At 38.3% G+C, this 115,343-nt stretch carries 90 protein-coding genes and 1 other RNA gene (2 of these 91 cut by a window edge); 24 read left to right on the top strand and 67 right to left on the bottom strand.

What is annotated here, in order from left to right; genetic code table 11:
* From uppS to rpsB, 5 genes are all read right to left on the bottom strand, one after another.
* A protein-coding gene (gene uppS / locus H4J66_RS11530) for a polyprenyl diphosphate synthase (RefSeq protein ID WP_182174610.1) crosses the window boundary here: on the bottom strand, nucleotides 1-106 show its start. The gene continues 638 nt to the left of window position 1, outside the view; 106 of the gene's 744 nt are visible here — the first part of the coding sequence; its start codon is at nucleotides 104-106; its stop codon lies beyond the left edge, outside the window.
* Between the two features lie 99 nt (nucleotides 107-205).
* Entirely contained in the window at nucleotides 206-763 is a 558-nt protein-coding gene (gene frr / locus H4J66_RS11525) for a ribosome recycling factor (RefSeq protein WP_070374054.1), read from the bottom strand.
* Between the two features lie 24 nt (nucleotides 764-787).
* A complete protein-coding gene (gene pyrH / locus H4J66_RS11520) occupies nucleotides 788-1,528 on the bottom strand; it encodes a UMP kinase (protein ID WP_070374055.1) in 741 nt (246 codons plus the stop codon).
* 144 nt (nucleotides 1,529-1,672) lie between these two features.
* On the bottom strand, nucleotides 1,673-2,545 hold the full coding sequence (gene tsf, locus H4J66_RS11515) for a translation elongation factor Ts (protein ID WP_182174607.1): 873 nt from the start codon (nucleotides 2,543-2,545) through the stop codon (nucleotides 1,673-1,675).
* A 122-nt stretch (nucleotides 2,546-2,667) separates the two neighbouring features.
* Nucleotides 2,668-3,396: a 30S ribosomal protein S2 gene (gene rpsB / locus H4J66_RS11510; RefSeq protein ID WP_070374057.1), complete on the bottom strand. Its 729-nt coding sequence runs from the start codon at nucleotides 3,394-3,396 to the stop codon at nucleotides 2,668-2,670.
* 461 nt (nucleotides 3,397-3,857) lie between these two features.
* On the opposite strand from rpsB, the gene H4J66_RS11505 reads away from it, so the two are divergent.
* The 5 genes from H4J66_RS11505 (at nucleotide 3,858) to H4J66_RS11485 (ending at nucleotide 9,535) form a co-directional block, all read left to right on the top strand.
* Nucleotides 3,858-4,466, top strand: a complete 609-nt coding sequence (locus tag H4J66_RS11505) for a hypothetical protein (protein ID WP_182174604.1) — start codon at nucleotides 3,858-3,860, stop codon at nucleotides 4,464-4,466.
* A 76-nt stretch (nucleotides 4,467-4,542) separates the two neighbouring features.
* Nucleotides 4,543-5,331 carry a type I methionyl aminopeptidase gene (map, locus tag H4J66_RS11500; RefSeq protein WP_182174601.1) on the top strand — a complete coding sequence of 263 codons (789 nt, stop codon included), beginning with the start codon at nucleotides 4,543-4,545 and terminating at the stop codon, nucleotides 5,329-5,331.
* Between the two features lie 116 nt (nucleotides 5,332-5,447).
* On the top strand, nucleotides 5,448-8,069 hold the full coding sequence (glnD, locus tag H4J66_RS11495) for a [protein-PII] uridylyltransferase (RefSeq protein ID WP_182174599.1): 2,622 nt from the start codon (nucleotides 5,448-5,450) through the stop codon (nucleotides 8,067-8,069).
* Between the two features lie 37 nt (nucleotides 8,070-8,106).
* On the top strand, nucleotides 8,107-8,937 hold the full coding sequence (gene dapD / locus H4J66_RS11490; protein WP_070374060.1) for a 2,3,4,5-tetrahydropyridine-2,6-dicarboxylate N-succinyltransferase: 831 nt from the start codon (nucleotides 8,107-8,109) through the stop codon (nucleotides 8,935-8,937).
* A 268-nt stretch (nucleotides 8,938-9,205) separates the two neighbouring features.
* Nucleotides 9,206-9,535, top strand: a complete 330-nt coding sequence (locus tag H4J66_RS11485; RefSeq protein ID WP_182174597.1) for a hypothetical protein — start codon at nucleotides 9,206-9,208, stop codon at nucleotides 9,533-9,535.
* A 13-nt stretch (nucleotides 9,536-9,548) separates the two neighbouring features.
* On the opposite strand, the gene truC is transcribed toward H4J66_RS11485, so the two are convergent.
* Nucleotides 9,549-10,307 (bottom strand): tRNA pseudouridine(65) synthase TruC, encoded by a 759-nt coding sequence (gene truC, locus H4J66_RS11480; protein WP_220463284.1) that lies wholly within the window; start codon nucleotides 10,305-10,307, stop codon nucleotides 9,549-9,551.
* 110 nt (nucleotides 10,308-10,417) lie between these two features.
* Between truC and H4J66_RS11475 the strand changes: the two genes are divergently transcribed.
* The 3 genes from H4J66_RS11475 to H4J66_RS11465 all read left to right on the top strand — a co-directional run bounded on the left by H4J66_RS11475 (nucleotide 10,418) and on the right by H4J66_RS11465 (nucleotide 12,793).
* Entirely contained in the window at nucleotides 10,418-11,467 is a 1,050-nt protein-coding gene (locus H4J66_RS11475) for a DUF3549 family protein (protein ID WP_182174595.1), read from the top strand.
* 15 nt (nucleotides 11,468-11,482) lie between these two features.
* Entirely contained in the window at nucleotides 11,483-11,782 is a 300-nt protein-coding gene (locus H4J66_RS11470; protein WP_070374063.1) for a DUF3301 domain-containing protein, read from the top strand.
* A 495-nt stretch (nucleotides 11,783-12,277) separates the two neighbouring features.
* Nucleotides 12,278-12,793, top strand: coding sequence for a fused DSP-PTPase phosphatase/NAD kinase-like protein (locus H4J66_RS11465; RefSeq protein WP_182174593.1), 516 nt, complete (start codon nucleotides 12,278-12,280; stop codon nucleotides 12,791-12,793).
* Between the two features lie 171 nt (nucleotides 12,794-12,964).
* Here the strand turns inward: H4J66_RS11465 and H4J66_RS11460 are convergent, their stop codons facing one another.
* The 3 genes from H4J66_RS11460 to H4J66_RS11450 all read right to left on the bottom strand — a co-directional run bounded on the left by H4J66_RS11460 (nucleotide 12,965) and on the right by H4J66_RS11450 (nucleotide 15,139).
* Entirely contained in the window at nucleotides 12,965-13,948 is a 984-nt protein-coding gene (locus H4J66_RS11460) for an MDR family oxidoreductase (protein ID WP_182174591.1), read from the bottom strand.
* Nucleotides 13,949-13,993: 45 nt separating this feature from the next.
* Nucleotides 13,994-14,626, bottom strand: coding sequence for a TetR/AcrR family transcriptional regulator (locus H4J66_RS11455; protein ID WP_182174588.1), 633 nt, complete (start codon nucleotides 14,624-14,626; stop codon nucleotides 13,994-13,996).
* Nucleotides 14,627-14,698: 72 nt separating this feature from the next.
* Entirely contained in the window at nucleotides 14,699-15,139 is a 441-nt protein-coding gene (locus tag H4J66_RS11450; protein WP_182174585.1) for a MarR family winged helix-turn-helix transcriptional regulator, read from the bottom strand.
* Between the two features lie 110 nt (nucleotides 15,140-15,249).
* Here H4J66_RS11450 and H4J66_RS11445 point away from each other — a divergent pair, with 110 nt between their 5' ends.
* Nucleotides 15,250-15,678, top strand: a complete 429-nt coding sequence (locus H4J66_RS11445; RefSeq protein ID WP_182174582.1) for an organic hydroperoxide resistance protein — start codon at nucleotides 15,250-15,252, stop codon at nucleotides 15,676-15,678.
* A gap of 61 nt (nucleotides 15,679-15,739) precedes the next feature.
* Here the strand turns inward: H4J66_RS11445 and H4J66_RS11440 are convergent, their stop codons facing one another.
* From H4J66_RS11440 to H4J66_RS11430, 3 genes are all read right to left on the bottom strand, one after another.
* Nucleotides 15,740-16,762 carry a phospholipase A gene (locus H4J66_RS11440; RefSeq protein WP_259369110.1) on the bottom strand — a complete coding sequence of 341 codons (1,023 nt, stop codon included), beginning with the start codon at nucleotides 16,760-16,762 and terminating at the stop codon, nucleotides 15,740-15,742.
* 439 nt (nucleotides 16,763-17,201) lie between these two features.
* Nucleotides 17,202-17,987, bottom strand: coding sequence for a 2OG-Fe(II) oxygenase (locus H4J66_RS11435; protein WP_182174579.1), 786 nt, complete (start codon nucleotides 17,985-17,987; stop codon nucleotides 17,202-17,204).
* A gap of 79 nt (nucleotides 17,988-18,066) precedes the next feature.
* A complete protein-coding gene (locus H4J66_RS11430; RefSeq protein WP_182174575.1) occupies nucleotides 18,067-19,398 on the bottom strand; it encodes an aldehyde dehydrogenase in 1,332 nt (443 codons plus the stop codon).
* A 136-nt stretch (nucleotides 19,399-19,534) separates the two neighbouring features.
* On the opposite strand from H4J66_RS11430, the gene H4J66_RS11425 reads away from it, so the two are divergent.
* A complete protein-coding gene (locus tag H4J66_RS11425) occupies nucleotides 19,535-19,891 on the top strand; it encodes a helix-turn-helix domain-containing protein (RefSeq protein ID WP_182174922.1) in 357 nt (118 codons plus the stop codon).
* Between the two features lie 210 nt (nucleotides 19,892-20,101).
* Here the strand turns inward: H4J66_RS11425 and H4J66_RS11420 are convergent, their stop codons facing one another.
* The 14 genes from H4J66_RS11420 to H4J66_RS11355 all read right to left on the bottom strand — a co-directional run bounded on the left by H4J66_RS11420 (nucleotide 20,102) and on the right by H4J66_RS11355 (nucleotide 34,767).
* Nucleotides 20,102-20,431, bottom strand: a complete 330-nt coding sequence (locus H4J66_RS11420) for a YbaB/EbfC family nucleoid-associated protein (RefSeq protein ID WP_146798582.1) — start codon at nucleotides 20,429-20,431, stop codon at nucleotides 20,102-20,104.
* 63 nt (nucleotides 20,432-20,494) lie between these two features.
* Nucleotides 20,495-22,717: a DNA polymerase III subunit gamma/tau gene (gene dnaX / locus H4J66_RS11415; protein WP_182174573.1), complete on the bottom strand. Its 2,223-nt coding sequence runs from the start codon at nucleotides 22,715-22,717 to the stop codon at nucleotides 20,495-20,497.
* A gap of 8 nt (nucleotides 22,718-22,725) precedes the next feature.
* The gene (apt, locus tag H4J66_RS11410; protein ID WP_404842772.1) at nucleotides 22,726-23,280 is read right to left on the bottom strand and encodes an adenine phosphoribosyltransferase; all 555 of its coding nucleotides are present in this window, start codon (nucleotides 23,278-23,280) and stop codon (nucleotides 22,726-22,728) included.
* A 52-nt stretch (nucleotides 23,281-23,332) separates the two neighbouring features.
* Nucleotides 23,333-23,725 carry a response regulator gene (locus H4J66_RS11405; RefSeq protein WP_182174567.1) on the bottom strand — a complete coding sequence of 131 codons (393 nt, stop codon included), beginning with the start codon at nucleotides 23,723-23,725 and terminating at the stop codon, nucleotides 23,333-23,335.
* Between the two features lie 38 nt (nucleotides 23,726-23,763).
* Entirely contained in the window at nucleotides 23,764-23,937 is a 174-nt protein-coding gene (locus H4J66_RS11400) for a hypothetical protein (RefSeq protein ID WP_182174949.1), read from the bottom strand.
* Between the two features lie 734 nt (nucleotides 23,938-24,671).
* Nucleotides 24,672-24,878, bottom strand: a complete 207-nt coding sequence (locus H4J66_RS11395; protein ID WP_182174564.1) for a hypothetical protein — start codon at nucleotides 24,876-24,878, stop codon at nucleotides 24,672-24,674.
* Between the two features lie 156 nt (nucleotides 24,879-25,034).
* The gene (locus tag H4J66_RS11390; RefSeq protein ID WP_182174561.1) at nucleotides 25,035-26,240 is read right to left on the bottom strand and encodes a PepSY domain-containing protein; all 1,206 of its coding nucleotides are present in this window, start codon (nucleotides 26,238-26,240) and stop codon (nucleotides 25,035-25,037) included.
* Nucleotides 26,241-26,312: 72 nt separating this feature from the next.
* The gene (locus tag H4J66_RS11385; protein ID WP_310650653.1) at nucleotides 26,313-28,556 is read right to left on the bottom strand and encodes a TonB-dependent siderophore receptor; all 2,244 of its coding nucleotides are present in this window, start codon (nucleotides 28,554-28,556) and stop codon (nucleotides 26,313-26,315) included.
* Between the two features lie 1,252 nt (nucleotides 28,557-29,808).
* Nucleotides 29,809-31,080, bottom strand: coding sequence for a lipopolysaccharide assembly protein LapB (locus H4J66_RS11380; protein WP_182174558.1), 1,272 nt, complete (start codon nucleotides 31,078-31,080; stop codon nucleotides 29,809-29,811).
* A gap of 5 nt (nucleotides 31,081-31,085) precedes the next feature.
* Complete coding sequence (locus tag H4J66_RS11375; protein WP_182174555.1) at nucleotides 31,086-31,700, bottom strand: energy transducer TonB; 615 nt, start codon at nucleotides 31,698-31,700, stop codon at nucleotides 31,086-31,088.
* Between the two features lie 3 nt (nucleotides 31,701-31,703).
* Nucleotides 31,704-32,105, bottom strand: coding sequence for a biopolymer transporter ExbD (locus H4J66_RS11370; protein ID WP_070374082.1), 402 nt, complete (start codon nucleotides 32,103-32,105; stop codon nucleotides 31,704-31,706).
* Nucleotides 32,106-32,117: 12 nt separating this feature from the next.
* A complete protein-coding gene (locus H4J66_RS11365; RefSeq protein ID WP_070374083.1) occupies nucleotides 32,118-32,642 on the bottom strand; it encodes a MotA/TolQ/ExbB proton channel family protein in 525 nt (174 codons plus the stop codon).
* On the bottom strand, nucleotides 32,642-33,985 hold the full coding sequence (locus H4J66_RS11360; protein WP_182174552.1) for a MotA/TolQ/ExbB proton channel family protein: 1,344 nt from the start codon (nucleotides 33,983-33,985) through the stop codon (nucleotides 32,642-32,644). Before H4J66_RS11360 ends, H4J66_RS11365 begins: the two co-directional genes overlap by 1 nt.
* Nucleotides 33,985-34,767 carry a DUF3450 domain-containing protein gene (locus tag H4J66_RS11355; protein ID WP_182174549.1) on the bottom strand — a complete coding sequence of 261 codons (783 nt, stop codon included), beginning with the start codon at nucleotides 34,765-34,767 and terminating at the stop codon, nucleotides 33,985-33,987. Before H4J66_RS11355 ends, H4J66_RS11360 begins: the two co-directional genes overlap by 1 nt.
* 449 nt (nucleotides 34,768-35,216) lie before the next feature.
* Here H4J66_RS11355 and H4J66_RS11350 point away from each other — a divergent pair, with 449 nt between their 5' ends.
* The 3 genes from H4J66_RS11350 (at nucleotide 35,217) to H4J66_RS11340 (ending at nucleotide 36,993) form a co-directional block, all read left to right on the top strand.
* Entirely contained in the window at nucleotides 35,217-36,002 is a 786-nt protein-coding gene (locus H4J66_RS11350; RefSeq protein WP_182174546.1) for a TSUP family transporter, read from the top strand.
* Between the two features lie 22 nt (nucleotides 36,003-36,024).
* Nucleotides 36,025-36,630, top strand: a complete 606-nt coding sequence (gene priC, locus H4J66_RS11345) for a primosomal replication protein PriC (protein WP_182174544.1) — start codon at nucleotides 36,025-36,027, stop codon at nucleotides 36,628-36,630.
* Between the two features lie 99 nt (nucleotides 36,631-36,729).
* Nucleotides 36,730-36,993, top strand: coding sequence for a late competence development ComFB family protein (locus H4J66_RS11340; RefSeq protein ID WP_182174541.1), 264 nt, complete (start codon nucleotides 36,730-36,732; stop codon nucleotides 36,991-36,993).
* A 563-nt stretch (nucleotides 36,994-37,556) separates the two neighbouring features.
* Here H4J66_RS11340 and ffs read toward each other — a convergent pair.
* The 11 genes from ffs to pspA all read right to left on the bottom strand — a co-directional run bounded on the left by ffs (nucleotide 37,557) and on the right by pspA (nucleotide 46,614).
* An RNA gene (gene ffs, locus H4J66_RS11335) (signal recognition particle sRNA small type) lies at nucleotides 37,557-37,653 on the bottom strand.
* 170 nt (nucleotides 37,654-37,823) lie between these two features.
* Entirely contained in the window at nucleotides 37,824-38,681 is an 858-nt protein-coding gene (locus H4J66_RS11330; protein WP_182174538.1) for a DUF3014 domain-containing protein, read from the bottom strand.
* Nucleotides 38,682-38,827: 146 nt separating this feature from the next.
* Nucleotides 38,828-39,481 (bottom strand): maleylacetoacetate isomerase, encoded by a 654-nt coding sequence (gene maiA, locus H4J66_RS11325; RefSeq protein ID WP_182174535.1) that lies wholly within the window; start codon nucleotides 39,479-39,481, stop codon nucleotides 38,828-38,830.
* A gap of 33 nt (nucleotides 39,482-39,514) precedes the next feature.
* Nucleotides 39,515-41,065 (bottom strand): transcriptional regulator TyrR, encoded by a 1,551-nt coding sequence (gene tyrR, locus H4J66_RS11320; protein ID WP_182174532.1) that lies wholly within the window; start codon nucleotides 41,063-41,065, stop codon nucleotides 39,515-39,517.
* Nucleotides 41,066-41,175: 110 nt separating this feature from the next.
* Entirely contained in the window at nucleotides 41,176-41,514 is a 339-nt protein-coding gene (locus H4J66_RS11315) for a 4a-hydroxytetrahydrobiopterin dehydratase (RefSeq protein ID WP_070374100.1), read from the bottom strand.
* A 9-nt stretch (nucleotides 41,515-41,523) separates the two neighbouring features.
* Nucleotides 41,524-42,336 (bottom strand): phenylalanine 4-monooxygenase, encoded by an 813-nt coding sequence (phhA, locus tag H4J66_RS11310; RefSeq protein ID WP_070374101.1) that lies wholly within the window; start codon nucleotides 42,334-42,336, stop codon nucleotides 41,524-41,526.
* A gap of 230 nt (nucleotides 42,337-42,566) precedes the next feature.
* Entirely contained in the window at nucleotides 42,567-43,610 is a 1,044-nt protein-coding gene (locus tag H4J66_RS11305; RefSeq protein ID WP_182174529.1) for a YcjF family protein, read from the bottom strand.
* Between the two features lie 60 nt (nucleotides 43,611-43,670).
* Nucleotides 43,671-45,101 (bottom strand): YcjX family protein, encoded by a 1,431-nt coding sequence (locus tag H4J66_RS11300; RefSeq protein WP_220463282.1) that lies wholly within the window; start codon nucleotides 45,099-45,101, stop codon nucleotides 43,671-43,673.
* Between the two features lie 132 nt (nucleotides 45,102-45,233).
* Complete coding sequence (pspC, locus tag H4J66_RS11295) at nucleotides 45,234-45,680, bottom strand: envelope stress response membrane protein PspC (RefSeq protein WP_182174526.1); 447 nt, start codon at nucleotides 45,678-45,680, stop codon at nucleotides 45,234-45,236.
* The gene (gene pspB / locus H4J66_RS11290) at nucleotides 45,677-45,889 is read right to left on the bottom strand and encodes an envelope stress response membrane protein PspB (protein WP_070376993.1); all 213 of its coding nucleotides are present in this window, start codon (nucleotides 45,887-45,889) and stop codon (nucleotides 45,677-45,679) included. Before pspB ends, pspC begins: the two co-directional genes overlap by 4 nt.
* Nucleotides 45,890-45,945: 56 nt before the next feature.
* Nucleotides 45,946-46,614 carry a phage shock protein PspA gene (gene pspA, locus H4J66_RS11285; RefSeq protein WP_070374104.1) on the bottom strand — a complete coding sequence of 223 codons (669 nt, stop codon included), beginning with the start codon at nucleotides 46,612-46,614 and terminating at the stop codon, nucleotides 45,946-45,948.
* Between the two features lie 191 nt (nucleotides 46,615-46,805).
* Here pspA and pspF point away from each other — a divergent pair, with 191 nt between their 5' ends.
* The 6 genes from pspF to H4J66_RS11255 are packed head-to-tail and all read left to right on the top strand — an operon-like array spanning nucleotide 46,806 to nucleotide 53,218.
* The gene (gene pspF / locus H4J66_RS11280) at nucleotides 46,806-47,897 is read left to right on the top strand and encodes a phage shock protein operon transcriptional activator (RefSeq protein ID WP_182174523.1); all 1,092 of its coding nucleotides are present in this window, start codon (nucleotides 46,806-46,808) and stop codon (nucleotides 47,895-47,897) included.
* A gap of 9 nt (nucleotides 47,898-47,906) precedes the next feature.
* Complete coding sequence (locus tag H4J66_RS11275) at nucleotides 47,907-49,532, top strand: ABC transporter substrate-binding protein (RefSeq protein ID WP_259368471.1); 1,626 nt, start codon at nucleotides 47,907-47,909, stop codon at nucleotides 49,530-49,532.
* Between the two features lies 1 nt (nucleotide 49,533).
* Complete coding sequence (locus H4J66_RS11270) at nucleotides 49,534-50,562, top strand: ABC transporter permease (RefSeq protein ID WP_182174520.1); 1,029 nt, start codon at nucleotides 49,534-49,536, stop codon at nucleotides 50,560-50,562.
* On the top strand, nucleotides 50,552-51,445 hold the full coding sequence (locus H4J66_RS11265) for an ABC transporter permease subunit (protein ID WP_182174517.1): 894 nt from the start codon (nucleotides 50,552-50,554) through the stop codon (nucleotides 51,443-51,445). Before H4J66_RS11270 ends, H4J66_RS11265 begins: the two co-directional genes overlap by 11 nt.
* Nucleotides 51,445-52,434, top strand: a complete 990-nt coding sequence (locus tag H4J66_RS11260) for an oligopeptide/dipeptide ABC transporter ATP-binding protein (RefSeq protein ID WP_182174514.1) — start codon at nucleotides 51,445-51,447, stop codon at nucleotides 52,432-52,434. Before H4J66_RS11265 ends, H4J66_RS11260 begins: the two co-directional genes overlap by 1 nt.
* A gap of 1 nt (nucleotide 52,435) precedes the next feature.
* A complete protein-coding gene (locus H4J66_RS11255; RefSeq protein ID WP_070374110.1) occupies nucleotides 52,436-53,218 on the top strand; it encodes an ATP-binding cassette domain-containing protein in 783 nt (260 codons plus the stop codon).
* Between the two features lie 76 nt (nucleotides 53,219-53,294).
* On the opposite strand, the gene yeiP is transcribed toward H4J66_RS11255, so the two are convergent.
* The 9 genes from yeiP to H4J66_RS11210 form a co-directional block, all read right to left on the bottom strand.
* Nucleotides 53,295-53,867, bottom strand: a complete 573-nt coding sequence (yeiP, locus tag H4J66_RS11250) for an elongation factor P-like protein YeiP (protein WP_182174511.1) — start codon at nucleotides 53,865-53,867, stop codon at nucleotides 53,295-53,297.
* A 95-nt stretch (nucleotides 53,868-53,962) separates the two neighbouring features.
* Nucleotides 53,963-54,883 (bottom strand): M14 family metallocarboxypeptidase, encoded by a 921-nt coding sequence (locus H4J66_RS11245; RefSeq protein WP_182174508.1) that lies wholly within the window; start codon nucleotides 54,881-54,883, stop codon nucleotides 53,963-53,965.
* A 146-nt stretch (nucleotides 54,884-55,029) separates the two neighbouring features.
* Nucleotides 55,030-57,606: an exo 1,3/1,4-beta-D-glucan glucohydrolase gene (locus tag H4J66_RS11240; protein WP_182174505.1), complete on the bottom strand. Its 2,577-nt coding sequence runs from the start codon at nucleotides 57,604-57,606 to the stop codon at nucleotides 55,030-55,032.
* 14 nt (nucleotides 57,607-57,620) lie between these two features.
* Nucleotides 57,621-58,892 carry a sugar MFS transporter gene (locus tag H4J66_RS11235; RefSeq protein ID WP_182174502.1) on the bottom strand — a complete coding sequence of 424 codons (1,272 nt, stop codon included), beginning with the start codon at nucleotides 58,890-58,892 and terminating at the stop codon, nucleotides 57,621-57,623.
* Between the two features lie 393 nt (nucleotides 58,893-59,285).
* Nucleotides 59,286-59,798, bottom strand: a complete 513-nt coding sequence (locus H4J66_RS11230; RefSeq protein WP_182174499.1) for a tyrosine-protein phosphatase — start codon at nucleotides 59,796-59,798, stop codon at nucleotides 59,286-59,288.
* Between the two features lie 48 nt (nucleotides 59,799-59,846).
* A complete protein-coding gene (locus H4J66_RS11225; RefSeq protein ID WP_259368470.1) occupies nucleotides 59,847-61,469 on the bottom strand; it encodes a glycoside hydrolase family 30 beta sandwich domain-containing protein in 1,623 nt (540 codons plus the stop codon).
* A 156-nt stretch (nucleotides 61,470-61,625) separates the two neighbouring features.
* On the bottom strand, nucleotides 61,626-62,393 hold the full coding sequence (locus H4J66_RS11220) for a sugar-binding protein (RefSeq protein ID WP_182174493.1): 768 nt from the start codon (nucleotides 62,391-62,393) through the stop codon (nucleotides 61,626-61,628).
* Nucleotides 62,394-62,593: 200 nt separating this feature from the next.
* Nucleotides 62,594-63,415 (bottom strand): LytTR family DNA-binding domain-containing protein, encoded by an 822-nt coding sequence (locus H4J66_RS11215; protein WP_182174490.1) that lies wholly within the window; start codon nucleotides 63,413-63,415, stop codon nucleotides 62,594-62,596.
* 15 nt (nucleotides 63,416-63,430) lie between these two features.
* On the bottom strand, nucleotides 63,431-64,597 hold the full coding sequence (locus H4J66_RS11210) for a sensor histidine kinase (RefSeq protein WP_182174487.1): 1,167 nt from the start codon (nucleotides 64,595-64,597) through the stop codon (nucleotides 63,431-63,433).
* A 399-nt stretch (nucleotides 64,598-64,996) separates the two neighbouring features.
* Here H4J66_RS11210 and H4J66_RS11205 point away from each other — a divergent pair, with 399 nt between their 5' ends.
* A complete protein-coding gene (locus H4J66_RS11205; protein WP_182174484.1) occupies nucleotides 64,997-66,907 on the top strand; it encodes a methyl-accepting chemotaxis protein in 1,911 nt (636 codons plus the stop codon).
* Nucleotides 66,908-67,051: 144 nt separating this feature from the next.
* On the opposite strand, the gene H4J66_RS11200 is transcribed toward H4J66_RS11205, so the two are convergent.
* The 7 genes from H4J66_RS11200 to H4J66_RS11170 all read right to left on the bottom strand — a co-directional run bounded on the left by H4J66_RS11200 (nucleotide 67,052) and on the right by H4J66_RS11170 (nucleotide 81,314).
* Nucleotides 67,052-68,044 carry a glycosyl hydrolase family 17 protein gene (locus tag H4J66_RS11200; protein ID WP_220463281.1) on the bottom strand — a complete coding sequence of 331 codons (993 nt, stop codon included), beginning with the start codon at nucleotides 68,042-68,044 and terminating at the stop codon, nucleotides 67,052-67,054.
* On the bottom strand, nucleotides 68,037-68,924 hold the full coding sequence (locus H4J66_RS11195; protein ID WP_182174481.1) for a glycosyl hydrolase family 17 protein: 888 nt from the start codon (nucleotides 68,922-68,924) through the stop codon (nucleotides 68,037-68,039). Before H4J66_RS11195 ends, H4J66_RS11200 begins: the two co-directional genes overlap by 8 nt.
* Before the next feature lie 92 nt (nucleotides 68,925-69,016).
* The gene (locus tag H4J66_RS11190) at nucleotides 69,017-72,463 is read right to left on the bottom strand and encodes a hypothetical protein (protein WP_182174478.1); all 3,447 of its coding nucleotides are present in this window, start codon (nucleotides 72,461-72,463) and stop codon (nucleotides 69,017-69,019) included.
* A gap of 99 nt (nucleotides 72,464-72,562) precedes the next feature.
* Nucleotides 72,563-73,975 (bottom strand): family 16 glycosylhydrolase, encoded by a 1,413-nt coding sequence (locus H4J66_RS11185; RefSeq protein WP_182174475.1) that lies wholly within the window; start codon nucleotides 73,973-73,975, stop codon nucleotides 72,563-72,565.
* A gap of 155 nt (nucleotides 73,976-74,130) precedes the next feature.
* Entirely contained in the window at nucleotides 74,131-75,459 is a 1,329-nt protein-coding gene (locus H4J66_RS11180; RefSeq protein WP_182174472.1) for a glycoside-pentoside-hexuronide (GPH):cation symporter, read from the bottom strand.
* 124 nt (nucleotides 75,460-75,583) lie between these two features.
* Nucleotides 75,584-78,568: a TonB-dependent receptor gene (locus H4J66_RS11175; protein ID WP_182174470.1), complete on the bottom strand. Its 2,985-nt coding sequence runs from the start codon at nucleotides 78,566-78,568 to the stop codon at nucleotides 75,584-75,586.
* 76 nt (nucleotides 78,569-78,644) lie between these two features.
* Nucleotides 78,645-81,314, bottom strand: a complete 2,670-nt coding sequence (locus tag H4J66_RS11170; RefSeq protein WP_182174467.1) for a glycoside hydrolase family 16 protein — start codon at nucleotides 81,312-81,314, stop codon at nucleotides 78,645-78,647.
* A gap of 907 nt (nucleotides 81,315-82,221) precedes the next feature.
* Here H4J66_RS11170 and H4J66_RS11165 point away from each other — a divergent pair.
* Nucleotides 82,222-84,381 (top strand): putative Ig domain-containing protein, encoded by a 2,160-nt coding sequence (locus H4J66_RS11165; protein ID WP_182174464.1) that lies wholly within the window; start codon nucleotides 82,222-82,224, stop codon nucleotides 84,379-84,381.
* Between the two features lie 328 nt (nucleotides 84,382-84,709).
* On the opposite strand, the gene H4J66_RS11160 is transcribed toward H4J66_RS11165, so the two are convergent.
* From H4J66_RS11160 to katG, 3 genes are all read right to left on the bottom strand, one after another.
* Entirely contained in the window at nucleotides 84,710-85,471 is a 762-nt protein-coding gene (locus H4J66_RS11160; protein WP_070374125.1) for an ABC transporter permease, read from the bottom strand.
* Nucleotides 85,468-86,394, bottom strand: a complete 927-nt coding sequence (locus H4J66_RS11155) for an ABC transporter ATP-binding protein (protein ID WP_182174461.1) — start codon at nucleotides 86,392-86,394, stop codon at nucleotides 85,468-85,470. The genes H4J66_RS11160 and H4J66_RS11155 overlap by 4 nt, the downstream gene beginning before the upstream one ends.
* A gap of 1,298 nt (nucleotides 86,395-87,692) precedes the next feature.
* Nucleotides 87,693-89,915 carry a catalase/peroxidase HPI gene (gene katG / locus H4J66_RS11150; RefSeq protein ID WP_182174458.1) on the bottom strand — a complete coding sequence of 741 codons (2,223 nt, stop codon included), beginning with the start codon at nucleotides 89,913-89,915 and terminating at the stop codon, nucleotides 87,693-87,695.
* Between the two features lie 770 nt (nucleotides 89,916-90,685).
* On the opposite strand from katG, the gene H4J66_RS11145 reads away from it, so the two are divergent.
* Nucleotides 90,686-91,864 carry a multidrug effflux MFS transporter gene (locus tag H4J66_RS11145; RefSeq protein WP_182174455.1) on the top strand — a complete coding sequence of 393 codons (1,179 nt, stop codon included), beginning with the start codon at nucleotides 90,686-90,688 and terminating at the stop codon, nucleotides 91,862-91,864.
* Nucleotides 91,865-92,079: 215 nt separating this feature from the next.
* Here the strand turns inward: H4J66_RS11145 and H4J66_RS11140 are convergent, their stop codons facing one another.
* The 7 genes from H4J66_RS11140 to H4J66_RS11110 form a co-directional block, all read right to left on the bottom strand.
* Nucleotides 92,080-95,682 carry a response regulator gene (locus tag H4J66_RS11140; RefSeq protein ID WP_182174452.1) on the bottom strand — a complete coding sequence of 1,201 codons (3,603 nt, stop codon included), beginning with the start codon at nucleotides 95,680-95,682 and terminating at the stop codon, nucleotides 92,080-92,082.
* A 348-nt stretch (nucleotides 95,683-96,030) separates the two neighbouring features.
* On the bottom strand, nucleotides 96,031-96,609 hold the full coding sequence (locus H4J66_RS11135) for a DNA-J related domain-containing protein (protein ID WP_182174449.1): 579 nt from the start codon (nucleotides 96,607-96,609) through the stop codon (nucleotides 96,031-96,033).
* 417 nt (nucleotides 96,610-97,026) lie between these two features.
* Nucleotides 97,027-97,974: a class I SAM-dependent methyltransferase gene (locus H4J66_RS11130; protein WP_182174446.1), complete on the bottom strand. Its 948-nt coding sequence runs from the start codon at nucleotides 97,972-97,974 to the stop codon at nucleotides 97,027-97,029.
* A gap of 477 nt (nucleotides 97,975-98,451) precedes the next feature.
* Nucleotides 98,452-99,237, bottom strand: a complete 786-nt coding sequence (locus H4J66_RS11125; RefSeq protein ID WP_182174443.1) for an ABC transporter substrate-binding protein — start codon at nucleotides 99,235-99,237, stop codon at nucleotides 98,452-98,454.
* A gap of 859 nt (nucleotides 99,238-100,096) precedes the next feature.
* The gene (locus H4J66_RS11120) at nucleotides 100,097-101,530 is read right to left on the bottom strand and encodes a glycoside hydrolase family 16 protein (protein WP_259368469.1); all 1,434 of its coding nucleotides are present in this window, start codon (nucleotides 101,528-101,530) and stop codon (nucleotides 100,097-100,099) included.
* Between the two features lie 75 nt (nucleotides 101,531-101,605).
* Complete coding sequence (locus H4J66_RS20635; protein WP_182174440.1) at nucleotides 101,606-104,857, bottom strand: di-heme oxidoredictase family protein; 3,252 nt, start codon at nucleotides 104,855-104,857, stop codon at nucleotides 101,606-101,608.
* A gap of 465 nt (nucleotides 104,858-105,322) precedes the next feature.
* The gene (locus H4J66_RS11110; RefSeq protein ID WP_182174437.1) at nucleotides 105,323-106,831 is read right to left on the bottom strand and encodes an MFS transporter; all 1,509 of its coding nucleotides are present in this window, start codon (nucleotides 106,829-106,831) and stop codon (nucleotides 105,323-105,325) included.
* 537 nt (nucleotides 106,832-107,368) lie between these two features.
* Between H4J66_RS11110 and H4J66_RS11105 the strand changes: the two genes are divergently transcribed.
* Nucleotides 107,369-109,195 carry a glycoside hydrolase family 3 protein gene (locus tag H4J66_RS11105; RefSeq protein WP_182174434.1) on the top strand — a complete coding sequence of 609 codons (1,827 nt, stop codon included), beginning with the start codon at nucleotides 107,369-107,371 and terminating at the stop codon, nucleotides 109,193-109,195.
* Between the two features lie 67 nt (nucleotides 109,196-109,262).
* On the opposite strand, the gene H4J66_RS11100 is transcribed toward H4J66_RS11105, so the two are convergent.
* The 3 genes from H4J66_RS11100 to mgtE all read right to left on the bottom strand — a co-directional run bounded on the left by H4J66_RS11100 (nucleotide 109,263) and on the right by mgtE (nucleotide 113,772).
* A complete protein-coding gene (locus H4J66_RS11100) occupies nucleotides 109,263-111,155 on the bottom strand; it encodes a nitrilase-related carbon-nitrogen hydrolase (protein ID WP_259368468.1) in 1,893 nt (630 codons plus the stop codon).
* A gap of 24 nt (nucleotides 111,156-111,179) precedes the next feature.
* Nucleotides 111,180-112,097, bottom strand: coding sequence for a phospholipase A (locus H4J66_RS11095; protein ID WP_259369109.1), 918 nt, complete (start codon nucleotides 112,095-112,097; stop codon nucleotides 111,180-111,182).
* 319 nt (nucleotides 112,098-112,416) lie between these two features.
* A complete protein-coding gene (mgtE, locus tag H4J66_RS11090) occupies nucleotides 112,417-113,772 on the bottom strand; it encodes a magnesium transporter (protein ID WP_070374140.1) in 1,356 nt (451 codons plus the stop codon).
* A gap of 729 nt (nucleotides 113,773-114,501) precedes the next feature.
* On the opposite strand from mgtE, the gene H4J66_RS11085 reads away from it, so the two are divergent.
* Nucleotides 114,502-115,191, top strand: coding sequence for a hypothetical protein (locus H4J66_RS11085; RefSeq protein WP_182174431.1), 690 nt, complete (start codon nucleotides 114,502-114,504; stop codon nucleotides 115,189-115,191).
* A 25-nt stretch (nucleotides 115,192-115,216) separates the two neighbouring features.
* Here H4J66_RS11085 and H4J66_RS11080 read toward each other — a convergent pair whose 3' ends face one another.
* Nucleotides 115,217-115,343, bottom strand: partial view of an alpha/beta fold hydrolase gene (locus H4J66_RS11080; RefSeq protein WP_259368466.1) — the end only. Its footprint extends 830 nt past the window's final position; 127 of the gene's 957 nt are visible here — the last part of the coding sequence; its start codon lies beyond the right edge, outside the window; its stop codon occupies nucleotides 115,217-115,219.

Below are 115,343 nucleotides of genomic sequence, written 5' to 3'. Positions count from 1 at the left end.
CAACTCGTGTTTTTCCACGTTGTTGCGCCCAACGTCCATTACCATCCATTATAATGGCAACGTGTTGCGGTACTTTTATTAAAGTATCTGTTATTGCTTCAGTCATAATCGTTCCGTCATGCTAATCAAGCTAGATTCAAATTTTCTGTAAAAAAAACCGTAGTGATCATTTAATAACTACGGTTTATATTATCGGTTAAAGAAGTTATATTTCCATTAACTCTTTTTCTTTAATAGATAAGATATCATCAACCTGTTTTACATACGTATCGGTTAATTTTTGAATATCATCTTCAGACTGATGCATTTCATCATCATTGATTTCTTTTTCTTTATTTAATGATTTTACATCTGAATTAGCATCGCGGCGGATATTACGAATAGCTACCTTGCCATTTTCAGCTTCATTTTTAACCACTTTAACAAGATCTTTACGACGTTCTTCTGTTAAAGGTGGTAAAGGAATACGAATAAGTGTTCCTTGAGATGATGGGTTCAAGCCCAAATCAGATTTCAAAATTGCTTTTTCAACTGCACCGATCATGCCTTTATCAAAGACAGTAATCGCTAAAGTACGGGCATCAGGCGTAGCAATGTTGCCCACTTGACTTAATGGTGTTTCCATACCGTAATAATCAACAACAATATTATCAAGTAAAGAACGATGTGCTCGCCCCGTTCTTACTTTGTTTAAATTGCTTTTTAATGATTCGATACTTTTACTCATACGGTCTTGAGCATCTTGTTTTATTTCATTTATCACGTTGAATTTCCTTTAAATCAAAAATTAAACTAAATTTTCTGAATGGTCGATAGTTGTACCTTCATTACCGCCCATTACCACTGCTTTTAGTGCACCTGGCTTATTCATATTAAAAACACGAATAGTCATATTGTGATCACGCGCGAGCGTAAATGCGGCTAAATCCATTACTTTGAGTTCTTTTTCTAATACTTCGTTATAACTTAATTGGCTATATAAGGTAGCATCAGGGTTTTTAACAGGGTCATCTGAGTAGATGCCATCTACCTTAGTCGCTTTTAAAACCACATCAGCTTCAATCTCAATGCCGCGTAAACAGGCTGCTGAATCTGTGGTAAAGAAAGGATTACCGGTACCGGCACTGAAAATAACAACACGGCCAGATTTTAATAAACTGATGCCTTCAGCCCAGTTATAACGGTCACAAACACCTGCCAAGTCAATAGCAGACATTAATTTAGCATTAACAAAAGCACGATGTAAGGCATCACGCATCGCGAGGCCGTTCATTACGGTTGCTAACATACCCATTTGGTCACCAACAACGCGGTTCATTCCTGCTTCTGCAAGACCAGCGCCACGGAACAAATTACCGCCGCCAATAACTAACCCCACTTGAATGCCCATTTCAATCAGTTCTTTAATTTCTTGAGCCATACGATCCAAAACTTTAGGGTCGATACCGAAACCCTCTTCACCCATTAAGGCTTCACCACTAAGTTTTAATAAAATTCGACGATATATTGGTTTTGGACTGATGCTCATAAAAAACATTCCTGTATTTTGTCTATAAATAGGCGAAAAAAATAGCCGTGATCAATTTGACCGCGGCTATTTTAATACGTTTAGCTGACTATCGAAAGTCTAAACTGAAAAAAGAACTGTTTTACTGAATTAAATGCTTAAAAATTAAGCTTTTGATGCAGCAATTTGTGCTTCAACTTCAGCAGCAAAATCTTCTTCTTTCTTAGCAATGCCTTCACCAACTTCTAAACGAACAAAGTTAGAAACCGTAATGCCTTTCTCTTTAAGAACAACACCAACAGTTTTCTTAGGTTCCATGATGAATGCTTGACCTGTCAAAGAAATTTCACCGGTAAATTTCTTCATACGACCTATGATGATCTTTTCAAGTAATTCAACAGGTTTTTTCTTTTTATCATCAAGAGCATCGTTTTCAGCTTTTAAGATATCTAGTTGAATACGCTGTTCATTTTCTACAACACTATCAGCAACATCTTCAGGTGTTAAAAATTCAGGCTTACTTGCAGCAACGTGCATAGCAATGTGCTTTAATGATTCAGCATCGCCTTTACCAGCAACAACAACACCAATACTAGCGCCATGGCTGTATGAAGCTAATGCAGCACCTTCAACGTATGAAACGCGACGGATATTGATGTTTTCACCAATTTTAGTCACAAGCGTAATACGCTTTTCTTCAAATTGAGCTTGTAACTCTTCGATTGTCGCTTTTGATGCTAAAGCAGCGTCTGCAACTTCGTTAGCAAAACCTAAGAAGTTAGAATCTTTTGCAACAAAATCAGTCTGACAGTTAACTTCAAGAAGTGCAGCAACGCCATCAGCGCTTTTAATTAAAATAGCACCCTCAGCAGCGATGTTACCGGCTTTTTTAGCCGCTTTTGCTTGACCGTTCTTACGCATATTTTCAATCGCAAGTTCCATGTCGCCTTCAGCTTCTTGTAAAGCTTTTTTACAATCCATCATGCCCGCAGCTGTGCGTTCACGAAGTTCTTTTACCATTGCAGCAGTAATTACCATGAGAGAATTCCTCAAATTTTGTTATCCCCTAAACTATTTAAAGCCGGGCATAAATATTAATATGTTGCCACAAGCGCAAACACGCTTGTGGCAATAGCAAAAAAGATTATGAAAAACTGAAATTATTCAGCTTCTACAAAACCGTCTTTTTCAGCTTGAACAACAATGTTCTTTTCACGACCAGCTAAAACTGCGTTAGCAGCAGAATCAGTGTATAAAGTCACAGCGCGAATTGCATCGTCGTTACCCGGGATAATGAAATCAATGTTATCTGGGTTTGAGTTTGTATCAACTACAGATATTACTGGAATACCTAAGTTTTTAGCTTCTTTGATAGAAATGTGTTCGTGATCAGCATCAATGATGAATAAAACGTCAGGTAAACCACCCATGTTTTTGATTCCACCAAGACTTTTGTCAAGTTTTTCCATTTCACGTGTACGCATTAAAGCTTCTTTTTTAGTAAGAGCTTCAAAAGTACCGTCAGAGCTTTGTGCTTCAAGATCTTTTAAACGCTTAATTGATTGACGAACTGTTTTCCAGTTAGTCAACATACCACCTAACCAACGGTGATTAACGTAAAACTGATCACATTTAATAGCAGCATCTTTAATTGCATCGCTTGCAGCGCGCTTAGTACCAACAAATAAAACTTTACCTTTTTTCGCAGAAACACCTGATAAGAAAGCAAGGGCCTCATTGAACATAGGAACAGTTTGTTCAAGGTTGATGATATGAACTTTATCGCGTGAACCAAAAATGTAAGTTTTCATTTTTGGGTTCCAGTAACGGGTTTTGTGACCGAAATGAACACCTGCTTTAAGCATATCGCGCATAGAAACGTTTGGCATGATTTTTCCTTTATTTGGTTTAGGGGGTTAAGCGTTCATACATTCAAATATACCTGACTCTTTATTGTTCGATTATTTGCTTATAATTAAGACAAATTCAAACTGAGCACCCCGACATATTCTTAATAAATGTATGTGAATTTATAATAAGTATTATTATTTTTAATAATACAAGTTTAAAAGCTAAACACTATCGATAACAACAAGTTAGTAATCGGATAACCGAAAACACTGAGTAATACTTAGATAAAATCTAAATATCTATGCTATTAAATCGACAAATTTAACGGCGCACTTTATACCATATTAATTTACCAAAGGCTAGAAATTAACAATTAAAGGTCAATATTCCTTAATTAATATAGTAATAATATTACTGGGATAATTTTACTGTACGCGCTAAAATTAGTGGTTCTATATTTTTATTAAATTTTGACTTAACACTACGGCGATATATGACCATGTCTACTGAACTCTTTTTTATTTATGACACACACTGCCCTTGGAGCTTTGCAACAACTTCTTTAGTTAAAGAAATCGCTGATGCTTATCCAAATATCACTTTAAATTTATGGCACAGTGCTCACTATGAAGGAGATGAGAAAGTCAGCCGAAAAACTATTGATGCCGTTGAAGATGACGCTAACATTGAATTTAGTCACGAATATGTCAAAACTCTTAATGTAGAGAAAGACTCAACATTAAGTGCTAATTTAATTGGATGGGTTAGTCAAAAAGTGCCTCACTTAACCTTAGAGCTTATTGAAGCTATCCAAAAACAGCATTTTGTACAAGGTACAGCGTTTACGCACGAAAGTGATTTTCAGCCTATCATTGATGAACTTAAGCTATCACCGCCTGCAAAAGTATTTAAGGAAGGTAAAATAGCCAAGGAAGCCGAATTTGTTTTACAAGAAATTTATGATTTTCAAGAGTATATTGGTACAAAAGCGATCCCCGCCCTATTAATTGCTCATAATGAAAATCTAACCTTACTAAACCATAACTTATATTTGCAAAACCCGAGTGCAATAATAGAAGCTGTTGAGCTTGAACTTGCAAAAAACTAGACCGATAGACAATAACGACACTTTTAGGCAAAATAACAACCGTAGCCTTTACACTAAACAGACAATAGAGGAATAAATGGGTATTACAATTAAAACTCAGCAAGAAATAGAAAAAATGCGTATCGCAGGAAAACTTGCCGCCGACGTATTAGAGATGATCACACCTTATGTAAAAGCGGGTGTGACAACCAATGAGTTAAATACCCTATGCGCTGACTATACTGACAAAGTGCAAGATGCCATTTCAGCGCCATTAAATTATCATAGCTTTCCTAAATCAATTTGTACCTCAGTTAATCACGTGGTGTGTCATGGTATTCCTAACGATGTACCACTAGTTGATGGTGACATTGTTAATATGGACATTACTGTTATTAAAGATGGCTATCACGGTGATACCAGTAAAATGTTTCTTATTGGCGAAGTAAGTCTTGAAGACAATCGTTTATGTCGTATCACCAGAGAAGCTTTGTATGTGGGATTGAAAAAAGTAAAACCTGGCAACACCTTTGGTGAGATTGGCACTGCTATTCAAAAGTTTTTAAAAAAATCAGGTCGTTACTCTATTGTAAAAGAATATTGTGGCCATGGTATTGGCAGCGTTTTTCATGAAGAACCACAGATCGTTCATTATAAAAATACCGACAAAGAAAAAATGCTTGAAGGTATGTGTTTTACTATCGAACCTATGGTTAACCTTGGTCGTGCTAATACACTACTAGATAAAGAAGATAATTGGACCGTTTACACCTTAGACGGCAAAAAGTCGGCACAATGGGAACATACACTTGTTGTTACTCGCACAGGCTGTGAAATTTTAACATTGCATAGCGATGATACGATTCCAAGACATCTGCATAACTAGTTTTGTTACTGGTTTTGTTAACAAAGTATAAGTTAGCGATAGTCGTTATTTGCTTTTTAATGGCTAAATAAAGCATGATGTCTATCGCCTTAACTTATTGAGTAAAATATTCAGCTATGCAAACTCTTTTTCCGATAGAATATAGTACCCCATTAGCCGTTAGCTCCCCTTTTATTTCTACTCAAGATATTTGTCAACTTAGCCGTGATTTTCAGCAATGGCAAAAAGATAAATTTCCTTATGTAGAGGTATCCATATTAGTGTCAACGCGTTCAGAGTTTGTCGACAAAATTCTCCATAAACTTTGGTGCCAGCACAATTTAGATGAAGATCAAATTAGCTTACTTGCTGTTGGTGGTTATGGTCGAGGTGAATTACATCCTTATTCTGATGTCGATATATTATTACTGACTAAAGAAAAGATCAGTGATGCCTTATCCGAAAAAATATCCGCTTTTATTACGCAGCTATGGGATGTAAAGCTCGATATTGGTCACAGTGTCCGCAGTGTTAAAGAATGTGTAAAGCAAGCAAAAAGCGACGTTACCATAGCGACAAACCTGATGGAAATGCGCCAAATTTGTGGCAATGAAGCCCTCACACAAAATTTATATCCGTTATTGGCAAAAGATGGCTTTTGGACCTCAAAAAAATTCTTCTTGGCCAAACGCGAAGAACAATATGAACGCCACCAACAATACCATGGTGCATCTTATACGCTAGAGCCGAATTTAAAAGCTAATCCGGGTGGCCTGCGAGATATCCAAACCATCGCTTGGGTTGCCAAACGACATTTTGTTGCCGACTCACTGGAAGAACTTGTTGCTCATCATTATTTAACACAAAACGAATTTTTTGAATTATTAGAGTGTCAAGACTATCTATGGCGAATGCGTGCCGCTTTGCACATTATTGCGGGTCGCAATGAAAACCGTTTACTTTTTGACTACCAAGGCGAAGTTGCCAGTTTAATGGGCTTTGGTGATGAAGGTAAATTTGCTATTGAACGCATGATGAAGCGATTTTTTCGTATTATTGGCCGTGTTGCTGAACTTAATAAGATGCTGTTACAGCATTTTGAATATGCCATTATCAAAAAGAATCATCCAGTTGAAAAGATCCCCCTGACTAAAGATTTCATTATTATTGATGGCCAAATAAATGCAGTAAACGACAGAGTTTTTATGAGTTCAGTAAAAATTATGGAACTGTTTTTACTGGTTGCTCAAAATGAAAATATTACCGATTTACACCCTCAGACACTCAGATTATTAAGAAATGCCCGCAGACGTTTAATTTCAGGGTTAATGGATTACGCCGAATGTCGACGAATCTTCATCGAAATAATGAAGCATCCTAATGGCTTAGGCTTAACCTTTAGCTTAATGCATCGCCATTCAATTATTGCTGCTTATTTACCGCAATGGCGAAGTATTGTCGGACAGATGCAGTTTGATTTATTTCATGCATACTCTGTTGATGAACATAGCTACCGATTAATTAAAAATATTTATCGTTTTAGCCAACCTCAACACGACAATGATTATCCGCTTTGTAGCAAGATAATGCAGCGTATTCGTAAGCCAGAAGTCTTATATATTGCTGGCATTTTTCACGATATTGCGAAAGGTCGTGGTGGCGACCATGCAAAATTAGGTGCCGTTGATGCGTTAGAATTTAGCAAGGTTCACCCGATAAGTGATCACGATGGTCGCATGATTGCCTGGTTGGTCAAAAACCATTTAGTCATGTCGGTAACCGCACAACGTCGAGATATTGCTGATGAAGAAGTGATCAGAACTTTTGCTGCTATTGTCAGGGATGAAGCTCACTTAGATTATCTCTATTGTTTAACTGTTGCTGATATGCGCGCAACCAATGAAAGCTTATGGAATAGCTGGAAAGCAAATTTACTACAAGAGCTTTATTTTAATACCAAAAGAGCCTTTCGACGCGGACTCGAAAAACAAGTTGATTTACGTGCAAAAACACGAGAGAACCAAGAAAAAGCACTTGAACTGCTCAAAGATTACGAGTGCGATGCTAATCAAATTAGAACCTTTTGGAAAAAGCTTAAAGCCGAATACTTTTTACGTTATTCACCGGTACAAATTGCTTGGCATAGCCGTCATATAATAAAACATAGTATCGTAAAACCTTTAGTGTTGATCAGTCCTAAACCTTATCGAGGCGGTACTGAAATATTTATTTATACCAAAGCCTCTGCAAATATTTTCGCAAAAATGGTGACCTTACTCGACGCGCAGCGTTTATCGATTCATGATGCTAAAATTATTAGCAGTAAGAAAGGTTATACCTTAAATACCTTTGTGGTATTAGATCAAAAAAATAGAGCGATAACGGACAGCAGTCGGGCATTAGATATAGCCAACAAACTCACTAAATCATTAATGAAGCCACTGCCAAAAGTAAAAAACAAACCTGCTCCTACCTATATTGATAACTTTAAAGTTCCCACTAAAGTGAGCTTTATTGAAACAGCAACCGATAAAACTACGGTATTAGAAATAATTGCGCTTGATCAACCTGGCCTATTAGCTAAATTTGCGAAAATTTTTCAAGAAAACAAACTAAATATTCACTCAGCAAAAATTACGACTTTTGGTGAAAAGATAGATGATGTTTTTACAGTTTCAAACAGTGATAATTTAGCGTTAACACAAGAACAACAGCAACAACTTTCAGCGATGCTATGTGAAAAACAACATAGCATTTAACACTTTAGACCATAAATTTAAAAGAATAGGAATTACCATGTCAAACTTACAAAGCACCATAGAACAAGCTTTTGAAGATCGAATGAACATCACGCCAAAAACTGTTTCAATTGAAGTAAAGCAGGCGGTATTAAACGCATTAGCCGCCTTAAATGATGGTTCAGCACGTGTTGCAGAAAAAGTAGCTGGTGAATGGGTTGTTCATCAGTGGCTAAAAAAAGCAGTTTTACTCTCTTTTAGAATTTGGGACAACGCAGTCATCGACGGCGCCGAAAGTACCTTTTTTGATAAAGTTCCGATGAAATATACTGATTACACACAAGCAGACTTTGAGGCTGACGGTGTTCGTGTCGTTCCTGGCGCATCTGTGCGCACGGGTAGTTTCATTGGTAAGAATGTAGTGGTTATGCCAAGCTTTGTTAATATCGGCGCTTATGTTGATGAAGGCTGTATGGTTGATGCATGGGCAACTGTCGGTTCATGTGCTCAAATTGGTAAGAATGTACACTTATCTGGTGGTGTTGGTATCGGTGGCGTATTAGAGCCTTTACAAGCGGGACCAACTATTATTGAAGATAATTGCTTTATTGGTGCACGATCAGAAATTGTTGAAGGTGTGGTTGTTGAAGAAGGCGCTGTAATCTCTATGGGCGTTTACATTGGTCAAAGTACTCGCATTTTTGACCGTGAAACAGGTGAAATACATTACGGACGTGTGCCAGCGGGCTCGGTAGTCGTACCAGGCAACTTACCTTCTAAGTGTGGTACCTACAGTTTATACGCAGCGATAATTGTGAAAAAAGTGGATGCTAAAACACGCGCAAAAGTTGGTATTAATGCTTTACTTCGTTCGGTATCAGAAGAATAAAGCGATAAATTCTTTGTAAAAATAGCGGTGAATTTATCACCGCTATTTTTTTGACAGCTGAACAGTCTTTGCTATAGCTTGGCTGTCAAAGTTAATGATCTTTACAAAAACATCTGCTTTCATTAAATAAAAAAATTAAAAATTCTTTATAAATAACAGTTAATTAATTATCCTCACTTCATTTAGCTCAACTGATTTAACAATCAATAAAACACTTGGCATACCATTTGCCATCTAGAGGTATCACTTGTTTTATTATTGACTGATCATGAAAAATATTTTAACTTTGCTTGTTGTTCTTAGCACTTTATTACTGACGGCTTGTCGCTCGACCCCACAAGTAACAATAGAAAAAAAACCATTGCTCTCTGACCATCATTTGATGATGTCATTGCTTCATCGTCCAGTAACGGAAGATCAGCAAATGATGTTAGCATTTGCTCAGCAACGCGAACGTTATAGTAATGATATTTTTGTTAATACTGTCAATATTAAAGGGCCAAAAATTAGCGACGATAATAACCAACGAACCACACATGTTTATGCTGCTTTAATTGCTAGAGATATAAATTCTATTCGTATTATTACCGCTGAATAAGCTAATGTAATGATTACGTTAAGGTCTTTATTATTTTAGTCTCCCAAGATAGTTCATCAAAAACCTCTAGCCATTGCTGATCAAATTCAGCTTCAATTGTCAGCTGTACGTTGGTAATAGGGTGAATAAATGCCACTTTTTTAGCGATTAACATCAGCCGTTTAAAGCCAAAATGTTCAATAAAAAATGGATTTTGTTTATTATCCCCATAATTAATATCACCTAAAATAGGATGGCGTAAATGCGCTAAATGACGGCGAATTTGATGTCTTCTTCCCGTGGTAGGCAATAATTTAATTAATGAATAACGCACACTATCAAATTTACCGACCTTAATAGGTAAACTTGCAGTTAATAAAGACTCGTAGTGAGTAACAGCATCTTGCGGTGCTTTATCAAGGCTAACATTTTTATCACCTAATTTATCGAGCTTCTCTTTAAGGGGATAATCTATTTCCCCTGCCCCCAGTAAATGACCCCGCGTCAAAGCAAAGTATGTTTTTTGAATTTTTTTATCAATAAACACTTGCCCCATTAATCGTGCTACTTCTTCGTTTAAACCAAATAATAAAACACCTGATGTCGGGCGATCTAATCGGTGAAGGGGATAAACATATTTACCCACTTGGTCACGCACCAATTGTAAGGCAAAATATATTTCATCTTTATCCATATAACTTCTATGAACAAAAAGTCCTGCTGGTTTGTCAACAGCAACAATGTAATCATCTTGATATAATATCGTTAAGATGGGTTTTTCATCAAAAGGCATGATTATCTCTAGGTTTCTTATCTGCTATGCAAAAAGCAAATAGTATTGATCTATTATTATCTCTATAATGCCAACATTATTCGATTATTATTTTATTTATTATTTAAGCTATGAATACTATTTCTTCTATTTCTGAATTATTAAAGCTTTCTGGCTCTCAATATCGGGTATTTGATATTGGCCGAAAAATAGATAAATTATCAAAAGATAGTTTTACTAAAATTGAAGCAAACCAGATCCCTTATCCATTTCCTTCTCAAGGCCATGCCTTTATAGCGTTGGCTTTTTGGCAAAAGCAAAACACTTCGCCATATTTATGGTTTGTAAAGATACCTCTTGATGAGCGTGGTTTACTTAACTTAGCCGCAAGGGATCATTTTATTGCTATTATTATTGAAGCATTAGGCGCTGAACTTAGTACGGTGCCAAATGAGCAACAAGAAGCCTTACTTAAAAGTAATCCTTATCATTTTACTCCGCCACAATACAAACTAGCCTATATGAACAGTTTAATTTCGCTGGAAACAAAAAATAATAGTAGCCAGTATTTTTCTGGCGCATTAAGTTATTTATCGGGCGAAAAATCTTGGCAGGATTACCACAGCGTAGGCGTGCAAGGCTTAAATGATTTTGTCGTACGTTTATCTGCTAAAGAAATACAAAAAATAATAGTTAACGCTCTCACTGAATTACCTTCGCCGGTTCTTAAGCCATTATGTTCAGCATTAGAAAATGTTAAGTTATCAGTAGATATTATTGATAGACTCATTGCAGAATTTAAGCAGCGTGAGAGTGCAACAGATGAAGACAGTAGCGCTGAGCTGAGTTTTTTATTACGAAGTTTATCATCAAGTTGTGAACACCCTCATGTGGTAGTATTTATTAATACCCTAATTAAGCAAGCGTCGCCTGCACAAGGTATGTCTGAAGAAATAGCGATAGTGATTGCAGGGAGATGCTGGCAAGTTTTCACCAGTGAATCGCAAATCATGTCTTTTTTGGAGTTATTAGTTACTCAGCATGATATTGCCGTCTTCCAAGCTATTTTTAAAGATTTAGTGGCTATTCCTACTTTACGGCCATTAATATTTCAATGTATGAGAGCGCCAAACCGTAGCGATGAGTTAAGTAAAGCTATTGGTATGTTATTTCAACGCTAATGATAGAGAGCTAGAATGGAAAATATTTATTTATTACTGATTGTCTGTTTATTTTTGTGGTACTTCATTTACCTTAGAAAAGTTTCAGAATTCGCTTTACGCCACATAACAGCATATTGTGAAAAAGATGGTTTGCAGTTTATTTCGCTTTCGCGGCGGTCAAGTCGCTTAACCTTTAGTAAAGCTTTAGGACCCCATTGGATCAGTATTTTTGATTTTGAGTTCAGTGGTGACGGTGAGTCAAGTTATCAAGGTCAAGCAACATTAAAGGGTTACAAATTAGAAAACACCCATGTTCCCATGTACAAAATATAAGTATCTACCAACGAGTGACCTAGCGACTAAAAGCTAAATAAAAAATACAGACCGTTATTGGCCGCTCGGTAACTGCTCCTGCGTTACCCTGCATCCATTCATCTATGCAACCACGTAATAATGAACTCTTGACAAACTTGGTTAATTAAACTAAAGACTGCATCCAAAGCTTATTCAGATCTTCATGTGTGCGAGCACGACTATCGTTAGTAGACATATCTTCCGCTAACTGAGAATTATCATTTTCAGCTAATAATAATTTTTTTCTAGTGATTCAATACGATTTTTTAATGGGTTGTTCTCAATTTTCAAACGAAAGATTTCTTCTTTGTTTTTTGCACCAAAAATCATTTTAGTTTGCTACCTTTAATATCAAGTTTTATATAATTAATATATATTAAAAAACTGCCATGACTAGCGTTTTTAATATCTTTTCATAAAATATGTTCAAAACAAAAATCATATAAAGTTAGTTCACCCATTGGAAGTACACTAATGAATATACAAGCAAGCGTAGTTATTACCTTTTTAATTTTAATGTTCACTTTATCTGGTTTTAGCCAAGCTAATGACGTTAGTGATAAGCTCTCAGCCAAAAATGCTACACAATATAGCCAGCAATTTATTATTGGTGGGCAACCCAGCGAGAGTGACCTCATTATGCTGTCAAAAAGCGGTATTAAAACAGTAATAAATTTACGGGGTACTGGTGAATTTGACGATTTTGACGAACAAGCTAAAGTAGAAGCCTTAGGCATGAATTATATTGCCATACCTATTAGTGGTGCCAGTGATATCAATAAAGAAAATCTCACATTATTTACTGCTGCCATTACAAATAAAGAACAAGCTTTTGTTCATTGTGCCAGCGGTAACCGTGTTGGTGCTATGTTCGCATTAGATGCGCACTTCAATCACAATAAAAGTATTGATGAGGCGATTGTTACAGGAAAAAAAGCGGGGTTAACTAGTTTAGAAGCTACCGTTAAAAAAGTGCTAAAGACGCAATAATGTTAACAATCTAGCTGTCTTTATGTCGTAAAGGCTCAAGAAATACTGAGCCTCTACTCTTTGTCAGTTACAGCTAACTAAGATGTTCTATTATAAAAATTTTTAATAACTACCGGTAGTTATGAGTAGAAACTTACAAAATATCAATTTGTACTCATTTTACCTATAGCTTTACCCACTAATATTAACAACCACTCGACCACGCACTTTGCCTGCCATTAAATCACTGGCCACATCGACAGCTTCTACCAAGGTGATGTCGGTAGAAATATCTTCAAAAACATTAGGGTCTAAAATATCAGCAAGTCGTTGCCATGCTTCAATCCTGTCTGCGAGTGGGCGCATTACACTATCAATACCCGCTAAGGTTATGCCACGTAAGATAAAAGGAGCAACAGAGGCAGGAAAATCCATGCCTTGCGCTAAACCACAGGCTGCAACAGTGCCACCATATTTCATACTCGCACAAACATTCGCTAACGTATGACTACCTACAGAGTCAATTGCGCCGGCCCAACGTTCTTTGGTCATTGGGCGACCAGGTTGCGATAACGTTTCACGGTCGATAACGGCTGACGCGCCTAGTTTTTCTAGATATTTAACTTGATCAACGCGGCCTGTTGAAGCAACAACTGTATAGCCTAATTTCGCTAGGATTGCGATTGAAAAACTGCCAACGCCACCGTTTGCCCCGGTTACTAAAATTTCTCCTTTATCTGGAGTGACGCCATTTTTTTCAAGTGCTATTACACAAAGCATCGCGGTATAACCTGCCGTACCAATAGCCATGGCTTGGCGTGGTGAAAATGCTTTTGGCAATGGGATCAACCATTCACTTTTTAATCGCGCTTTTTCAGCTAAACCGCCACAGTGCACTTCACCGACACCAAAACCATTGAGCAGTACACTATCGCCAACCTCAAACTTATCACTCTCACTGTGTTCAACCGTTCCGACTAAATCGATACCGGGAACCATAGGGAATTGTCTAACGACCGGACCTTTACCCGTGATGGCCAAAGCATCTTTGTAATTAAGCGTGCTATGGGAAACTTTAACGGTAACATCACCTTCTGGCAGTAAGTTGTCGTCAATATCTTTAACTGCCGCGCGGTAACCTTGGTCGTCTTTTTCAATTAAAATGCCTTTAAACATCTGCTATTCCTTATTTAGACCGATCGTCTATAAATGATGAAAAAATTATCGGGGTAAACCGACTATGTAAAAATTCAGGTAATTATCTAAGGGTGAAGTATTTTGAACTAGCTTTGCTCTACTAACCGCGCCTTCCCAACCCATCCAAAAGTATTCAGCCAGTCGTTCGCAATCTGCGCTTGGTGAAATTTGACCTTGCTTTTGTGCTGCTCTGAGACATGTAGCTAAGCGATGCTGCCAACAAAGGAATATATCAATCAATTGCTGTCTAAAACTTTCAGGAAGTAAATCAATTTCTTGGCCTAGATTGCCGATTAAACAACCACGCTTAAATTGATAGCGGACCATGCCTACTTTGGCACTTTCAACGAAATGACTAATGCGTGTTAAAGGAGGAAAGGCTTCATCCAACAAACATGCATCTAACTTGTTAGCAAAATAATTGGCGTAGTTTTCAATGACCGCCTGGCCAAAAGCTTCTTTACTGGCAAAATAATGATAAAAAGATCCTTTAGGTACAGCCACTTTCTTTAAGATCTGATCAATTCCTGAGGAGGCAAAGCCATTTTTAGTGAGTTGTTCTAGACCACTGCGAATTAACTCCGCTTTGGTATCTTGATTTTCACGCGCTATTTTGGGCGGTCTACCGCGACGTGCTTGAATTGCTGGAATATTCATTTTTGTATAATAGACCGATCGTCTAGTTAATGCGAATATTATTATTATAACTGGTGTTTTATTTACATTTTGCTATGTTTCTATCGCTAAATCATTGACTACTAGGTCGAGTAATTCCATAAGTTGGCTGACTTGTGTGCTGTTAATATGGGTAAATTTACAGCTAATTGTATTAGGAATATTTGCAGCCTTTATTTTTAATTCTTGCCCTTGTTGTGTTAACTGCACTAGGCGCTTACGCTTGTCGTTGTCGTCTTTAATTATTTCTAGAAGGCACTTATCGACCATTTTCTTTAAAATTTGTGTCATCGCCCCACCATCAATCATGGTTTTTTCTAAAAGCGCGGCAATAGTTATTTTGTCATGCTCCCACAATGCCATCATGACCACATATTGTGGGTAAGTAATATTGAGTTCTCTCAGTGGTTCACGGTAAGCGCGAACAATACTGTTCGATGCCATATATAATCGATGGCAAAGCTGGTTTTTAAGTTTTAATTGATCAAATGACATAATGCTCTCCTGAATGTGACATTTTAATTTGCACACAAAGTATTTGCAATCAGTATTTGTTTGTTATATATTTTGCACACAAAGTAAATATTAATGACTTGGAGTTTATTATGAACGTATTAGAAAACATTGCTTACACAGCAAAAGCAACAGCAACGGGTGGCCGCGCAGGTACAGCAAAATCTGATGATGGTCGCTTAGACATTACCTTATCGACGCCGAAAGGTTTAGGTGGAGATGATGGACAAGGTACAAATCCTGAGCAATTATTCGCTGCTGGTTATGCGGCTTGTTTTATTGGTGCACTTAAATTTGTTGCTGGTGAAGAAAAAACCAGTTTACCGAGCGAAACTTTTATTAATTCAGAAGTCTCTATTGGTGCTATTGAAGGTGGTTTTGGTATAGCGGTTAAGTTAACGATATCATTAGGTGATATGGATAAAGCACAAGCGCAAACAATGGTAGATAAAGCGCATCTTGTGTGCCCTTACTCAAATGCGACACGCGGTAACATTGAAATCGAACTTTCAGTAATTTAATATCCAACATAGTTTGACAAAAAAGCACGCCTTTATAAAATAAAGCGCGTGCTTTTTTTTGCTATAAAATATCACTGAGTGAGATGCCAATACCAAACCTAGTTTGACTATAGTTATAATCGATAAGGCTTTCACCATAACCAGTAAACACCGTTGCGTAACCCCTTAGTTTACCCCACAGCGGAAAAGTAAAACCAAGCTCAGCAGCGCCGTAATGACTACTGAAATTTTGTCGACCTTTGAAATTAAATTCATAGTCACGCCATTTATAGGCCATGCTTAACTCAACGTTACCCATGTAATCTTCGATATCAGGGTTATCGTCTCCGTCGGGATCTAAAGCAAAAGTTTTTTCCTTTTCAGATGACCTTATCCAAGGTTTAATCGATAGCGCAAATTTTTCTTTCTCAAACAGAATATGTGTGTAAATACGATTCCAACTACGTGATAAGTCTTGTGCTCGCCCGTTAGACTCGTGCTCTACCCCGACAATAAAGCCGGTATTACCTCCAAACGGATGCCAATTAAGCGGTGCAAGATAGAATATTTCTGGCTGATAATTTGTTTCTCGAAAGGGTTTAGAGATGCCACTCGCATAAATTTGCCACCAGGCACTTAAGGTAAAAGCGGCGTAAAGCCCATCGCCTTCTATAAATATTTTGTCATAATTTAAGGGTACTTTAAGGCTTAGTTGAAATTTTGCTTCAACATTTTCTAAGTTGTCTTCATAGCCTTCAAAGGATCTATATGCTTGCTTGTTCACTTTATTTGTTGTCATTGCTGGCAATACAAAATTCATTTTATGGGGAGTAAGCACATAAGGTTCAAACTCAGTCAATTTCTCACGTTTTATTCTATCGGTAATACCGCCTGTTCTACTCTGTAATTCTGTTGGTTGGGTCTTTGTTTGTTGTCTAGTGATATCATTTTCTTGGCTAGCACAAACGGATCTAATTTCGCCCAGTGTCATCGATTCAGTACCAAGGGTAAACAACTTCATGACACATGACGCTTTATCTTGTTTAGCACTTGCGTATGTCGAAACAAAAATTAATATAAATGCCAATGGCAGCGGAATTTTCATTAGAGTATTCCTTTAAGTAGGCGAACAAAGCGAACATTTACAGGCATTTTAAAAGCTAACAAGTCGCTAACGCTGAGCTTTCTCGATGTATACAAAGTCAATGCGCTTTAAAAATTTAGGGCTATTCTGATGATAAAGGCATTGGTAATATCGACAAAAAATGCGCCGACCAAAGGTAATATAATGAAAGCCATTGGTGCAGCGCCATGCTCTTTAGTCAGAGGGAATATCCAATTATACTTTTCCTATCAATGGCAAAGCTAAAAATAAGCGTATCATTAGGGCTGATGCTCATTTGACAAAATATCTCAGCTATATTGACTGATATTCTTTACGTGTTCAATAAGCAGCCACCTTAAAAGTTATTAAATTTGCTCTACTAACTACAAAACACTTTTTACACTCGTAAATATAAAGCAACTAGGCCATTGAGAAACACTTATAATTCAAATAAAACATCACTACGAATGATATATTTAATCCCCTCAGTAATAGGCAGAGAGCTGTGAATACATTGTAAAGGATGCATACCATGAGGAAAGCATAATATACCGCCTACTGGGGTTCGAACATCGACATTTTTAACCTTATCATTTCTTGATGCTGGCTGATTGGGATCATCAGCATTCACTAAAAAACGTGTCTCTCCACCTTGAAAGTCTTCACTTAGTAAGATTAAAAAAGTCATTTCACTATATCGGTCAGAATAAGCATTAGAGACTAGCTCGTCACCAATAACGCGACTACCCGGCCAAGAGCCATCAGAATGAGGCTTAAAGTAGTCAGCAGGGTTATAACGATAGAATCTAAAGCGTGCATTGATCCCCAACGCTTTACGACCACCAAAAATAGCCTGTCGGTCATCCATTAGATGCGCAATACGTTGCCAAATAGTTCCATCAGTTTGTTCATCAACTATCCAGGTTAAACTGTCATTGTGTCGAACACTGCGCGGTAAAGAAACGGCAGCATCTGGCAAGAAACCTAATTGTTCACTAATATCGATAAGCTGCGCGCACTCATCTTTGCTTAAGACATTCAATAATTGAAATGCTCCAGGCACCTCTATCAATTCTCGACGTTCAATATGACTGATATCAAAATCTTTGCTCAAATTAGCAGGATTAACCTGACTGTTGCCCCATGCAGGTAAAGCCGGGTGCTCTGCGCCGGCTTCTAATGCGGCGACAAAAAAGTCAGTGTTTGTGTCTATTGTTTGTTTCATATTTTACTCTTTCAATAATGGGTGTGCTGGTCTTAACCCATTTGCTTAGTTAAAGGGTTGTGCTGACCATCGTGTATTGCTATTTGTTGATAATGCGTAATTGGCTAAACTGGCGATGACCAGCTGCCGTGCCATGAAAACCAAAACCACTTTGTTTCGCCCCAACCCAAGGTCCAAGGCCTCCGGCGCCTTGATTAATCGCGACCATTCCCGCTTCCATTTGCTCTGCAACCTTATTAGCACCATCATGACCAAAAACCACAGCACCTAAACCATACGAGCTGGCATTGGCTCGTTCAACTGCTTCAGACAACTCATTAAAGCGACTAATAGCAACCACAGGGCCAAAGGTTTCATCTTTCTCTAAAAGCATATTAGCGGTAATACAAGTGATAACAGTAGGCTGTATATAAGGCAACTCGTAGTGATGTGTCCCTAATAAAAATTTTGCACCTTTAGCGTGTGCATCTTTAAGTTGCGATAAAACATGAGCATGCTGCTTAGGATTAACAATCGGGCCAAAGTTGACATGTTTTTGATCCCAAGCGCCCACTTGATAACGATTAGCTAAAGCCGTAACTTTCTGCTCGAATTCATCAGCGATTTGCTCATCAACATAAATGCGTTCGGTAGACGTACACATTTGCCCAGCATTTTCAAAAGAACTTGCAACAGCAAATTGTACCGCTTTATTAATATCTGCGTTTGCCATCACAATAAGCGGATCGTTACCACCTAACTCCATAACCAAGCGTTTAAGCCCTGCTGCTGCACTTGCCATAATATGCTTACCAGCCGCGAGTGAACCGGTAAAAGCGACCATATTAATATCAGCTTCAACTAAAGCTTTGCCGGTTTCTGCATTACCGTGCACTATTTGTAATACATTTTCAGGTAATAATTTATTCAGTGTATTGACAAAAAGTTCAGCAACCAAAGGTGTTTCTTCTGATGGTTTTAACACCACACTATTACCTGCAATTAATGCAGGTAACAGCAAGTTATTCGCCATGGCCAGTGGATAATTCCAAGGCGATATAACAGCAACCACACCTAAGGGGCGATATTGCATTTGCGCATTGTTTCCTATCGCCTCACTTTTGAGCGCTTGCACTATTTCTTCAGTAAAATAAGAGGCGTTCTGAACGGTACCCGCCACTTCATAACTTGCTCTTCGGTGATCTTTGCCCATTTCTTGGCTAATTAATAAAGCCAGTTCGTCTTCAACCATAGCCAGCCCTTTATAGGCCTTGTCTACACTTTGTTGACGTTGTTCAAGAGACAGTGCCGACCAAGCTTTTTGCGCTTGTTGTGCACGTAACACAACCTCTGTCATTTGTGGGGCTTGAGTAACAGGGACTTCGCCTAAAGGCGCTCTATTAATGGGATCGTATGAGATAAGTGTTGGCATAAAATAGTTTCCTAAAACTGCATTAACAATAATGCATCGAGAGAGTAAATTGGCTATATAGCCACATTATGCTAGAGTGGTTAATTAAAGCAACCAGTATACTTTTAGTAACCACTAAGATAAAAATAGAATAATGATTACAAAAACAATAAAAACAACAAGTAACGCAGAAAAAATAAATTCACAAAGCTGTGAAGAACCCTGTCTAATTGAACGAGGTATGCGCGTTTTAGGGGGAAAGTGGAAAGCCTCTATCCTCTGGCATTTAAAAGATGGGCCCGTGCGCTTTAACGAATTATCTCGCATGTTAGGGGGCGCAAGTAAAAAGATGGTTGATCAACGCCTTAAAGAATTAGAAGTTCAAGGCTTAGTAACGCGTGAAGTTATTAGCGATCGTCCTATTGCCGTCGCGTATGAAATCACCGACTTTGGCCGAACCGCATTAGATATTTTAGAAAAGCTCAAAGATTGGACACAAGAAAACAATATTTAATTATAAAGCGGCGCAGTTGCCACGGCAATACAGTAAATTATAGCCCTTTATATAGAAAACTAGACGGCGCTATATTTTAACCTGGGCTTAGGCCTGGGACTAACAAACAGAATGATCCAAAACGCTAAAGAATCTATTTGAGTGTTATCTTAAATCGTAACTCAAACAAAATGGCACCTTAAAAGGTGCCATTTTTATTAAGAGTAAAGCTTAAAACGGCATTTTCATCCCAGGAGGTAATTGCATACCACCTGTTAGAGCGCCCATTTTTTCTTTATTTTGTGCTTCAACGCGACGAACGGCATCGTTAAACGCGGCTGAAACTAAATCTTCAAGCATATCTTTATCATCTGCCATTAAGCTGTCGTCAATTTCAACACGTCGAACACTGTGTCCGCCTGTCATAGTCACTTTAACCATGCCGGCACCTGACTCACCAATAACTTCCATTTTAGCTAATTCTTCTTGAGCTTTAGCCATTTTATCTTGCATTTGTTGGGCTTGTTTCATTAAGTTGCCCATGCCACCTTTCATCATAATTTTTTCTCCAAAGTTCTGTTGCCGCCAAAGATAGATCTTAACGCGACAAATATCAAGTAGCAGTTACAATGCTACAATCGAATTTTCATCTAATTGTGCTTGAAAATGAGTTTTCAAACCAATAATGATTTCATCATTTTGTAATAATTCTTTCGCATAGTTATAACGTTTATCATTAATATGTGATTGAATTTGATACGGATCATGAGAGGTCTCATCGACAATCGTCAATTCTACCGTAATTTTTCGCTGTAAAAAATCAGAGATGCATTGTTCTAACTTTTTATGAGCAACATCGCTGTTTAAATGTTTAGTCGCTTGATTTAAGTTAAGTAGTAATAAATCGTCGGTAGACCGTTCATCAACGGTTGCATGTATTGCCAGCTGACGCAGTCGCCCTGTTAACGACATGGCGTCAATCATATTTGCCCATTTGTCGACTTGATTAGCAGAGCGTATTTTTGCTGGGTCTATCGCACTAACATCAAAAGCCTGCTCAGAAATAGATGTTAATGCAGGAACATATGAACGAGGCTCTTCATGAGTTATTGCTTCAAGAACATCTGGAGTCTTTGTGTCTTGACGCCCTTTAGCGTCATTTGACTTTTTTGCGTTATTTTCCAACCCTTTTTTTCGACTACGTAACATGTTCCGGGTCGCTATAGCTTTTTCTATAGGCGATTGGAAACTAGGTGTATCGATATTTGGGGCTATTTCAGCTGCACCTATAGAGGGAGGTATCGCAGGATGCACTTGCTCTGAGGGCAAATCGGGTACAGCAAAGTACTCAGGCGCAGTAATAATAGATTGTTCTTCTAAAGGGCTTGCTGTTACTGGCGAAGCATTGCCCGTTATAAGGTTGGGTCTACTTTCTTCAGCTGAGTCTATAGAGGGAGGCATCGCACGATGCTCTTGCTCTGAGGACGCATCGGGTACAGCAAAGTACTCTGGCGGAGTAATAATAGATTGTTCTTCTAAAGGGCTTGCTGTTACTGGCGAAGCATTGCCCGTTATAAGGTTTGGTCTACTTTCAGCTAAATCGGCTACAGGCTGATCAACTAATGGTTGCTCGACTAGGGGCTGCTCAACTAAAGAAGACGCAACAAAATTATCAGGTTTATTAATATTGCCTTTAGCAAAGCTTACATCGTCAAAGTCGCTGGATTGACTAACCTGAGTATCGGGTAAACTTTCGCTATTTTTGATCGGTGTAAATGCTAATAATCTCAATAAAAGCATATCAAAAGCTGCTTGTTCATCAGACGCATAAGGTAAGTCTTTACGGCCATTGAGCACTATTTGATAATAAAGCTGAATATCTTCAGCACTCATTGCTTTACTGAACTTATCAACCAATTGGTTATGCTCAGGCGACAAATCAAAGTGTTGGCCAATAACTTGCGTCATAGCAACTTGATGAAGTAACTGAATAAGCTCTGCGGTTAAGCGGCTGTAATTAGGTGCATATGAGGCTATATCGAGTGAAAGCAGCATTAGCGCTTTAGGATCTTGCTTTAATAAGCTTATCAGTATTTTAAAAACCCAATTTTGATCGACACCGCCCAACATCTGTTGAACATTGGCGAGAGTAATACTTCCCTGCCCTTGCGCGATACTTTGGTCGGTTAAACTTAAACAATCACGCATACTGCCGCGAGCGGCTTTAGCTAATAAGGTTAAAGCACCGGGTTCAACTGAGACGTTTTCAGCGGTAAGAATTTGCTGAGTCTTTTGTTCAATTTGGCCGACGGTTAATGCTTTTAAGTGAAATTGCAAACAACGAGATAACACTGTTACCGGAAGCTTTTGAGGATCTGTGGTCGCTAAAATGAACTTCACATGTTCAGGTGGCTCTTCAAGCGTTTTTAATAACGCATTAAAGCTACTACGAGACAACATATGTACTTCATCAATTAAATAAACTTTATAACGGCCACGTGTCGGTGCATATTGAACGTTATCAAGTATTTCACGCGTATCATCAACCTTTGTTTTAGAAGCCGCATCAATTTCAAGTAAATCGATAAAACGGCCCTGGTCAATATCTTGGCATGTATCACAAACACCGCAAGGCGTTGAAGTTATCCCTTGTTCACAGTTCAAGCTTTTAGCAAAAATTCGAGCTATCGTTGTTTTACCCACCCCACGAGTACCAGTAAATAAATAGGCATGATGAAGACGTTGCTGCTCTAGTGCGTTAACTAGCACAGTGACAACATGCTCTTGGCCCACTAATTCTGTGAATTTTTTAGGGCGCCATTTACGTGCTAATACTTGATAGCTCATATGACTGCCTAATCGCCGTTATATTGCAGTAAAGAATAAATCGATAAGCCAAGATCTGTTAAACGTTTTTCACCGCCTAAATCAGGTAATGAAATAACAAATGCAGCATCGGTGACTTCTGCGCCAAGCTTTTTAGCAAGCGTTAATGTTGCTTCAATGGTTCCACCGGTGGCAAGTAGATCATCAACTATCAAAATTTTATCATCTGCGGTTAGTGCATCTTGATGAATTTCTAAAGTATCAGTTCCATATTCAAGTTGGTAACTTTGGCTAATTGTCGATCTTGGCAACTTACCTGGTTTGCGGACAGGAATAAAGCTAATACCAAGCGCTAATGCCAAAGGTGCACCAAAAAGAAAGCCACGAGCTTCAGTACCAATAATCTTAGTAAAGCCAGAATCTTTATATTTAGCAGCAAATAAATCTATAGTTAACTGGTAAGCAGCAGGGTCATCAAGCAAGCCTGTAATGTCACGAAATAAAATACCTGGTTTAGGATAATCAGGTACGGCGTGAATAGAATTTTGTAAAAGAGAGTGTTCAGTGTCGGTCATCGTTAGCATATCAAAAGTAAAAATTTATCATGGCTAAAGAATAAAGCAAAAGTACGATGATTTACAGTGAATAACGACTTGTATTGGTATTATTTAATTGATTTATTTCATTTACTGCATTTAACAAACTGTTTTCATTAATAGGCTTAGCAATAATGGCTTGGAAATAGAGTGAGCGAGTTAAAGCGATGACATCGGTAGTATTTTGAGTTGTCATAAAAATAATAGGAGTGTTAACGGTAGAAGGTTTTTTTTGAAGGTTTTTACTTAACTGAATACCGTTCATAAAAGGCATAAGATGGTCAATAATATAGAGGTCGAAATGCTGCTGTTGCGCCTTTTCAAAGGCAGCTAAACCATTGCCGGCAGTTTCAACAATATGACCGTGTTGTTCGAGTAACGGGGTAATAAAATCTAAAACGTTCTGTTTATCATCAGCGAGTAATATAACCATGGTATTAATACTTCTTATTTTAATTAAACGAGAAAATACTAATTTGAAAGCAGAGTGAACCAACCCATTACCATAGGCAAAAGTGGTGCTGAAACTAATACAATAATCGCTGCTAATAAATGAAATATAGATGAGCTGTCTTTGAAGTCTTCGCCGTGTGACATTTTTATCTCGTTAACTTGAAAATATTCAGCGAGTATTCTAGCCGACAACAAGATTTATTTCTAGTAAAACTTGAGCTAGAACAATGATAAATCATGGTCTTTGTAATTACGCATAATGATTGATATTAGTCTCATTTACGCTTGTTCTTATTTAAGAGGATGCAGTTAAGATGGCTTTTTGAAAAGACGACTGTTCTGTCATAATACTTGAGATAAACCGGAATATTTAGGATCACTTTGTGCGCATTCCTGACATTAACTATGGTTTGTTCTTTAGGTCACTTATTAGCCATTAGCTGACGTTAGCTTTTGAGTATTAATGGCAGTTTAGAGATCCTAAAGCTTCCTTTTTCACTTAAAAATTTACATCTATTCACAACTAAAATTTTACATGGCGTTAGATCTCAAATCCCCAAAGCGGACATTTGACTGATTTTAGTTTCAAATGAATTTAGAGTATTAAGCCTAAGGCGCTTTCGCCCCCTTAGCGCCATATAAACTAGAAAATTTGGGTTATATTACTCATCCACAACAATATAAAGGTAACTGTCACGATCCAAATAAGAAAAAACCTCAATAATGAGGCTGCTTTAGCTCAAATACTAATTATCTAATATGGGCAGAACGGATGAATTATTATTACTAACGTCCCCAGCTATACCTTCGTCCCCATCATTTCCTATAACAGAGAGGGTCTGAATTAATTGCAAAGACGCAACCTCCAGCGTCAGGCTATTTTCAGTAGGTCGTATATAAGGGACTGCTAAGGCTAAAATATCCACTTAACTTAAGTTACTATCACCTGTCGGATCACTGGAGAACTCAATCACTTCAATACGATTAGCATCATTAACATACTCACCAACAAGTAGCTTTATTGATGCGCTCAAAATACAGACAATAGTGATTGGAGAAAACGACACTGGAAAGACAAACTTCTTCTCTTCATTATCTTTCCCCTTAAGCGGCACCAACTTGATTTTAATCAAAAGCGTTTAACTATTTCTGAAATCAATATAAGACTGCGTTATTGATTTCTTTAACTCGATAATTAATCCAGAAGAAGAATCATTGCAGCTCCAAAAGATCTCCAAGGTTATTTTGAAGTGGTCAAGTCATATTTGACCACTCGCTCATAGTACTTATTAAATTAATACGATTTGGTTAAATAACAATACGGCAAGGACTATTGATATTAAAATTAAAAATAAAGATAGCCACTTTCCAAGTGACATACCTCTATATGCGGCTAGCCAACTCTTTTTTACTTGGTTAAATTCATCACGATGGAGTTTAGCTTGCCTAAGACCATATAGATAAGTTCCTGAAATTGCCAAGGCACTCAGGGCCGTACCAAATAGAAAGTACAGTATTTTGGTATAAATACCATAAAAAACACCAAAATGTAATGGATCAGCAGCTTCTGATATACGTACATGAATTGATTGTTTTTGTGCAAATCTATTGGAAAGAAATTCGCCACTAATCGGATGAAAAATGATATTATTTGCCCGATCACGGACTAATACAGTTCCATTTTGTCCCTGTACTATTACTGAGTTACGTCGTTGACTGGGTAAGATAATTTGTTTGATTTCCATGTCATGGTAGTTAGAAGTATTACTCATTATATTCTCAAATATATCTTGATGTGGCATCTCTATAGATTGATTTTTTGAAACTGTAATCGACTCAACCTGCTCTGGAAATTTTGCATTTAGACCCCACTGCTCAAGTAAGTACCAAGTGCCTGTGACGCATAAAACCAGTAGCAACCAGCTTGACCATAAGCCAAAGAGTCGGTGACAATCATTCCAGAAAACCTTGCGATTATTAGTTCTAGGCTTTACAAAAAATTTCTTCCACCACTGAGGAATAAGAAAAAAACCAGAAATAAGTGAAAAAAACATCAGTAAACCGACAATGCCAACGATGGTAACACCAACAATAGTTGGCATCATAAGATGACGGTGTGACATTCTGAAAAAACGCTGCCAATTGTACCAGCTTCCACTACCTTGATACTTGCCTGTTACTGGGTGATAAAATTGAAAGTAGCGTTGTTCGTTTTTATCTATTCGTATAACTTCAACAGCAAACCAGTCGTCTATTGGCGCATTAATGCTGCTAATAGCATCATCTGGGTTCTGTTTATTGGCTGCCTGATATATAAGTGGCCAATTAATTTTTGATGAATCTATCGCGGGCAGCACTCGTTTACTCGAGTTTGCTAACCAATCAATTTCGTGAGAAACAACTGCTAAGGTGCCTGTGATTAATATAAAACAAATTAATATAGATAGCTTAATGCCCACTAAGCTATGCCATGCATACAACTTTTGTTTATTCATAAATTATCGATCTTAATAAAGCAAAAAGGCCTCTATCAATTGAGGCCTGTTTGCTATGTTAATTGTTGAAAATTACAATGAGTAACTTACTTGTAATAAGATACTGCGTGGCTCACCAGGGAAATGACCATTACGCTTATTAAAACCACTAGTCGCATACTCTTTATCGAAGATATTTTTTAAGTTCAGCTGAACTTGAAAATCGTCGATTTGTGTTTGCCAGCTAGCATCCCAAGTTGTATAAGATTTGACTTTTTGACCATCTAAACTTATACGGTCATCTACAAAGTCAAAACCAACTGCGAATGAAGAGTTTAAGCTTGGTAATTCATAGCGTGTCCACATACCTAATGTATGATCTGGTGCATTGGCAAATTCGTCACCAATGGCGTTTCTAATATCATCAGGATTGCCACCTGTGATTTTGGCGTCGTTGTATGCGTAGTTAATCATACCTGTCCAATGTTCGGTGATGTCACCTACAACATCAATTTCAATACCTTTACTTGTTACTTCACCAATTTGAATTTGCGCTGGACCATCAGTACCTTCTATAAAGTTAGGGTTAGCAACTTTAACGTCTTCTTTTACAATATGATAAGTGGCAAATGTCGTTGTGATACTGCCATCTAACCAAATGTTTTTAATTCCAATTTCATGTTGTGTGCTGGTTTCTGGATCAAAAATTTCACCAATATCTGGTTGGCTAGATAATCTTTGAGGGTTAAAGCCTTCAGCTCTGTTAGCGAATATCGACATATTTTCACTTGGTTGATAAATAGCACCAAGTCGTGGGCTAATTTTATTATCATCAATTTTTTTATTGTTAGTAACATCTTTGTCTTCAAATTGATCAAAACGTGCACCAGCAATAGCTATCCATTGTTCATTAATTCTAATTTGATCTTGCACATAAACACCTAAACGTGTGCTTTTAGTTTCGGTAATACCGCGGTTAAATATTTTATAAGTGCTACTATCTGAAACACCATAAACAGGATTAAGAATATCTATTGTTTGAACATGAATAGCAGGATCGAATATCTGTCTTGGATCTTCAAAATTGTCTGCATCTGTTGTTCTTGTTAAGTCGCTAAATTTATTATGGAATTCAGTTTCAACTTCAGAATAATCAAAGCCAAATAATAAGGTATGCTCTAATCCAGAAAGCGTTGATTCGTAAACAAAGTCAGTGGTGATACTCAATTCGTCATTTTTACGCTTTTGATCACGGAATTGGCGAAGCATCGCAGTGTCTTCAGCAGGAAAACCTAATGCACCTAAAAGTGGTAAAGAAGCTGCTTTGATTGCAGGGTTAAGATCACCAACTAATCCCGCATTTTCATGATATTGTTGATTTCGTTCATTGCTTAATGCTCTTATCACTGTGGTATTAGTAAAATCATCAGCAAGTTCTATATTAGCAGTGACTTGAAAAACATCAGCTTCTAGGCGTTGAAAGTCTGATTTTTCGTTTGCATTGTAGCTAAGATCAGTTAAAAAGTTACCATTGTCATCTACTGGAACACCACGTAAACGATGTCCTCCTAGATCTTGATCAATATAATCATATTGAAAAATTAATTCAGTTTTATCATTTGCTAACCAAGTTAAACCTGCAGAAAGTAATGTATTTTTTTCATCTGTATTATTACGGAAGCCGTCTTTACTTTGATAGAAGCCACCTACGCGATACGCGAGTGTCTCATCTTCATTGAGTGTACCTGTGGTTTCTGCATTTCCGCCAAATAAGCTATCGTTACCTGTAAATAAAGCAAAGTTTGCCGTTTGTTCAAATTTAGGTTTCTTAGTGACGTAGTTAAGTAATCCACCAGGCTGTCCAGCTCCATAGAGCATGCCTGTAGGACCTTTTAATACTTCTACACGTTCAATATTAAATAATTGAGGGATAGAAAATCCAGAATACGGGTCGCCTTGAACGCCATCATATCTAACCTGATCTTGACGGAAACCACGTGCGTTAATGCCAGAATAACTAAACTGTGTAACACCTGAAATTGAGCGGTAAAGATCTGTTGTTTGCCTAACAGCTTGATCGAGCATTAATTCGTTACTTAAGACTTGAACCGATTGCGGCAAATCCATGAATTTAGTTGGTGTTTTTGTCGCCATTGTAGCTTCATCAACGAAATAAAATTGTGCAGCTCGACCTTTGATAGTGATAACTTCAATGTCTTTTTCTGTGATATTTTGTTCTGCGTTGCTTTGCGCGAAAGCGGGGCCAGCAAGACCTGATGAAATAGCTAATACTAATAAAGATTTTTTATAGAGTAATTTTCCAGATTTAATGTTCACGACTTTCCTTAGAGTGTTAATGAGAATGATTATTATTAAAGTTTGCGCGCATATTATTGCAAATGATTCTCATTTGCAATACCTGATTTAATTTATTAATTATTGACACATTTTCGCTAGTGAATGATTTTAATAAAGAAACTACTATTTATTGGCAAGAATACATTCAGTTAAGCGCTTCACTTACGATGAAGCGCTCAAGGTTTATTCAAATGGCTTTAGTATTAAACAGGCAACATAGGTGTTGTAAATAAAATATGAACAGTTGAAGTTTATTGCACTTAACCCCTGGGCTTTTATTTCATTCGGTAAAACCAAGTTTAGACAAATACACTGGCCAGATATGTGATTAATCACCAAAGTGTTGAAATCTAAATAGGTGTTTACATCGGGATAGATAGCTTAAAATAAGGCTTCTTTGCTAGAAAAAGCAATAGTTACTAATTGTTTATGACTTAGTGGCTGCATAGACAATGTTTTTTTTCAGCTTCTGTAATAATGCTCTGATCAATTTGTAGGGCAGTTTCTTTGCTGAGCCAATGGTATTGAAATAAAGGTTAGAAGAGTAAATGCTGAAGTGCTTAATATGGCTTTGAATAGACTTGTACCAAAGAAATATAAATAGCAGCCCGTACTAAATTATTTTTAAGATATAAATTAACTTTAATATGGCAAAAAAGTAGCCGTATTGTTGGAATGGATGCCGTTAGTGAAAGAAACACTAATGGATCCATAGGTAGATACTGACCATAAACCTATCTCGCTAAGTGCCCCACAGTGAGATAGAACCATAAAAAATTAATACCTAAAATCATATTAATCTAATGTCCGCTTTGGTATTTTCTAATCAAATTAGAATTTTTGACTTTATAGATTCAAGATGAAATTTAGAACAATTCTATTATCTAACGCAGGGCTGATTTTCATCGGTTCACTTGTCGCTAGATAAGCCAAGGCTAAGGTCTTCTTTCGTATCAGAGAAGACCTTTTTGGTGCTGATTTAGGGTGTTAGGAAAGGTCTATTTTATGGCAAAAGTGATCATTGGAAGCCAATCTCATTTAGTGATTGGTAGTCTCAAACATTATGTGCTGTCACACTATACAACGTCTTTATTATTTTAATGAAGCGGTTAGTCCAAAAATTTATCAAAGGTAATCAACTAAATTTAACAAAGTATCTTTTGGATTTAAGGAATTTTAGCTATAAAAAAACCAGCCATAAGGCTGGTTTTTAAAGCAAAAACAAAAGAAGTTAAATAGAAACGTTCTTACGTGCTGCAGTATCTTTGATATAAGTAACCCAACCTTTAGCCGTTCTCCGTGACTTGGGGTCTTTTAGTGCTTTTTGTACATAAACATTGGCTTGCTTATAATTTTCAAGATAAAAGTATGATTCTGCAATACTTTGGTTCAAGCGACCTTCGTTACTAACACCAATCTCGATGGCTTTCTTTAAAGCAACTATCGCTTTAGCAAATTGCTCATCTTGATTTAACAACATACCTTGCTTGCTGTAATGCTTAGATAAATTAGTCATTTTGGCTAATTCACCGTAGTAAGCAGCAGCTTTACCTATATGCTGAGCAGCATGCCAGCTGTTAGCTAAAGTAAAGAGGTTTTTGTCATCACGAGGTACAACGCCCGAATCAATATACTTTTCCATTAAAACAGCTGCTTTATGTGGAATTCGACTTTGGGCATACAAATTAGCAAGCATCTTAATTTCGTTTTCTTTATCAAGATAGCCTTGCTTATAAGCTAGATCCAATGTTTGTAAGCTTTTTGGGTAATCTTCAACCATCGCATAAAACGAGGCTAACTGAGTCCAAAATAGTTTAACTTCAGGGAATAATTGCACTGCTGTTTCTAAAACGTCAACACATTCTTTAAACATCTTACGTTCATAGTAAGAGTTTAATTTAAGAACATGCGGGTTTTGGTTTTTATTATCACCAAAAACCGCGATAGCATTATCGGCAGCAGGAATAACCTTAGCGTATTGTTTAAGTTCTAAATTAGCCTGAGCTATTTTTATCCAAACATTACCGTCAGTTTCCCCTGTAAATTTCATCCAAGCATCATAAGCAATAAGCGCTTCTTTATAGCCTTGTACTTGCATCTGCAAGTCACCCACTAGTTTTAGTGAGTCTGCATGCTCTTTCTCATTTAAGATATCAGGTGCAAGTGCTTTATTGAGGTAGATAATTGCATTCTTTTCATCACTTTTCTGCGCATACATCACGCCAATAAAACGATCTAGAAAGGCAATATCATAATCTTTTTTTGCGTTTATTTCTAAAAGCAAAGTCAGAGCATTGTCGATGTTAGAACCATCTTCAGCTTCAACGCCGTAAGCTTCAAAAGCTTTGGCTACCTTTTTACCAACAGAAGGACCAACAAGCTGTGTTTTACGCTCTTGTCTCTCACTCTGTTCGGCTCCTATAGCATAAGCTACAGGGGATAAAGGCAAATGAGCAATCGTTACTGAACCAATGATCAATATAGATATAAAAATCTTATTCATTCTGATTACTCCTTATTCATACTAAAGTCTAGTTGTACCGTTAAACCAGGACGACGTTGAGCAACACCGTCAACAACTTTTGGCTTGTAACGCCATTTTTTCAAAGCGCGTTTAGCCTCTCTGTCAAATATACGTTTTGGATCTGAATCCATAACTTCAACATCTTCAACACCACCAAGTTCGTTGATGGTAAATGAAAGCTTAACCCAGCCTTCTTTTCCATCACGAGCGGCTTGCTGTGGATACTTAGGATCAATACGTACGATTGGCGATGCATCACCGTCACGTCCAAAACCACCTCCCGGAGCAGACATACCTGAATTAGCACCAGATAATTGCACACTAGGCATATTAAACGTTAGTCCACCTGAGTTGTTATTAGCTTCAGGCTCTGGAGCTTGAGGCTTAGGTGGCGTTTTTGGCGGTGGTGGCGGCGGTGGCGGTACACGCTGTCGACGTTCTGCTGCTGACTTAGGCGGCGTAGTATTAACTTCTACAATAATATTATCCAATGGATCTTGTTTCGTCATGTCACCACTTGAAACAAGAAAAGCCATAAAAGAAAATAGTGCAAAAGTTACCGCTGCGCCTAGTAGTAATGAAACTAAAAAGCGAACCATAGACTACCCCTTCGCTGCAGCAATAGAAATTCTATCTATACCTGCATCTTTAATCGCATCCATCACTTTAACAACTATGCCATGTTTTGCATCTTTGTCTGCTTGAATGATAACAACATCAGTTGGTTGCTCTGCTAATAATTTTTCAATGTTAGCAGCAACACGTTCGACATCAACGCGACGTTTATCTAACCAAATTTCGCCATTTTCTCTAACAGCAATAAAGATGTTAGCTGATTTTTGCTTGCTTTGGTTAGCGGCTTTAGGTTTATTAACTTCAATACCAGCTTCTTTTACAAATGAAGTGGTTACTATGAAGAAGATCAGCATGATAAATACGATGTCTAGCATCGGTGTCATATCAATTACTGCTTCTTCGTCTTCACGAATACGTTTACGTGCCATTCGAATATCTCTCTAGTGATGAGGTAAACTGTCAATCAGTTTAGCCTTTGCTAGTTTAACTTTAGCGTCTAACCTTGTACTGAAAAACACTCCTGATAACGCAGCAACCATTCCCGCCATTGTCGGGATAGTAGCCATTGATATACCAGCAGCCATCAGACGCGGATTACCTGTACCTTGTTGAGCCATTGTCTCAAACACACCAATCATACCGGTGACTGTACCTAACAATCCAATAAGTGGACACATTGCCACTAAGGTTCTAATTGTGAGCATACGTTGCTCTAGTAATTCTGTCGCTTCGGAGATCCAAGTATCTCTAATCCGATGGGCATACCAAGATGTAGTATCTTGGCGTGCATCCCAACGATTGACGATATCGTCTTTCATTGCAGGATAAATTTTTGATAAGAACCAGTAGCGTTCAATCATCATTACCCACATCAGTAAGAGAGCGAAGGCAACAACATATAATACGTTACCACCTGTCGCAATAAAACTCCTGACAGATTCCCAAAGCTCTATCAGGAATAACATTATTTAGACTCCTTCTCAGCAATGGCAGCAATTAACCCTGCGCTTTGCTCATCAAGCTTTTGCAATACTGACTTACTTTTACCCGCAACAACACTGTGGATTAAGATAAGTGGTAATGCACAAATTAGACCTAGTGCAGTTGTTACAAGTGCAAGAGAGATATCACCTGCCATTATTTTCGGGTCGCCTGTACCAAACAATGTAATCGTTTGGAAAGTCATAATCATACCGATTACTGTACCTAATAGACCCATTAAAGGAGCAATAGCAGCAAACATTTTGATTAAGTTGATACCGCGATCGATTTTCGGTGTTTCACGTAAAATAGCTTCATCAAGTTTAAGTTCAAGTGTTTCAGCGTCAACATTTTTGTTTTCGTGATAAACCTTGATTAAACGTCCTAATGGATTGTTATCATTAGGCTGTTCAATATTCTTCTCTTGAGTCTTAATACGAGAGCTAATAGTTGTTAAGAAAATCATACGCTCTAAAGCAATTAAGAAACCGATAACAAGTAATACTGTGATTGCATAACCAACAGTGCCACCTTCATGGTAGAACTCCATAAGAACTTTCTTACGAGTTTCAAGGGCTAAGATACCACCACGTGAAGGATCTACGTATAGAGGATGGTAGCCAGAAGTTTCACTAAAGAAATCAGAAGCTGTGCTAGAAATATAACCCGCTGGCTGTTTAGCCAAAGGTTGAATTTGACCAACTTCATCATTGTAATTTAAGAAACCATCAGCAGATACTAAGTTAAAAGTACCAATACGTGTAACAGTTTGCGTAGAGGTTGAACCATCTAAGCTTGTTACTTCAGCGCTAAACTGTGAAATTTTACCCGATTGAGTCATTTCAGTTTGTAAAGCAATCCATAACTCTTCAAGTTGCTCAAGTTCAGGTATTTTCTTAGAGTTGGCAATAACATCTAATGTCGCGCCACGTCCAGGAAATTCAGCACTTACAATTGATGTTACGATTTGACCGTAAGCATCAGCGGCAGCAGCACGAGTAACACCAAACATTTCGCCAAGAGTACCTTTAGCGTTGTCTAACTCAATTGAACGTTGCGCGATTGTAATATCGTTGGCAGCATATTCTTTAGTTAAGCGGTCGTTACGTGTATTTTGATTGGCTAATTCTTTCTTAGCTTTATTCAAAAGTGCTTGCTTGTCTGCACGAGCTGAAGTGAACTCTGCTTCGCGCGCTTTATCAAGCTTGCCTTCAGAAATCCGATCGTTTTTAACTTGTTTTAATAAATCATCCAAGTCATTAGCTACGGCTGAAGTTGCTACAGTCATTGACGCTGCAAGCATTACAAAATTAATAATTTTTCTCATTATTTCGCTCCCGCTGCAAATACTGGTAATTTAGTCAAATCTTTTGGTAATTGGTTACGCGCCATAGCGATTGCATCTTTAGTAGGCTTTAAGTATTCATCACCCAGTGCTTGCCAACCGCGTGTCTCATTGTTCCACACCCAAACATTTTTCATGTCAAGTGATTGAGCAACTAGAGCTACACGGCCCATATGAACGAAATCAGCAGTAATTGTACGGTCGCCTAAATCAAGCTCACCTTGATAAGCTGCAAAAACAGTACCGTAGTTTGCTTCAATTTCGTAAGCTTCAAGTACTAAACGAAACTGTTCAGATACCGAAATATCAGAAGCGCCTAGCACGTCACGTAAATTAGCAACGCGCTCTTTACGGTTTTCAATATTCACAGGAATATCTAACGCTACAAACTTGTCTAACGTATCAATCATCTTATACATAAGAGGAACGATACCTTGTTTAGTTTTGTCAATACCAGCGATCTGATCTTCTAAAGATTTGATATTCTCAAGTTGGTCATTGACCATTAATTGAATGTGATCATTGTATTGAGATAAAGTTTCAGCTTCATCAACAGTTAAACGATATTCACCTAAAAGTTCAATAGTTTGTTCATAAATACTATTGATTTTTTCTTGTGATTTTTTAGAAGCTTGAAAAGTGCTAGCTTCTGCTTTTTGTAGTTCTGATAATGCATCTGCAGAAGCGAAGTTGCTTGCTGTTAATGCTAGTGCGCCAATTATCGTCGAAGCGATAAGGCTTTTCTTGTTGCTAAATTTGGACATAGTTCCCAACCAATTGCTATTGAATGTGGATAACATGGAGATGTTAACGCAAATTTAATAATCTGCCATTTTAAGTTTTTATTTCTCTAGAATAAAACAATGCAATAATCCCAGACGACAGCGTTGCTGTCAACTAGGTACATAAAAAAGGCTGCTAATTACCAGCAAATTATATAAATTTGCTGGTTTCGTTACAAAAAATAAACATTAAGTTAAAAAAATCGTAAGTGATTTGCAGTAACTTTCTGAATAAATTAGGCGACTAAACAAACACAATTTTCTGTAAATATATTTGCTCCTATTAGTTTTACTAATTCATTCGTACTAAGTCAAATTTATTTATTGAAATATTCATAATATTTATAACAAAAAGGTGGGTAATTTGACATATTTAAAGATTAAAACCGTGCTACTATTAGCCTATAGCACTAATTTACCTATATTTATTTATGTTTATAGATTCAACTTTTAATTTTGAAATTTGGTTCACTTTATGTGCCATTGGATTTATCGCAGGGCTCATTGATGCAATAGCTGGCGGTGGAGGTATGCTAACTGTTCCAACATTACTCTCTGCCGGTTTACCACCACATCTTGCTTTAGGTACCAATAAACTTGCCGCTTCTTTTGGTTCATTAACCGCTTCAGTGACTTTTTATCGTAAAAAGTTATTTGATCCCAAATTTTGGCGTTTATCTATTTTATATACGGCGATAGGTGCTGTTGTGGGCACGTTTGCTGTTGGCTATTTGTCAGGTGATTTTCTAGAAAAATTTATTCCTATTGTTATCGTTATCACTGCCATTTACACCCTGTTTTCTAAAACAATTGTCACTGAGTTAAAGGGGCTACCTACGTTAACTTTTCGTTTAAAAATCACCCAAAGCATTCAGGGTTTACTCTTAGGGTTTTACGATGGATTCGCCGGTCCTGGAACCGGGGCATTTTGGACCGCATCCTCAAGTGCACTCTACAAAATAAACATATTACTGAGCTGCGGATTGGCGCGTTCAACGAATTTTGTCAGTAATTTTTGTAGTTTATTAACCTTTATTTATTTTGGTTATGTTAATTTTATTATCGGTATTTCGATGGGTATATTTATCATGCTAGGTGCCGCTGTGGGTGCGCATTGGGCAATAAAGTTTGGTAACCGCTTTATTCGTCCTGTTTTCATCATCGTCGTTATTTCTATGTCAGCAAATTTAACTTATCATGCGTGGTTCACTCAATAACAAGGTCAAGAGGTCGTCAAATATGCAATTAGCAATCGACAGAATTACAGCTGTTTTAGATAGTCTAGCAGAGCAGGCTAAAATTATTGATACTGAAAATCAGCAGACTAAATCACATTATCTTTTAAAAGATAAAGATATCTTTTCAGAAGCTTTATTTGCCACCAATAGTGATAAAATAGGTGCATATGTTGAAGAGGTACGCGGTAAAACTATCGAATTGGCTCGGTTATTACAGAGTGGAAAAAAAGAACTATCACAAAATAGATTACAAGGTATTGAGCAACAAATATCATCAATAATCAATGCAATAAGATCAAACAAAGGGCTTCATCAAGAAGCACAATACCGATTAACAGCGATAAACGCTAGGCGCTATAAAAAAGCGGCCAAAGAACTCTTTAAATCCAGTCAAGCGCTCTATCAGCAATTAGCAGAGCACCACGAGTTTGAACGCCGCTTACTCGCTATGCTCAATGAAAGAGAGCAACTTCGTCAAAGCGCAACGCCTGCCAAAGCAAAGAAAATATTGGATGAAGTCCTTGCTCTTCATCAAAGGTTAGGTCGTTGTCGTCAGGCTATTTCAAAAATAGAGCGCGAAATAGAAGTTTCAGAAAAACCGCGATGATATCTGTTAAATAACTCGCTTTTTACTTCGTCTCGCATTAATCTTAAATGATAACAAACAATAAATTGATCCATTATTTAATCGTAAAAGAGGGCTGGAATGAGAATATCTGATGACATTCATAACTATTATGAAAAACTAGTCGTACAACACTTTGCCGCACTAAAATTACAAGAGAAATATGAAGTTGATTTTATTGCGGACTTAACCTGTGTAGTGCTCAATCAATTACCCACCCGTTATATTAGACATGAAGTTGATATGTCATTCTACTTGCCTGCTTCAGAGCGTTTTGAAATGGAAAACAATGTAAAAGTTGCGATTAGTAAGGCAATAGAGTTTATGAAAACTCACAACACTTAACTACGGCTCTTTAATCTATTAATAAGGCAAGTGGTCAAGTCAATGCTCACTTGCTTTTACCTTTAAGCATTTTCTTTAATTGATGACCTGCCCTTTTTGTTAAACCATTAAAGTTTTAATACCAATTAATATTACTCTTTTTATTCATTAACTAGCTAAATGCCTTTAACTTTGTCAGAAACCAGCTAACCCACTTAAATGACCTTAAAAGTATAAAGACATAAATATACCTGTATTATCCCTTTGCACTCATTTATGAGTGTTTCAGTGCTTACAGTTAGGATATATGAATGTGTGATGACATCAGTAAATGATTTATTAACAGCTGACAAGTATCATGAGCCCTTTAAATGACATTGCTGCCAGCAACCATCAGGCAGTAAATTAATATTTTATTGGCTTGTTTGTTACGGGATATTCTTGGGACTATCAGATAGAATTATTTCGCTAGCGATAAATACCGTCTCGAATGTATAAATGGGAGTTTTAGTTGTACAGAGTTGATAATAAAAGTTAGAAGGTATCTAAAGATTGTAAGTGATAGATGAAAAGAGTGGTGGCAACCCTAGCAGCCACACCTCGGCACATGAGTCGTCTGCTGCGGTTGCTTCCTTCCGGATCTGGCCGAGTTCACAGAGTATCATTGCGAGGGGACCGAAAGGGTCACCATAGAAAGTTGTCGTCCTCACTTCAACGGCGCGAATTATGGCTAAAGATTTAGCTTGATGCAAGCGCTAGTTATATAAATAAAATCGTTCGCTGTTTTTTTAACCACACTAGCAGGTGTATAGCTAAAATCACCTTTAAATTACCTTTAAATTACCTTTAAACTATGGACGCTCACGCGCCAACCGTTCATTAATTTCTAATAAGACTGATTTAATCACCAATAGGTTTTCTTTACCTAAACGTAATAACAGTTTATCGGCAGCATCAAGGGCTTCTATTTTTTCATCTTTGTAGCGAAACATCACACTGGGGCGAACTAAGTCTAATGATTCTTTTGGAATCTCCATATCCAAGACCTTGGTAATAGCATCATGTAACACTTCAGTAAAGTTGTCGTCTGGATAGCCTAGCTCTGCATAAGCTTGATCAATTAAAGGTTTCATTTCAAAGTACGACTGCACCAGTGTTTCACTGTCAAATGAGCGCAGTAAATCAACATAAAGTGTAAAACGTCGTGTTGCTGACTCATCCCACTTCCAATCGCTACTTGCCCCGTTATTAACCTCAGTTGCTAAAAATTTAGCATTAGGTTTAATTAACGGGCTATGTTCGTAAGCAAGATTACCTTGTGCAAAATTATCAGTAAATACCACAAAACGGCGGATCATATCTTTATCAATGACCAACTTTAACAATTCTTTACGCCAAGTAAAGCTTGGTAGCTTTTCTTGTAACCAAACATCACTTTCATTTAAGGTCGGTAATATCGGTTTAGGCGCAATAGCAACAAGAGGCTCTGTCACCACTAAAGGAAAAGCTTCTTCTTCAGCTATTATTGGCTCTATTATAGGCTCGGGCGGAATTTCAACCTTAACAACGGCCACTGGCGCCACCTCAACAACTTCTTGTTCGGTTGTCGATGACATATATAACCAAACTAAGGCGGCTATCACTATAGCAATAATAACGGCAATAATGCCCCAAGAGGTCTGTTTACCTTTTTGCGCTTTATCTTCCATAGGTACCTAATATTCAATTTATCTAAAGAATGCATGATGAGTAACCATTGCAACCCGTTTTCATCTAAGTTGCAAGGGAAATACGTGATCTATAATAACTTTTATCTGAAATTGAGTTTTTATCTTATTATCTTATTACTTAACAATTATAAAATAGCATCGTCTTGATTTTCTGGTAGTGCCTTTATAAAAGCAGGTAACTGGTTACAACGCTCAACAATAGCATTAATAAGCGGAAATGCTGACATATCTACTTTAAAACGATTGGCATTGTAAACTTGTGGAACAAGACAAAGATCAGCAATAGTGACATAATCACCATAGCAGTATTTTCCTGAAACCTTTTGTAGTTTTTCTTCAAAGGCAGCAAAACCAATGCTCATCCAATGATGACTCCAGGCTAATTTATCTCCATCTTCAGCACCTAATGTATTAACGAGATATTGTTGTACTCGTAAGTTAGTCACCGGGTGTACTTCACAGGCGATATCTAAGGCAAGTGCTTGCACTTGTGCTTTAGCATAAATACTTACGGGATAGAGCTGTGGTTGAGGGTATTTATTATCAAGGTAATCAAGTATTGCCATACTTTGATTTAGTACCAAGTCGCCCTCAACTGTCTCATCAATTAACGTTGGAACTAAATGAGTTGGATTAAGTGCAATATAAGCTGCACTGTGCTGTTCACCGCCATTGTTAACTAAATGTACGGGTACAGATTCACAATCAATATTTTTTAAATGCAAAGCAATTCTTACTCGATATGCGGCGGACGAACGCCAATAACCAAAAAGTTTCATTTTATATCTCTATTTGTTATCTGTATGAGTTATTTATATTTTAACGGTCTTTTTATTGATGTCATATTCACGTAATTTATTTGCAATGGCGGTATGGCTTAATCCTAATTTTTTCGCTAATTGTCGAGTACTTGGATAAGCCGGATATAGTTTTCTAAGTAAATCAGCTTCAAAACTCTTAACCGCTGCATCTAAAGTTCCTTCAAATTCCTTTTCTAGATAACCATGTTCACGTGTATATGCAGGTAATTGCAGATGAGAGGTCATCACAATACTGCCTTCCATTAATGATACCGCACGAATTAATACATTTTCGAGCTGGCGAACATTACCTGGCCAGGGATAATGTTCGATAAAATCACGACAGTCATCTGACATAGTGACAATCGTTTTACCAATATGTTGACCAAATTTGACAATAAAAAATTCAGCCAGAGGAATAATATCCGAACGTCGGTCACGCAATGAAGGTATATTTAGTCCAAGTACATTTAAACGGTAGTAAAGGTCTTCTCTAAAATCGCCGGTAGAAACCATGCTAAGCAGGTCACAGTTGGTTGAACTAATGATCCTGACATTAACCCTTATCTCTTGCTCGTCATTGACGCGACGAAAAGTACCATCTTGAATGACACGCAGCACTTTAGTTTGTAATTTAGGTGACATCTCCCCCACTTCATCTAGAAATATGGTGCCACCGTCTGCTGATTCAAACAAACCCCGCTTAGCTTTATTTTCGCCTTTTGAACCCGCGCCAAAAAGTTCTGTTTCTGCATCATCATCGGGTAATGCTGCACAGCTTAAAGTCATAAAAGGTTTGTTACTGCGATCACTCGCGGCGTGACAAGCATGAGCTAAAAGTTCTTTGCCCGTGCCCGTTTCACCGACAATGAGCATTGAAGAGTCAAGGAGTGCCATACGTTTTGCTTCACGAATAACTTTACGCATCGAGCCACTACTTGCTTGTATACCGGCAAAATTATTTTCATTCGCTTGTTTAAAGGCACTTATTTGTTGGCCTAAACGTGCTTCTGATTTTAAAATTAATACCGCACCCGCTAAAACAGGGATACCGCTTTGATCAGTCACATGGATAGGCATGATATCAGCCACAAAGTCATCATCTTGAAATTTTAAGCGACGCGTTTGAGCAAGGACTTCATCGGCATCTAACCAGCGACTAAAGTTAAAGCCTTTTAACCAATTGCCAACATTATCGCCAATAATTTCATGATCTTTACAGCCCATAATACTGGCAGCTACGGTATTTACAATACGGATATCACCTTTTGCATCAATAGATATAAAGGGATCAGGAAAAGTTTTAATCAGCGTAGAGAGTTCATTACGCTCACGTTCAGAGGGCATAAAAGGTGTTGTTTTTACATCATTCACACCTTCAATTAAACGTAAACGCGGCATAAAGGTTTGTAATTGGCTAAATTCTAAGTCAGGTATGTTGATAAAAATTTCGCCGGGCTGCTTTAGTTCGATGCCACGTAAATTGATTTCATGTTCAACAAATATTTCTAATACTTCTCGGGCAATGCCGACTCGATCGCAACAAACAATTTCTAAACGCATTTACCTTACCTTAATAGCCAAGTATTCCTGTTTGCTATTGTAAACTAATTTGTACAACAAAAAAAAGCCCCCTGAGGTAGGAGGCTGCTATTATCTAATGTAAGCAAATATTACAAAAGTTTGTCAGTTTTTGCTGCACAAATAAAATCATTACGGTGTAGCCCTTTAATAGCATGTGTCCACCAAGTAATTTTTACTTTGCCCCACTCTAATAAAATCGCTGGATGATGGAATTCTTCTTCGGCTAATGCAGAGACTTTATTTGCAAATGCCCATGATAATTTGTAGTTCTTAAATTTATACTCACGTTCAAGCATCATAACCCCGTCACGCACTTCAGGGATCCAGTCTGGTATTTGTGATAAAAGTGCCGGTAACTCTTCATCACTCACTTGTGGCGCGCCAACTTGGCATGCTTCACATTTTTGTACAGATAATTGCTCAGTCATTATTTTTCCTTAACTCACATTGTTAATTTCTTTTGCTGGAAACTTCGCTGGGTGTAAGCCTAAGGCTTGTGCTTGCTCAACCAACTCCATAATATCAGCCACTTCATATTTTCTTAAATCATCTAAATCACTTACTTTATTCAGCATATAATAAATAGGCTGCATAACATCTATTCGATATGGCGTTCTTAATACATCAAGTATGTTAAGTTTTTCACGTTCAACAATATCGCTTTCAGTCGCGTGAATGGTTTCGCTCGGTGAAGACAAAATACCACCGCCATAAACTTTAATCCCCTCAGGGGTATCTAACAAACCAAACTCGACGGTAAACCAATATAAACGAGCTAAAAAGACTCTTTGCTCTTTAGTCGCATTGAGACCCATTTTTCCATAAGCCTCAGTATAATCAGCAAACGACTTATTGGTTAATAAAGGACAATGACCGAATATCTCATGAAAAATATCAGGTTCTTGCAGATAATCAAACTCTTCTCGGCTGCGGATAAAAGTAGCTACTGGGAATTTTTTTTCTGATAACAACTTAAAAAACGCACCAAAACCAATTAATGCCGGTACAGGCTCGCACTGCCAACCTGTTGTTTCTTTTAGTACTTTACTAACTTCTGCCAACTGTGGAATTCGGTCATGTGGTAAATTTAATAATTTTGAGCCAAATTTATATTCGTCACACGCTTTGTTTTCAACACATTTTAATTGACGAGTGATCAATTCCTGCCAAACGCTATTTTCTTCATCTGACCAATGAATGTGACCATTTTCATCAGCAACTCGCGAAATATACTTCGTCGCCATCCCCATGATATTACCTTATTTTAATTTTTATCATTATACACTCACCAATGAGTGAGTCATGTTCTACAATGATAATAAAACAAGCTAGACGGGAAAAATACCAAACGCTAACTGACTATTATTTAACCAGACAATAATAACGTATAGAAAAAATTACAAAAATGTAAATGCAAAAACAATAACAAATAAAATCAATAAGATAAAAACAACTTATTTAGGCCTCGTAAGGAATAAAACTACCTTATTAATAATTTTTTGACCTGGCTAAGTATTTTTTTCCTCACTTGAGCTGTTTTAGGGGTGTTTTCTTCAAAAGGAATGGGTCGACAAAGCTTAATAGTCTGAATACCCAAGCGTGACGTTAACATACCCGCACCAAGTCCTTGTGCCATGCGCGCAGATAACTTACCTAATAGCTCAGCACCAACCAAGTCAGCTCCTAAATCAATGACTAACTCACTCGCGCCGGCATAAGCCATATTAACAAAAACTTGTTTAATTAATTTTATTCGACTCCAGTAGCCAATTTTTAAACCATAAAGGGCGGCAACTTTGTCAATCATCCGTAAGTTTCGCCAAAAAATTAGCATCATATCAACAAGTGCAATAGGACTTAAAGCAACTAATACTACGGCTTCTGTTGAGAACTTAGCTACCTCATCCAAGGCTTTTTCGTCAACTTTTGAGAGCACTTCACGCGAATATAATTGCAGTAACTCTTCATCGCTGTATTCCTCTTTGACCAACGAGTGCCAGCTTTTTTCATGCTCAGACATCAAATCACAAGGTAAATTTGCTGAAATGCTTTCACATAAGGCTTTTACGTCAATATGTCGAGGGGAAGCTAAATCGGTTGCTAATATATCTTTCGCTTTTGCTTGTGTACTTTGCTGGCGTTTAAATTGTCTTAATGCTGAATACTCTCGTATGGCCGTTGAACCAACAATAACTGACAAACCAAAGAGCAGAACACCATACATACCAGCTAAAATAGGAGATTGGGCAAAGCCCTGTTGAAAAAAGGTAAATGTTTCTACCATAACAACGCCAGCAAAAACAGTGCCTAAAACCCGCCATAACCAACGAGGCTTTGTTTTTTCCTTTGGGTTATCATCATTTAGATACCCTTGCTTAATTAACGATAAATCTTCTGATGCCTGCCAATCGTCATTACCGACAATAACTTGTTGGCCATTTGAAGGTAAATGACTTTTCTTTATAGTTAACTCATCATTTTCAAAAAGAATTTGCTGTTGATATTTTTCATCGAGTTCATTCATCTATTTTATCTCCAAGCAAAATGGTATTACTTGCTTCATTCTTATATTTATCAAGGTCGATCATTTCATTTTATCACCAAGTAAAAACTGCATCACTTGATCCATACGCAGGTGTGGTAGGCATTCATGTTGTCCAATCGGATCCATTGGAGCAAAGCTAATAAAATTAAACGTCTCTTGCTGCCAATAATCTTGTTCGGGTAATTTATTCGGCACCGCACCTGGAAAAACCGTAATTAGTTCTCCATTTTCAGAGCGTTTGCCGCGAAGCACAGGAATGTCTTGCCCCTGGTAACGACTCGTTCCTGCTTGTGTCGTTTTAACAGAAGCTAGCGCCAGTGTTTTCATTTCAATAACATCATAATTTAACTGATGTTTAGTTTGATAAACAAGCTGGTCGAGTAATCTGACTAAGTTATGGTGTTGCTCTGGCGTAACATGGTCAGCTTTGGTTGCAGCAAATAATAACTTATCAATTTTTGGCGCAAACAAACGAGAAAACAAACTGCTTTGACCATAGCTAAAGCTTTCCATAATCATGGTCATTGCCGTTTTCAAATCAGCAAAACTCTCTGGGCCGTTATTTAAGGGGGTTAAACAGTCTGCTAATACAATTTGTCTATCGAAATTAACAAAATGCTCTTTATAAAAAGCCTTAACAACACGTTCTTTATATTCAATAAATCTTGCTCTTAGCATACCGATTAAACAGTCATCACTGGCATTTTGATAAGCATTTTTATCCATTTTTTCAAAAGCAGTGAAAGGAAAAAATTGCAAGATAGGCGCATCGGCTAATTCTCCAGGTAAGATAAAGCGTCCGGGCTGAATAACCGACAAACCAAGTTCGTGTCGAAAGTGTAATAAGAGCTCAGTATATTCTTTTGATAAGTCAGCCAACCTTTGTTCATCGACCTTGGCAAAGGGATCTATTTGATTCACTTTTTCTATAAAGGTTTCTGCTGATTTAAACCTAGGTTCGGTAAGCAATAATGCTGTTGTTTGTTGTGACCACTGCTCGAACGTTTGATTTAACATCGGTAAATCAAGTAACCACTCTCCTGGATAATCAGTAATATCTAGGTATAAAGTTGCTGTATCACTGGCATATTTCAACAATGACTCTTTGGGCTTATAACGAATAGCAAGTCGCATCTCACTAATACCATGGGTCGGCTCAGGCCATGTTGGTTCATTTTGTGAAAAAGCTGACATTGCTTGGTCATATTCAAAACGGCCAATGTGTAAATGCTTTTGAGGCACTCGTTTAGCGGCAATGAAGCGCCCTTGATGAACAACATTAAAAAAACCAAGTTGTGAATTATTGCCTTCATTAACGAGTTGGTTGACTAAAGAAGTAATAAAGGCTGTTTTACCACTACGGCTAAGACCTGTAACGGCCAAAGTAACGTGTTGGTCAAGCGTTCGATTTAATAAATCACTCGCTTTTTGCTTTAATTTATTCAGCTTTATTTTATTTATAAATGCCATGAATTATCTTACTGAAAGTTATAATAATATTTAATGGTTACACTTAATCACAAAGATAAGTCGTACGCTTAACTATTTATTAAGTGAACAACCCAAAAAGGCGGCAAAAGCCGCTTTTAAATTTTTTATTGATCACAACTTATTGATTTCTCGAGAAACAGTAAATTCAGGTGAGGTAACATAATGCTCCATCGCTCGAACTTCCCTTTCTAGGGATTTAAATTTATGCCTAATATCCTGAAAAGCTTGTTTAGGTGGCTCTCCAGATTGCCAAATACGCGATTTCACCTTAATAGACTCAGAAGAAAGTTCTTCTTCTGTGTTCATGGTAGCTGATGCATATTGTGATTGTGCTGGTTGTGGTTTTTTAGTGGTAGCGCCTGGTTTTTTATCTAAAATAAACCAACCAGCAATATAAATAACGACAAACCAACCCATACCTAGCAAAACACCCGAAACCACTAGGATACGCACTAACCATGTTTCCCAGCCAAAGTAATCAGCTAGACCAGCACAGACGCCAGCAATTTTTCCTTGGGTCGAGTTTCTGTATAATTCACCACGGCGCTTGTCTGTCATACCTTGCTTCTCCAGTCAGGTGTTTCAGCATCTAAAATAGCTTCAAGCGTTTTAATTCTATCGGTCATTTTATCCGCTAATTCAGAAAGTTCAGATAATTGCTTGTACTCTTCTTCACTAAAACCTTGGGTTATCTGGCGCTTACTTCGGTAATGTAAAATTAACCAAATAGGGGCAACTAACAACATAAAAATGATGACAGGAACCATTATAAGTTCTTCCACAGTACTTCTCCTTATAAGTTATTCAACACAAACTGAGTTATTTAGTTTTTCTTATCTGATTTCATTTTAGCTTTTAATTGCGCTAATTCATCATCAATATTTTCATCAGACTCTAAATCAGAGATTTCATCTGCTAATGATTTGCTCCCTAAATCAAGTGACTCAACTTGTGATTCAATATCATCAATTTTACGTTCATAACTGTCAAAGCGACTTAGTGCGTCATTAACTCGACCACTATCGATATTCTTTTTAACTTTTAAACGAGACGTCGCTGTTTTTTCTCGCATGATAATTGCTTTTTGTCTTGCTTTTGCATCGGCTAACTTTTCTTGTAACTGAGAAACTTCACTTTGTAATTTAGCAATATGATCATCAACGTGGTTCAACTCATCTAAAAGTGACAGTGCATTCTCAGCACACTTTTTCTTTTCAACGAGCGCCGCTCTTGCTAAATCTTCACGGCCTTTACTTAAGGCTAGTTCAGCCTTTTCTTGCCATTGTTGCTCATCTTTTTCAAAACGAGTCGCTTGACGAGATAAATCTTTCTTATCAGCTAAAATTTTAGCCGATGACGAACGTACTTCAACTAAAGTATCTTCCATTTCTTGAATGATCAACCGTACCATTTTTGCAGGATCTTCTGCTTTATCTAACAGGTTGTTAATATTCGAATTAATAATATCTGTAAACCTAGAAAAAATACCCATAACAACTTCCTCATTCAATAATTTAATTTAATGTTACTTATATTCTTTATTCATGTTTTGCGCCAAGTTTTACTATTAACTTAACTTCATGTTTTAAATAAAGTTATTATAATTAAAAAAAACACTTCAAACCTGGCGATTAATAAAATACACTATTTGTTAGTGAAATAAACCAATTATTAGGTCAAGTAATGTCGCGTTTTAATCAAAAGGATAATCTTCTTGGACAAGCAAATAATTTTCTTGAAGTTTTAGAGCAAGTATCACAAGTAGCGCCTTTGAGTAAACCTGTGCTTATAATTGGAGAAAGAGGAACAGGTAAAGAGCTTATTGCGGCTCGGCTTCATTACTTATCTAAACGTTGGGATCAAAATTATTTAAAGCTTAATTGTGCGGCATTAAATGAAAACTTATTAGAAACAGAATTATTTGGCTATGACAGTGGTGCATTCACCGGCGCAAGTAAACGTCATGAAGGTCGTTTTGAGCGTGCGGACAATGGCACCCTCTTTCTTGACGAAATAGCCAATACCACGGGGTTAATTCAAGAAAAACTCTTAAGAGTCGTTGAATATGGTGAGTTTGAGCGTGTGGGTGGCTCAAGAACTATTAATACCAATGTGCGCTTAATTGCCGCAACCAATGAAGACTTACCTACCTTAGCCGATGCTGGTGAATTTAGAGCAGATTTACTTGACCGACTTGCTTTTGATGTTATCACTCTACCACCGCTTCGAGAACGAATTGAAGACATCATGATGTTAGCTGAAAGCTTTGCGATTAACATGGCGCGCGAATTAGAATTTGAGCTCTTTAGCGGTTTTACTGAAAAAGCGAAACGTGCCATGCTTGAATATCATTGGCCTGGAAACGTACGAGAATTAAAAAATGTTGTCGAGCGTAGTGTTTATCGTTGTAATAACCCACATTTACCCGTGCATGACTTAGTCATTGACCCATTTGAGTCCCCTTATCGACCTTCTCAGCGCATTAAAACCCAAGACAGGATATCGGTGGTAGCGCCGAGTGTTGATAAAGAGAAAAACGAAGAAAAACGTCAAGAAGTAATCCATCAACAATTGCCCGTTAGTCAATCATTGGTCTTCCCTTTATCATTAAAAGACCTTTCTCAGGATTATGAGATTGATTTGATTCAGTCTGCTTTAGAAAATTGTCAGTATAATCAAAAGAAAACTGCCGACGCACTCAAATTAACCTATCATCAACTAAGAGGTTACTTGAAAAAGTATAACTTATTAGAAAGTGCAGTAGACGAAGGGTAGTTGAGCTATATGTCGATATTCGCTGTTAAAAAACATTTTTTGAAGATAATGATATTGCCATTTTTATGTTGGATGACGGCATGTGATATTGATAATGATCCCTCATTAAGTGACCATAGTATTGTCTATTGCTCAGAAGGCTCTCCTGAAAGTTTTAATCCGCAAACGGTTACCTCTGGTACCACCATTGATGCTACTTCTAATCAACTCTATAACCGATTAATTTCATTTAGAGGCGAAGAAAATACTATTGCTCCGTCGTTAGCAAAGTCATGGCATGTGACACGTGACGGTAAAATGGTTACCTTTTATTTACGCAAGAATGTTGCCTTTCATCAAACCGATTATTTTACCCCAACACGTTTTTTTAATGCCGATGACGTACTGTTCAGTTTTAACCGTATTTTATTACCTAAGCACCCTTTTCATCAAGTTTCGGGTGGAAAATACCCTTTTTTTCAAAGTGTAAGTTTTTCAAATGTCGTTGAAAGTATTGAAAAAATCAATGAATACACGATACGTTTTAAGTTCAAATACGCAGACAGTTCAATTTTGGCTAACATTGCCAGTGACTTTGCCGTCATATTATCAAAGGAATATGCTGACACCTTAGTGTTAAAAAATATTAAGCGAGAAATAGACACGCTGCCCATTGGCACGGGTCCCTTTAAACTAAAAGACTATCGTCCCGGCTCCTATATTCGCTATGCCCCCCATAAAACGTACTGGGATCAACCGAGTACTTTAGAGCAGCTTATTTTTGATATAACGCCTAGTAATACTGGGCGATTAACAAAATTATTAGCGGGTGAATGTGATGTAATTGCTTTTCCCATTGCTCATAACAAAATAAAAAGTAAACCTGAATTAGAGCTACAAGCAGTGACTTCTTTTAATGTCGGTTATCTTGGTTTTAATGCCCTAAAGCCACCTTTTAATAATGTAAAAGTACGTCAAGCGGTTGCATTAGCCGTTAACAAGCAAGCCATTATTGAAACTGTCTATCAATCTAGAGCGGATATAGCACATAGTTTATTACCTACAACCTCTTGGGCTTATGATAAGAATACTTTACCGCAAACATTTGACTTAGCTGAAGCTAAAAGATTGCTAACTGAGGCTGGCTTTCCTAATGGTTTTACTATGAATCTCTGGGCGTTACCGGTACAACGGGCATATAATCCAGACGCGGTTACTATGGCTAAATTAATTCAAGCAGATTTAAAGAAAATAGGTATTAATGTGTTAATTGAAAACTCTCTCGATATGGGCTCTTTTCTTGAACAGCTGTCAAAAGGTGAGCATCAGAGTGTCTTATTAGGCTGGTCAGCGGATCACCCAGACCCAGACAACTTTTTTACACCACTGTTGAGCTGTTCATCGGCTAGGAGTGGTAATAACAGAACATTTTGGTGTCATAAAAAGTTTGATAACTTAATACAGCGAGCATTAGAAACAACAAATGTGGCACAACGTAAAAAATTTTATAGCCAAGCGTTGGCGATTATTTCAACTGAAGTACCATTAATTCCCATTGCCCACTCTAAACGATTTCAAGCAAGGAAAAATATTGTTAAGGGTGAACTATTATCTCCCTTTGGTGGTATCGACTTTAGCAGGGTGAGTAAAAACTAATATGCTAATATTTACTCTACGCCGCCTAAATTTATTCATTTTCACCATGTTTCTACTGACTTTACTGTCTTTTAGTTTGAGCTTTTTATTTCCTGGTGAGCAGTTAATCAATATTTCTGGGCAAATCAATGCGACACCTAAGCAGTTGATCGTTTTAGCTGAGCAGTATCAAACAAATAATAATATTGCTCAGCAATACTTTGCGTATATAAGTCATCTTTTCCAGGGAGACTTAGGTATTTCAATGGCCAGCCAATTGTCTATAAGTAACGAGATCATGCGCTTCTTACCAGCGACAATTGAACTGACCTTAGTGGCACTTTTTATTGCTATGATCTTTGGCATTCCTATTGGCTTTATTGCCGCTATTAAACACCGTAAAGCTACCGACAATATTATTTTAACTATTTCTATGCTGGGTTATTCAATTCCTGTTTTTTGGTTAGGCTTACTAGCGATTCTTATTTTTTCTATCCAATTAGGTTGGTTGCCATCAGCAGGACAGCTTAGCTTAGTGTTTGAAATAGAACATGTTACTGGCATACAGTTTATAGATATTTTATTAAGTGACAGTCCTTATAAATGGCAAGCTTTTCAAGATGCCAGCGCACATATATTTCTGCCAGCGTGTGTTATCGCCCTTGCGCCTGCGACCATTTTTGTGCGCTTAGCTCGCACAGCAATGATGGATGTGCTCGACAGCCAATACATACGGGCAGCTAAAGCAAAAGGGCTAAGCTTTAAACAAATTATTTATCATCACGCGATACGAAATGCTATGGTGCACGTTATTCGTGATGTTGGCTTACAGTTTGCTAACTTAGTAACTATTGCCATGGTGACTGAAGTTATCTTTAGCTGGCCAGGCATCGGCCGATGGTTAATAGAAAGTATATTTCAGCGTGACCACACATCAATTCAAGGTGGGCTTTTAGCGCTTTCTAGTTTTATTTTTATTGTGCATATTGTCATCGATTTTATCTATGCAGCACTTAATCCTTTAGCAAGAGAGAGTCGAAATGGCGCGTGATAAAATATACTTAGAGGAAGAGTTTCCTTCACCGTTACTGCAACTTTGGCATAATTTCAAAGTAAAACCTGTAGTGATGATAGGTTTTAGCTGTTTTATTTTCTTAACAATTCTCGCTTTATTTGCACCTTTTATTACCCCTTATACTCCCGTTGAAAATCACTTAGATTTTTTATTACTGCCACCAGCATGGCACGAAGATGGTAATGTCAGTTTTTTATTAGGCACCGATAATTTGGGTCGTGACATGTTGTCTCGCTTAATGCACGGCACGTCACTAACTTTTGGCTTAAGTTTTGTTGTGGTGCTTATTTCTTTAGGTATTGGTGGTGTTATTGGCTCGGTATCAGCTTTAACATCAGGAATAAAATCAAGCTTTCTTAACCATTTTCTTGATGTGATTTTATCTATCCCTTCTTTATTACTGGCCATTGTTATTGTTGCTATCTTGGGGCCAGGGTTGAGTAATACCTTATGGGCGATTATCATCGTGCTCATTCCACAGTTTGTCCATATAACCCGTAATGTCGTTACTCAAGAGTTCAGAAAAGACTATGTACTGGCTTCACGATTAGACGGCGCAAGTTCATTTAGAATTTTATATTACTCTGTTTTCCCCAATATTCTAGAGAAATTAATTAGCCAAGCAACGTTAGCCCAGTCTGCTGCGATACTTGATATTGCTGCATTAGGCTTTCTTGGATTAGGCGCACAAATTCCCATGGCAGAGTGGGGGGCGATGCTAAAAAACGGTATCGATTTATTCTATATTGCTCCGTGGACGGTTTATCTGCCTGGTTTGGCGATTCTTTTTGCCGTGGTGGCAACTAATTTAGTTGGTGAAGGTATGAGACACGCCCTTAAAATCAGTAAGGAAGCTTAATGAACCTTCTCGACATCAGAAATTTGTCTATTGTGCTAAAATCAGCGACTAACCCTATTTTAGCGGTTGACCGTGTCAGTTTAACCATGAAAGAGGGTGAAGTTCGTGGTTTAGTTGGAGAGTCTGGTTCAGGAAAATCTTTATTGGCTCAAGCTATTATTGGCGTACTTGATGAAAAATGGCATGTCGACGCCGATAGGTTTCACTGGCGAGGAAAAGATTTAATGCGCTTATCTGTTGATGAACGTAAAGCCATTATTTCAAAAGATGTCGCGATGATATTTCAAGAGCCGATGGCGTGCTTAGACCCAACGATGACCATAGGGATGCAACTTACCGAGGCGGTTGATGGCGAACAATTAACGGGTTATTTTTGGCAAAAAAATCAACAACGTAAAGAAACCGCGATTAGTCTTTTACATAAAGTCGGTATTAAGCAGCATAAAATTTGTTTAAAAAAATATCCTCATCAGCTTAATGAAGCGTTATGTCAGCGAGTCATGATCGCCATGGCACTCGCCAAACGCCCTATTCTCCTCATTGCAGATGAACCAACTACGGCAATGGAGAGTACCAATCAAGGCCAAATTTTTCGCCTATTGGCGAGTTTAAATCAATTAAAAAACATGTCGATATTATTGATAAGTCATGACCTTGAGAATGTCACACATTGGACAAATACCATTACGGTAATGTACAGCGGACAATTTGTTGAAGCGGGTACCACTAAGCACATATTTGAACAACCGTTTCATCCCTACACTCGAGCACTGGTTGATAGTAGCCCAAAATCAAATAGTGGCTTGCCAGCAAAATCACGGTTGATGGCGCTACCCGGCAGTATTCCTATTTTACAACATTTACCTATAGGTTGCCGATTAGGCCCAAGATGCCCTAGAGCTCAACAGGCCTGTGTTGTAGCACCTAAGGTAACAAACTATCATGGCCATCAATTTAGCTGCCACTTCTCGCTAAAGGGAAGTTATTAATATGACAATATTATTACAGGTTAATAATTTAAGTAAGTCGTTTAGAATAGGCCGAAAATGGTTTAATCAAAAATATTTTACCGCACTCGAACCGATTTCATTTGAGGTACAAGCTCACCATACCTTAGCTATTGTTGGAGAAACCGGATCGGGTAAATCAACCTTAGCAAAATTATTGGTTGGTGCGGAACTGCCTTCAACAGGTAGCATAAAACTTAATGGCCAAACATTACAACCTGGAGACTTTAAGCAAAGATGCCAGCATGTACGGATGATATTTCAAGACTCTGGGACAACATTGAACCCAAGCTTAACCATTGGGCAATTGCTGAATGAACCTTTATTGATCAATACCAAATTAAATGAAGAAGACCGCCACTGTCTGATTCGAGAAACATTACAAAAAGTAGGTTTGCTCGCTGAACATATGAATTTTTATCCGCACATGTTCTCTGGTGGTCAGAAACAACGCATATCATTAGCTCGGGCGATAATATTACAACCGCAGGTGATTATATTAGATGAAGCCTTAGCTTCTCTCGACCCTTCGTTACGCTCGCAAATGATTAACTTGTTGCTCGATTTACAAGAACAGATGGGACTCGCTTATATTTTAATTTCTCATAACTTAGGTATTGTTAGGCATTTTAGCGATAAGATAATGGTTTTAAGTAAAGGACAAGTCGTAGAGATGGGCGACACCGCAAAAATTCTCAGTCGACCAAAACATCAATATACCAAAAAACTTATTCTCAACCAAAGATTCCAACTGTTACACCGCTAACAACTCGCTTAATGGTTATATCAATAAAGCCAGCAAATGCTGGCTTTATAAGAGTGAAGATAAAGTAACCAAGACTTTATTTCTCAGCGCGTCCCATAAATTTACGTTCTTCGGTATTCACTTTGATTTTATCACCGATTGAAATATGTTCTGGCACCTGAACGGTTAAGCCCGTAGATAAAATTGCCGGCTTAGTGCGAGCTGTTGCCGAGCCACCTTTAATTGATGGGTCTGTTTCAGTAATAACCAGTTCAACACTCGGGGGTAAATCAATACCAACCGCAGCACCATCAACAATAATAATTGATAAACCTAAGGTATCTTCACAAATAAATAGAGCTTCGTCAGCAATACTTTCTTTGTTAAGATTGTATGGCGTGTAATCTTCATTGTCCATAAAGACATATTCATCACCATCGATGTATGAAAACATCGCGGGACGTCGGCTTAAGTCAGCAAAGTTCAGCATATCCGAGTCTTTAAACGTCTCATCAATCTTACCGCCAGTGACAACATCGTACATACGCATACGGTATAAACTACCACCAGCACGACCTTGAGGAACTGAACGCTCTATATCTCTTACAATAAATACTTTTCCGTTATGCTCTACCGCAGCATTTTTCTTTATATCACTGGCCTTTGGCATGGATAATAATTCCTAAAATTAAATGTCAGAGAAAAATAGCACGAACTTAACATGATGAAAATGTTTTAGTATGCAAATTTTTCGGTTTTATCAGGTTATTCACTTTTTAAAATATAATCTAAACCGCCCGTTATAGCAGCCACTTGCGCAAGAATGCAATTTTCATCGTCAACTTTTGGGCTATCAGGGTAAACTTCGGTGGTGGTCAAGAATTTAGCATTGGTTAAGCCCATACATAATCCTAGCTCTCGCGCAGCATAATTTATAACGCCAGGCTGTTCAAGGGGTACGCCGATCAATTTACCGCTTTTGTCAGCGGGCGCTATATGGGTAACTTCTTCAACGGCATCAATAATCGCTTTTTGAAAGTCAGCGACTGGCTTTACGCTATCGGCGACTAAATAAAAGCCATCAGGGATTTGCCATTCTTTTTCTTGTATCGCATCTCGAGCACAAAGTGCTGGCCGAAATGTGGAATTATCAGTGTCAGTCGTTTCGTGTAAATCAATATGCACGAAAATATCACGGTTGAGCTCGGCAACATACTTCATTATCGCTGCTGATTCTTGCGCTGGACTGTTTTGATAAAAAGAACGATTAGGGTCTATCGCTTTGCAATTCCAACGGTTAACCGTTTCATAACCCCAAGGGCTGATACAAGGCGCAATGACAATATTAAAGTGTTCCGCATATTTGCCAGCTTGTGTTTGGGCAAAGCGTAATGCACCCTGCACACCGCTGGTTTCATAGCCATGAACACCACCGGTCACTAAAACTGTTTTTTTATTGTCTTGCCAGTTTTTTGTTTTAATCACATACAAAGGATAACGACTTTCATTAAGCGATAATGCGCCATACTGAAGAACATCAAAATCTTCTTTTATTGCGCTTATCTTTTCAACGACTTCATCTTGATATGAACGGGTTACCGTTTGTGCTTTAAACCACTGAACATTTTCTTTTTCAGTCCATTTTTTGCCCGGCGTTCCAATCGGATAGTTTTCTTCTTGATTCATTTGATTTTCTTTTGATATTGTAAATATTATCAGCAAGTTTACACGCACATAGGAACAACCGTAAGGTCATTATCAATAAATACGCTGATTCAACCAGAAAAAAGGATAAAGCTCAACAATCAGCCTTATCCTTTAAGCTAAATAGACTACTGCGGGCAGTTCAATGGTGCGCTATTCGCTTTGCTTGGCACTAATCGAATATGGTTAACAGATAAATTAACCGCGCCCGAGGTACGCAATTCAAAAGGCACAGCAATTTTACTCAGCTGTAGACCTTTCTCAGCAAAGCAATTTAAGCTAATAGCAATATCTTGCCACTCACCTTGCTTAGATGCCGCTAATTGGGCTTGAATATTATAACTTGCCTGACAATTTGCGCTGTCGCCAATCGTTCCACAATTCATGGTGATGTAAACAGGCGTGTTAATATCACTGTCTCTTTTAACTGAAAATGTTAAGGCCGAATTTTTTTCAAGTTCACTAGTAAGATCTTCTCTAAAACCGTTGCTGTTGATAAATTTAACTCCCGCACTCGCTGCGCCAGTGGTCTTGAGTCGAAATGAATCTTCTTGTATCTCTTTATCAACTGTTCGATAAAAAATTCCTTTAAGTGATTCACTACTCGACTCTATTTCAATGCTTTGTTGTTGAGAAAATAATAACATTTTCCACGGCGCTATCGCCTTACCTAGGAAAATATCAGTAATTAAATGCGTATTAAGCGCCACATTAGAATGCTCAGATAAGTCAGCTAATAAAGTGTCATCTTGATAGGTTAAACCATAACCATATGAAAATAATGGTTGGTAGTCTTCGTCAAAACGATTGACAATTTGTGTCGGTAGTTTAGGCCAAGAGAAAGACAATTTACCGGTAAAGTCGTGTTGGATGTTATCAGCTGGGCTTTTCAATAAAACATCTGCGATTGCTTTACCCTCAGAGCCCGGTAGCCATGCAGCGACAAAAGCATTACTAGCATTGAGTTCGGCATTGACCCACATGGGTCGACCACTAATAAAAACAGCAACAACAGGTATTCCCTTTGCTTTAAGTGATGTAAGTAATGCTAAATCTTTTTTATGACCGCGCTGATATTCAAGGTTATCAATATCACCATGCCCTTCGGCATAAGGTTCTTCACCAAAAACGACAATCGCTACATCGGGTTTGTTTGTGTAGCTGCCATCAACACTCAAAGTGACTTGACCACCTGCAGCACTGACTTGTTGTTCAATCCCAGAATAAATAGAAGAGCCACCGATAAAGTCTGAATTTTTATTACCGGTTCCTTGCCAAGTAATACTCCAGCCCCCTGACTGTTTACCGATATTATCAGCGGCATCGCCGGCCACTAAGATGTGCTGCTTAGGTGATAAGGGTAATAGCTGCCCGTTGTTTTTTAACAGCACTAAGGATTCTCGAACGGCCTGACGAGCGACTTCGCGGTGCGACTCACCGCCAATTAAGGCGATGTTCCCTGATAAAACACGCTTGGCAGGACTGGGCTTTTCAAAAAGCCCGGCCCGGACCTTCACCCGTAAAATACGCGTTACGGCATCATCAATACGTGACTGCAGAATATCGCCTTGCTTTACTTGTGCAATTATATTGTCATAGAGTGGTCGCCACGCTTCTGTTGGCACCATAAAAATATCTAAGCCGGCATTAACCGCCTGAGCGCAATTTTCTTTAATACAGCCTTTAACTTGTCCGTGACCATTCCAATCACCGACAACAAAACCGTCAAAACCCATTCTATTTTTCAAGACATCGGTTAGCAGATACTTATGACCATGGACTTTATCTCCATGCCAACTATTAAATGAAGCCATTACCGACTGAGCTCCCGCCGTTAAACCGCCAACATAGCCTTGGGCATGCACGGTAAAGAGCTCTTGCTCGCTCGCTATATTTTCGCCTTGATCATCGCCACCTTGCGTACCGCCATCACCGATAAAATGTTTAATGGTACTGATCACGCGTTTATCACCTAAAAAATCTTTATTCGCATGACCTTGTAAACCTTTAACGACTGACGCTGCGTATAAGCGAACAATCTCGGGATCTTCTGAGTAGCCTTCATAGGTTCTTCCCCAACGATCATCTCTAACCACGGCAACGGTTGGAGCAAACACCCAATCAATACCAGTAACCATGACTTCTGTCGCGGTTATTTCTGCTATTTTCTCAATAAGTGTCGGATTATTTGCTGCGCCCAAGCCAATATTATGAGGAAAAAGTGTCGCTCCGATAACATTATTATGACCGTGCACCGCATCAGTGCCCCACATCGTTGGAATTGTTGAACCATCGAGTGAATCATCAACAGATGCTTGATACATTTTCTCAGCTAATAAAACCCAATCAGCAGGGGTCGAATGCTTATTATTATTGGGGAAACCTCCACCACCATTTAAATAAGAGCCAAAACCATAGGTACGCATATCCTCAAGGGTAATATCACGAATTTCAGGTTGGATCATTTGCGCCACTTTTTGTTGCAAGGTCATCTCAGCCAGAAAGTTAGCCACTCTTTGTTCGACTTGCGTATCTTTTTTAACGTCACTTTCAAGTTGAGGCCAAATTTTATCGGCTTTATTGCTATCAATAGCTTGTGCCTCTGGCACCGTCAACGTCAAATTTTCAGCAGGGCTGCAGCCAAGGATTAATAACGAAAGCGTGATAAGAAACCCATTTTTTTTGTCAAATTTTAAGTATTTCATTGCGTTGATATTCATTATGTTTTTATGACTACCTTGCTACCCTTCAAACCGTAAAAGACGATATAGATGTAACAAAATAAAGGTAAGATAAAAGCAAACTGCACACTGATACTATCCGCTAACAGGCCCTGTAATACGGGGACGATGGCGCCACCAACGATCGCTAAGCAAAGGATACCCGCTCCCTGACTGGTGTGCTTTTTAAGGCCACTTAACGCCAAACTAAAAATCGTTGGAAACATAATAGAGTTAAATAACCCGACTAATAAAATGGCCCACATCGCTATACTGCCAGAGCTTAAAATAGTGATGGCAATTAAAATCACTGAACAAAGCGCATTAAAGGCTAAGGTTTTACCCGCATCAATTTTTTGCATGACTGCAGCGCCAATAAAGCGCCCAACCATAGCTCCGCCCCAATAATAAGTAAGGTACTTTGCCGCTTGAGTTTCTTCTAAACCAGCGATATCAGTTTCACCTAAAAAGCTCACCAAAAAGCTGCCAATTGACACTTCTGCGCCAACATAAACAAAAATACCGATAGCACCTAAAACTAGATGGCGATACTGCCATGCCGACCCTTCAATTTTTTCGCCATCAACGACCTCAGCACTTTCAATATGTGGAAGTTTTAAGAAAGCAAAAATAGCAGCAAGCACTAACAAGGCCGCCATCAGTCCTAAATAAGGCAGTTGTACCGATTCAGCACTGTTTGCTGACATTGAATCAGTCACTTCGTTTAAAATTAATAACGCGCCAAAATAAGGTGCGATAGTTGTGCCTAAAGAATTAAACGCTTGGGTCATGGTTAATCGTGACGAAGCGGTTTCTTTTTTACCCATTAAGGTCACATAAGGATTTGCAGAAACTTGCAAAACGGTAATGCCACTAGCTAAAACGAATAAAGCCGCTAAAAAAACCGGATAACTATGTAAAGAAGCGGCGGGATAAAACATTAAACAACCCAAAGCCGCAATCACTAAACCAACCACAATACCTTTTTGATAGCCCATTTTTTCGACAAACCATCCTGCAGGCAAAGAAACCAAAAAATAAGCGCCAAAAAAGCAAAACTGCACTAGCATGGACTGTGCATAACTTAACGAAAAAATAGCCTTTAAATGGGGGATCAAAATGTCATTTAAGCAGGTAATAAATCCCCACATAAAAAATAATGATGTCAGTGAAATTAACGCAAAGCGAGTAGAGTTATCTCCACCAAATCCATTAGATGAATTCGCTTGTGAGGTTTTGCTTTGATCTAAAGTAAAAGATGTTCCAGCCATGTGGTGAGGTCCTATTGCTTAAAAATAAACACAAAGAATTTAGCTACGTCCGGTAGCAAGTTTATTCTTTATATCGCTTAAAATTGGTGATGTTAATAACAAACCTATATCAGGCTTTATTATTGACTTTTTTTTATTATAATTTGGCAGTAAAACCGCGAGAACACTGCTTACTGTCATTAATTTATCTTGAGTGATACAACAAATAGTTGCAATTTAAATGAGGTGTAGTGGGTAATCAATGCGTTAAAAGCGAATTTAAATAACACCGTAAGATGAATTAACCCAATAGCAGACAAAATTAAATCGCAAAAGGGTTTAATTAATTACCTCTGAGCTAACTTAACATGAAATAAGGGCTCTTATGGCTGCAAAGTGGCTTTATATTGCAGATCAAAACAGTGTCTCGGCTTTTATTAATTGACGATTCAAATAATCTCGTTGTTTTTTAATTTTCAAAGCTTTAGGTTTCACTTTTTGTACTTCTGTAACAATTTTATCGACTGGCCAACCTAGTGCTAATAGTAATAAAGCAATAACAGTTCCCGTTCGACCTGTGCCGCCTTTACAATGAATAGCCACCACACCTTTTTTTTTCAATTCATCGACTATGGTCGGTTTATTTATTGCCCATTGTGTTTCAAAAGCCGTACTCGGCGCTTCATCATCAATAATTGGCAATTGCAGCCAACTAAGCTGATGCTGGCGACAGAGTTCAGGTAAAGAAAGTACCTTGTTACTTGCCATTTCTTCATCAAACATTAAAGTAATCAGCATTGAAACACCCGCTTGCTTCAACTGCTTAAGTGATTGTTCCAGGCTAACTAATTTAGTGCCGGGACAAGGGGTAAATATCAGCTTAGCACCGTTATCCAGCGCTATGACTTCAAAGGGATGTTTATTCACTTAATCTTTACTCTTATTAGTTATATGGCTTGTTAAAACAATTAAAAACTAAAGCTTAACACGCACTGTTTGCAGAGCATTAGCGGCAATAGATACTTGTGCATATTGACTACCAATTTGTAATGAATAGTTTATTGGTGCTTTAGTGGTATTAAGTAATTGTACACTGACCAAACCATTATCATTAATCGCAGCGCTGGCGTGTAAAGCATCTTTGTCTAAGCCATCTAACTGTTGATTAACCTGTAATGCCGTATCACCTGGTCGAATGGTTTTACTAAACTGTGCTAATACATAATAAATCGGGGTGTAATAAACCTCACCTGTCTCAGTATCAATCATGATAGGGGCACCACAAAAGTTACCTACGTGATTAGGGCCACCATGCTTATCGAGTACGATGTTCCAATCTATCCAGCCCTCTAGCCAATGATCTAAACTAACAATAATATTACGTGCATAACGATGAACGGGGGTGTATATCGGATGATCCTCAGGTTTAGGCGCCCAAGTTGCGGTGTACGCCCAGTCGGTCGCATTTTTGTTCCACCAAAAATCATCATTATTGAACCAGTTACTTTCTTTAAAGCGAACAGGATCTAAGATACCTGCTGGTGCATCTTTACCTAAATCATCAATCGTGCCTTCGGTATGTATAATTGAAAATTCTGGAAATTTTTCATGAACCCTATCAAATACATCTTCATTAACTTGATTACTGCTTTCGTACCAATGAACGGCTGTACCATATACATACTCAGACGTTTCTTTGTCCCCGAGTATTTCATCAGTCCAATGCTCCATTTCATCACGATTTTGGTCATAAATAAGTAATTTAACCGCGTTGTGCGCACTCGCTTTTAATTTTGGACCTAAATGGTCCTTAATAAAAGTATTTTGGGTCTTAGGTGTAAAATGCATACTTTCCCATTGACCACTGTTGCCATGCGGTTCATTTACTGGCGTTAGTGCCCAGAGTTCAATACCCTCTTGCTGATATGCATCGAGGTACTTAATAAGGTAGTCTGCATAAGTAGCGACGTACTGTGGTTTTAATTCGCCGCCCGTGCCTTGGTGATTATTTTCAGGTGTTGGCTTAACATAATAGTCTTCAATCGTTTTCATCCAAGGTGGCGCAGTCCATGCGGAAGCGACTATCTTTAAATCTTTGTCAACTTGCTGATTTTTTATCGCGTAAGCTTCTTTTATCATTGGCAACAAATCAAATTGCTCATCTTTAATACCAGGGTAATGTTGAGCGCTAAAACCATCACTGTCTACCGCGATACTGAATGAGGTTAAGTTAGCGTCATCTTTACGTTCTGCATATGAATAGCGACCGTCCACGGCAAAGTCTGTTGCACCAATGTGCGTGCGTGCTATTGAAAAATTAGCGCCCTTTTCGCCGTAAATATTTTCCATCACCTCTGCTCGCTTATCTTTAGTTAAGTGTGCAAGCACAAAAGCGGAAGATTCAGTGAACGATGTACCAATACCAATAATTTTTTGTTTTTTAATATCTGGCCTTACCACAATAACCTTGCCCGTAGCTGTACCTTGTTGAAAGATTAAATTCTGCTGTGGCGCTATTTTATCACCGGCTTCACTAGTCAGTAATATTTCTTGGGTCATTGAAAGCTGGTAATTAATATCGGTGGTATTATTATTCATTTGAGTTGCCTGATTTACTGGTGCACAACTCATTATGGTGAGAGAAGTGATTGTTATAATAAATAACTTATGAATGAATTTTTTTTCAATATTATTCATTTTATGATGCTCATGTCTGTGAGAAGAAAAAGAAAAACTTAATGCTTATCTAAGCGGTTATTTAGCCAAGATAAGCTTACCGAACATACCCGCATCTATCCAACCACGATCAGCCGCTCCACCTTCTGCAGATTCTGAGCCAATAAAGTTTTCACGTAGTTCACTGCCGTCGTTATCACAATAAGCCACCATGAGTCCCATCACTTTGCCAGCAAACAAAGCGACTGGTTTGTTAATATGGCTTGAGTCTGTTGTGGTGTCTTGATATTCATCGTTATAAATATCGATGCTTAGTTCCCAAATAACCGTGTTGCCTTGTTGTTTCCAGTTACTTTGAACATGATGTGAATAGTTCTGCGGTTTTTTGTTGGTACCTATATCTATGGCTTGGTTATCAAGAGACATGTGGTAGGCAAATGCATTATGGTTATATTGGTGATCACCGCCAGAGAAATCTTCATCAATAAAAATCTCTAAGCAATCGTCATCCCAATATTGGCTCAAGGGGTCACGATGAGTATCGATGAGAATGTCATCAATAATTTCAGCTATAATATATAATTTAGCTTGCGTCCAAACCACCTTGTATCGGCCTTGAAAGTCTTCTTTTGAAAATTCTGGACCTAACCAACGTTGATCTAAATTTTGCCACTGTGCTAATTGCCAAACACTTTCATTGGCAATACCATCAACATTTGGCGCTTTTTCAGCATGGGGTGCATAATAATTAAGTCGATTAGCCGCGTGACTATCGGCTGCATAGCAAGGCACAATTGATGCCATAGAAAAAATGGACGCAATAATTATCTGTTTAATACTTAACATTTAATATCCCTTAATTGACAATGACTGTTTACCCAAGTGAGTAACATCTACAGTTATATCAATCATCTAATGAGCGGCTATTTTTAACAACCGTATTACGATAAAGGGGATTTTAGAAGCGGTAGGCTGGTCAATATAAGGCAATAACAAGATCACCTGAATAAAAAATGCCATATTGACCACAAGTTGTCGTCAATATACTACATGTCAGTTAAAAAACTCTTGATCACTTCTCGATAATTACGGCTCACTTTAACTTGGTCATATTCACCTAGTTTAAGAAAAAACTCACCTTTAGTATGAGGGATCACTTTTTGGATATAATTAAGATTAACAATCGTTGAACGGTGCACACGTTTAAACATTTCAGAGTCTAAATCTTCCAGCAAATTTTTCAAGGTGCAGCGTTTAATATGGGTAACTCCTTGCGCATGAACACAAACATAATCTCCTGCTGCGTCAACCCATTCAATATCGGTTTGTTTTAACAGGGTTATATCGTCTCGGTCTTTAATAACGATTTTACGCTCAACTTTGTCGGTATTAAGCTTAGGAAGGCTAATACTCTGCGGAGAAACGCTATCAGGGTTTTCCATTTCATTGATTGAGTCTATCGCACTAATAATGCGAGATTTGTTTAAAGTGTCTTCATCACTTTCACAGCGGACCAACGCACGCTGAATGGCACGCTGAATTCGTTCGTCATCAATAGGTTTAAGAATATAGTCAACGGCATGCACATCAAACGCATCTAAAGCATATTGCTCAAATGCGGTCGTGAAAACCACCATAGGAACAATATCAGATTGTAATTTTTTAATAACGCCAAAACCATCGACACCTGGCATCTGTATATCTAAAAAGAGTAAATCAGGTGCTAAGGCCATCGTCGCTTCAATCGCTTCACGACCATTTTTACATTCGGCAACAATGTCTATTTCAGGAATTTTATTTAACTTTGCACGCAAGAGATTAAGCGCTAAAGGCTCATCATCAACAATAATTGTTCTTAACTTATTCATAAATTTAACTCACCGTCATTGAGTTTGGTACTGGCTAGCAGGTGTTATTTCATCAAGCGTTTCAAAAGGCAGCTTAATGATAGTTTTTAAACCACCTGATGGGATAATATTAAGGTTAAATACGTAGTCATCTGCATATAACACTTTAAGTCTTTCATCTATATTACGCAAGCCAACACCTCGACTCCTTTTTCCTTTCATTTTACTACCGTCAACCGCGGCTCCAGAACCAGTATCGCTTAATTCTAACACCAACATTTTATCAACAACGTCAGCCCATAGACTAATAGTGCCACCGTCTTCATTTTGCGCGATAACATGTTTCATTGAGTTTTCAATAATAGGTTGTATTAATAAACTCGGTATTAAAGCTAACTTTGCATTATCAGAAATTTTAAAATCTAATTTAAGTCGCTCGCCAAAACGGGTTTTCTCTATTTCTAAATATAAGTTAAGGGCGATAATTTCAAATTCTAACGCAATTTTAGTATCAGGGTTATTGTCCAATGAATAACGTAAAAACTTACTTAATTGTACGGTCATGCGCTGAGCTTTCTCTGGAGCTTCGCATTCAATCAGAGAATTAATGGCATTGAGTGTGTTACAAAGAAAATGAGGGTTGAGTTGGTAACGTAACATTTTTATTTTTGCATCTCGGGCTACCGATTGCGCGCTCACTCTTTTTAATTGCTCTTCTTTAGCTTCTGCTGCTTTTGAAAGCAACATTTTATGTTCAAATTGCAACAATTGATAATAGCGAATACCATGAAAAAAACCAGCCCAACAAAAGAAAATAAAGATACTACTAAAATACCAGCCACCAAACTCGTCCCAATTACCAGCAGAGCTGGTCAGCTCTATATAAAGTTTGACTCGAATAAGTGTCCAAATAAAGGAAATACAGATCACTGAAACAAAGGTTATCAGTACGCGGGTAAAAATAGATGATTGCCAACACCTCATGAAAATCCAATAGAGTGGCAATGAGCAAAATATGCCGACAACAGACTGCCAAAAAGTATGATTAAGGTGCTCGACATCGATTTGGACATACCAAAGTGTCAGTGATATCAGGCTAATTAATGAAACAAAAGACCAAAAGCAAATTTGTAAAGCCCAAAATAGATACTCTGGCTTTTTTGAAATAAATTTATTCAAACGTAATAGTGGGTTGTCAGACATATTTGCTCCGAAATCATCTGATATTATACTACCCCTTCCGCCACTGCTGGTCGAATAAAAATTTCCTTACTATCGTTGCTAAAGACCGTTTCACCTCATTAAGGTAGAAATAGCTTAACTTAACTTACTGAGTAAGTCAGTAAGTTAATCGATAGTTCATTGTCATCAAAAGTATTCTTGCTATTTAAGTCAGGTGATTTTATATTTAATCAGCTGAAATTATTAGCTATCTTGAAAGAAAATTAAATTGTTGTTGTTTTAAATGGTGAGACTACATGGATATGGTAAACTCAAATAAATTGATAGCGAATCTATTTTAAAACCTTTATAAGAAGGATTTTATGGACAAATCGCCGTAACAGCAAAGTTTGTAGAAAACTTGCAAATAGGATCTATTTAATGAGATTTTTAACCACCCTTTCTATCCGGTCTAAGTTAGTCATTGCCATGTTAATGGCCGTTATCATATCGACCAGTATTGTTGGCTTTGTCGGCCACTCAAAAGCCAAAGAACTGCTTATATCCAGACTACAACAATCAGATTTACCTAATCTACTGCTACGCGTTCGTAATGCAGTCGATGGCGAAATTTCTGAAATGAAAGTGTTAACAAAATCAATAGCCACTAACCCTTTTCTACTCGATTGGATAGGTTCTGGTGCCAGCAAAGACAATGAAGCTAACGTTATTAGTATGCTGAGTAACATCGCTAAAGATAACAATTTGAGTAATGCCTCCTTCGCCGATCGAAAAACAGCTAAATATTGGAACCAAGATGGCTTTCTTCGTGTTCTCAAAGATGACAGTCTTGATGGTTGGTTTTTTGCATTCACCAATAGTAATAAAGAAGAGTCGGCAAGTACCTACGCTTATCCAAATGGTAATGTAGATGTTTTTATCAACTATCAACAACTTAATGGACGAGGTGTTTCTGGATTATCTAAATCATTTAATGACATGGTTAATTACCTAAACAGCTTTAAAATTGAAGAGTCAGGATTAGTGTATCTTGTTGATCACTCGGGGTTGGTAAAAATTCATCAAGATAAAGCAAAAAGTGAAAAGGCGAACTTGACTGATCTATATAAAGATATAAATTTTCAAACGCTGTTATCAAAACAACCATTTTCTTTTCAAGAAACAGAAAGTTTAATCGTAGCGACAAGCTATATCTCAAGTTTGGGTTGGTATGTTGTTGCAGAAGTGCCAAAGGCTGAATTGTACTTAGCGTTGAATGAGTCGCGAAATTATATGCTAATTTGGTTTGTCATTATTGTTGTGGTGTTTATTTTTATCAGTATCATTTTTGCAAAAAGTTTAACGCAACCTATCAATGATCTCGCTGGATTATTTAAAGCCTTGGGTGATGGTGAAGGCGACCTTAGTTACCGACTAAGTGAAAGCGGCAGTGAAGAAGTCTCACGTCTGGCCCATGGTTTTAATACTTTTATCAGTAAAATACACTCGGTAGTTAATGATGTTGCTAAAACATCAAAAGATGTCCGCCACGCATCGTTAGAGGTTTCCCAAGATGCAGAGCAGTCAAAAATCGATGCTGAAGGTCAGCGTGATATTGCCACACAAGTTGCAACGGCTATTAGCGAAATGGGTTCAACCATTACAGAAATTGCAGCAAACGCCGCACATGCCGCTGACTCGACGAGCGAAGCGATAACCCAAGCTAAAAATGCACAAGTTGTTGTTAAAGAATCAACGGAGAATATATACCAGATGGCACAAAAGATGGATTCTGTCTCTGTTACCATTGAATCTTTAGCGAATAAAAGTAACGCTATTAGTAGTGTCCTTGATGTCATACGAGGAATTTCAGAGCAAACAAATTTATTGGCATTAAATGCCGCGATTGAGGCTGCTCGTGCAGGTGAACAAGGTCGTGGTTTTGCGGTGGTCGCTGATGAAGTTCGTAACTTAGCGAAGCGCACCAGTGAGTCCACTGATGAAATTAATAAAATGATCAACCTTTTGCAATCAGAGTCTCAGCGAGCTGTTGATAGCGTAAGGGAAAGTAAAGTGACCGCCGAAATTGGCGCAAAGGATGCTCAACAGACAACAGAGGCACTTGAGGAGATTGTTGCTAATATTCAGCTAATTTCAGATCTAAACACTCAGGTGGCTACAGCAACAGAAGAGCAAGCAGCCGTTGTCGGTGAAATTAATATTCACGTTCATACGATAAGCGATAGCACAGAAAACAGTGCGCAAATATCAACCCGTATAGCCTGTTCAAGTGAATCACTCACGGCAATGGCAATGAACCTTGATAGCTTGGTCAAACGCTTTAAAATATAAGGAAAGGTTAATGGCTTGTGTAAATAAGGGGTTTTTAATCATTTAATTAGGCCAATAAAAAAACCCAACGACTTTGACCGAGCAATATTTGCTGACAAAATTCTTGGGTTATTACTTTTATCGACGGTTAAGCTTTAACGAAAACTAAGCAACAGCATTGTTTTTGTTAATGTTTATAACCTTGTTTGGATAAATGTTTTTCATCACTAACTTAGGCGTTCTGTCGACTTTAAAGAGTCCCCAATGTTTTTCAGGTTCTAATTTATCAGGAGATCCTTTCCATGGTTCATCAAAAGCTTCAAAGACGAAGGTCAGAATTTTTTCTTCTGTCGTCCAAGCAAGTAGTTGCTGATAATATTCTGCCTGTAGTACTTCGTTAGCATTCCAAGGCTCTATGCCACGTCCATTTGATGCCGTTGTCCAACCCGCTTCGGTAATTATCACCGGTTTGTCAGGGTAATGATGGGCAACACTGTAATAATTTTGTTTGGTATATTCGAGTGCATCTTCCATCGTTCTGTATTCCCAGGCAGGGTAAGTATGAATGGAAATAAAATCTAGTTCAGCAACCAAGGGCTCAAGTTTGTATGTCCAAGGGACATAGTTTTCACAAAATGTTACCGGTTGATGAATTTCTTTTTTAATTTGTTTTACATAGTTTACTAAACTATCGACAGGTACCATATGGTCTGTCCATTCGACACTTGCTTCATTGCCGACAGAAACTGAAAATACAATGTCATCATACTTTTTGGTAAGTGCGATCATACTATGAATTTCATCACAATTTTTCTGACGATTAGCATTAATAACTTCTTGGCTAAAATCAGCCCCCCAAGGACAGTTAGGGTTACTCATTTCGGCTGCCATATCTACGCCTAGCATGACTTTGAAATGCATTTTTTCAGTTTTAATAACATCAAGAACAAGTTCGGCGTGTGGCCCACAATCGTAAAGTCGAAGGTAGCTCCAGTTTTTCTTTAAAATGAGTAAGTCTTCTTTAACTTCATCATAACTTGGGTAAAGACCTTCTCTTGGATTTTGCCCGTCACGATAGCCAGAATAACAAATAGCATTTTCATGCAGCAACTTCATCGAACTGATTGTTGCTACTTTATCACTGTGTTTTTTAAACATACTTTAATTTCCCGTTTTTATCCCAAAGGCCCCAATGCGCGCCAACTCCGCCTTCATCTTTAACTTTCCAAACCTCATCAAATGATGAAAAATAGAAGACCGCTATATTTTCTTCTTCTGCCCACTGATAAGTACCTAAAAAGTACTTAATGGCGTTTTCATAAGATGGCACAGCACCCCACTCTGCTGGGCCTTCGTTTGGCCAGCCAGTTTCAGTGATAATAACTTTTTTACCCTTACCAGCTTTAATTGCACGGCGGTACATGTCTTTCATGTAAAGGATGGAGTACTCAAGGGCACAACCTTCCCAAAAAGGATAACAATTCGCTAAGATCAAGTCGCAGGCGTCGGTAACCTTGGGATGTTCTTCAAATTCATAGTAAGCGTCAACATAGCCTACTTCGATACCTGGTAATGCTGCTTTTACACGATTAATGTAAGCGATCAATTGTCCTTCACTCAAGTCTTCACGCAGTAAGACTTCATTGCCAACAGCGACAATATCGGCGTAACCTTGCTGTGCAACAGCTATCAGGTTGTTGATTTCTTTCTCATTATTTTCTAAATCATCATCTAGCCACGCACCGACTAAGGTTTTTAAACCTCGCTGCTTGGCTATCTTGGGGATATTTTCATTACCGTCAGTACAAGAAAAAGAACGGATCCAGTTAATACTTGGAGAAATAATAGCCAAACGTGCCGATATCTGTGCCTCGCTTATCTTAGTGCCAGGCCCTTGCCCTTCGGTATAAGGGCTAAAGGAAATACCATGAATTTTATTTTCTAGTACCCCAGTAACAGCACTTTGTAAGTCTTCTCTAGAAGAATGACCAAGATTCATTCCAGCCAATGACATATGCTTATTGTATTTACTCGACATGCTCGTCTCCGATAACCATCGTTATATATAATTGAGGGGGTATTGATACCCCGTCTTTAATCAAACAACCAAAAAATTATGCTAAATAATAATTAATAAAATAAATTATCAGTTGATATCGTTAAGGTTAATTGCTGTATTTGACCGCTTCTAAGAAACAACTCAGTACTCTCTTTAGCAGGTAAACTCAACGCTGAGAATGTTTGCTGTTTACCGTCTTTATAAGTCACTATTAACGAAGGTTCAACTTTATCGTTAAGCTGATAAACAATTGGAACCTGACACCAAGTAAAAGCGAGCCCCATGGCTGGCACCGTTATTTCTTGCCAATTTTTGCTCACATCTAGGTAGCGAAATGGCTTTGCTTGTTGAATAAATTCACATGATTGCAATAAGCTTGGTTCAAACGAGACAACACCTGCGTTAACGCGAAGCCCTAACTCGCCAAAACGTGAAAGTATTTCTTCTTTCACTTGTCCTGTCATACCCGGTTGTTGTGCACCTGAATGTTTAGGGGTGTGAGAGTATGGGTCCATTGGAAATGCCCCATATTCAAGTGGTGTTTTGTTAAAACCAATACCATCACGAACTCGATAGTATAAACTGGCAATTTGTCGCCTTACCTCGTCACTTTCTCCTTGCTCAACACAGCTAAAAAAGTTTTCTTCTACCGCTAACATAAGCTTAGAAACCATGTGCCAATAGATACAGCCCAAACCTTCAAAACCAAACATACCACCAGAGCGGCCAGTAAAAGCTTGATGATTAAAGGTTTGCTCATAAAGATCAAAAATCGCTGTTTTATCAGTTGTTAGTGCGTGAGGATATTCTTGGCTAAGCTCAGTTAACTTATCTTGTAGAACATTGCTATTAGTAATATCAGCATTGAAGCGATATTGACCATCAATATCTTGCAAAATGATGCGTTCATCAACCTGTTTAAGCATCTGTTGCAGCGAAGCGTTTTCTTGTACCTGCTGGGCATTAACACAATTTTTTTCTAAAAAGCTTGGCAGCTTTCTATCGGGATAAAGCATAAAACTTTTTTGATCGGGGCGATAAACATCACTCGCAAAAAGCGCTTCGACTACATCAACCACTTGTTTTGGTTTAAGTGCACCAGAACTTAAGGCAGCAACCTGTCCTTCGAGCATTGGGTACAGATTTTTAACCTTGGAGGTCTTATTTTCTAGGCTCAATAAATTATAAGCGTTATATAATCCGTCGGCGCGTTCATTGGTCTCAATCGTATGTTCAATCGCTTTTAGGGCATCACTTAACATAGCGCTGATCTGACTAATCTGCTGACGCGTCTTGCCACTAAAACCTTCTTGGCTATAGATAGCTTGACGGTAATCGCTTGCTGCCATGCCTAGTTCCGCAGTACTTTGATAGCGTACCTCAGCAGTTACTGGCTCAGGGGTTAACGTTGAAACTAAATGTGTTAATGCGTTTGCCGTATCCGTCAACCATAAGTTAACTTCAATAGACAACTCAACATCTTGTGTTTCATTAGCAATTAACTCTTGGAAAAAACAAACATAACGACGCAAGTAACATAAGGTCACCATAGATAAACCTTGCCCAACTAAGGCATTGTTTGCATCATTCCATTCGGGTCTTTGGGTATTTAACCAAATACCACCATCAACCACTAAATTACCCAATTTAGACAATAAGGGTACTAATAATTTTTCCAACAAGTTAACTTGATAAACATCCCCGTTGGCATCAAGGACCAGTTTACCATCAGCCCCCATTGTTTTAACACGTTGCTCAATGTTAAGCGCGAGCGATTCGTCATAGGTGACGGTGCTTTTAGCATCTTTAACCAAGTCATCAAATGACTTAATGCGATAAGGCACATTGGCATAACTGAAAAGTGTTTGGCGCAGCATCGCAGTCAATTTTTCTGGATGAAATTGCTTCGACAGCTCAAGCATCTTTTGTAAGTAAATTATTTGATGATCACCCCAGTAACCAATATAGCTCCATGGGTCATCAGGCTCTTCGACTTCCCAGTCGATACCTTCTTTGGTAATTCTATAAGGATTATAACCATCCATCGTCGAAGCATTAACAAACTTGGCAACAACACTTTCAATAAATTGCGGATAGCTATACGTTAATGCCTCCCAGTTTTGAAAAATATCTCGCCAATTTCCTTGGTAAGTTAACAAACGCTTATTGTTTTCGTCCACTAATTTAATAGCGAACTGGTTCCATGGACGACTCGGATCGCCATGACGACGACCAAATGATATAGGTAAATATTCAGAAGCTAAGCGTTCAAGTTGGCTATCGCCAGACGTTTTAATTTCTGTCAGTAATTCCACAAAATCTAACTTTTCCGGCAAACTGTCTAACAGCGCTTGATTGCGTTGATAAACCTTATGGTTAAATAAATTAATCGTCTTGGTAAAGTCATCTGCAGAGATCTGATATTGATCGTCAAAAATACCACCACGCAAGGCATTAAATAAGACATTAGCATAGTGATGCTCGGCAACACTCTCTTCACCCGTTAATTGAAAACCGTCAACAGAAGCCATAATACGAGCAAGTTCATCAGAGCCATTGGCTATAGAATCGTTGATATTGTCGTTAAGTTTATTTTGGTCGCCTAGCTGGCTACGCAAGACAACAGATTGACTTTGAGTCTGCTCAATATTAGCAATAAATTGCCACTTTTTACCACTGTGCGGCTTAAGTTCAAGGGTAGTATTCACTAAATATGCGCCACGAATACCTCGCTTTGTTGTTTCCTGTTCAACCTGTTCGCCACGTCGAAAAGCACCTAATTGCTCAGATGACAGTAAAATATTAGTGTTATCTAAACCAAGGCAAAAAACCGTATTGGCTTTTAATGACTCACAAGGCTCTGCTCTATCGGTGATGCCCGAAAACAAAGTAAAAAAGGCAAGACCTGAACTTTCATCTAACTCGGTCCACTTATAGGCATCCACTAAATTGCTTGAATTTGTTTGGGTAAAGCGCGGTGTGCCTGCAGGTAAAATATTCTGAAAACCATCAATAATTTCAACACTTAAAGGTTTATCTGATAAGTTCTCTAATTCACATTTCCTTACAAAACCATAAGTGTCGCTCGTTGCCCAGGTATAGCGAAAGGCTAACTGCAAATCATTATGAATTTCTTCAAAACACAGTTTATTGCCTAAAACGTTCTTGTATAAGTTTCTGGTGATATTAAAACGAAGTTCATGCTCACGATTAAAGGGTTCCCAATCAACCTTTTCACTACCCGTATTAACACGTAATAAAGTTTTACAACCGGTATTTAACTCACTTTCATGAATTTTGTCTACGGTAATATAAGGAAATAAAGACGTCTCTGGCGATACACGCCCTGCGGTTAATCCACCCGTTGATGAAACAAATAGCCAATGGTCACTATTAGAAATAACGCTAACAAAAAAAGGAGCCATCTTATTAACATTGTTAATGGCATAAAAACGTTCGTCAGCGATAGTGACAAATTCACCGGTCACTTGATTGTTGTGGGTATTACATATTTTCATTTTTAATTCCTACCTAAACTCAAGGTACTTTACTGTTCTAAATAATTGAATAAATTAATAGATGAATGTTTAAATTCATCTATTTCTAAAATTTACGGTTTACTGATTTAAAGGTTTAAATATTCTGACAAAGTCAACTTCCATTGATACCGGAAAAATACTGTCATCTATGGGTCCACCTGCTTTGCCCCACATACCGCCAATCGCAAGGTTTAGAATAACGTGGTAAGGATGATCGTAAGGCCAAGCGCGCCAGCCGCTAGATTCATTGCTATAAAAGAAATAAGGCACATTATCAAACAATACGGTAATACTCTCTGGCGTCCACTCAACGGAGTAAAGATGAAAAGCTTTTTCAACATCTTGACCTTCGATACTGCCCTTTCTTTGTTCCCAATTCGCCCAATAATAAGCTTTATTATGCACGGTACCATGAATGGTTTGCATGTCGTAACCAACGTGTTCCATGATGTCTATTTCACCCGAGTTAGGCCAAGCATCACAGGTTGCACTGCCTTGCCAATCGTCGTTTTCTTGACAGGTGCTTGAATATTTAAAAGGATCACTAGGTAACATCCAAATAGCTGACCAAGTGCCTTGCCCTGCCGGTAACTTAGCTCTAACGTCGACACGTCCGTAAAGAAAATCACCTTTACCTTGTGAGTGAATACGGCCAGAGGTATATTTTGCATCATCTAAATTTTCTTTATAGGCGGTGATCACTAAATTACCGTCTTTTACATGGACATTTTTGAGGTTATCGGTATAAGTTTGATCTTCACTGTTCACCTTACGAGCAGGCCAAATATCATAACTCCATTTATTTGGATCTGGCTTACCTTGATAATTAAATTCATCACTCCAAACCAATTGCCATTGCTTTGACTCAGTATTTTTTTTACGGACAATTAAGGCATTAAGGATTGGCTGCCCGTTGATCGCTTCAAAGTTTATATCTAGTTGCCCATCGGTTACTTCAATACTATAAACAGCTCGTGCTAAGGCCGATATATGCTTACCATCTCGAGCAAGCCTGACATTTAAATCACTAATAACCAGCTTATTCTCAGCAAACACATTGAAGACACGAGCATCCATAGCGTTGTCTTCGGGTTCAGCAAATTTAAAAATGATATCGTACAGTCCATTTTCCATGGGTTGCTTAATGCCGATATTACCAAAGCGAAAAGATTGATAAATAAAACTATCTTGTGAGCCTTTGATATTTTCAATCGTACCTATATCACCAGTAGTTATCGATTGATCTGCTTGATAGCTTATACCGTCAACGCCAACATATTCACTACCACCAACATTAATTGCCCAGACTACCGTGTTATCTTTTTCACTATGATCACTTTGCTTGTCACCCTGATGAACAGAAGATAAATGAGGTTCCTCGGGCTGATAACGTTCATCGTCGCTTATCAGTTCTTGGCCAACAAGTAATACGGGGATCAAAATTAAGACCAAGACCAGCAATGATTTTTTGTTATTTTGTTTATTATTCATTTTGTTGAAGCTCCAAATTCATAACGTTATCTCAGCTACATAGCGTTATTTATTAGCAATATTAGAGCAACAATAAGGGAACTAGGATGTATCGCAATCAAAACAAGGCAAGATGGACTAGCCTTGCGGTAAAAACGACACTTCTCGCTTAGCGACTAAGCCCAGTGAGTCTTTAAGGCTAAATGTATTTGTTCAACTTTTTCTTTGTTAAGCACGTACTTTCGCATGACCCAGGCAACAAGTATTGAACCTAATGCGGGGTAAACAGTGAATGATAGTAAAATCCCCTCTTTAGCCATTTCTGTTTGTTCAACGTCTGCTTGGTAGCCATAATAAGCGAGTAACCAACCGGCGAAAGCACCACCAAAAGCGACACCTAATTTGATAAAAAACACCACCGAAGAATAGACCATGCCTGTTATGCGAACACCTGTTTTCAAATGACCATAATCAATGGTGTCAGCCATCTTTGCCCACAACAAAGGGGTTGCCATTTGTAAAAAGAAGCTCCATAAAAAAAACAATACAAAGGCGGTGGTTACTTGATCTTTGGGGACAAAATAACTGATCACACAGATAAAAGCGGCAATGAGCTGTAAACTAATATAAGCCTTAATCTTGCAGACTCTTTTTGCAAGAGCTTGAGCACAAGCGCAGCCTAAAATGCTACCAATCATGCCCAGCGACATAAATAAAGTAATTTGCGCTTCGAGACCGAGCACATATTTAACATAATATATCGCTAATGTGGCTCTTAATACTTGGCCTGTTAATAAAAATAAACCTGCCAGCGACAATATTCGCCATTGATCATTTTGCCACAGTGCTTTTAAATCGTCGAAAAAGGATGTTTGCTGATTTTCAGGTACGCAAACACGTTCTTTAGTACCACCAAAACATAATAGAAACATCGCCACGCCTAAAAGGCTCATCGCGACCATAGTGAGCTGATACCCTTTGGCTTTATCACCATCACCAAAATACTCAACTAAAGGCAAAGTGCCTGCGGCAACAATTAATCCACCGAGCATTCCTAAAACGAATCGATAAGTTTGCACTGATACGCGTTCAGCAGGCTGCGTCGTTAAAACACCACCTAACGCAGAATATGGGATATTAATTGCGGTATAGACCATCATTAACAAGGTATAAGTAACAAAGGCATATATAACCTTAGCGTTACCCGTCAAGTCTGGCGTAGTAAATGCCATAATAGAAATAATGCCAAACGGCACAGCGAGCCAAAGTAGATAAGGTCGAAATTGTCCAAAACGTGTTCTAGTACGGTCAGCAAGTGCCCCCATCAGCGGATCAGTTATCGCGTCAAATAAACGCACCACTAAAAACATAGTGCCAACAACAGCTGGCGAAATACCCACCACATCAGTATAAAAAATCAACAGAAACATCATTACCGTTTGGAAAATAATATTACTGGCGGTATCACCCAAGCCATAAGCAATTTTTTCGCGAATTGTTAACATAAAGCGTCTCTTTTGATTATTGACTCGACTAACGAGCTTATAGATATAAGGTTATAAAATAAAAAAAAGGCCTATATCGCAAAACAATATAGGCCTATTAGTTGAAACTCACTAGATTACAGGTTTACTTAAAACTGTAACGAACACCTACAGTATATCTAGTACCGTACTGTCTAGCGGATAAAAACTGCTCTTCGTAACGACCAAAAGATTGCTCGGTTTCGTTATTCAGATTTAACCCTTCAACAAATACCGTAAAGTTTTCATCAATGTCGTAGTTAATACTCATATCTACTTGACCAAACTCTTTAGCAAATTGTGGTGGCGCATCAGAAGAACCTTGAGCTTGTCCTACACCAATAAGGTATTCGTCACGCCAAGCGTAAGTGACTTTTACTGACAAACCTTCTTTTTCATAAAACAATTGAAAGTTAGCCGAATCACTTAAACCGGTTAGTGGTGTTTGCGGCTTTAAATCAGCAACACTATCAACTTTAGTTATGTCATCAACATCGAATTTAACATCACCATCAACAAAGGTCGCATTAGCACCAAAACCAAAACCACTCTCGCCAAAAAAATGTTGAACAGCGACTTCTATGCCGTCAACCATCTTGTCATCAGGGGCATTGAATGGACGGGTAATATCCCATTGCATTAAAGGATCATCACCTGCTGGTTCAATAAAGCCTTGAGCGTTTAACGTCGCTCCGTTAGCTTGCATTTGTGCAAAAATTTCATCACTGGTTGGCGTGCCACCGAGATCAGATACCGCTTGATTCCAACGTGGTCCCTGATAAATATCACGCATATCATCAACTGATGTCGTTATCGTTTGGCTACTAATAAAATTCTTTACATCTTTTCTAAAGTAACCAATAGCAGCATAACTGCCTTCTGCATAATAATATTCTAACGAAATATCAAGGTTAGTAGACTCATAAGGGTCAAGGTTAGTGTTACCTTCACCACCTATACGAGAGTTAGGACGCGTACTTGCCCCTAATGAACGACCACCAGCTAAGCTACCTAAAGGAGCACGAGCTATCGTTTTCCCCCAAGACGCACGGGCAACAAGTTCCTCACTAAGATCAATTTTGGCATCAATCATAGGTAAAAAGACATCATGCTCACCTTCAAGCGATAAAATAGTATTTTCACCTGGTTGATATTGAGTAAGCCACTCACTGCCACCTTTCCACCAAACTTCGGTAGGTATAGGTTGCAAGACATTACTGGTTACATCGGTTTGCTCATATCTAAAACCAACATTAACCTGCACGGGTAATTCAGCAACTTCAAACTCAAATAAAGACGATGCATAAACACTCGTAGTATCTTCATCTACTGAAGATTGTGATTGAACACTACCAGGGCGGTAAGCGTCGGTACTAAAAAAGTCGTCGCCTAATACATCACTGTTTAAATAATACGCTGAACGAGCAACCGCTTCATCAAAGTCAAAACTATAATAGTATCCAGCCCCCATAGGGTTGTCGCCATTTGAAAATTCATCCAAAAAGCCATCGGTTGTATTGTACTCAAACATTCCATCAGGAAATGCCGCTGAATAATTGGGATTAAACAAGAAACCACCAATCAGGCCACTCCATGAACGTGAACCACCCATGGTTTGCTCAGTACGAGCAACACCAAACTTAACTAACTTTAATGACGAGTCATCTGGGTTTTCCCAAGAACCATCGATTTGCAGTTGATCAATTTCAGACTTTCCAGGAGTATGCTCAAATTGGCTAAAATGTGAATCTATCTCACTCGGTGCAAGCGTTGTAGAGCCATTTTTCCAGAAGATTGTCCCTTGTGGAATATCACCTTGTCTGAAGTCATAATGTTTATTAACCAATTGATCTGAACCAAAAACTAATGATCCCGTGCCATTCATGCCTTTATCTTTGCCATTGTCAGCTTTATTTTCTGAGCTATGGTAATCGACTGAAAAAACAAAGTCATCGGACGGTCGCCATTCAACATTAAAACCTAATGAGCTTTCATTAGTTTCAGTTGTATTTCGATTGGCCGTATAAGAGCCATCATTACCAGACAAATCGGCAAAGATAACCGTACCATTTTCATCTAATTCGTAAGCATCAATGTTGCCGCCAAAATCGTGCCATTGACCCCAACCAATAGAATTAGTGCCCGTAGTTGACTCTCCCATCGTATAATCAAGTGTCATAATCACACTTTCAATAGGCGCATATTGGAAAGTAACATTGGCATTGGTTCTTTCACGCTCAACGTTAGCAATACCATAGTTCATATCACGAGGGAAAAAAGCACCCGCTGCCGCATTTGCATCACGATTATCAATGACTTTGTCATCATCTAAAGTCGGGAGCTGTGCGTCTGGCTGAAACTGCCAACCTTGAATATTTGCCGATTGTTGTTGAAAGTCACGTTGTTGATGAGAGAACGACAAAGCAAAACCAAAGGTGTCATCAGCAAAAGTATTACTGTATAAGCCTGAAAATTCTGGAGTAACATCATCACCTTCAACATTAGACGAGTCATAAATACCTTTTCCTGAAAGAACAAATTTCTCACCAGGGCTAGCAAAAGGTTTCATGGTAATAATATTAACTGTCGCGCCAAGACCACCACTTGGGTTTTCTGCACGCGCTGTTTTATGTACTTCAATAGCACTAACACCATCAGAAGACAAATTTTCTAAACTGTATGAACGTGAATTACCTGTACCCGGCATTTGACGACCGTTAAGTGTAATTAGGTTAAACTCTGGACCAAAACCACGCACGGTTATCTGGCTGCCTTCGCCATTTGAACGACTGACCGAAACACCGGTAATACGTTGTAATGACTCGGCTAAGTTAGTGTCTGGAAATTTACCCATATCTTCAGCAGATATAACGTCAACAACGCCAGAAGCGTTTCTTTTTACTGACATAGAGCGAGATAAACTGCTCATGATACCTGTCACTTGAATAACTTCTATTGCAGCGTCTTTTTCACTACTATTGACTTTATCTGTTACTGCTTCTTCGGCATAAAGCTGACTGCTCAAACCGGTTGCTAAAACCGCTGATATACAAACAGCTAGGCGCTTTTTATTAAAAATTGAATGTTTCATGGTTACCCTACTTTCTTAAAATTAGTTTTAATGACGGCGGCTGTTTAAAGCCGCTCAACCTTTGCTAATATCGTGGTTACAGTGCCGTTATCATCACATTGTCAAGACGAAAAACAGCCCCTTCTCCAGTTCCCCAAGCAGGGAAAATCATTAATACATCTATCTGACTAATATCCAAACCCGCATCAAATAATGTTTGCAGTGGGAATGTGTAGGTTTGCCATTCACCCGTAGTCGGTGCTTTTCCTTCTGCGCTGCCTGTTAAAGGAAGCTCTGCAAAAGTATCGGCTTTATTTGACTCGATTTTAAACATCCAAACACTTGCCGCATCGTTTGGTGGTGTAACAACTTTAACATCAAATTTCACCACACCGTTGGCTAAGATACCTGAGGCATCTACAAAAACGCCATCTTCAGCATCAAGCCCAACAACCGTTGGTTGTGAACCAATAACATATTCAGCCGTTACGCCATGAGCGGTATCATCGTTTTCAAGTGTAGGTGTTGTACCACCACAACAATCCCACATTGACCAACCTGTAGCAGGTGCATCAGCAAATAAAACATCATTGTTAACAGATGTTGCTGTTGGGTCATAAATTTTAACGTTATCTAAACGGTAAATGGCACCTTCGCCAGCACCCCATGCAGGGAATACCATTAAGACATCAATCGCACTGACATCTAAACCAGCATTCGCTAAATCAGATAAGTTAAAAGTATAGGTTTGCCATTGATCTAGAGCCGGTGAAACACCTTCAACAGAGTCAGTTAAGGTAAGTTCTGCAAAAGTAGCATTATTGTCTGCTTCAACTTTGAACATCCAAGCCGCATCACCAGGCATAGCCGTTACTTTCATTTCAAATTGAATTACACCGTTAGAAAGAATCGCAGAGGCATCAAATGGCGCAGGTGAATCTGTGTTATCAGCTCTAGATATAAAGCCCATTACCGTTGGCTCACCACCGATAGAAAATTCAGCTACGTTACCGTGAGCATCATCATCTAACTCAACCGTTGGCATAGAACCACCACAACAATCCCACATTGGCCAGCTTGGATTTTCGTCATCGGTAAAGACCACTAGTTCAGGCGCTCCGCCGACGTCACCTTCAATCGCGATATTAGTAATTAAGTATTCAGCGCCTTCGCCTGTTTGCCAAGCTGGAAATATCATCACCACATCAATTGCACTAAGATCTAGACCTGCGTCTTGTAAAACTGATAATGGGAATGTATAAGTTTGCCATTGACCCACAACAGGATCTGCACCTTCATTACTGGTGTTAAGCGCGACATCGCCAGTATTAGGTCCGCCGTCACCGGCTTCAACTTTTAATAACCAAGTAGTCGCAGAAGATGGTGGGGTAACCACTTTCATTTCAAATGACAAAGTACCATTTAAATCAACCAATGGTGATGCATCAAATGGGCTAGACTCACCAGAAAAATCATCTCCAAAATGTCCGCCTCGCGTTGAAAAACCTAATACGGTGCCATTGTTATCATTAATATTAAATTGAACAGCATCGCCTTTATCGGCATCAGCGATAATTGCAGGTGAAGTACCACCACAACAATCCCAAGCAATCCAGTTAGCATTTAAAGTTCCGTTAAAGATATCTAGGTTTTTAGCAACACCATCACTTGGAGGCAATGGAACTGGTGCTTTACCTTCAATAAGACCATCTTCTAAGCTATCGTAACCGGGTCTTACTGTTTCACAGCCTTTACCGGTATCAATATTTTGCTGACACTGGAAAACACGTACATAGTCAATTTCAAATTTGTTATCTGCACCAAAAGCTGTGGCATCAACACCTAAGTCATTAACATTTTCAGGCCAAGTGCCACCAACAGCAAAGTTAAGTATTAAATAAAATTCTTTGTCATAAGGAGCTTTGCTCCAATAGGTTTTTAATTCACCCGATAACTGGTCGTAGTATTCAGTAAACCAACCTCGATGTGCTAGGCCTACCGCTTCATCTTTAGAGTTGTAGCGAATTTTGGATTGTCGCTGTGTTGCATATAAATGGTCATCCATGTACCAGCGAATTTCACCTTCTTGCCACTCAATGGCGTAAGTGTGAAAATCATCAGCTGGGTTAGCACCACTCGCTAGGCTATAAGCTTGTCCTGATTGAGAATTGTTAGGCCAACTTTTACCATAGTGAAGTGTTCCGTAAACATGGTTTTCTGCGGTACCGTCTTCTCTCGCTACACCCAAGTTAACTGATTCAAAGATATCAATTTCACCCGAACGTGGCCATTCGCCATACTCTTCATCGGTAGGCATCATCCAAAATGCTGGCCAGCTACCTTGTCCTGAAGGCGCTTTAGCGCGCATTTCCATGCGTCCATATTTAAAATCGGCTTTGTAACGCGTCATCATGCGTGCTGATGTGTAAGGTAAAGCGGAGCCCTCGGCTGCGGGTAAGGCTACAATGTTTAATATACCGTCTTGTATATATGAGTTTTCAGCGCTGTCGGTGTAACATTGTTTCTCTTGGTTACCACCACCGTCACAGTTGACTTCATGCGTCCAGTTTTGACTGTTTATTGTGCTTGCATCAAACTCATCATTCCACACCATTTTCCAATCAGAGACAGGTTGTTGTGGATCAATAATATCTGCTTTAGTTTCGGTGGCTGCACCACCACAGCCAGCAAGTCCTAACGTGACCGTTAGCCCTATTAATGCGGCCAAGCCTTGTGTTTTAAATTTAACACTGCTTTTAGTTTTCATGTCTTCTCCCCTAGAGATATCCAAATCAAATATTTATAATCATTTTTATAATGTCTATACGCTACTTTTATCTACAAAGCTCACGTGAATACAAATACAATCGTAAACAAAATATTGTTATTAACTGCCTATCTTTTAGCACAACGATTTACTAATTAGCATTTAAATACGGTCAGATGGGATAGTGCAAAGTTGAAATGGACAAAACAGGGTCGAACGGCTTTTTTTGATGACTTTTTGGCTTTTGTAATTACCGCTTTACTTGGGTTTTGTATTAAGAGGCTAATACAACTTTAAAGCAGGATGAGTCATCATCTATATAATATGATGAAGACTAAGCTCACTGCTCTCTTTACCTATTAGCTTTTTAATAGTTAACACCAACAAACACCCCGTTAATAAGTGTGAAACCTTAGTATCTTGACATCACACTAATAAATACTCTGCATTATCTTAAGGGGTAATTGCCCGATAAGATCGCCCGTCACCTGTAAAACACCGCTAACAATTAGCGGATAAAAGCTATTATTTATCTCATTACATTAATTGATTCGTACACTTTAAAGTCAGATCGCTCACTAAAAAATCAATTTCGGTACAAAATTTAATGAAAACCCACTTGACCATGAAATTAGGGACGACTCACCGTTTCCTGATTGTTTGTATCACTTTTTACTGTAGTTTATTTTTGGCTTTTCTACGATTAATCTCAGTTAAATTTAACTAGAAATGCATCATAAAATAATAAAAGAAGAACAAGTTTGGCAATTTAATTAGCCAAGTAAGTACCTTCAACTAAGCAGCACGGCACTATATACAAACCAAAGTATAATGACACAAGCTTGGTTTTATATTGCAAATTCTGCAAATAATCAAATGACAATTGAACAGTTTATAGGGGATCTAAATGACTAATATAAAAAATAAAAAAAGCTTCAACAAAAACATAATCGTCCTAAGCCTAGGTTTAGCTTTATCTGCATGTGGGGGAAGTTCAAGCGATGACAAAGTTGCTGACGTTATAGAAGTTAACTCCGCACCAACTATTAGCAGCACAGCCGTCACAACAATTGAATCAGGTTCCACTTACAGCTACTCACTAGTCGCTGCCGATGCCGATGGTGACACTTTAACAATGTCAGCCACAAATCTACCCGCTTGGCTAACGTTTGATAGTGCAACCGGAAGCTTAACGGGTACGCCAGCAGATAGTGATGTCGGAGATACAGCAATTACTTTAACCGTAAGTGATGGCACTGATGAAATTACTCAATCGTTTACTGTTTCCGTTACTGTTGCAGCACAAGCTAACAATGCTGCTGTTATTACAAGTACTGGCGTTACAAGTGCTACTGTTGGTGAGTCATACTCCTACACACTTATGGCAACCGATGCTGACAGCGATACATTGACAATGTCAACGACCGTCCCAGGCGCGCTTTCTTGGTTAACGTTTGATGACAGTACAGGCATATTGTCAGGCATACCTGCATCGGGTGATGTTGCTGCTACAGAGATCACCTTAACAGTGAATGATGGCACTGTAGATACAATGCAAACCTTTACCATTACCGTTGCTGACGCTGCAGTTGAAAACACACGTAATATGGTTGCTTTTGAAGGTGCTGCAGAGACCTATGCTTTCAATAATTTTGATGGCGGCATGTCAACTGTGATGACTAATCCACAAGCAATGGGCATAAATACCAGCAACCAAGTCGTAGAAATGAAAAAATTGGCTGGACAACCTTGGGGAGGCAGTACATTAACTTTACCTACTGCATTAACCTTGGCTGCGGAAGATAACACCTTCACAATGAAAGTTTGGTCGGCGCGTGCAGTACCTGTGTTATTTAAACTTGAAGGCATTAATAAAGAAATATCAATGGATCATGCCGGCACTGGCTGGGAAAATCTTAGTTACGATTTTGCAGATGATGTAACCGGCGCTTTAGACAGCGTTACGGTAATATTTGATTTAGGCACTATGGGTGACGCAGAAGGAAACGCGGCAGATTGGACCTTTTATTATGACGAAATAACAACACCTGCAACCGCTGAAGAAGAAGTCGTAGGTGATGGCTCTACAAGTACCACTGATTTTGAAGCCGCCCCACAAAGTTACACCTTTAATGATTTTGATGGAGGAGCAGCTGTTGTGCTAGCCAACCCAGATGCAACGGGTATTAATACCAGCGCTCAAGTGGGTCAAATGACTAAATCTGCGGGTCAAACTTGGGGTGGCTCAACCATGACATTGACTACACCGGCGGCAATTCCAGCTAATAGCATGATTACCATGAAAGTTTGGGCTTCTCGTGCTGTACCTGTATTAGTTAAATTTGACGATATGGATGCAGAAAGAACAGCAAACCATACCGGTTCAGGATGGGAAGAGTTGAACTTTGATTTTACTGGCGCAACCAGTACAAGTGAAACCAGACTGACACTAATTTTTGATAATGGCGTGATGGGCGATTCCGCGAGCGATGCCGCTAACTGGACTTTCTACTTTGATGATTTTACCACCCCAGCTGCTGAAGAAGTCTCTGAAGGTAACTTTGTTGCTGTAGGAACTCCATATGACTTTGAAGCCACAGGTTTAGGCAGTGATTTTGTTTGGGCGGTATTTGAAAATGATGATAACCCTGCACTCGAATTTGTTGCTAACCCTGCTTCATCGACAGTGAATGACTCAGCAACAGTTGCTATGTTTACCGCTAGAATGACAGGTCAGCCATGGGCTGGTACTGAAACAACGGCGGCCAATACCACACCCTTTACGATGGACGCAACCAATAGCATTGTTAAAATAATGGTTTATAAGTCTGTTATCAGTGATGTGGCATTAAAGTTCTCTGTAGGCGCTGCGGCAAAAGCAGAAATCAAGGTTCCTAATACTAAAATCAATGAATGGGAAGAGCTTACTTTTGACTTTTCTAGCCGTATTGGTATGGCTGAAACCATTAATATTGACTCGGTGATAGTTTTCCCTGAATTTACTGACGGCAGAGCTGCCGATACCGTAAGCTATTTTGATAATATTACTTTCGGTCATAATAAATAGTGTTGATTAAAAATAAAACTTAGCTTGTATTTTAATTAGCTAAGTTTTACATTAATTTTTAGTAAAATAAAAAGGGTTCTGGTTTACGTTACTAAGCCCTTTTATCTCATTTTAATAGACTTATTTGAATAAGCGGAGAGGTTTTATGAAAATATCAAAAATGTTACTCAAGAGTGAACTCGTGTTGAATATAGGATTTGGCTTAAGCGTATTGTTAATTGGCAAAGTAACCCTATATTTTATTGGCTAAACAAAGCACTAAAGGTCGTACATAATGGACAAAACCTTTAGTAACTTTTGATTAAATAGCGTAAACAGCCTATCTCTATTATTGTTTTATCTGATAACCACTTTTAAATATCCAAGTAACCGCTAATAAACAAAAAGCTAAAAAGCCACTCATCACAAAAAAGCTTGTTAGTAAACTTACGTCAGCCACTTCATAAAAACTCCATCGAAAGCCACTAATCAAATAAAAAACCGGGTTAAATTGCGTTACGGTTTGCCAAAACGGCGGCAACATACTGACAGAATAAAAAGTACCTCCTAAGAAAACCAAAGGCGTAATAACAATAAGTGGGATCACTTGTAGTTTCTCAAAATTATCTGCCCAGATGCCAATAATAAAACCAAATAAACTAAAGGTTATAGCGGTCATCACTAAAAAGAACAACATCCAAAATGGATGGGCTATTTCCAGAGGCACAAAGAAATGCGCTGTTGCGAGAATAATCAATGCTAGCAAAATGGATTTTGTCGCTGCCGCACCGACATAACCGAGCAGCACCTCAAAGGAAGATACCGGCGCAGAAAGTAGTTCATAAATAGTGCCGGTAAATTTAGGAAAATAAATACCAAATGAGGCGTTGGAAATACTTTGTGTTAATAACGAGAGCATAATTAATCCAGGTACAATAAAAGCACCGTAGCTCACACCATCTATTTCAGTAATTCGAGAGCCAATGGCAGAACCAAAAACAACAAAATAAAGTGACGTCGAAATCACTGGAGAAATAATACTTTGAAAAATAGTACGTTTAGTCCTGGCCATTTCAAACTTGTAAATAGCCGCAACAGCATAACGATTCATGTTTTTTCCCTTACTAATGAAACAAATATATCTTCTAACGAACTTTGATCTGTTTTAATATCTTTAAAAGCAATACCTGCTAATGACAATTGTTGAAGCAAAGCAGATATTCCTGTGTGTTCATTGGTGGTGTCATAACTATAAATTAATTGCATCCCTTGATTTTGTAGCTGCAAATTAAAGTCAGTCAATTGCGCAGGCATTTCACTTAATGGTTCTTTTAAATCGAGGATCAATTGCTTTTTACCCAATTGGTTCATTAACGCTATTTTATCTTCCACTAAAATGAGTTGGCCATTTTTAATCACACCAATACGGTCGGCTATTTCCTCAGCCTCTTCAATATAATGTGTCGTTAAAATAATGGTGACACCGTCGTTGCGTAATTCTCTAACCAGTTGCCACATATCTTTGCGCAGCTCTACATCAACACCTGCGGTTGGTTCATCTAAAAACAAAATAGCAGGTTCATGAGAGAGCGCTTTAGCTATCATCACTCGTCGTTTCATACCACCGGATAACTCAATCATCTTGTTATCTTTTTTATCCCATAGTGATAATGATTTTAGCGTTTTTTCTATAAAAGCTGGATTCGGTTTTTTGCCAAATAAACCTCGACTAAATGAAACTGTTGTCCATACAGTTTCAAAGGCGTCAGTGGTTAACTCTTGTGGAACTAAGCCAATAAGACTTCGTGTATGTCGGTAACCGGTAACGATATCTTTACCGTCAACGGTGATTTGCCCAGAAGTGGCATCAACAATGCCACAAATAGCGCTGATCAGTGTAGTTTTACCTGCGCCGTTTGGTCCTAGCAAGGCAAAGATTTCAGCAGGTTTTATTGATAAATTAATATTATTAAGTGCTTGAAAACCACCCGCATATACTTTGTTAACATCTGTGATTTGAATAATGGGTTGCAAGGTTATTTCTCATCAGTATTTGAATACTACTAAGGTATACGAGATACCCTATTGATGGCTAGGAAAATCAATAAATTAGTTGCCCTGTTTTTGTATTAGCTGTATTTAGGTCTTATTTGGCATAGCTAATTTCAATCGTTTTTTAGATGCTACCCTAAAACGGGTTAAATAAAGTAAAATTTATCATCATTGATTAACGTATCTGTAATCTTTATTTTATGCACTATACGGGTATAGAAAAAAAAACAAGTAACTGTCTTGGTTTCTTGAACATCGCAATAAACGGGTTTCACCCGTGATAAAGTGTCCGCCATTGATTACAATAATTTGAACAGGACTATTACCCTTTGCCTGTTCTAAACCCGCAGAATAAGTAGCTAAACAAACCGTTATCGAAGAAAAGGAACCTGTCTTTGAGACCTATAATGCAGAAGAGTTCTTTAGAAAAACCTCAGTCTCTTGCTTCTCAATTAATCCTGATGCCTGTGCAATTTTGATCAGTAATGATAAAACTGGTATTTTTAATGCCTAATATAAGCCACTTAATAGCTCAACCCCAATACAATTAACTCAGTGTACAGTTGTCTCTGTTTTTGGAGTAAGTTGGTTTCCTAAAGACGACAGAATTATTTATACCGCAGACAGGTGCGATGACGAATTAGATCACTTATATGTAAGAGAGTTATTAAGCAACATAACCGAATTTATCCCAGATAAAGATTTAAAAGCTTATTTTTTTGTTTAGCATTAAGATAATAAACAGTTTATTGTTGCCTATAATAAAAGGGGCCCTAAGTTTTTTGACGCAGACCGTTATCAAAATGATGATTATTCAACGAAACTTATTTATTAAAATGGTGCCCGCTATTCTGTCGAAAGTATTAGCCCAAAGGATCAATATATTGCTTTAAGCAAAACGAATAGTAAAGCAGACGAATATAAACAGGCTTATGCTTATTATATAAAAGCAAAAACATAAGCACTAAACTACTCTGCACATTGGGACGTTAGTTTCACTTACTTTTCCAAAAATGGCTGTTGTCAAGTCACTGGTGTTAATGCCGATGCACAAACTAAAATAGAAATTATTGATCTAAAGATAAAGCAACCGTTAACACTTCCTAAATCACCCTGTGGCTATTTACGTGACGTCAACTTTTCAGCTGATGCTAGTCTCGTTATTCTTTATATTAAAGCGGTCTAGTTGCATCAATTAACCCTGTTTTGAATGAGATGTTATTGCCAAAAAAAGCTAATACACCCTTGGGCGTATTAGCGATATAGTTCAAAGAACAAGCTTACTTTAAATCAAAGCGGTCTAGTTGCATCACTTTAACCCAGGCTTTAATAAAGTCATTAATAAACTTTTTGTCAGCATCATCTGAGGCATACACTTCGGCAATGGCTCTTAATTCAGAGCTCGAGCCAAAGATAAGATCAACCGGTGTCGCTTGCCACTTTACCTTGCCTGAAGCGCGGTCAGCACCGATATAAACTCCAGCTGTAGATTCATCTTTAGTCCACACGGTAGACATATCTAATAAATTTACAAAGAAATCATTCGTTAACACACCAGGGGTATTTGTAAACACCCCAAAAGATGAACCGTCATAGTTTGCATCAAGTGCTCGCATACCGCCAACCAATACTGTCATTTCAGGGACATTTAAACCAAGAGAATTGGCTTTATCTACTAACATCTCTGTTGGCGATAGGTAACTTTCATCCGTATAAAAATTACGAAAGCCATCCGCTTTAGGTGCTAAATAATTAAATGATTTAACATCAGTTTGTGCTTGTGTTGCATCAGCACGGCCTGGCATAAAGGGCACAGCTACTGTTGTACCTGCTTTTTTGGCTGCACTTTCAATAGCTGCTGTGCCACCTAATACGATTAAGTCTGCTAGTGATACTTGCCTTATAGCCGATTGCTTATTGTATTTGGCTTGAATAACTTCAAGTGTTGTTAATACTTTATTAAGTTCAGCAGGATTATTAACCGTCCAACTATTTTGTGGCTCTAGTTTAATGCGAGCACCATTAGCACCGCCGCGCATATCCGTAACACGATGACTCGACGCTGAAGCCCAAGCCGTTCTCACTAACTCAGCAGTGGTTAAACCTGACTGTGTTATTTGCTTTTTCAGCTCAGCAATATCTTGCTTGGTAACCATTTGATAGTTGACAGCAGGAATAGGGTCTTGCCATGTTAGTACTTCACTGGGCACTTCACTGCCTACGTATCTTGCACGAGGCCCCATATCACGATGTGTTAATTTAAACCAAGCTCGAGCAAAAGCTTTTTCAAATGCTTCAGGCTCTGCTCTAAAACGTTCAACAATTTTACGAAACTCAGGGTCTTCTTTTAAAGCAATATCAGTAGTAAACATAATGGGTGCATTACGTTTATTAGGGATATGGGCATCAGGTACTAAGTTGACCGCAGCTTTATTTTCAGGTGTCCACTGTTTAGCTCCAGCAGGACTTTTCGTTAGAACCCAAGTGAAGTTCATTAGGTTGTCTAAGTAATTCGTCGACCATTGTGTTGGTGTCGTTGTCCAAGCACCTTCTAAGCCGCTGGTTATGGTATCTGCGCCAACACCGCTGTCACATTTGTTTTTCCAGCCTAAACCCTGTGCTTCAATATCAGCTGCTGCCGGCTCTGCACCAACACAATCACTGGGTTTTTTCGCTCCATGTGCCTTACCAAAAGTATGACCACCAGCACTTAAAGCAACAATTTCTTCATCATTCATCGCCATGCGACCAAATGACATTCTGATGTCTTGAGCAGCTAAGAGTGGATCAGGTTTACCATGAGGGCCTTCTGGATTAACATAAATCAAACCCATTTCTACTGCAGCAAGAGGGCCTTTCAATTTACCCTTTTTATCGCGACGATTATCCGTAAGCATGGTTGTTTCAGATCCCCAATAAACTAAATCAGGTTCCCAGTCATCCGCTCTGCCACCAGCAAAACCAAAGGTTTTAAAGCCCATAGACTCTAGCGCTACATTGCCCGAAAGCACCATTAAATCAGCCCAAGAAATTTTACGACCATATTTTTGTTTAACCGGCCATAATAATCGACGCGCTTTATCTAAGTTAGCATTATCAGGCCAACTATTAAGGGGTTCAAAACGTTGTTGCCCACCTGACGAACCGCCACGCCCGTCATGTACTCTATACACACCAGCACTGTGCCATGCCATGCGGATCATTAATGGGCCGTAATGCCCCCAATCTGCAGGCCACCAAGATTTTGAGTCAGTCAGTGTGGTTTGAATATCTTTTTTAAGTTGGGTTAAATCAAGACTGGCAAATTCTTCAGCATAATTGAATTGTTCGCCGTATGGATTAGATTCAGCGCTATGCTGGCGTAAGGGGCTAAGATTTAACATATCTGGCCACCAAAACTGATTGGTTTTTGCTTCATTGGCCGCGAATGCCGTTGTAGGTATTACCATTGCAGATAAAGCAACAGAGATTGCCGCAGCAATCGGAAGGGTTTTCTTAAACATGTGCAGTCCTTTTTATAATAATGGGTTTATAAAACTTCATCGTTAGCATAAGAAGAATAAGGAGAATTGAATAGTTGATTAAATTGAAGATAATGTTCTATTTTACATAATGAATGGTTTAATATTTTCAATTAAAAATTGTTGAAGGCCCATCACATCTACTTGATGAAAAGGTACGCGGCGGTGAAATTGATGCCTCTATCCTTGCATTACCCTGCCCTACTAACCTATTGAAGGATTTATGAGTTTCAATTTTTGCCAAGAATACTTTTATTGGGGCTGTCATAAGGATGAGTGTCCAAAAAAGTACCGAAAATTACCAGTGCAGCGTTAAAAATTGATAAGCTGATGTTGTTAAAAGCAGGCCATTGCTTAAAAGATCATGCCTTACCAGCTTGCAGCCTTTAAACAAAAAGCAAGACACTGATGTTGATTTGCAAGTCCTCATACTTTGATACCTATGGTTGCAGGAAAACTTGGCACAACACTTGTGCCACAGATAGCCTTAGACCCATTGACCTACAACGAGTCAGCGCTTCGGGCGATTCATTGAAATGAACCCGGGCCAAACCACACCATTGCCCAAGTCATTAGACTGAGCTATGTCAGAATCAATGAATTAACTCTACTTAAAGATATTTTCACCAAACAATTAACTAACAAGTATAGTTAAAGCGAAATGCTGTTTAGTTTCATTAAATTAACAATAATTCGCTTCTGCTGATAACGCCAATATCTTATACTAGGCAGTCATCATTATTGAGACTAAAATGACAAACAAACAACTTTTACCACTACTAATTTTAATGGTTATTTTTAGCCCCTTAGCCATAGATATATTTTTACCCGCTTTACCCATTATGGCTGAAGAGCTTATTGTTCCCATGAAGGAAATTCAATGGAGCATAACGATATTTATTTTAAGCATGGGCTTTGGTCAACTAATAAGTGGCCCACTCGCCGATAGATATGGTCGTCGTCCCGTTGCTATGGCTGGTATAATAATTTATGGCTTGGCTTCTCTTCTATGTGCTTATGCAGATAACTTAACCTTTTTTCTCCTCAGCCGTTTAGTACAAGGCTTTGGTGCTTGCGCCATTGTTGTAGCCGCCTTTGCCAGTGTTCGTGATAAATATAACGCAATAGAAAGTGGCGTGATGTACTCTTATTTGAACAGTGCTATATGTTGTATTCCTGCGCTTGCACCATTGCTGGGAAATGTTTTAACCGAGTATTTTGGCTGGCGAAGTAACTTTCAATTTATGACAGGGTATGCTGTTTTTGCCGGTTTAATTTTGTTTTTTACCCTCAAAGAAACCAGGCCCACGCATACCATCCCCTCTAAAAACCTTATCAGCTTGGGGCATTTTATTACGGTAGCGAAACACCCTGTCTTTCTTTTTAATGCGTTGGTCGTAATGTTATCAATGGCAATTATTATTGCTTATGTAACGAGTTCTCCTGCTTGGTTAATGGTGCGATTGGGGTTAGATCAACAGAGCTTTGTTTATTGGTTTAGTCTCAATGCTGTCATTAATATTGTCGCTTGTTTTTTGGCTCCTCAGGTTTTAGTTAAATTTGGTGCGCGGGTAACCATAGGTTTTGGTATGGTTTTGCTGATTGTCGCCGGATTGTTAATGTTAACGTTATTAACTTGGCAAACGCCTGAAGCTTTTATGTTGCCGATAATGATCAGTTCACTTGGTTTTTCATTACTGATGGGAGCTTGTGCAGGACAAGCTCTAGCACCTTTTGGTGAAAAAGCAGGTTCAGCTTCAGCGCTGCTAGGATTTGTACAAATGAGTGGTTCAGCAGTTATTGTTTATTTATTACAACTATTGCCACTCAATGAAGCGGAGCAATTGGTGTTATTAATGTTGTCAATAATTCCAGTGTATTTCATCTGGAAGTTGCCTCAAGTAAAAGCCCGTATCATGTTAGATAGTTAGCAATTGGTGGTGATATTTGATTTATTACCACGATTGCCACTAAATTGAGATAATGACGATATACGTGACTTAAGACTCTGACACAAAAAGCTTTACTCGCTGACAAGTATTGTATTTTGGGTCAATATCAACATTTCACAGGTTCGATTAATTTTGGCTTTGATAAATATAACTTAAGCTTTTTTCTTATTTTTAACTACTTGCATAACGAACGCTTAATATTTGGGTAGCCAGCGTTTTAACGCCTCTTGTAGCTTGTTAGGGTTCACAGGTTTAGCAATAAAGTCGTCCATTCCTGCGGTTAAGCACTTCTCTCGGTCACCTTGCATTGAATTGGCAGTCATGGCGATTATTGGAATATTGCTATTAAGTACCTTAGATTGAGGAAGACGAATTTTTTTAGTCGCTTCATAGCCATCCATTACTGGCATTTGACAATCCATAAAGACTAAATCAAAAGGGAAGTTTTGTAACGAGTTTAGTGCTTCTTCACCGTTAGCCGCTAGGTCGACTTGCACACCAAATTTTCTCAACAGACCTTGTGCGACCCTTTGATTGATAGCATTATCTTCTACAACAAGAACCCTTGCTTTGAACTGCGGAAGTGCACGAGCGCTAAACGCTGTGATCAAAGGTTGTTGGGCATTAACGCCAGCAATGGTCATTAAGGTATTGTAGAGAATCGACTGATCAACAGGTTTGTTTAGATATCCGTTAAAGCCAGCCGCTTTTAATCTTTCAACATCGCCACGTTGCCCTTGTGAGGTCAACATTAATAAACGAGTCGTTGAAAAAATATCGCTATCGGCTTTAATCTTAGTTGCTAGTTGAAACCCATCCATTTCAGGCATTTGCATATCCAAAATAGCAATATGGTAAGGAGATCCTTGTATTCTAGCTTGGGTGAGTTTTTCTAATGCCTCATCGCCACTATTTACTAGGGTATGCTCGACTTGCCACTTGGTCAGTAATAAACCTAATAAAGTCCGGTTAGTTAAATTATCATCAACCACCAGTATCTTTTGATTCTGTAAATTGTCATAAATTTTCTTGGGTCGCATGTTATCAGCATTAGCAATATTTATACTAAACCAAAAGGTAGAACCTTCTCCATCAACACTTTTCAGGCCTATCTCGCCGCCCATCAATTCAACTAATTGTTTACTGATAGATAGCCCCAATCCGGTGCCACCATATTTACGGGTTGTTGAACCATCGGCCTGGCTAAAACGTTCAAATAACTTGTTTTGATCCGCTAACGTTAGACCAATGCCGGTATCAGATACCTCAAAGAGTAATTTAGTGTGCTGCTTGGTCTGCTCTTGTACTTTGCAATAGACTGAAACCTCGCCTTGCTCTGTAAACTTTATCGCATTACCGATAAGATTATTGAGTATTTGACGAATACGCCCAGAGTCTGCAATAAATGACTGAGCGGGTAAAATATTAGCCGGACAAATTAGCTCTAAACCCTTGTTATGCGCTTGAAAAGCGAGACTAGTAGCAAGGTCATGGAGCAATACTTCTAAATCAAATTCAAGTGGTTCAAGCGCTAACATGCCCGCTTCAACTTTTGAATAATCAAGAATATCGTTAATAATACACAGTAATGACTCGGCACTATTTTTTACTGTTTTCGCAAAATTGTGTTGTTCTGGATTTAGAGCCGTATCAAGTAAAAGGTTAGTCATGCCGATGACGCCATTCATCGGTGTACGGATTTCATGACTCATGTTAGCTAAAAAAGCGGTTTTTGATTCATTAGCAACATCCGCTTGTTTTTTGGCTTCAGCTAAGCGAATAATCGTTTCTTTTTGATGGCTAATATCAGTACTGATATAAGTATAACCACTGAGTAATTTATTTTTATCGTAAAGTGGTACAATCGTAGTGTCTACCCAATAGCATTGCCCCTCTTTAGCTTTAATACGCACCTCATTATGCCAATATTTCCCCTTAGAGATCGCCGCAAAAATCTTATGCCAATAATATTTTGACTGGTTATTAGCATTGAGAATACTATGATTTTTACCGATGAGTTCTTTGCGGTTATAGCCAATAATGGCGCAAAACTTATCATTGGCGTAGCTAATAATACCGTTAATATCGATTACAAGGACCAACGAATGTTCATCCATCGCTTGTTTTTGTGCAGCCAAATCTTGTTGGGCGGTAATGCGTTTTTCTTCATTGATCACTCGTGCATCAATTTCTATTTTGAGTTTTTTATTCATACGAAAAAACACTAAAATAATCAAAATGAGCAATGAGACTATCGGTAATGCCCAGAAGAGAATAGTTGATAATTCAGTACCCGATTGAACGTGTACCGATAACCAATTATTTGCGATAGCAGAACGTTTTTTTTCATTCATCGCAGCAAAGGTTTTATTTAAAATAGGAATAAGAGGTTCAAGCCCTTTTCTTACCGCCATCGATAATTCAAGTGTATAAGGGGTAAAGGAGGTAATAATCAGGTCATTAATTTTATTTTTGTTTATTTCATAATTAATCGCGGCAATAGAATCAACAAAGGCATCAATTTCCCCCGACTGTAATTTTTTAAGTCCGTCTTCAACCGATAAAACATCTACAATTTTAATATTGGGGTGATCTCGACTAATCAATTCATTATAAACATAGCCTTTAATTAAACCTAACTTCCTGCCTTGTAATGACGATAAACTTTCAGCATAGAAAGCGTTTTTCTTACTAACAATGACGAGAGAAATTTCGAAGTAGGGTTCAGTAAAATTTAGATATTCAGCTCTTTCTTTTGTATAAAAAATTGAAGACATGACATCAATTTTGCCAAGTTTAAATTCCTCTAGCGCTTCCCCCCAACTCATACCTACTGTTGGTGTTAAATTTATTTGCAGTTGTTGTTTTGCATACAACATGTAATCAGCTGATATTCCGCTATGTTCACCCAATTCATCATTAAATTCAAAAGGAGGGAATGCAGAGTCTATCCCCAAACTAAAAGAATTATTTTGTGACAGCCATTTGTTTTCGTTTTCTGTTAAACTAGCAACGGTTGATGATTTTTGAAAAAAGGGTTTTAAGGTGGGGAGCCACTGTTTTTCTAATTCAATAATTTTATTAACGGGAATGTTTTCAATACCAGCATTAATTTTAGCTAATAATTCAGGTTGACCTTTTGCTATCACCCCAAAGACATTATTAGAAGCAATAATCTCTTCAGAAATAGTGAATACTCCAGTTAAGCCCTTTTTTGCTATTTGTGCAAAGGCACTAGGTAACTCAGCAACAACAGCCTGAACCTCATTATCTAATAACTCCTCGAGAGCATCATCAAAGCTTTTATGCGTTGATTGCTCAAAGCTAGCAAAGTTTTCCTTAAGGTAGGATTCTTGAAAGCTAAAATATTGACTGGTTATCTTAATATCACTTAATTCTCTTAGCTTAGATTTTTTGTCAATTGAGCGATTATAAATGATACCGGTTTGTACATTATGGATAGGTAAGGAAAAATTAGCCCACTGTTGTCGTTGCTGATTCTTAAAAAGCCCAACATGTAAGGTATTCTTTTGTTCGATCAACGCTATACCTTCTTCAAAGGGCAATAGAACAAAACGAATAGGAGTATTGTTAGTTTTAGACCAGAGCTGCCAAAATTCAACATAAAGCCCACTAGGATTGCCATTGGGGAGCTTAAAGCTAAAGGGTAAGTCTTTTTCAGTTGCAACAACGGTAATAACACCTAACGGCTCATTGTCCAGCTCTTGTGAAACTGATGGAAAACTGTGAATAAATGTGAAAGTTAATAACAGGTAAAAGGTAATTCTTAATTTCATATTATTAATTTTTATTCTTCATAGTCGTTAGTATAAGTTAAGTATTTTCTTAAATATCTTACCGGGGAATTAATAAATCTCAGTCAACTCTATTATCCGTAATATATCCATAATAGAGTTGTGTGTTGAAAACACATTTCATTAACTGATTATTAGAAAGCTTATCGTTATACAAGCCCATTTTATCAACAAAACTTAGCACTAAGTCGCTTTAAAATCAAACAGCACTAAGATCCCTCTCCCGCTAAAATGCACGCTTTGGCTGTCTAACGACAGATATTAAAAACTATCTTTGCAATTCTACAATTATCAGTTCCTTAGCGTCGTGTAATATCACCAAGTGTAAAATTAGTCCTTGCGATGATAACACCAACTTAATACCTCATAGGCTAGGCGAATTTCAATAAAATCAGCCGCGCAGCCACCTTTATCGGGATGGGTAATGGCAATTTTCTTTTGATAGGCCCGACGTATCCCAGACCAATCAATATTTTTATCTACCCCTAAAGTCATCAGAGCAGCAGCAACCTTATCCACTGCACGGTAATGTTGCCAAAAACGGGCAAAGAGTGACTCCACTTCTGCAAGGGTAATGTTATTCAAGTTAGACCAGTTTAAATAGTAATGGGCTAGATCAGTATCGCGCATAGCCAAAGTATCTTTGGCCGCAGCGTGATTTCGCACTAAACAAATTTCTAATGGAAAAATAGTCAGTAAAAAACCTTCGTTTTTAATATCTCGTTGGATTTGATAAAGCGCATTCATAACAAAAAAATTCTTTTGAAATATGGCAATTTGAGGATCAACATCCTTTTCTATCAGTAGCAAAAATTCCTGTTGGCAAAGGTTGACTAAATCAATTATGGAACAAGCACTGTTTTGTTTTTTTAAATATCCCAGTATGTTAATAATCAAAGGATTGGTCATAGGTTCATTCCTTGTTGATTTAATACTTTTAAGCCAGTAGAGACATTAAAAATCAATCTTAAACGATTGTCTTGTAATGATAAGTCACCTTAACGGCCAAGCGATCACTCGCGGGTAAGTTTAATAACACACCTGCAATTAAAGATATAAAATATTTTCATCTCTTTTCAAGAAAATAAGTAATAGCTAAAATGCAACATGAAAAAATAATAACTAAAATTAATGATAGCCGCGTTAGACTGATTTGTTGATATGGTGAATAGTATTTATCTACTAGCCAGCTAAAATCCACAAAAATTATTGCATAACTACCTTGTTCGGCAAAGGTCTACAATTTATTATTGTGCAGCAGCAAAGTATTAAATAAGTCATCACCACTCACTTATCAGGGGTGATGACTTGTTGGTATTATCTATCTTAAATTTTTTCGAATACCGTCACTCTTAACTTGCGGTCAACATTATCATCAGGAAAATCACACTCACTGGTAAACCGTTCTGTCATTTTCAAAGTATGACCCGATGATTCAATAATTTCAGCATCTGACTCATCCCACGTTGCATCATAACGATGAAATAAACAAATCAACCAACCGCCCTGGCTTAAAAGCTTTGAACACATACTAACCAATTTAGAAAAATCTTGTCCTTTAGGCTGATGCTCTGCATAAGGTGACTTATAAACAGTTGGTGGTGGATCTAAAATAATGCCTTCGAACTGTTGACCACTTTTTATTGCCTTAGGTAAATGCTTATATATATCACCCTTTATAAAGCTGCGAGTGCCAAATTCCATAGTATTTTTTTCGTAGCTTTTTTCAATACGCGGTAATAACGCTTTCGATCTGTCCAGGTGAATAGCTGCCTTCGCGTTCCCCTTTAAAGCCGCTATACCCAAACTGCCCGTGAATGAAAATAAATTCAATACGCGACGGCCTTCACTATTATTAGCTAACCACTTACGAACGGGACGTGCATCCAGATATAAACCACAATTATGCATCGTGTCGGCAAGCAAACTATAATAGACCCCGTATTCTTTGGTAAATTCTGGCGCATCAGCAATATCGCCATGAAGCGAGAACATTCTATTCTTCAAGCGTAACCCGAGAGTTTGATCACCTTTTGCCATAATAAGCGTGAAGGGAAAACACTGTAATAGTGCATCTTTTATTACATCAAGGTCCTCACGAATATCGTCTTTAAATTCGACCAAGGCCATAGTGCCAAATTTTTCAATAACTACACCCGGCGCTCCTTCGGTGTAACCATGGAAAACACGCCAAGAATCAAATTCATCTGATTCATTTAAGACTTTTCTATCATTCCATGCTTTTTCGATGAGATCGTGCCACTTTATAGTCAAATCTATGTCCTGCCCTTAGGTATATTTCTAGTGTGGATTGTCTATATTTGTTAGATAATAAGTTAACAAAGAACACACTATCGCTTAAAACTTGTCAGCACGAGTTACTTTTAAAGCAGTACATCAAATAAATAAAATAATATAATGCTGCAACACGAGCTTATTTAAGCAATATTATAACTAACCACCGCCTGTCTTAATACTGATATCCCAATAAATCAACCTTGTTTTTAAAAGTTACCCTAATTGAGCCTATTTTGTTTAGGATACTTTTTTGTGGCTAGGATCATCCAATGTTTTATTGAGCACTGCTTGTGATTTAAACTGATTTTAGGCGAACGACCACTAGATAATCAAAAGATAAAAGCCAAAAGACATGTCGTTAATATTAAAAATAAGAACTGCAGTAACTTTTACTTAGAGAGCTTGCAGAGAAGAAGGTACCAGAAAATGAACCGTATTATTGGCTTAACAAAATCACTTCATATATTTTTGCCAAAGTGCTTGGTAACGCCCATCATCTTTTACTTTATCCAATGCATTTTGTAATAGGATAACTGTTTCATCAGATGTTTTTTTACTTAAGGCAAAATAATACTGATATTCCCCTGATAACAGCTGAGTGGCTTCAAAATTATCTATATCAACATTAGGCGTAAGTAATTTTAATCGCCAGGCTAACTCCACCGGACTAAAAGTTACAAAATCAATACGACCTCGAATAATCTTATTTATATTTTGATTTTTACGCGTAACGAAGGCTAAATTATCCCCTTCTTTAAAGCCGTTTTTTATTAGTTTATCAGATGAGGATGAACCTCGCATAACACCCACCATATAGTGTTTAACATCTTCTAATGAGTTCACTTGAATATCTTTTCTAGATATTAATTTATACAACCATATTTCGCGCTGGGCTATAGGCCCAACCCATTTATAAAGTTCTTCTCTGGACGGGTTCCTTACGATATCCAAGATAAGAACATTAGCTTCATTTTCAATAACTTTTAATGCTCTTGCCCAAGGAAGTAATTCAATGTTAGTTTCTTTATTTATTCCTATATCTTTAAGAATCAATTTTACCAATTCCACTGTAAACCCTCGGGGTACATGTTTACCTTCACTTAAGTAATAATTAAACGGCGGGAATGAATCTTCACCTATGATACGAAGCTTTTCTATTGCATGACTTTGAGCGGTAAATAACAGTGTGAATATAATTAAGATAATGCCTAGGCTTGAATTCCTTTCAATATTTTCCATTCTCTAAATTTCCTAATTAAGGTAATAACGTCTTTAGTTATATCTGGTGTAATGTCAAGCCATGGTAAATAGCTAAAATGTTATCTTTTTCTTGATTAATTAACCTTTACTTATTTAAAACATATACCTAATTTATGCTTTCAGCAAGCTACTAAGGTTATTCGCTATTTTGATCATCAGTTTTGAGTTTAACGACAGATATAAGGTATTTTTATCACTTAAAGAGCTGACTAGTCGCTCTTAATCAACCAAAAAAAGACATTTTCAGCTACCACGACCGAGTTTTTATAGCCGCCTGTTGCATCGACAATTTTTAGCGGCTGTTTTTGATATAATTAAATTTATAAAAATAAAAACATCGCCATGCCTATCCAAGCATCAAAAAAACTATCCAATTATTTATCTTTGGTGTCGTACTATTGACCGTTTATAGGAATGGCAGATCGTCTGAATTTACCTATAAATTCAGACGATGGCGTCGCGACTAAGATTTTTTTACTGGTAGGGTGACTTGTTAGTCGGCTGGGCAATTTCGATGGAAAAGACCATAACTACGCAAGAATTAGTAGGTCAATAGTGACTGAGTTAACGGTCATGGCCCCACAACGTTATTCCCTAAACTGTATGGCGTTAGATAGAAAACACTGATTAAGTTGGCGAAAAAACACCCATCGCACAGTAATATTTTATATATAAACAATAAAGTTTTATGTCAACTAACTGTCTATAATCACACACAAAACACAATTTAACACTAGCATATTTCATCAAATGATAGAGGGGTTATCATTAAATATATTTAAGTATACTCCCCCTGTAGCAGAGCCATAATTACAAACGTTTTTTATCAATAGTGAGTTTAGTGTTGAAGATACTTTTGCCTAAATACTATCAACATCAGCAGCAGTAAATAACTGAATAAACCACCACTACTTTTTTCTCTCTCATCATCGCCAGCGTCAAGCGGCATATTGTTAACGCTAAATTTAATAGTGTTGCTTACTGAAAGTCTTGGGTTACCGTTGTCAGTTACGGTCAAGTCTACTTGATATGAATTCCCGCCGGCCATAGAAGAGGGATCAAAAATAACAAGACCACCGTCGATAATAGGTGATGGAATAGTACCGGATATAAGCCAAACATAAGAAAGGATATCGTCAGCATTTTCATCAGTGGCGTTAGCAGATATTGTGACTAAACCTCCGCTAATATCAACGGATGACACAGTCACATTATTCTGTGTTATCGACAAAGAAACTTCAGGAGATATATTAACTATCTCCTCGAAACAGCCCTTTTCATCAACACTTTCTCCTGATGGAGTATTTGGACACTGATCAAGACTATTCTCTATGCCGTCATTATCATCATCAGCATAAACAGCGGGCGTATTTTCATTACAGCGCTGAGCATTATTTTGATTAGTAGCAGTACAGTGCGCTAAATAATCCACTTCCATGGTTACTTTACGCAGGCTTGGGTCTATCGACCCACCTAGATTTCCCCCCATAGCAACGTTGAGTAAAACAAACATCGGTTCTTTATATTGTGGACAATTCGATACATTATGTGAAGTGACTAAGGTATCATCCATATAAAATGATATGTTATTTTCATCCCATTCTATCGCGTAATCATGCCAATCGAGTACATCATTAGCGCCATTTGGATAAGCAAATCTCACTTCATTACCACAAGAGCCGCCACCGGTATTAAAAAAGTTAGTTATATAAGTACTCGGGCTGTTGGCAAACCATTCCCATACATCAATCTCGCCAGCACCGGGGTTGGGCCAATTAACAAAGTCATCATCATTTTTACGTGGGCTTTCAGCAATACGATTCTCTAACATCCAAAACGCCGGCCAAGCCCCCCCTTCAAGGTTATGAAAACGAATTCTTGACTCTATTCTGCCATAGAGAAACTCGCGTTTATCTTTACCGTTAATTCGACCGGAGGTCCAATCTCTAGATTGATTATTCAAGCCTACACAATTAGTTTGCTGCTTTCTGGCGATTATTTTTAAGGTGCCATCAGAGACATCAAAATTCTTATCAATGGAACTGTCATCATCGGTATAACACTGAACTTCGTTATTAAAATTAGCATCGACTTGGGCCGTCCAATTTTGCCAATTAACACTGTCTCCTGAAAAAGTATCTATATAGTTAACTTCCCAACCTGCCATAGTAGGTGTAGTTATTAGCAAACTCATTAAAAACAGTCGACTTTTAAAACTGATATTCTTTAGCATTGAATTAACATTGCGCGGATAAACTGAATATTGGTTCATTATCATTCTCTTTTCTCTTTTCTCTTAAAAGAACTTATTAAATCAATCGATAATCAATTTAATAAGCTGCTGATTTTATAGTGATTTTAAAAAGGCTATTAATGAAACTTCGTCAGCATCAGAAAGTGCTTCATACTTAACTTTAGAAGCTTCTGATTCCCCACCGTGCCAGAGAATTGCTTCATCAATCGTTCTCGCCCGTCCATCATGCAAATAACTATGCTCGGGCGTACAAACTTCATTACCTTGGCCGCCAACTGGGTTTTCTACACCTCCAGTAACGCAAGCCGACAAACCTATGCCCCATAGCGGTGTTGTTCGCCATTCAGCCCCTGTAGCATTACCCTCTCCTAAGTTGTCAGCAAGACCTTCACCCATATCATGTAACAGTAAATCGGTATAAGGATGAATAGTTTGATTTCTTAGTTCTGTAAACGGATGATAGATACTGGTTTGCAGTGTTGCGGTATGACAATCCACACAGCCAATACTTGAGAATAACGCTTGCCCTTGTTGTACCTGAGGATCATCAAGGCCTCGTTGCGCTCGCACACCCAACAATGCAATATATTTCACTAAATTGTTTACGTGCTGGTCGCTTATTTCAGATTGGTCATGACCACATTCATTTCTCTCTTGTTGAGCAGAACCACAATCTGGTGATGGGAGTACAGAGGTCATCACCCCCATATCAGTATTAAACGCTGCCGCAACTTGATGCTTTATGCTTGATGTAGCGGCTTTCCAACCAAAACGCCCAAGACGAATATCTTGGGTTTCTGGATCGATAGTACTTTGCGCTTTACCTGAAATACCAAAGGGAGCAAATTCATCATTGACATCAGCCATCGCTAAAATAGTTTCTTCAGGAATTGCTTCTAATAACCCAAGACCAACAAGCTGAGGTGCAATACGTGCTGAGAATTTTTCTGGCGTACCTGTTGAAAACTTATAATTAGGTGAACGTAATCCATTAACCTCAGTCCATGATTCAATAACTACCGTTCCTTCGCTTTGTACGCTTCCCGTATTCGATGGCTGTAAAACATCACCACGCTGGGCATCGGGATCACCATCAGCATCAGCAATTTTAAAGACCCATTTATCTAATGCCTCGCCAATAGTTGCGGGAGCTGCCCTACCATTACGTTCATGACAACTTGCACAGCTATGATTAACAAAATGCGTACCTGACTTACCTGCCATTTCTGAAAAAACACCATTGGCTGGGTCTTCATCATGTTTACCATCAACAAAAGAAGTATGATGTATACGCCTTCCTAAAACGAACGCTTGCCCATTTAAACTTGATAAATTAGTTGCCATTTGCATGAAGTGGTCATTAGGTTCATTTGTATATTGATAAGGTAATGTGGTATTACCACCTAACCAACCTTGTTTAGCAATAGGGTGTGAGTTTTCACGCTCCGATGATTTATCATCAAAATCTCCGACTGTTTTCCAAGGAACCATGCCACCTTTACCGACTTGATAAAGATAAGTTGTGCCGTAATAATTTGACCGCCCCTTAGGAACGCCTAATAAAAACTGACTGACTTCAATTTCCATATGTTGGCCAATACTAAGGGTTTCTGTGCTTCCGTTAAGTCCGCGAAACTCATTAATGGTTACTGAATATTTATATTGATCGCCACTTGTACTTGTTTGCACAAGGTCGTCATCGTAACTACCGTGACCGACCGTCACAACGTTAGGCTCATAATTACCATGGTATTCAGCAATGGTATTCATTCCTGAATACCATGCCCTAAATTCTAATGCCTCAAGCTGCCATTGTGTTACCCATTCAATTAAAATAGATGAGCCGCCTTTAGCCACATAATCGGTGAATTTATAGCGCGCTGTTCTATGGGTCCAATAATGAGAAAGGTAATGGTCGTATTGCTGAAATTGATCCTCTTTAGCATGACGATCACGTCCTCTGTCAGCAAACTTGGTGACCACAGCATCATTAGTTACATAAATTAAAGCATGTTCTTGTGCCGTGCTAGAGGTAAAAAGTGGCACGATGTCACCAAAAAGTCCGTATTCTTGAAGGTTCCAACCCGCTATAGCCGCACCTTCAATGGTTCCTTTTTCGGTGTCACCTTTATAAAAATATAACGGTTTACCCTGATAGGCAGCTTGTGTTGTGCCATCATTTCGATTAATGATTGATAAATTTGGCACACCAGAAGCGACACCATCAGTCACTAGAAGCGGCGGCCAATTAACCGCACAACCGTCGTTGCAATTACTGCCGTCAAATCCAATGTCATTATCAAAGGTATATAAGCTAAAACCTGGCTTTTGGCTGTCTTCTCCACCAACAAGAATATCGTTGTTAAACGCCACTTCAATTAACTGTTCTACGGCTTCACAACCCAGAAAATCCACAAAGGTCCCGATAGGTGTATCTGGACAATTATCCAGATTATTAAACACGCCATCACCATCTGAGTCAGCACACCCCACCTCATTAATTTCTGCATTTTCAAGCGTATCTTGACACAAATCTAGGTCGTTACCAATACCATCTAAATCATCGTCAATAACCGCTGTTATTTGCAGCCAATTAATATTGAATGAACCTGCGTTTAACGCTAACCGTAAGGTAGAAGTACCGTTTGTCGTTAAAAAGGAATTAACCACATGGGTTTCAAAGGTTTGCCATCCCCCCGTGCTAGCAACATTGTCACTACCAATTGTATTGCCATTTATCGACAGCGTATAATTACCACCGCCTGAATCTGAAGCCACGCGGCTGCTAATGGTATAAGTCCCAGCACTTAAGGTTACCGAGTATTCTAGCCATTCTGTTGCTTGGGTATAACCGATATTGTAACCGCCGCCCACATCAGTGGTAACTTCGATATCTACAGCGTCATTACGGTAACTTGCTCCGCCTTCATTACTCACCGTGGTATCAAAATAGCTGATGTAATCTTCTGCTTGAACAAGCACATCAACAACCTCTTCAATGACCGCACAGCCAGAGCTGTCTACCCTTGTATTGTCTGGAGTTTCAGGACAAGTATCATCTGCATCTTTAACTCCATCATTATCACTGTCCGTATCGACACTAACAATAATGATGTCGCAACCACTCGCATCGACAGTGGTATTGGCTAATGTATTAGGACACGAATCGACTTGGTCGAATACTCCGTCGTTATCAGTATCTGCATTGATAGTCTCTTTTTCTGTTGGAGTTGACCCACCTCCACAACTTATTAGCGTACTGAGTAATAACAATGAAAGCATTTTTTTTGAAAGAACACTTAAAGCTCCTGTTAGTGCACTAAGATTTAATATTAATTTGCTCATTATTTTATTATTCTTCTATTAAAATATTCAATTAAGTCAATGATTAACCAGCTTAATGAATAATTTGGTTTATAACGATCCCAAAAGATAAACAATACAGCTGCACTTATATCAATAAGCGCTAATTCTGCATTTTTGAATTATCTTACTGTCGAGCATCCTAAAAATAGTCATGTTCAGACTTGAATATTTTTAGCACAATTATTGGTCAAAAAGCATCAAAACACGGTCAAAGGGGGGATCGGAAAAGTTGAAATGGATAAGGGATATAAACAAATACTCATGATAAGCTTTTGTTATCACCCATACAAAAAATTACTTTAACTTCATTTAAAACAATAATTTAAAAACAATAGCTTTATTTTATTTCGTATTTATTTTAACTAAAAAATAAAGATCTCACAAAAATAAAGCGGCTTGTATATCTACATGGTTAACTATGTAGATATACAATTTATAAGTGCCTTAGGCTGGCGTAGCACCGTCAGTATTTTTATCTAAGTCATTCACTTCGGCCGCCATTTTTCCTCGACGTGCCTCAAGTTTACTACGGGTATCATGAGCCATTTTCTCAGTAATCGGGTAAGTAGCGACCATCCAAATAGCAACCACTGAACAAAATACAGGCACAAGTACATCAGCTAAGCGCATATAAAACAGCGTATCAGCAGATTGAGCTCCAGCTAACGCAACATCAAAACCTGTTGCATGAAGTAAAAATCCACCAGCTGCCATCGCCGCAGCCAAGCCTAATTTAACAACCCACCAATAAATTGAGCCAAACATACCCTCACGTCGTTCACCGGTTTCTAATTCATCAAGATCACAGACATCAGCAACCATAGATCCCATTAATGTGAACAAGCCGCCTAAACCAAAAGAGAAAAATATCGGTGGAATAATCACTAGCATTGGATTATCCGGTGTAAAACAAATCCATTTAAGTGCATAACCAAAGATAGAAATGGCAATGGTTATGAAAAAAGCATTTCGCTTCCCTAACCAGCTTGATAATTTAGTAACAATAAAAATAGCACAAGACGTTGAAATAAATGACACCGTACCCGCCCAACCGACATATTCAGCACCTAATGCTTGATCGCCGCCAAAGACATAATAAATAATCACGTAACTTTGGAAAGCTGAAACCATCATAAAGCCGTTGAACACTAAAAAGGTTGCACCACATAAACTAAGGAAAGGCTTAAATTTAAGTGTAATTAAAAAGCCCTTAAAGAAATCAGCAACGGCATAACTCAAGCTTCTTGGTTTTACTGGTGGTGCATTCGGGTCAATAATCGTTTTTGAAGTCGCTATGGGTGTAAAGCGTTCAGTTAGAAATATTGCCGGTAAAATACCAACAATAATAGTAAATAGCCCAATAATTACCGCCAACCAACTGGCACCTTCAATCATATCGCTAAACAGCGATTCATTTTGCATAAACAGTAAGAACCAAGGTGCAAATAACCACGCAAATTGGCCCATAAAATTCTGCACAGCCATGATGCTGGTACGTTCATGATAATCAGGCGTTAATTCATAGCCTAATGCGACCCATGGTGTTGCAAAAATAGTATAGGCTAGATAAAAAATGATAGAACCAATTAAAAAGAACCAAAAGTAAAATTCTTCACTCTGGCCTCTCGGTAATTGCCATAACAAGGCAAAAGTAATACCTGCGACAATAGCGCCCCAAAATATATAAGGTCTGCGTCTACCCCACTTTGATCTTGTGTGATCGGAAATATACCCCATTAGCGGATCGGTAAAGGCATCGACCAAACGAGGTAATGCACCTAACAAACCCACTAAAGCTGGATTCATACCTAAACCCAAGTTAAGCACTATGGTCATAGTACCAATTGCCGCACCTAATAAGTTATTTACGAAAGCGCCAAAGCCATAGATAATTTTTCTTAGCGTGGAAATTTTATCTTCAGTCGCGGTTTGATAATGTTCTTGCGTACTCATAAAGCGCTATTCCGTTAAAAATGATTATTGAATGAAACTTTAGCCTAATTAAAATTTAGTGAAAGGTTTCAATTATAAAGGTCATTTGACACTATATAATTGTAAATCTTAAACAATATAAAAACGATGAGTCGGTCATTGTGGGGCGATGAAATGGTCACAATGAGCTTTTTCAATTGATATAATTTTTTCTACTGGCTCAAAAGTCCAATAAAAGTCTTTACTGAAAAATTGATAAAATCCCAATAACCTCAAAATAAGTCCACCCTACCGTATTTTAGTTGTATCAATTTACATTCGTAATAGTCTGTTAGAGTAAACTAATTTATAAATAATAGGGCTAGGATTACTTAACCGTTTAAATTTATATTTTTAATTTCATTTGAGAGATGTAATACCTGTAAATATTTGTCAGCAACTAAGCAACGCTAAGGATGTAGATAGAGCGTTTTACATGCCTGCTTAGCTCACTCAAATGACATTAAAATAAAATTGGCAAAATGAAGAAATTAAATAATGTCAGGATAACTCAATACTATGCAGCCACTACTTAGTCAGCCGTCAATAAAGAAACAAGTTGATGAGCTAATGTCAAAAATGACATTAGCACAAAAAATTGGACAAATGACCCAAGCGGAACGACTGAGCTGTACGCCCGATGATGTCAGAAAGTACCATTTAGGTTCGGTATTGAGTGGCGCTGGTTCATTGCCCGAAAATAATGACCTTAACAGTTGGCTAAAAACAACCGATAGCTATTGGCAAGCATCAATGGTTAGTGACGAAAATCACTTAGCAATCCCCTTACTCTATGGTGTTGATGCCATACACGGTCACAATAATCTTAAGGGAGCAACAATTTTCCCACACAATATCGGTTTAGGTGCTGCCGCCGATGCTGATTTAATAGCACGTATTGCACAAGTCACACGAAAAGAGGTATTAGCGAGTGGCGTCGATTGGGTCTTTGCACCCAACCTCGCTGTTGCACAAAATAATCAATGGGGTCGCAGCTATGAAAGCTACGCTGAAACCCCAGAATTAATTAATCAATACGCAAGTGAAATTATCAACGGTCTTCACGGAAAGCTTTCTGGTGAAGGCGTTATCGCTTGTGTCAAACATTGGGTTGGCGATGGAGCTACAACGCATGGTATTGACCAAGGTGATGCTAATATTTCTTGGCAAGAACTCAACAATACCCATATTAGCCCCTATATAAGCGCTTTAAAAGCGGGGGCAATGACCGTTATGGCGTCATTTAATAGTTGGAATGGCAACAAGTGCCATGGTCATAAGTATCTGCTCACGGATGTACTAAAACAACAATTGAATTTTTCTGGTTTCATTGTTTCTGACATGAATGGTATTGATTACCTCTGTGATGATTTTTATCTCTCGGTTGCTCAAGGCGTTAATGCTGGCATCGATATGTTTATGCTGCCCGAAAACTGGCAGCAATTTATTCACCATCTGCATAACCATGTTGAATTAGGAACTGTGCCTATATCAAGAATTAATGACGCCGTCCGCCGGATATTGTCAATAAAGTTTGCCAGCGGCTTATTTAATTCGCCTCGTCCCAGTGAAAGGATTTGGGCAAATGATGTTAGTTTTGGTGCTAGTGCGCATAGGAATATTGCACGAGAAGCGGTCAGAAAGTCACTTGTGCTGTTAAAAAACAAGAAAAACACACTGCCTTTAAAAAAGCAGGCTCGTATTTTAGTTACGGGTAAGAATGCTGATAATATTGGTCATCAGTGCGGGGGGTTCACCATTGATTGGCAAGGTGTATCAGGAAACGATCAATTTGAGGGAGCCACTTCTGTCTGGCAAGGTATTTCAGCAATTGCGCCCAATGCGGTATTAAACCGTGATAATGATGTTTCAGCAATATCGGCAAAAGATCATGATATCGCTGTGGTGGTTATCGGTGAGTACCCGTATGCAGAAGGCCATGGTGATATCAGAGATTGTGAAAACCTTATTATAGAAGCAGGGTCACAAATAAACGGTCAAGTAAATATTTCAGCGCCCTATGGTAACTCACTAGCATTAAAACAGTTACAACCAGAAGACTATCTATTGATAAAAGATATTAGTGATAAGGGCATACCCCTGGTTGTTATTTTGATCTCAGGGAGAACATTAATCATTAATGACGAATTAGATAAGTCAGCAGCATTCATTGCTGCTTGGCTTCCTGGCTCGGAAGGCCAAGGTGTTAGTGACATGCTCTTTGGCGAGTTTAACTTTCAGGGAAAGCTGTCTTTTTCTTGGCCCAAAAAAACCTCAGCAGAAAAGAAGAAAAATAAAACCAAACCACTCTTCCCCATCGGTTATGGTTTACGTTACAAAAAATAAAATAATGATATTCACTGGCAATAAATCCTACAATGATGGTGCATTCATACTTAGTGAGCACCCACCATCACTTAGAGCAACTGGCAATAGGATGGACTAATGCTTTGGTAATTTTTCCCTGTTGGTGTTTAACCAATGGTTGATTAATATAGCCAGTAAATTTAGCTGACATGCGTTCAGATATTAAGGTAGCGCCTGAGCTTAAATTGGCAATAAACCCCGTAGACTTTTGTAGTTTTTGTTTCTTTTTATTGGCCTTTTTATTGGCGTTATCACTATGTGAATCGACCGATAAGCAGCCCGCAGCGAAGCTCTGTTCACGACTCGCGGCAAGAATACAAATTCTATTTTCTGCGGCACGCGATAACAAGCAATATTCAACCTCACCTGGCTCTTGAATTTCAAAAGGCACCAGTAATAAGTGAACTTGATTCAACGCCGCTACGTTGACTATTTCAGGTATGGTGGCATCATCAGCTGTTAGCATAACAAGCTTGATATTACCTTGCTCTAACGGTAATTCTACAAGAGTTAACGCATCTCCAAGTGGTGTCCACTGGTATCGTTGGCAAAAGTGTAATTGCTGCTGTGTTGCCAATAAGCCTTGTTCGCTTATTAACACCGCCTGATGTGCGCCATCAATCACTAAACTAGTACACACATATTGAAAAGGTCTAAGTACTGAGCTGATTTGTATAATGAGTTGTTTACTCAAAGAGGCTATATCGGCGAGTTGCTCAGCATTATTCGTTATGGTTTTATCTGCAATAAAAAATAACTCAGGCAATTGAATAATATCACTGAGGTTGTTTTCAATGTAAAAACAAACATCTTCAATGGCTTGTTCATTAGACTTATAGGTTGCAAATATTGCGACATTCGCCGTTTCGGGAACCTTGTCACTATTCACATGCTTAGCCACTTTGATTATCGGTAATGTTAGCGCTTGATAAAGTTCAGGGCGTCGTTGTATAAAGACATCAGTGCCATCAGGTCGGCATTTGTTATTTGGTGCTATCGCTGAATTTTCTAAATCAATATCAGCAAATACAAAACCTGCTTCATTATGGTTCATTTTAGCGAGTACTTTACCCTCAGGAGAAACTATTTGGCTATGACCTGCGCCACTTAGAGAGCCCGTTGCTGACAATCGACCAATTTTATTTGCTGTGGCCAAAAACACTTTATTTTCACATGCTCGAGCTGGATCATGTAAGTGACTTTGATCGTGGGCAAATGTGCTTATTGAATTACAGAATAATTGCCCACCTTGTAAAGCTAATTCACGAGAGGTGTTAAAGGTCATCGTGTCGCTCCCCATTAGCAGTCCAATTTTTGCTAGCGGCGTTAAAGTTAACGTAGACGCCTGATTTGCATTAATAAAAAAATCATTTTCATGACCTTCTAATTTTTGTTTATCGACTTGGTCAAGGCGTTGCCCAAACGGCGAAAATAAACAAGTGGTTATACTAACACCGGCTTTAATCGCATCCTTTTTTTGTTCAGGTGAGCAGCTACTTGCAGCATCTCGCCTTAAAGTAACGTTTATGACTATGTAGCAGTGATGTTTTTTGGCTTGCTGTGCAATAGCCAGTAGAAAAGGACCGTCAATGTCTAAAGCTTGATGCCAAGCCTGACTACGGTCCTTGTACACTGGTTCAGTATGGCAAAAAAGTGTATTACAAAATTGAGGTAACACTATGAGTGCTGGCTGACAGACGGCCACCTCATTTATCATACGCAGGCAGGTTACTTGATTTTCTTGAACATCCAAAGTGGTGGCAAATTGAGAAACAGCGACTCGCATGATATTTTTTCCGGATAATGGGCTGGTGCAGTGATGCAAGCTTAAAGTCATAACTTTAAGCGAGGGGGATTTTATACTATTAAACATTGCAGCCCAAACTTTCGACAAACTTAAGCGTGGGATAACAATTAATGGTTCAGCAAGAGTGGGCAATTACACCTGATGGCGTTGCATTACTTATAAAAATTTCATTTGCATACCCAAACTAATGCGTTGTTGATGACGGTCATAGTCGATAAGTGAATCCCCATAACCATTAAAGTACTGTATCAAAAAGTCATAACCTTCAGTCAATGAATAAGAAAGATTTAGTTCGACACTACCTTTATTATCACTCAATTTAAGATTATTTCGCACCGCAGTGAAAAGGTTGAATTTGCCTAGCTGAGTACCAACACCAAATTCCATATGCCCAAGGTAGCCTGTAATATCTGGATTGTCATCACCAATCACAGAAAGTGGTGTTTCTTTTTCATCTTCAGCTAGTCGATGCCAAGCTTTTATATAATAAAAAGCACTTTCGTCACTAAACACTAACGACGCAAAAACTCGGTTCCAACTGCGCGATGAAAGACCACTTTGACCATTGGATTGATGATTGATGCCAAACTGAACTTGATTAAACTCAAAGCCTAATATGCTGTGATTCTGTTGCCAGCTGTAAAATAATTCAGGTTCGTAATTGGTTTCTCGAAAAGGTTTAGATGCCTCACTGTTGTACAATTGCCAATACGATACTGCGGTAAAACCAAAGTACAGACCTGAAGCATCAGTCGTTGGTAAATATATAGGAAACTTGATGCTAATTTGATATTTAGCCTCTACATTATCAACATTATCATTAGTTAACTCTTCAACCGTGCGAGTACCTGGCTTACTAATATAGGAGACTGGCAGTAGGTAATTTAATCTATGTTGCGAAATAGAAAAAGGGTTAGCGGTTGTTTGCAAAAGCGCTTGTTCTCTTTTCTCTAGAATAGATTTTTCTTTTTTTGTGGCGACACTTATTTCTTCAGCCATTAATAACTGAGGTAAAAAAAACAGGATTAACCATAAGGTTTTAGTTATAACTGTTGGTATATGGACGTTGTTCAAGTGTTATTTCTCATAAAAATTTAGTATAGGATCGACTTATGAATCAATGTTTAAAAGCATTGTGATAATCGCTCAGTTTATTTTTTCGTCATTCACTGTTTTGTTATTAAGTACTTAAACAGGGGGTGATTAAGTACATTGTTAACTAAAGTTAATAATAGCCATAGTAACAGGTAAATCCAATTGGGACAGTCAAACTTATTTATGAGCTACTCGGCACTAAAGTACCGAATTTTCTCGACGGCAGTGATAAAAGTAGTTTACATAAGCACCAGGGTGCGGCTTATTGGCCTTCTGCTGATGATTAAAGTAAGGCTAATTAAATCAAAATATAAGTCGCAGTACCTAAAAAGATTAAAAAACCAACCGCATCGGTTATGGTTGTTAAAATTACACCACCCGCAATGGCTGGGTCTACACCCAGTTTTTTCAATATTATAGGAATAAGCGCACCTGAAAGCGTGCCAGTAAGGCTCACAACAAAAAGAGCCAGCGCAAAAACGCCCCCTAACTGCCAATCGTCATACCATAAAATAGTAATTAAAAAGACCACTGCAGCCCATAATATGCCATTAATAAAAGAGACTTTTAATTCATGAATGGTTAGCGAAACAATATTGGCACTACTGACTAAATCGCGTGCAATACCGCGCGTAACTACAGTTAACGTTTGGCTACCTGTAACGCCTCCCATGCTTGCCACTACGGGCATTAGTACCGCGAGCGCGACAAGTTGCTCTATTGATGCTTCAAAAAAGCCAATGACCCAAGCAGCAACAAAGGCGGTGATTAAATTGGTGCCCAGCCAAATAGCTCTATTAAAAGAAATATGAGAAACAGGGGCAAACATATCAAGTTCTTCATTAAGGCCGGCGGAGGCCAATAAACGCTGCTCTGAATTATGTTTTAGCACATCGATAACATCATCAACCGTTATTCGCCCCAACAAAAAATTATTTTCATCTACAACGGGCGCAGAGATTAAATCATGGTCTTCGAAAATTTGTGCAACCTGAATGGCCGATTGTAACGAGTCAATCAAGGGCACATCATTTTTCATTACGTCGCCAACTGACAAGCTATTGTCCATTGAAACCAAATCACTAAGATATAAGGTTCCTTGTACCTTGTTATTCCTATCAACAACAACCAGTTGGTCAAGTTGTTCGGGCAACATACCTTCTTTTTTTCTTAACTTACACAAATACCGATAGACGGCTTTAAGACTAACATCCTTTCTAACCGCTGTAGCGTCAACATCCATCATACCGCCGGCTGTATTATCAGGAAAAGAGGCCACTGTCTGGTAACGCTCTTTTCGCTGACTATCCATGGCCTCAACCATAGCGGTTACTACAGGTAATGGTAAATCAGCATCAATGTCGGCTAACTCATCCATTTGAAGCGTCGATAAACATTTAAGTAAATCAGCTTCGCTGGTTTTTTTAATCAGAAATTGGCGCAGTTCGCGGTGTACAGAGAGTAAGACTTCACCCTTGTAATTTACCGGGATCAAACTCCAAAAATCATCGCGATATTTATTGGGTAGTGATTCGAGTAATCTACCCAATTTAGCCGGATGGTATTTCTCTATTGAAATCAGCAGCTCTTGATCGTCTTCTTGCTCTAATGAATGCGTTAATTGGCTAACAAGTTTGGTAAAAGTATTGCTCATAGGATCTACTTATAGTGATTAATTCAATCATTTACTGGAAGAGGCGTGCTTAGCAAGTTGCTTGAGCGTAACTTAGTCGCAATCACCACTGACATCAAGGCTTAGTTAACAGATCAGGCTATTACTTGAAAAGCCCGGCTAAATTTCTGTAAATAAAACACTTACTTTAGGCGCTTAACAATAAGTCATTGCTAAAAGCGCGAGCCAGTCACTAGACATTAAAATAACGGGGACAAAAATAATTTTAACAAGGTGCATATAATAATGTAGACAAAGCAGCCCATTGACCCGATAAAAGTCAGGCTATTTTACATTATTTACTTGGATAAGGCGGTAAAATTTACTTGATAGATTATATATCAACTATGCACCACTTGTTTTAGCTAGATATGGCGAAAAACAGCTGTTTAACTTCCATTGTAAATTAATAAAAAAAACAAAGAGTATTGAAGGATAATAAAAGTCAGGTTTTCTCTATTCCGTGTGATAAAAAGCGTCGATGTAAACACTGAGTGCAGATAATGCTAACCGGTTAGCTAACGCCTAAAAACTGTCAATAAGCCTTATGATAATAACGCTTAAACATCGCCTGAGGTTTTTAATAACTTGGCTTACCAAGCGATAATAGCTGCAACAATTTTATTATTTAAAAATACCACACAACAAAACAATTAGAGTATACACTGAGCCAATTATTTGTATTAAACAAGGGTTACAATGAAGGAAAATATGCAGACATTCATCGCTTTATTGTCAGCAGATGACGATAATGATTTACGCCAACATTATTTAGCTTCAAGTGAGTCAGAAAATATCATTCAATTAGCTTATCTATTTCAACAGGGAATAGCGCAAGTCGCATCGTTTGATTTTTATCAACAATTAACCACGACATTAATAGCCAGTAAAATTTTACCTGTTGCGCTTATCGCACAAATTAAAACAAACGACACATTGAGTTTTTTTACCCCTGCCCTTCAGGTACAAGACAACTTTACAAAAACAGATCACAGACAGCGCAATGCTTTACATTATTTATTCGCTGGCAATAAAGTAGCCGCCAATACCCCACCCTTTATTTATTTACGTTCAATGATGTTATTTGGCAGCAATAATACCTTACGTGATGCACTGTGCCAGCGTGACCTCGAAAATTTAACCCCCATTGAAGTTTATTTATCGTCTAATCAAAGTTTAATTTCGCTAGCGCCGCACGAACTTACCGCATTATTGGCCTTAATAGAGATTGAAAGTAAACAACAGCCCTTAGCCACAAGCAACTACTCAAAGGTAATTAAAGTGGTTACTGAATTATGTTCTCGTCAAGATAAGCGCTTTGACAGTGAGCTACAACGTCTTATATTGGTCGCTATCTACTACAAAAAAGCCATTAACGATATCGTTAATGGCTTACACTAAATTCCAGTTGGCGTTATAGCAATGATTATTGAGACTTATTATCTTGTAAAAATTGTTTAACGACTGCTACTGTTGCCTGAGGGTTTTCTTCGTGAGGTACATGCCCTAAATCATCAAAGATAACTAATTGGCTGTTGATAATATCTTTCTTA

This window comes from Colwellia sp. MB3u-55 (genome assembly GCF_014076785.1).
Taxonomy (GTDB): Bacteria; Pseudomonadota; Gammaproteobacteria; order Enterobacterales; family Alteromonadaceae; genus Colwellia_A.
Note: the sequence above shows the minus strand (reverse complement) of the source record. Positions and strands in the feature narration are given on the sequence as shown.

Bases quoted from the DNA above. Each gene is read 5' to 3' on its own strand.
- pyrH (WP_070374055.1), bottom strand. From the start codon at position 1,528: ATGAGCATCAGTCCAAAACCAATATATCGTCGAATTTTATTAAAACTT.
- tsf (WP_182174607.1), bottom strand. From the start codon at position 2,545: ATGGTAATTACTGCTGCAATGGTAAAAGAACTTCGTGAACGCACAGCT.
- rpsB (WP_070374057.1), bottom strand. From the start codon at position 3,396: ATGCCAAACGTTTCTATGCGCGATATGCTTAAAGCAGGTGTTCATTTC.
- H4J66_RS11505 (WP_182174604.1), top strand. From the start codon at position 3,858: ATGTCTACTGAACTCTTTTTTATTTATGACACACACTGCCCTTGGAGC.
- map (WP_182174601.1), top strand. From the start codon at position 4,543: ATGGGTATTACAATTAAAACTCAGCAAGAAATAGAAAAAATGCGTATC.
- glnD (WP_182174599.1), top strand. From the start codon at position 5,448: ATGCAAACTCTTTTTCCGATAGAATATAGTACCCCATTAGCCGTTAGC.
- dapD (WP_070374060.1), top strand. From the start codon at position 8,107: ATGTCAAACTTACAAAGCACCATAGAACAAGCTTTTGAAGATCGAATG.
- H4J66_RS11485 (WP_182174597.1), top strand. From the start codon at position 9,206: ATGAAAAATATTTTAACTTTGCTTGTTGTTCTTAGCACTTTATTACTG.
- truC (WP_220463284.1), bottom strand. From the start codon at position 10,307: ATGCCTTTTGATGAAAAACCCATCTTAACGATATTATATCAAGATGAT.
- H4J66_RS11475 (WP_182174595.1), top strand. From the start codon at position 10,418: ATGAATACTATTTCTTCTATTTCTGAATTATTAAAGCTTTCTGGCTCT.
- H4J66_RS11470 (WP_070374063.1), top strand. From the start codon at position 11,483: ATGGAAAATATTTATTTATTACTGATTGTCTGTTTATTTTTGTGGTAC.
- H4J66_RS11465 (WP_182174593.1), top strand. From the start codon at position 12,278: ATGAATATACAAGCAAGCGTAGTTATTACCTTTTTAATTTTAATGTTC.
- H4J66_RS11460 (WP_182174591.1), bottom strand. From the start codon at position 13,948: ATGTTTAAAGGCATTTTAATTGAAAAAGACGACCAAGGTTACCGCGCG.
- H4J66_RS11455 (WP_182174588.1), bottom strand. From the start codon at position 14,626: ATGAATATTCCAGCAATTCAAGCACGTCGCGGTAGACCGCCCAAAATA.
- H4J66_RS11450 (WP_182174585.1), bottom strand. From the start codon at position 15,139: ATGTCATTTGATCAATTAAAACTTAAAAACCAGCTTTGCCATCGATTA.
- H4J66_RS11445 (WP_182174582.1), top strand. From the start codon at position 15,250: ATGAACGTATTAGAAAACATTGCTTACACAGCAAAAGCAACAGCAACG.
- H4J66_RS11440 (WP_259369110.1), bottom strand. From the start codon at position 16,762: ATGAAAATTCCGCTGCCATTGGCATTTATATTAATTTTTGTTTCGACA.
- H4J66_RS11435 (WP_182174579.1), bottom strand. From the start codon at position 17,987: ATGAAACAAACAATAGACACAAACACTGACTTTTTTGTCGCCGCATTA.
- H4J66_RS11430 (WP_182174575.1), bottom strand. From the start codon at position 19,398: ATGCCAACACTTATCTCATACGATCCCATTAATAGAGCGCCTTTAGGC.
- dnaX (WP_182174573.1), bottom strand. From the start codon at position 22,717: ATGAGCTATCAAGTATTAGCACGTAAATGGCGCCCTAAAAAATTCACA.
- apt (WP_404842772.1), bottom strand. From the start codon at position 23,280: ATGCTAACGATGACCGACACTGAACACTCTCTTTTACAAAATTCTATT.
- H4J66_RS11405 (WP_182174567.1), bottom strand. From the start codon at position 23,725: ATGGTTATATTACTCGCTGATGATAAACAGAACGTTTTAGATTTTATT.
- H4J66_RS11390 (WP_182174561.1), bottom strand. From the start codon at position 26,240: ATGAATAAACAAAAGTTGTATGCATGGCATAGCTTAGTGGGCATTAAG.
- H4J66_RS11380 (WP_182174558.1), bottom strand. From the start codon at position 31,080: ATGAATAAGATTTTTATATCTATATTGATCATTGGTTCAGTAACGATT.
- H4J66_RS11375 (WP_182174555.1), bottom strand. From the start codon at position 31,700: ATGGTTCGCTTTTTAGTTTCATTACTACTAGGCGCAGCGGTAACTTTT.
- H4J66_RS11370 (WP_070374082.1), bottom strand. From the start codon at position 32,105: ATGGCACGTAAACGTATTCGTGAAGACGAAGAAGCAGTAATTGATATG.
- H4J66_RS11365 (WP_070374083.1), bottom strand. From the start codon at position 32,642: ATGTTATTCCTGATAGAGCTTTGGGAATCTGTCAGGAGTTTTATTGCG.
- H4J66_RS11360 (WP_182174552.1), bottom strand. From the start codon at position 33,985: ATGAGAAAAATTATTAATTTTGTAATGCTTGCAGCGTCAATGACTGTA.
- H4J66_RS11355 (WP_182174549.1), bottom strand. From the start codon at position 34,767: ATGTCCAAATTTAGCAACAAGAAAAGCCTTATCGCTTCGACGATAATT.
- H4J66_RS11350 (WP_182174546.1), top strand. From the start codon at position 35,217: ATGTTTATAGATTCAACTTTTAATTTTGAAATTTGGTTCACTTTATGT.
- priC (WP_182174544.1), top strand. From the start codon at position 36,025: ATGCAATTAGCAATCGACAGAATTACAGCTGTTTTAGATAGTCTAGCA.
- H4J66_RS11340 (WP_182174541.1), top strand. From the start codon at position 36,730: ATGAGAATATCTGATGACATTCATAACTATTATGAAAAACTAGTCGTA.
- H4J66_RS11330 (WP_182174538.1), bottom strand. From the start codon at position 38,681: ATGGAAGATAAAGCGCAAAAAGGTAAACAGACCTCTTGGGGCATTATT.
- maiA (WP_182174535.1), bottom strand. From the start codon at position 39,481: ATGAAACTTTTTGGTTATTGGCGTTCGTCCGCCGCATATCGAGTAAGA.
- tyrR (WP_182174532.1), bottom strand. From the start codon at position 41,065: ATGCGTTTAGAAATTGTTTGTTGCGATCGAGTCGGCATTGCCCGAGAA.
- H4J66_RS11315 (WP_070374100.1), bottom strand. From the start codon at position 41,514: ATGACTGAGCAATTATCTGTACAAAAATGTGAAGCATGCCAAGTTGGC.
- phhA (WP_070374101.1), bottom strand. From the start codon at position 42,336: ATGGGGATGGCGACGAAGTATATTTCGCGAGTTGCTGATGAAAATGGT.
- H4J66_RS11305 (WP_182174529.1), bottom strand. From the start codon at position 43,610: ATGAATGAACTCGATGAAAAATATCAACAGCAAATTCTTTTTGAAAAT.
- H4J66_RS11300 (WP_220463282.1), bottom strand. From the start codon at position 45,101: ATGGCATTTATAAATAAAATAAAGCTGAATAAATTAAAGCAAAAAGCG.
- pspC (WP_182174526.1), bottom strand. From the start codon at position 45,680: ATGACAGACAAGCGCCGTGGTGAATTATACAGAAACTCGACCCAAGGA.
- pspB (WP_070376993.1), bottom strand. From the start codon at position 45,889: ATGGTTCCTGTCATCATTTTTATGTTGTTAGTTGCCCCTATTTGGTTA.
- pspA (WP_070374104.1), bottom strand. From the start codon at position 46,614: ATGGGTATTTTTTCTAGGTTTACAGATATTATTAATTCGAATATTAAC.
- pspF (WP_182174523.1), top strand. From the start codon at position 46,806: ATGTCGCGTTTTAATCAAAAGGATAATCTTCTTGGACAAGCAAATAAT.
- H4J66_RS11275 (WP_259368471.1), top strand. From the start codon at position 47,907: ATGTCGATATTCGCTGTTAAAAAACATTTTTTGAAGATAATGATATTG.
- H4J66_RS11270 (WP_182174520.1), top strand. From the start codon at position 49,534: ATGCTAATATTTACTCTACGCCGCCTAAATTTATTCATTTTCACCATG.
- H4J66_RS11265 (WP_182174517.1), top strand. From the start codon at position 50,552: ATGGCGCGTGATAAAATATACTTAGAGGAAGAGTTTCCTTCACCGTTA.
- H4J66_RS11260 (WP_182174514.1), top strand. From the start codon at position 51,445: ATGAACCTTCTCGACATCAGAAATTTGTCTATTGTGCTAAAATCAGCG.
- H4J66_RS11255 (WP_070374110.1), top strand. From the start codon at position 52,436: ATGACAATATTATTACAGGTTAATAATTTAAGTAAGTCGTTTAGAATA.
- yeiP (WP_182174511.1), bottom strand. From the start codon at position 53,867: ATGCCAAAGGCCAGTGATATAAAGAAAAATGCTGCGGTAGAGCATAAC.
- H4J66_RS11245 (WP_182174508.1), bottom strand. From the start codon at position 54,883: ATGAATCAAGAAGAAAACTATCCGATTGGAACGCCGGGCAAAAAATGG.
- H4J66_RS11240 (WP_182174505.1), bottom strand. From the start codon at position 57,606: ATGAAATACTTAAAATTTGACAAAAAAAATGGGTTTCTTATCACGCTT.
- H4J66_RS11235 (WP_182174502.1), bottom strand. From the start codon at position 58,892: ATGGCTGGAACATCTTTTACTTTAGATCAAAGCAAAACCTCACAAGCG.
- H4J66_RS11225 (WP_259368470.1), bottom strand. From the start codon at position 61,469: ATGAATAATAATACCACCGATATTAATTACCAGCTTTCAATGACCCAA.
- H4J66_RS11220 (WP_182174493.1), bottom strand. From the start codon at position 62,393: ATGTTAAGTATTAAACAGATAATTATTGCGTCCATTTTTTCTATGGCA.
- H4J66_RS11215 (WP_182174490.1), bottom strand. From the start codon at position 63,415: ATGAATAAGTTAAGAACAATTATTGTTGATGATGAGCCTTTAGCGCTT.
- H4J66_RS11210 (WP_182174487.1), bottom strand. From the start codon at position 64,597: ATGTCTGACAACCCACTATTACGTTTGAATAAATTTATTTCAAAAAAG.
- H4J66_RS11205 (WP_182174484.1), top strand. From the start codon at position 64,997: ATGAGATTTTTAACCACCCTTTCTATCCGGTCTAAGTTAGTCATTGCC.
- H4J66_RS11200 (WP_220463281.1), bottom strand. From the start codon at position 68,044: ATGTTTAAAAAACACAGTGATAAAGTAGCAACAATCAGTTCGATGAAG.
- H4J66_RS11195 (WP_182174481.1), bottom strand. From the start codon at position 68,924: ATGTCGAGTAAATACAATAAGCATATGTCATTGGCTGGAATGAATCTT.
- H4J66_RS11190 (WP_182174478.1), bottom strand. From the start codon at position 72,463: ATGAAAATATGTAATACCCACAACAATCAAGTGACCGGTGAATTTGTC.
- H4J66_RS11185 (WP_182174475.1), bottom strand. From the start codon at position 73,975: ATGAATAATAAACAAAATAACAAAAAATCATTGCTGGTCTTGGTCTTA.
- H4J66_RS11180 (WP_182174472.1), bottom strand. From the start codon at position 75,459: ATGTTAACAATTCGCGAAAAAATTGCTTATGGCTTGGGTGATACCGCC.
- H4J66_RS11175 (WP_182174470.1), bottom strand. From the start codon at position 78,568: ATGAAACATTCAATTTTTAATAAAAAGCGCCTAGCTGTTTGTATATCA.
- H4J66_RS11170 (WP_182174467.1), bottom strand. From the start codon at position 81,314: ATGAAAACTAAAAGCAGTGTTAAATTTAAAACACAAGGCTTGGCCGCA.
- H4J66_RS11165 (WP_182174464.1), top strand. From the start codon at position 82,222: ATGACTAATATAAAAAATAAAAAAAGCTTCAACAAAAACATAATCGTC.
- H4J66_RS11160 (WP_070374125.1), bottom strand. From the start codon at position 85,471: ATGAATCGTTATGCTGTTGCGGCTATTTACAAGTTTGAAATGGCCAGG.
- katG (WP_182174458.1), bottom strand. From the start codon at position 89,915: ATGTTTAAGAAAACCCTTCCGATTGCTGCGGCAATCTCTGTTGCTTTA.
- H4J66_RS11145 (WP_182174455.1), top strand. From the start codon at position 90,686: ATGACAAACAAACAACTTTTACCACTACTAATTTTAATGGTTATTTTT.
- H4J66_RS11140 (WP_182174452.1), bottom strand. From the start codon at position 95,682: ATGAAATTAAGAATTACCTTTTACCTGTTATTAACTTTCACATTTATT.
- H4J66_RS11135 (WP_182174449.1), bottom strand. From the start codon at position 96,609: ATGACCAATCCTTTGATTATTAACATACTGGGATATTTAAAAAAACAA.
- H4J66_RS11125 (WP_182174443.1), bottom strand. From the start codon at position 99,237: ATGGAAAATATTGAAAGGAATTCAAGCCTAGGCATTATCTTAATTATA.
- H4J66_RS11120 (WP_259368469.1), bottom strand. From the start codon at position 101,530: ATGAACCAATATTCAGTTTATCCGCGCAATGTTAATTCAATGCTAAAG.
- H4J66_RS20635 (WP_182174440.1), bottom strand. From the start codon at position 104,857: ATGAGCAAATTAATATTAAATCTTAGTGCACTAACAGGAGCTTTAAGT.
- H4J66_RS11110 (WP_182174437.1), bottom strand. From the start codon at position 106,831: ATGAGTACGCAAGAACATTATCAAACCGCGACTGAAGATAAAATTTCC.
- H4J66_RS11105 (WP_182174434.1), top strand. From the start codon at position 107,369: ATGCAGCCACTACTTAGTCAGCCGTCAATAAAGAAACAAGTTGATGAG.
- mgtE (WP_070374140.1), bottom strand. From the start codon at position 113,772: ATGAGCAATACTTTTACCAAACTTGTTAGCCAATTAACGCATTCATTA.
- H4J66_RS11085 (WP_182174431.1), top strand. From the start codon at position 114,502: ATGCAGACATTCATCGCTTTATTGTCAGCAGATGACGATAATGATTTA.